This is a genomic window from Streptomyces sp. NBC_01451 (assembly GCF_036227485.1).
Taxonomy (GTDB): Bacteria; Actinomycetota; Actinomycetes; order Streptomycetales; family Streptomycetaceae; genus Streptomyces.
The window spans coordinates 4,299,097-4,407,881 of the sequence record NZ_CP109479.1 but is presented as its reverse complement, the minus strand read 5'-3'; the positions used below and the strand labels follow the sequence as shown (position 1 = coordinate 4,407,881).

Here is a 108,785-nt window from a genome sequence, read left to right as displayed (position 1 = left end):
ACCCTCCGTACTCGTCGATGGCCTTGCTGATCTCGTCGGAGGCGGCGGCCCGGTCGTCGCCGGGGACCGGGTTGGGGCCGTCCTTCTCCGAGTAGGAGACGATCTTCCAGTCGTCGCCCGACCAGCGCATGTCGTAGGTCCAGGTGTTCCAGGACGAGGTGACCGGGCTGGTGGACTTCTCACCGGCGATGCCGGTCAGGAGGACGTACCAGACGTCGACCGTGGCGGTGGCGCCGCCGTACGCCACGGTCTTCGTACCGACCGGTGTCACGCGCGAGACGAAAGTGCTGCCCTCGGGGGCGTTGCCGTTGGCGTCGAGGCCGAGTCTGGTGAGGAGGCTCGCCGAGTAGGCCTTGTCGAGGGGGGCCTTGAGTCTGGTGGCGGCCTCGGCGGTGAAGAGGGCGTCGACGAGCTTGTCCCGGCTGTCCTTCCGGAACATGCCGGTCGAGCCCAGCGACACCGCGTAGTTGGCCGCCGCGGACTGGACGCCCTGCCGGTTGTGCGCGAACCCGGACGGGATGCCGGCCGCCTTCTTGGTGACCGGTTGATCGCCGGAGGCCTCGGTCGCCGCCGCGTCGGGCCGGCTGTCGCTGCCGGAGCCGGTGCCCGCCGAGGAGGAGGACGAGGACGTAGAGGAATCGTCTCCTCCGCGGTTCGCGAAGGCGATCGCCGCGATCAGCAGGACGACCACGCCGACCGCTGTCACCGTGCCCCGTGACGACTTGGGGCGCCGTGCGCCGCCGTAGACGCCGCCGTTGCCCTGGTCGTGGTAGCGGGTCCGGGTCTGGCCGGTGCCGCCGTACCCGTCGTCGTCGGGGCGGGTGGAGTCGCCGTTGCTCTGGCTGTCACCGAGACTCATCGCGCGCCCGTCCCCTCGACTCGTATCGAATCGAACTCGTATGGAACTCGTGTCGAATCGACGCGTACGGGTACGCGTGACAGTACGACGGTAGCCGTGCTGGTTCCCGCGCGGGCGCGGTGTGGTGACTCGACATCAGGGAGACGCAACCTCAGTCGGTGGGCACGACGGGTGGATGGGTGTTGGGAGGCAGAACCGGGCTCGCCCGGCTGTCCGACTGACGATGCGCCACGCACGGGTGGCGCCGGCTACACGGCCATGCCGTACACGATGGTGAAGAGGGTGCCGAGCGAGCCGATGATGAACACGCCCGTCAGGCCCGCGATGATGAGGCCCTTGCCCTGTTCCGCGCTGAAGGTGTCACGCAGCGCCGTGGCGCCGATGCGCTGTTTGGCCGCACCCCAGATCGCGATGCCCAGGCACATCAGGATGGCCACGGCCATCACGACCTGGACCATCGTCTTCGCTTCGGTGCCCAGGCTGCCGAAGGGGCCCCAGTCCGGAGCGATCCCGCCGATGATGGTGTTGATGTCGCCCTTTTCGGCCGCAAGCCACATGTAAGTCACCGCCCCTGTCGGGTAGTTCCGCGCGCCCCCTGCAGCAGTGCAGAGGTCAGGTCCATTCTCGCCGACAATGACGCAGTCTGATGTCGACTTGACGTCATTCATTGGCGGGATTCGTACGAATACCTTGCCACCGCCTCTCGCGGCACCCTATGGGGGGAGCGCGGGACGGTGTGCGAGGGGTTGAACGGATCGTATGGTCACTCTGTGTATCACGGCTGGTTACGCCGGGCAATGAGGTGTGGGCGGAACCTGTGGTGTGGTCCCGTCGTTAGCCACCCATGGTCACCTGTGGGCACTGATGCCCAGGCCGTGACCACCGGTAAGGTCACGGACCGCTTCTGACGGTCCGTATCCAAGTCCAGGCTATCGCGGACCTCGGACATGGCGACGGGCCGCGGCTGGTAGCCGCGGCCCGTTCCCCAGTGCCCGCCGGTGGTCCCCACGACCTCCGGTGGCGTTTGTGTGTTGAGTTGCGTAGATGAGCTACGCATTGGCTTGATCTGGTGGTTCCAGGTCAGCTGGTCGGACTGGTCGGAATGGGACTGGTCAGCCGGTGAAGGCGGTCAGGCCCTGCGGGGTGCCCCAGCCGGTCGGGCCGTCGTAGCCGGTTCCGGCCGTGCAGTAGTAGCTCGTGGTGCAGGTGCCGTTGTTGCCCGAGGTCACATCGTTGAGGGCCGAGGTGCCGGCCTTCGTGTAGGGGAACGAGGCAGGGTAGGAGCTGCTCGACGGGGTGCCGGCGAGGGCGTAGACGCCCGCGATGATCGGGGAGGAGGCGCTGGTGCCGCCGTAGGTGACCCAGCCGGACTCGCCGTAGGTGTCGTAGACCGAGACGCCGGTCGCGGGGTCGGCCACGGCGGAGACGTCGGAGATCATCCGCTTGGTGCAGCCGGTGTCGGTCTGCCAGGTCGGCTTCGCGTCGTACGCGGAGCAGCCGGAGCCGGTGCCCTCGGTGCTGCTGGTCTTCCACACGGTCTCGGTCCAGCCGCGGGTGTTGGAGGCGGTGGACAGCTTGGTGCCGCCGACGGAGGTGACGTACTTGGAGGCCGCCGGGTACTCGGCGCCGTAGTCCGCGTCGCCCGCGCTGACCGTGATGGCGACGCCGGGGTGGTTGAAGTACGAGGTGTCGTAGCTGGTGTCGGAGGACGACTCCGAGCCGCCGTAGCTGTTGGAGACGTACTTGGCGCCCAGGGTGACCGCGCGGTTCACGGCGGTGCCGAGGTTGGCCATCGTGGCCGAGGTGGCCTCGACCAGCAGGATGTTGCAGTTCGGGCAGGTCGCGCTGGCCATGTCGAGGTCGAGCGAGATCTCACCGGCCCAGCCGCTGTCGGCGGCGGGGAGGGAGGTCGTCGAGCCGGTCTGGCTGACCTTCTTGAAGCAGCCGTTGGCGACGGTGCAGGCGGAGAGGCCGTAGTACGAGCGGTAGGCCGCGAGGTCGGCCGCCGCGTTCGGGTCGTCGTACGCGTCGACGATCGCGATGGTCTCGCCGGCGCCGTTGGAAGCGGCGGCGGAGGTCAGTCCGTAGGCGGACTGGATGTTGCTGGGGCCGTAACCGGTGGGGGTGGCCGAGGCGGCGTTCGGCTTGATGGTCCCGGGCGCGGTGCCCTTCCTCGCCGCCTGCTCCTCCTGGAATGCGGTGGTGCCGCCGGTGACGCGCAGGGCGTTGCAGGAGGCGAAGCCCTTCGCCGGGGTCGCGTCACACTGGTTGGTGTAGCTCACATGGGCCTTGGCGACCTGCGCGGCGATGGTCTTCGCGCTGACCTTGGCGGTGACCTTCGAGGTCACGGGGGTGGCGGCGCCGGCCTGGGCCGCGGTGCCGAGTCCGGCGAGAGCGAGCGCGGCCGTGGCTACGGCGGCGGTGCCTATGCGGCGCCATCTGCCGTGCGTGGACTGGCTGCTGGGGGGTGACGTACGCAACGTACAGCCTCCTGTTAGGGGGTTGGCAGGGGCAGTGCGGGTGGGGGTCTGCCGCCGGTGCGGTGTCCCCGGCGGCGGGTTGGCGGCCCGCGACGACCATCGCTTGTTGAGTACGTGACAACAAGACGGGTTGCGGAATCCTGACTTCCGCGTGACTGAAGGGGGTTGCTGGGTTACCGATCACTGACGGGGTGATGGGTGGGGGGAGGGGGTGGCTTGACTGTCGACACAGGTGATCCACAGCCTGTGCACAGAGATGTGCGGGGCGTGGATGGGGGTGCGCCTGGGCTTAATGGGGGTGTGTGGGGTGGTTTGGGGGCTGGCGGAGGTTCAGGTAAGGCTTGTAGAGCGCCTGTTGCCGGGGGTGGTGAGGCGGGTGCTGAGGGGTGGCGCACCGCAGTCGTGGTGGATGCCGGGGCGTGTGCTTACGGTGGTGTCGGCCGATGTCGACACCGGTGCCGGGGTCGGGGCGGTGTGGATGGTGTGGCGTCCAGAGGCCGTTGGGGCGCGGGAATACGTCGAGTACCTGGAGTGGTACGACAGGCGGTGACGGTCCCTGGGGGGAGGGGGGCCGGTTCTTCGGTGGACGGTCCAGCCGGCGCCGATGTCGACGTGATCGAGGTTCGCGGCGGCTCGGGGTCGCTCAGCCTCGGCCGGCGGCTCGATCCGCCGCGCTCCATCGAAACGGCTCTGTGGATCGCCTGCGTTCAGGCGTATTTGGGGACGGATGTCGGCCACATCCTCGTCGGCGAACGCCGGTTCGACGGCCCTGTCCTCGTGAAGCTGCCGTTACCCGTTCTGTAGCGGAGCGTGACTGACTTCCGAAGTCCGTAGCAGGGGCATGCAGGTTGACGCGGTTCTCGAACTCGTGGCGGGCCTTGCGCTGGGCCGGGACCGCCTCTGTGCCGTCGAGGGCTTGGCAGAGGCCGAGGAGCCGGCGGTGGATCGCGGGCACGGCGGTGCTGCGCAGGGTGTAGCCCTGGCCGCGCCGTACGGTCACGCCCTGGTCGAGGACGGCGTGCTCGGCGGGCTCCAGTTCGGCGGCGCGGAGGAAGTCGGCCACCTTGCCTGGCGTGTCGAGGATGACCGGAAGCTCAGGGGCCGGGGCGGCCGGCGCGGGGTCGTGAGGGTCCGCCATGACCCCGGACGTTCTCACAACTCAGTTCTCAGAACGTGGTGTCGGCCGCTCTTGCGTGAGAACGGGTTGTGAGAACAGATCTGGCGCCGGTGCGGTCTCTCCGGAACCCTGTTGATCTTGCTCTGGGAAAGGGCCGTTTATGAGAACGATGGACGGGGACCGCAACCCGGAATGTGTCGACTCGCTCGACCCACTGCAGTCTGCGTCGGCCGGCTGAGGAATTTGGTTGCGGAAGATTGTGCGGATGCGGTGATACTCCGTCATGAGTAGAGATGCCGAGGTCATCGTGCTTGCCCGTTGGTCGGACGAGGTCATGGAACCGCTGACCCAGGACGACCCGGAACGCACGTGGCGAGGCCGCTTCGTCCCGATCGCGGGGCACTGGGGCTATGAGTTCGGGTGGGCCCTGGAGTTCGAGAAGGTGCGCGCCCGCAAGGGTCTGCTCAAGCACCTGGAGTCGCTGCCGTGGCCGCATCCGCACACGGTGCAAGTGCTGCTTCGTGACCAGGACGACGACTGTTTCGGGCTGTGGATGTTCCAGGAGGACCGGCTGGTGGAAGTCACGATCTCGCGCACCGAACGTTTCCACCAGCCGGCACCGCCCAACGAAGACTTCGAACCCGACCCGGGCATGCTGCTGCGCACCGACCAAGACAGAGCCCTGCCCGACCAGACCCCGGCAGCACTCCGCGACACCCGCCCACCCTGGTAGACCCCGAGCCCGACCTACGACGATGCGCTGAGGGGACGCAATGACGTGCGCATTTACTCGCAGGGCAGCGAACACAGAGATGTACCAATGCCCGGCGCACTGAGGGCATCCGCAAAGCTCCCTGCCGGGCCATTGCGCACGGAGAGCCCAGGACGTACGTGGGCTCGGGTGCGGGGGGAGCTGGGCGAGCCCGAGGAGTCCTAGGGGGGCGGCTCAGGCGAAGTGGTCGAACTCGCCTGCTTGTACGCCCAGGACGAAGGTGTGCCATTTGCGGCGGTCGGTGGTGACGACCGTGTCGGGGGCGGTGGTCGAGCGGACACGGACAGGGGCGTCGAGGGCTTCGCCGAGGGTGACTTCGATCGCGGGGACGGTTGCCCCAGGTGGGGGCGTGTCCGCCTTCAGGGTGGTGAGGAGGGTGTGGAAGGCGGCGGGGGTTGTGGTGAGTATCGCTCCGGTGGGGTCGCCGGATTCGGTGAGGTGGATTTTGCGGGGGGTGGTGGGGGTGGCGGCGATGTGTATGCAGGAATTGCCCTGAGCGCAGTAGGACGACTTCTGCCAGGTGAGCTCTGGTGCCATTGATTCCTCACAGGTCCATGGTGATCTTGTGGATGAAGTCCCGCGACTCTGCGGGCGAGAGTGCGCTGGCCTCCATGCGGTCGAGGAGTACGCGGTACTTGTCGAGTTGGGCTTCGGAGTCGAGGAACGCCGGGCCGTGGGACTGGTCGAGGTTGACGGTGGCGAGCTGTGGCACCGGGCCCATGGAGTAGTAGACGGACTGGCCCGAACCGGGGAACGTGCCCGCGTCGAACGGGATCACATGGATGGTGATGTGTGCCCGATCGCTCATGTCCAACAGGTGCTGAAGCTGTTTGCGGGTCACGGAGGTGCCGCCGAACTTCATGCGTAGGGCGGCTTCGTGGATGATCGCCTGCTGCGGTGTCGGGGGCTCCCGGTAGAGCACTGCCTGGCGTTTCACGCGGAACGACACACGGTGCTCGATGTCCGGGGGTGACATCTCTGGTACGTCCTGGCGGAAGATCTCGCGTGCGTAGTCCGTGGTCTGGAATAGGCCAGGGATGTGTACGGTCACGGCGGTGCGCAGGTGTGTTGCATGGTGCTCGACCTCGGCGAGGTCGAGCAGTACGGCGGGGAGAATCTCCCGGTACTCCTCCCACCAGCCCCGCCCTCGTTCGGTTGCCATGTCGCTGAGTGCCTCTACGAGGGCCTTGTCGCCGCAGTCGTAGTGGCAGGCCAGAGTGCGGACGCGGTCCGGACTTACCCCGGCTCGTCCGGCTTCGACGTTGCTGATCTGGTTCTGCTGCACACCCAGCAGTCGGCTCGCCTGAGTCGAGGACAGGCCGGCGCGCTCTCGGAGTTTGCGCAGCTCGGTGCCCAAGCGAAGTTGACGACCCGTCGGGTTGCTTCTCACGGGTGTCCCGCCCTCCTCGTCACCCGCACGGGTGATTGATCAGTGCTTTCACGAGATTCGTATAAGACCTTTTATGGATCGCGCTACTTTGCATCTCAGGCGCCCCCACCCAGAAGCACACCGCTCGACGGAGCGACGAAGTCACTGGGCAACCGTCCAACTCCCCTCAGTGATCGGAGATTTCCGATGGCCACCGTATCGCCGCCCTGCAACTACACCCTTCAACTCCCGCGCGATCCACGCTCACCGGGTATCGGCCGCGCGACCGTGCGGACCGTACCGGCCGTCCTCGGGCTCGGCGAAGCCATCCCTGCCGCCGAACTTGTCGCGTCCGAACTGCTCACCAACGCCCATCAGCACACCAAGGGGCCGTACGCCCTGCGCATCGTCCAGCTCGGCGAGCCGGGCCGGTTCCGGGTGGCCGTCTGGGACACCGATCCGAGGATCCCGCCCGGGTTCGGGGCCGACGGCGCCCCCGTCGTCGTACCTCCGGCGGACGGTGAATGCGGCCGGGGGCTTCATCTCGTGCGGGCCTGCGCTGACTCGTTGGGTGTGTCCGTGCTGCGGGAACTGGGGGCCTCGAAGGGCGGGAAGCTGCTTTGGGCGGAGTGTCAGTGGGGTGACCTAGAGTGATGAATTCCGATCGGAGTGTGATTGAGGGGGCGGTGTGAAGCAGGCCGAACAGCGGCGCAAGGGGGCCCCGTGCGCACGTACGGGCCCTGAGGTCGAGGCGGGGGAAGGAGCCGCACAGTACGGTGGATTCGACGCTGAGCGGGATGTCGGACCTCCCACCGACCCCGTTCGCGCAGCCGCAGAGGTGGAGGAACGGAGGCAGCGAGCCATGTCCGTGTCGCCTGGTGCCTCCATGTATCCGCGCCCCCGGCCGGGGAATCTGCGCGAGATCGCCGAGAAGATCGAGGACGCGACGGGTCTGCGGGTGCAGATCCTGGGAGGAAAGCTCGTGATGTCCCCTACTCCGCGTGGAAAACACGCGGGTGTGGTCAAGCAGGTGCGTCGGCAGCTTGAGGCGGTGGCTCTGCCTGACGGTCTGGACGTGTACGAGGTGTCCTCGATCGCGCTGCCCGAGGATCCGGACGACTACGCGACGCCGGACCTGATCGTGCTGCCCGTCGAATGGGAGGAGGACGACGACTGGCTGGCCGACGCCGCGGACGCCGCACTCGCCGTCGAGGTCATCTCCCAGTCCGAGAAGTCCCGGGACATCAGGGACAAGGCCGACTGGTACGCCGTCGTTCGCGTGCCTGTTCTCTTCGTCATCGATCCCAGAAAGGGCACCTGGGCCCTCCACACCCACCCGGACAACGGCGCCTACCGTGATGTGCTGCCGGGCAAGTTCGGGGAGTCCGTTCCGCTGCCCGAGCCGTTCGGCGTCGAGATCGTGACCGACGGCTTTCCCGTGTACGGCGCGGCTCCGCGGGCGGTCCACAGATCCGGGGGATGACCCTTATACGGGTTCACGGCGAATTCTCAGCGAGGAGCCGTGCCCCTCTTGCGTTCGCGCGTCACAGTTGCCCCTGATGAAGCGCCTCACTCGTCCCCGTGGCAACCGGTGGCACGCTCTGCTTCCCGTCGTCGCGCTGCTCGCCGTCACCTCCGTCTCAGGTGCGGCCCACGGCAGTGCCGTCACCGAGCCCCTCGGTGTTGCCGGTTCGGCCCGTGCCGCCCATACAGTGCCGCGCAGTGCCCGGGTGGGGGCCCTGTTCAGCGGGGATCTGGAGGGCGGGCACTTCTGTACGGCTTCCGTCGTGCGCAGTGGTGGGCGGGATCTGATTCTTACCGCCGCTCACTGTCTCAGCGGAGACGGGGACACCGATGTCGTCTTCGCGCCCGGGTATCGGAACGGGCGGGCGCCCTACGGACTGTGGCGGGTGACCAGGACCTACGTGCCGAGGGCCTGGAGCGATCGGTCCGACGAGGACAGCGACTTCGCCTTTGCCGTCGTCGCGTCGAAGGGCGGGCGCGATCTTGAGGACGCCGTGGGGGCGAACGTCCTTGTCACCGGGCGGGCGACCGGGGTCAGCGATGTCGTCGTCACTGGGTATCCCAACGTGCTGGAGGCGCCCCTCAGCTGTACCAACCGGCCCACCGGGCAGAGCCGTACGCAGCAGCGCATCGACTGTCCTGGCTTCACCGACGGTACGAGTGGAAGTCCCTGGGTGGACAGGGAGGGTGAGGTCGTGGGCGTGCTCGGGGGGTTCGAGCAGGGCGGCTCGACCGATGACGTGTCCTACAGCGCGGTTCTGGGGCATGCGGCTGCCTTGTTGTACGGGGAGGCCACCGGCTACTCCGACTCCTCCGGCTCTTCCGACCCTTCCGGCTCCTCCTGACGTGCGGCGTGTTTCGTCGTGATCATCCCCGGGTGTGGGTAGCCCCTCTACACTGACGTGGGCGTACTCCCGGGCGGTGAGGGGCGGTTGACGGTGCGTAAGGCATGGATCGTGGCGAGCGTTGCCGTCGGTGGCACCCTCAGCTTCGTGATGCTGCTCGTCGTGGGTGTCTACCTCGTCGCCGGGAACGTCGCCGGCGGGGTCGGGAGCGGAAGCGTCGCGCTGGCCAAGGGGGCCGTGCCGGCCGCCTATTCGGCGCTCGTGCAGAAGTGGGGCAATCTGTGCCCCGCCATCAATCCCGCCCTCCTCGCCGCACAGCTGTACCAGGAGAGCGGATTCAATCCGAATGCGAAGAGTCCGGCAAAGGCGGAAGGGATAGCGCAATTCATCCCCGGAACCTGGGCCTCGCACGGAATCGACGGCGACGGTGACGGCGACCGCGATGTATGGGACCCGAATGACGCGATTCCATCGGCCGCGTCCTACGACTGCGAGCTCGCCTCCTATGTGAAGGACGCGCCCGGAGACCCCACGCACAACATGCTCGCCGCCTACAACGCGGGGGCGTACGCCGTCATCAAATACGGGGGCGTACCGCCGTATGCGGAGACCCAGAACTATGTGAAGACCATCACCACGCTACAGACGAGTTTTGCGGCCCCTGTGGGCCGCGTCGACCCCTCAGAGCAGGCGGCCGGGGCGATCAACTACGCCCAGGAGAAGCTCGGCACGCCCTACCTCTGGGGTGGCACCGGTACCGCTGAGCAGGGCGGACGCTTCGACTGCTCCGGGCTCACACAGGCCGCTTACGACAGCGTCGGCATCCAGCTGCCGCGCGTCGCCAACGATCAGTACAACGCCGGGGCGCATCCCTCGCGGGACGAGCTGCTGCCGGGTGACCTTGTCTTCTTCTCCGACGATCTCACCAACTCCCGGGCCATCCGCCATGTCGGGATTTATGTGGGCGGCGGCTACATGATCGACGCGCCGCGGACCGGGGCGGTCATTCGGTTCGATCCGATCGACACCCCCGATTACTTCGGAGCGACGCGGGTCACCGAAGATGGCGCGAAAGCGTTGCCCACGGCGGTGTGAGCGCAGCGTGAAACCAAGCCCTGAGCTGCGGCGATGTGTCTCTCTTCGATAACGTCTGCGTGATCATTCGGTGGAGAGTGGAACGTATTAACGGAGTCCGTGCGTTCCTGTTGGAGTAGTGGATTCGCCGGTGCCCTGATCGGGCGTCGCGTTTGTCGTTCTTGTTCGTGTGGTCCTTGTGGTCCCCGTGGTCCTTGTGGCACGTGTCAAGAGTTGGCGGCGGTGGGTCCCTGCATCACGGGGTGAGCGAGCAGGAGTGGCGCACGGAATCAGTGCGCTCCGGAACATCACGACGAAGGGGCCGTAGCACCATGGCTGGACTCGCCGAAACCGGGTCGAACCCCGACGTCGACCTGCTCTACGACATCAACGGCCTGGCCAAGGACGCGCCCCGGTGGTTCGACCGCGTGGTCGAGATCGTGGGCGAGTACGGGCTGTTGGTCGCCATGGTGCTCGTCGTGGTCTGGTGCTGGTGGAGTGTGCGGCGGCGGGGTGCGGACGATGCGGCCGTGTCCGTGGCCGCGTTGATCTGGGCGCCGCTCGGTGCGGCGGTCGCCGTGCTCGTGAACATTCCGATACGGGGGTTCGTGGAGCGGCCCCGCCCCTTTCTGGATCATCAGGGGCTTGAGGTTCTTGTCTCCGGGAAGACCGACTACTCGTTCGTGAGCGATCACGCGACGATCACCATGGCGATGGGCGTCGGACTGTTCGTCGCCAACCGGAAGTTCGGGCTGGTGGGGATAGGGCTCGCGGTGGTCGAGGGGTTCTGCCGGGTGTACATGGGGGTGCACTACCCGACGGACGTGGTGGGTGGGTTCGCGCTCGGGACGGCTGTGGTGTTGCTGTTGTCGCCGCTGGCTATGGGTCTTCTTACTCCGGTCACCCGGGCTGTTGAGGGGTCGAGTTGGGGTGGGGTGCTGATTCGGGCTCGGGGGGCGGGGTCGGGATCGGGTGTGGGTGCGGGTGATGGGGCTGCTGTGGTTCCTGGAGCTCGGGGGGCTGGGGCGGAGGCTGGGGCTGAGGAACGGGGCTTGGCGGCGTAACGGGGTGTTTCTCGCCCCCGCCGCCCCTACCCGTCCCGTCCTGTTCCTGGGCGCTGCACCCCCGGGCCCCCGCTGTCGGCCCTGAAGGGGCCTTGTCCTCAAGCGCCGGACGGGCTGGAATGCCCCAGCCTGGGCTGGGATGCCTGGGCCTGGGCTGGAGCGGCCGCCGGGGGGGCCGGTCCTCTTACAGGGCCTGGGGGTAGGTGAACACCCGGTTCGGGTCGTACTGGTGCTTCAGTTGCTGGAGGCGGGGTGCCGCGTCGCCGTAGTACGCCTTGCGCCAGTTTCGGAGGGTGGGGTCCGTGTAGTTCTGGTAGGCGGCGCCCGAGGCGTGCGGGGCCATGGCGGTGTGGGCCGATGTCAGCCAGGACTGGGCCGCCCTGCCCTCCGTACCCGCGCGCCAGGACACGATGTACTGGGCCAGCATGCGGCTGCGCCGGTGGACGAATGCCGTCGCCGTGGGCGAGACCCTGTTCACCGCGCCCCCGAGTGCCGTGAACGCGATGCTGCCCGAGCCGCCCTGGACCGAGGTGATGCGGGAGAGGAGCGTCTGGATGCCCGCCGGGGAGAGGGAGCGGTCGAAGAAGTCCGAGCGGGCCGCGTAGGTCTCCCTGCCGAGTGCGCCCTGCGGGGAGCGGCCGGGGGTTCGGCCCGGCAGGTGGCACTGGGCGTCCGTCGCGAAGGACGAGCAGCCCGCGTACACCTCCATCGCCTCCTCGTACGAGCGGCGCTTCAGGGAGACGCTCGTGGCCGAGGAACCGATTCTGTCCGCCAGGCGGTCCACCGCGTTCTGCAGCTCCGTGTACGTGCCGAGGGAGAACGCCGAGACGGAGATGGTCGGGGTGCCGCCGGCCGCGTTCGCCACGTGCAGGGACGACCAGATCTCGTCCGGCTGCGTCGGACCCCACTCCTGCCAGGCCTTCATCACCGCCGCCGCCTTCCGCCACGGCCAGGACATGTACGCCGCCACCGCCTGGGGGGCGGGGTGGGTGCGGAAGTGGAGTTCCGTGACGATGCCGAAGTTGCCGTTGCCCGCGCCTCGCAGGGCCCAGAACAGGTCCTTGTTGGTTGTGGCGTTCGCCGTCAGCTCGCGGCCGTCCGCCGTGATCAGCGTTGCCTGGGTGAGGCTGTCGCAGGTCAGACCGTATGCACGGGACACCACTCCGTGGCCGCCGCCCAGCGTCAGGCCCGAGACTCCGACCGTCGGGCACGAGCCCGCCGGGATCGTGACGCCCTTCGCTGTCAGGGCGCGGTAGACGTCGATCAGTTTCGAGCCCGCTCCTACTACCGCTGTGCCGCCGGCCGCGCGGACGCGGTTCAGTTTCGACACGTCGACGATCAGGCGGCCGTTGCCCGAGGACCAGCCCGCGTACGAGTGGCCGCCGTTGCGGATCGCCACGGGGACCGAGTGGGCACGGGCGTACGACAGGACCGTACGGATGTCGTCGGCGTGGGCGACGTACGCCACCGCGGCCGGCCGGAGTCCGTCGAAGCGGGTGTTGTAGAGCTGCCGGGCCGATGGCCAGGAGGCGTCCCCGGGGCGGACGAGCGGGCCGTCGAGGTCGCGGCCGAGGGCCGTCCAGCCGGCGGGGGCCGAGGCGCTCGTGGCGGTGAGGGGGGTCGTCCTGCGGGGTGAGGTGGCGGCCGTGTCGTCGGCGTTTCCCTTCGCGGCCGTGCACGCCGTCGCCGTCGTCATCGCCGCCAGGGCGGCCACGCCGCCTCCCATGAACATACGCCGGTGCATGGTGCTCCCCTCGGTTCCTCCGTTTGGGCCCGTGTCGGCTCCCGTCGAACGAGACGGGTTCCATGCATGGTGGGTTCCCTCGGCCGTCGCGTTTGCGGAAGGAAGGGGAAGGCGGTATTCCGGGCTTGTACAACAGAATCCGGTTGGCCGGGGCCGATCCCCTGGTCGGGACCCACACGTGTTCTCCCCGTGAGCATTCCGTGACCTCACCGCACCGACCGCAGGGGTTCACCCTCCGTTCACCCGCGCCCGTAGGTGGCTTCACCTGATCTGCCTACTTTCGGCCTTACCGGTGCTGCGTGTGTCCTCCTGGGCGCCCCTGCGCCACTCATTCTTCGCGACCTCGCACGCCGCCGGATTTCAGGACGGCGGCTCCTGGAAGGAAACACTCGACAGTGAAGCTTCAGCGCATGAACCGGCGGGCCCTCACCCTCGGTGCTCTCGCCGTCTCCGGCGCCCTGGCCCTCACGGCGTGCGGCTCCGACGACACCGGTACCGACACGAGCGCCAGCGGCGGCGCCTCCACGGCGGCCAACAGCTCCATCAAGTGTGACGACGCCAAGGGTCAGCTGCTGGCAGACGGCTCCTCCGCGCAGAAGAACGCGATCGACGCCTGGGTCAAGGCCTTCACGGCCGCCTGCCCCGGTGTGCAGATCAACTACAAGGGCGGCGGCTCGGGCGCCGGCGTCACCGCGTTCACGCAGGGCACGGTCGCCTTCGCCGGTTCCGACTCGCCGCTGAAGCCCGACGAGGTCACCGCCTCCAAGCAGGTCTGCACCGGCGGCACCGGTATCGACCTCCCGGCGGTCGGCGGAGCCATCGCGCTCGCCTACAACCTCCCGGGTGTCGACAACCTGGTCCTGGACGCGCCCACCCTCGCGAAGATCTTCGACAGCAAGATCAAGACGTGGGACGACGCCGCGATCAAGGCGCTCAACCCGACCGCGACGCTGCCGAGCACCAAGATCCAGGCGTTCCACCGCTCCGAGGACTCCGGCACCACGGACAACCTCACCAAGTACCTGATCGCCACCACCCCCGAGAACTGGAAGTACGAGGGCGGCAAGGCCTGGCAGGCGAAGGGCGGCCAGGCGGCCTCCGGTTCCAGCGGCATCGCGGCGCAGGTCAAGCAGACCGAGGGCGCGATCGGCTACATGGAGCTGTCGTACGCCAAGGACCTGTCGACCGTGGGCATCGCGACCGGCGCCAGCGCCCCGGTCAAGCCCTCCTCGGACTCCGCCACCAAGGCCATCGCGGCCGCCCAGGTGGTCGGCACCGGCAGCGACCTGTCGCTGAAGCTGGACTACAAGACCAAGGCCGAGGGCGCGTACCCGATCACCCTGGTGACGTACGAGATCGCCTGCGACAAGGGCAACAAGGCGGACACCCTGCCCGCCACGAAGGCCTTCCTCCGCTACATCACCAGCGAAGAGGGCCAGGGAATCCTGAGCGGGATCGACTACGCGCCGATCCCCGCCGACATCATCGCCAAGGTTCGCACCACCGTCGAGAGCCTGGCCTGATCTGAGAGTGCGGTCGGGTTCCGCCGCCGGCTTCCGCTGCCGGCGGGACCTGACCGCACCGTCCGGTGCACCGCCGCCAGGAGCCGCATCCCCGGGTGCGGCCCCGCAGACCGGAGAACCCGATGGACATAACCACCAAGAACCCAGAGACCACCCCACCCGCAGCCCCGCAGCCGCCCACGGCCGAGGAGAAGCGCGCCGCCCGCGGCGCCACCCGCCTCGGTGACCGGATCTTCCTCGGTCTCTCCCGCGGCTCGGGCATCCTGCTGCTGGCGATCATGGCCGCGATCGCGATCTTCCTCACCTATCGCGCGTTCATCGCCATCAACAAGGACGACGGCAACTTCCTCACCACCTTCGAGTGGAACGCGAACCTCAACCCGCCGGTGTTCGGCATCGCGGTCCTGGCCTTCGGCACGGTGGTCTCCTCGATCATCGCCATGGCCATCGCGGTCCCGGTCGCCGTCGCCATCGCGCTGTTCCTCACGCACTACGCCCCGCGCAGGCTGAGCGGTCCCATCGCATACGTGATCGACCTGCTCGCCGCCGTACCGTCCATCGTGTACGGCCTGTGGGGCGCCCTGGTCCTCGTACCGAACATGAACGGCCTCTTCGGCTGGCTGAACGACTACCTCGGCTGGACCGGCATCTTCTCCTGGGAAGAGGGCGCGCCCCGCTCGATGCTGACCGTGGGCATCCTGCTCTCGATCATGATCCTCCCGGTCATCACGAACGTCAGCCGTGAGGTGTTCCGGCAGACCCCGCGGATGAACGAGGAGGCCGCGCTGGCCCTCGGCGCCACGCGCTGGGAGGTCATCCGCATGGCGGTACTGCCCTTCGGCCGCTCCGGTGTGATCTCCGCGTCGATGCTCGGCCTCGGCCGCGCGCTGGGCGAGACGATGGCCGTCGCCACCGTCCTGTCCCCGAGCTTCCTCATCCAGACCAGCCTGCTCGACCCGGGCGGCGGCACCTTCGCGCAGAACATCGCCGCCAAGTTCGGTGAGGCGTCGGAGTACGGCCGTGACGCGCTCATCGCCTCCGGTCTGGTCCTGTTCGTCATCACTCTGGTGGTCAACGGCGCGGCCCGCGCGATCATCGCCCGCCGCGCCGAGTACTCGGGGGCCAACGCATGAGCACCGTCGTAGCCGAGAAGCGCCCCAGCACTCTCCAGGGCGCCAGGCTCCCCAAGTGGTTCCCCTGGGCCCTGGCCGGCGCGTCCGTCGCGCTCGGGGTCGGCATCAGTTTCGCCGCCGGCCTGGACAGCAGCATCCAGTGGGGCCTGATCGCCGCGATCCTCTTCGTCGTCGGTACGTACGTCATCGCCTCGCGCGTCGAGGGCAGCCGGCAGGCCAAGGACCGCATCGCGACCTCGCTGGTCTGGGTCGCCTTCCTGCTCGCCCTCGTGCCGCTGGTCTCCCTGCTGTGGACGACCGTCTCGCGCGGTGTGAAGGTACTCGACGTCTTCTTCCTGACCCACTCGATGGGCGTCGTCTCCGACAACGAGCCGGGCGGCGGCATCTACCACGCCATCATCGGCAGCCTGGAGCAGGTCGGACTGGCCACCGCGATGGGCGCGCCGATCGGCGTACTCACCGCGATCTACCTGGTGGAGTACGGGCGCGGCTCGCTGGCCAAGGCGGTCACGTTCTTCGTGGACGTCATGACGGGCATCCCGTCGATCGTCGCGGGCCTCTTCATCCTGAGCCTCATGCTGCAGTTCGACATGCAGCCGTTCGGCTTCGCCGGTTCGCTGGCCCTGGCGATCCTGATGATGCCGGTGGTCGTCCGTTCGACGGAGGAGATGCTGAAGCTCGTACCGAACGAGCTGCGCGAGGCGTCCCTCGCGCTCGGCATCCCGAAGTGGCGCACCATCCTGAAGGTGGTCCTGCCGACCGCCATCGGCGGTATCACCACCGGCATCATGCTGGCGGTGGCGCGTATCGCCGGCGAGACGGCCCCCGTGCTGCTCCTGGTCTTCGGCAACCCCTTCATCAACAACAACCCGTTCGAGGGTGCGCAGGCCTCGCTGCCGCTGTACATCTACCAGCAGTACGCGAACAGCGGTGGTGCGGAGGCGGCGTACGACCGCGCCTGGGCGGCGTCGCTCACGCTGATCGCCTTCGTGATGATCCTCAACCTCGGAGCTCGCGGTATCGCCCGCTGGAAGGCTCCGAAGACAGGTCGCTGACGCGGCCGTTTCGACAGCGACCTCGCGTCGGCCAGGTGGCCGGCCGCCCCTCGAAAGAAGCAGTGATACCCATGGCCAAGCGAATCGACGTAAGCGGCCTCAGCGCCTACTACGGCTCCTTCCGCGCGATCGAGGACATCTCGATGACGGTCGAACCGCGCTCGGTGACGGCCTTCATCGGCCCCTCCGGCTGCGGCAAGTCCACCTTCCTGCGCACTCTGAACCGCATGCACGAGGTCACTCCCGGCGGGCGCGTCGACGGCAAGGTCATGCTCGACGACGAGAACCTGTACGGCACCGGGGTCGACCCGGTGTCGGTACGGCGTGAGGTCGGCATGGTCTTCCAGCGCCCGAACCCCTTCCCGACGATGTCGGTCTACGACAACGTGGCGGCGGGGCTGCGGCTGAACGGCTCGTACAAGAAGTCCGAGCTGAGCGACATCGTGGAGAAGTCGCTGAAGGGCGCGAACCTCTGGAACGAGGTCAAGGACCGCCTGAACAAGCCCGGTTCGGGCCTGTCGGGTGGCCAGCAGCAGCGTCTGTGCATCGCGCGGGCGATCGCCGTCGAGCCCAAGGTGCTGCTGATGGACGAGCCCTGCTCGGCCCTCGACCCGATCTCCACGCTCGCGATCGAGGACCTGATCGGTGAGCTGAAGGAACGGTTCACGATCGTCATCGTGACGCACAACATGCAGCAGGCGGCGCGTGTCTCGGACCGTACGGCGTTCTTCAACCTCGCGGCGGTCGGCCAGCCCGGCAAGCTGATCGAGATCGACGACACGGAGCGCATCTTCTCCAACCCGTCGGTGCAGGCGACGGAGGACTACATCTCGGGCCGCTTCGGCTGAGCCGACGCCGCCCGGACGTTCTTCGTACGTCCTCCCGTATACCCCTCGCGGTGCTGCATGGCGGTGCCACCGTGAGGTCGAATAGGGCCCGCCCCCGGAGCTTCCTCCGGGGGCGGGCCCGTTCGTGTGTGCGTGGCGGTGGCCGGTGGTGTGCCGGGGGTTCCTCGCCCCCGCCGCCCGTGCCCGTCCCATCCTTCCGGGGCTCCGCCCCAGACCCCGCTCCTCGAACGCCGGAGGGGCCGAAACACCCGCTACAGGAACGCCAGGTGCACGACCCCGTAGCCGACGGCGGCCACCGCCGCCGCCGCGGGCATCGTGATGAACCAGCCCATGACGATGTTCTTGGCGATTCCCCACCGGACCGCCTTCACCCGCTTCGTCGCGCCCACGCCCATGATCGCCGAGGTGATGACGTGGGTCGTGGAGACGGGGGCCTTGAAGAGGTAGGCCGTGGCGAACATGATCGACGCGCCCGTGGTCTCCGCCGCGAAGCCCTGGGGCGGGTCCAGTTCGATGATCTTGCGGCCCAGGGTGCGCATGATGCGCCAGCCGCCCGCGTACGTGCCCAGGGACAGCATCACCGCGCAGGAGATCTTGACCCAGATCGGGATCGGGTCGCCGTAGTCCTCGACGTCGGCGATGACCAGGGCCATCACCACGATGCCCATCGTCTTCTGGGCGTCCTGGAGGCCGTGGCCCAGGGCCATGCCCGCCGCGGACACCGTCTGGGCGATACGGAAGCCGCGCTTGGCCTTGTGCGGGTTGGCGCGGCGGAAGATCCACATGATCGCGGTCATCACCAGGTAGCCGGCCAGGAGGCCCACCACCGGGGAGACGAACATCGGGACGACGACCTTCTCCAGGACGCCGTCCCAGTAGACCTTGGTGCCGCCCGCCAGTGCCGCCCCCACCATGCCGCCGAACAGCGCGTGCGAGGAGGACGAGGGGAGGCCGAAGTACCAGGTGACCAGGTTCCAGGTGATCGCGCCCACCAGCGCGGCGAACAGGATCGCCATGCCGGAGGAGCCCTTGGGCGTCTCGATCAGGCCCTCGCTGACCGTTTTCGCGACGCCGTTGCCCAGGAAGGCGCCGATCATGTTCATCACCGCGGCCATCGCCAGGGCCGCGCGGGGGGTGAGGGCGCGGGTCGACACGGAGGTCGCGATCGCGTTCGCCGAGTCGTGGAAGCCGTTCGTGTAGGTGAATCCGAGCGCGACCGCGATGGTCACGATCAGTGCGAAGGTGTCCATGAAGAGGTCAGGACTCCTTGACGGCGATCGTCTCCACCGTGTTCGCCACGTGCTCGAAGGCGTCCGCCGCCTCCTCCAGCACGTCCACGATCTGCTTGAGCTTCAGCACCTCGATCGCGTCGTACTTGCCGTTGAACAGGTGGGCCAGAAGCTTCCGGTGGATCTGGTCCGCCTGGTTCTCCAGGCGGTTCACCTCGATCCAGTACTCCGTCAGGTTCTCCATCGTGCGGAGGTTCGGCATCGCCTCCGCCGTCAGTTCCGCCGCCCGCGCCAGGACCTCGATCTGCTGCTCGACGCCCTTGGGCAGTTCCTCCACGTTGTAGAGGACGACCAGGTCGACGGCCTCCTCCATGAAGTCCATGATGTCGTCGAGCAGCGAGGCGAGTTTGTAGATGTCCTCACGGTCGAACGGCGTGATGAACGAGGAGTTCAGCTGGTGGAAGATCGCGTGTGTGGCGTCGTCACCGGCGTGTTCCGCGGCCCGCATACGCTCTGCGATCTCGGCCCGGCCGGAGGCGTCCGCCCCGAGCAGTTCCATGAGGAGTCGCGAGCCCGTGACGATGTTGTCCGCGGACGCGGCGAACATGTCGTAGAAGCTCGTCTCCCTGGGGGTCAGACGAAAGCGCACGTGAGGTCCTCGGAGTCCTTCGGTTTCGGTCAGGCTGATGCTAGGCGCAACATCCGGCCACGGCTAACGGGTCGTCCCCCAGTGTCGCCCATCGGTCGGCGTGGACTGCACGGTGGTCTACACCGGCCCTATACCCAGCAAAGTTGGTTACGATATACCCGGCAGGGGTATATTGACGCTTTTGTGTCTGATGTTTGTTCAACGGGAGGACGCGATGACGACCACCGAGGCCGGCGCGGAGACGCCCGACGTGGTGACCGGTGTGGGGACGGGCGTGGGCACTGATGCCGGGACCGCGGTGGTGACCGACCACGACCGGGGTGTGCACGGGTACCACCATCAGAAGGACGAGCATCTGAAGCGGCTGCGCCGGATCGAGGGGCAGATTCGCGGGCTCCAGCGGATGGTCGACGAGGACGTCTACTGCATCGACATACTCACCCAGGTCTCGGCCTCCACCAAGGCCCTGCAGTCCTTCGCGCTCCAGCTCCTGGAGGAGCACCTGCGGCACTGTGTCGCGGACGCGGCCCTCAAGGGCGGTACGGAGATCGACGCGAAGGTGGAGGAGGCGACCAAGGCGATCGGCCGTCTGCTGCGTACCTGAGCCAGCCCGGCCGACCCCTTGGCGTCCGTCTCTTTTCAGCCACCCGGCGTGAGCTTGCGCCCCTCGCGCTCCTCCGTCACCCGCAGCACCTCGTCGATGCTCTCCAGGCTGAGCCCTTCCTCGCCGGCCGCCGAGGCCGCGATGATCAGGTCTCCGCACAGCTCGATCTCGGCGAGGGCCACGTGGTCCTGAACCGCCGTACCGCCGACCGGTGCCACGTGCATCACCTCTTCTCTGCCGTCACCGCTCCCTAGAGTAGGTAGCGGGCCACACACCGCGCATGGCACGGACGGGCTAGTCCTTGCGCTACGGCGGACGCAGCCGGGCCGTGCCGGGTTGCCCGCCCGGCCCACTCTCCTCGGCCGTCCCGTTTTCCGTACGCCGGTCTCACTGTTCGGCGATACGGCCCGCGTAGATGTCCGCAGGCCGCGGCAGCCGTACGTGCACGGGGGCCCCGAAGTCGTACAGCAGTGTCGTCGAGGCGACCGCGACCGTGTCCTTCTGCTGCCCGTTGACGAAGCTGAACCGGTGCAGGACCTTGCGGATGCGGCCCGCGTCGTCCAGGTAGGCGTCGAAGGGGACCCGGGCCGTGGCGAACCCTTTCGCCGCCGCTTCCAGCGGGCCCCTGTTGCCCGGCGAGGCGCTCTTCGCGGCCTCGGCGAGGTCGGCGGTGCCCCGGTAGTGCCGTACCTCGGTGCCGGAGACCCGGGTCCGGCCGACGTACGTCGCCTCGCGCGCCCCGCGCAGCACCTCGGCGGCGGCGAACGGGTCGGTGGCGCCGCCGGTCACCAGGTTGCCGTCGGACAGGGTCGCCGTGTCCACCCGTACCCACTTGTCGGCGGGGACGCCCGCGCCCCGGTTCTTCATGAACAGGGCGCCCGGGGCGAGGAGTTCGGTGATCGGCCGGTGCGGGCTGGCGCCGGCCGGGTCCTGGGGGAGCAGCACCTGCAGGTGGCCGAGCTGTTTCGTGTAGTCGTAGACGCCCTTGCCCCGGATGGTGACGCGGGTGCCGCCGGTGGCCATCTCCATGGAGGTGGTGGTGCGGGAGGTACCGGCGTCGACCAGGGTCGCGGCGGCGCGGTGCAGGACGCGGACCGCGTCGCCGGGCGGGCGGTCGTCCGTGGTGGCGGCCCCGTCGTCGCGTGTGCAGCCGGTGGCGCAGATCAGGAGACCGGTCGTCGCGGCGGCCATGACGACTGCCCCGCCGCCCCGCCAGTGTCGCCGCCGGTCCATCGCCGTCCACCCCCAAGCAGGGCCGTCGGTCCACGGCCTCCGTCGTTCCGCTTAACGAGGGGTGGGGAAGGTCGTCACGCGGATGCCGGTGCTTTACCCGGGGATGGGTACGGTTGAGGGTGTGGCGCAGCACGACCGAAGCGAACAGGCGCAGTTCCCCGACGAGCACTCCGTTTCCATGGTGGAGCACGGGCCGTTCTGCTTCGCCAGATGTGTCTGCGGGTGGCGCGGGCCGGCCCGCCGGGCCCGGAGCCTGGCCCGGACGGACGGCAAGGGGCATGTGGGCGACCCGTCCCGGCCGGTCCTGTGACTACTTCCGCGGCAGGGCCAGCAGTTCGTCGACCAGGTCCTTGTCGCGGGGCTGGGTGAGGCGTTCGCGGGCCGCCGCCGGGGGCAGCCACAGGACGAGGTCGACCTCGTCGTTCGGGGTGAAGGCACCGGCCGTCGCCTCCGCCGCCCAGTAACTGACCTGCTTGGGGCGGCCGTTGACCTCGTAGTGGGTCGTGCTGAGGGGAGACCCGGGGGTGGCCCGGTAGCCCGTTTCCTCCTCGACCTCGCGCAGTGCCGCGGCGAGTTGCTCCTCGTCGCGCTTCAGGTGGCCCTTCGGGTGCGACCAGTCGTCGTACTTCGGCCGGTGGACGAGGCAGATCTCCAGGCCGCCGTCCAGGGGCGAGTGACGCCACAGGACGCAGCCCGCCGCGAGCGCGGGGTGTTCACCGAGGGACGTCACCTTGTGCTCATCGCCTTCTTCTCCCAGGACTGCTGGAACGCGAACCGGGCCGCCTCGACCTCGTGACGCTGGTCGGCGTGGAGCACGCCGAGCGCGTACGCCGTCGCCGGGGCGATGCGGGGGGTGCGGGCCGCCGCTGCCGCCGCCGCGGCGGCCTCGGCCGCGTCCCGGTGCCGGTTGAGCGCTGTCCCGGCAGCCAGCATCCGTCCGTCGACGCAGTCCCGGGCCTCGGCGCCCTCCAGGAGCTCGTGCGCGTAACGGCGCAGGCGCAGAAGGAGGCGTACGTGGTGCCAGGGGGCGTCCTGGGGGTGCGGGGCCGGGTCGGGGGACAGGCCGTGGACGAGGGCCTCGGCGTTGTAGGGATGACCGGCGGTGAGGAGGGGGAGGGCGGTGACGGCGTCGCAGAGGCGTTCGTGGGCGGCGGCGGCGAGGGGGCGCAGGTCGATGGGGGTGGTGGCCGCGGTGGGGGTGAGGGGGACTTCGCTCGCGAGGACCGCGACGTTGTCGGCCACCGCGTGGAAGCGGCTCGATCCCAGTGCCTGGAGGGCCGCCGAGTGGGACCGGGTCCGGGCCAGGGTCAGTTGCCGTTCGAGCAGGGCGCCCGCTTTCGCGGCGCCCACGGTGAGGTTGCCGCGGTCCGTGGTGGCCGCCGGGTGGGACCGGGGGCCGGCGTTGGCGGACCCCACGGTCAGCTGTGCCGGGAAGGGTGCTGCCCCCGACAGCCGCTGCAGGGCCAGCAGCAGGCGTTCCAGGCGGGCCGCGTACGCGTGCTCCCTCGCCAGCGTGCCTGACAGCCAGGCCAGTTCGGGGTGCATCGTCTCCGACCAGGTGGGGTCGAGGAGCGGGCGGAAGGTGTGCAGGGTGCCCGTGATGCGGCGGGCCGCGTGGCGCAGGGCGCGGGCCGCGTCCACGGGCTCCTCGCCGGGTGGGGCGGCGGCGGAGCCCGTGCCTGTCTCCCTGTGCAGGCGCAGGGCGCGGAGGAACTCCGTCGCCTGCGCCCGCAGGTAGTCCGCCAGGGCGTCGGGGGTCACCGGCCCGGCGGGTCCGGCCGTCGTGGGGTCGGTCGGGTCAAGGTGTCGCTGTGCCACGCCTACGCCTCCGGGCGTCTATGAGCATCTCCTGGACGTTCCGCAGTGGGTGGCCCTCGGAGTCCGTCGCGTGCCGGGTCCATTCGCCGTCCGGGCCCAGGTGCCAGGACTGCGTGGTGTCGGACATGCCGGTTTCCAGCATCCGGTTGATCGAGGACCGGTGTGCCGGGTCCGTGACCCTGACGAGTGCCTCGATGCGGCGGTCGAGGTTGCGGTGCATCATGTCGGCGCTGCCGAACCACACCTCGGGCTCGCCGCCGTTGCCGAAGACGAAGACCCGGGAGTGTTCGAGGAAGCGGCCGAGGACGGAACGGACCCGGATGTTCTCGGACAGCCCCGGGACTCCCGGCCGTACGGCGCAGATGCCGCGCACCCAGATGTCGCACGGCACGCCTGCCTGGGAGGCGCGGTAGAGGGAGTCGATGAGGGCCTCGTCCACCATCGAGTTGACCTTGATACGGACATACGCGGGGCGTCCGGCGCGGTGGTGCTGGACCTCCTTGTTGATCCGCGAGATCAGGCCGTCCCGCAGGGACTTGGGGGCGACGAGGAGCCGGCGGTACGTCTCCCGGCGGGAGTAGCCGGAGAGGCGGTTGAACAGGTCCGACAGGTCGGCGCCCACCTGCTGGTCCGCCGTCAGGAGACCCAGGTCCTCGTACAGGCGGGCCGTCTTGGGGTGGTAGTTGCCGGTGCCGACGTGGGAGTAGCGGCGCAGCGTGTCGCCCTCCTGGCGGACCACCAGGGACAGCTTGCAGTGGGTCTTGAGGCCGACGAGGCCGTAGACGACGTGGCAGCCGGACGCCTCCAGCTTCCGCGCCCACTTGATGTTGGCCTGCTCGTCGAAGCGGGCCTTGATCTCGACGAGGACGAGGACCTGCTTGCCGGCCTCGGCGGCCTCGATGAGGGCGTCGACGATCGGGGAGTCGCCCGAGGTCCGGTACAGGGTCTGCTTGATGGCGAGGACGTCGTCGTCGAGCGCGGCCTGCTCCAGGAAGGCCTGGACGGAGGTGGAGAAGCTGTCGTACGGGTGGTGCAGGAGCACGTCCCGTTCGCGCAGGGCCGCGAAGATGTCCGGCGCGGACGACGACTCGACCTCGGCCAGGTCGCGGTGGGTGCCGGCGATGAACTTGGGGAACTTCAGCTCGGGCCGGTCGAGGGAGGAGATGCCGAAGAGGCCGGTGAGGTCGAGGGGACCCGGCAGCGGGTACACCTCGGCCTCGCTGATGTTCAACTCCCGTACCAGCAGGTCGAGTACGTACCGGTCGATGGACTCCTCGACCTCCAGACGCACCGGCGGCCCGAAGCGGCGCCGCATCAGTTCCTTCTCCAGGGCCTGGAGGAGGTTCTCGGCGTCGTCCTCCTCGACCTCCAGGTCCTCGTTGCGGGTGAGGCGGAACGCGTGGTGCTCCAGGACCTCCATGCCGGGGAACAGCTCTTCGAGGTGCGCGGCGATGACGTCCTCGATGGGCACGTACCGGCTCGGGGAGGCCTCCAGGAAGCGGGACAGCAGCGGCGGCACCTTCACGCGCGCGAAGTGGCGGTGTCCGCTCACCGGGTTGCGGACGATCACCGCGAGGTTCAGGGAGAGGCCCGAGATGTACGGGAAGGGGTGCGCCGGGTCGACGGCCAGCGGGGTGAGGACCGGGAAGATCTGGTGGCGGAAGAGGGTGAACAGACGGGCCTGCTCCTTCTCCGTCAGCTCGCTCCAGCGGACCAGGTGCACGCCCTCCTCGGCGAGCGCCGGGGCCACGTCCTCCTGGTAGCAGGCGGCGTGCCGGGCCATCAGCTCGCGGGAACGGGCCCAGATCATCTCCAGCACCTCGCGGGGCTGGAGTCCGGACGCGGAACGGGTGGCCACGCCGGTGGCTATCCGGCGCTTCAGGCCGGCCACCCGGACCATGAAGAACTCGTCCAGGTTGCTGGCGAAGATCGCGAGGAAGTTGGCCCGTTCGAGGAGGGGCGTGTTGGGATCCTCGGCCAGTTCCAGCACCCGCTCGTTGAACGCGAGCCAGCTGCGCTCCCGGTCGAGGAAGCGGCCCTGCGGCAGCAGCTCGCCGTCGTAGGGTGCCTCCTCGTACTCGTCGAGGTCGGCGTCGATGTCGGGTTCCAGGTCGGAGACCACGGCCGACACCGTGTGCGGGCGGTGGGACGTCAGGGAACCGACGGACGGCTGCGCGTGCTGTACCTGCGACTGGGCGTTTGGCTGGCTCATGACCCCATTGTTCCGTGCCTCGCCCGGTACGGGCGCGTCGGAGCGCGCGGGCGGGAGCGCGGCGGGGCCGGGCCGGGCCGGGCCGGTCCCGTTGATGCCCTCTGGGGGCGGCGAAGGCTCAGGCACGGCGGGCGTCATTGGGTGAGCCTCGCAAGCCCGGCTGAATCACTGGTTACGGGGACATGACGTGCGGGATATCGGGGGGCGGCTCGCGGGTGCGGGCGGGTGAGCGGGGAGGGTGGGCGGGGAGGGTGCGTACGCCCCTTCTCCCCTGTGGAAGGGGCGTACGCGTGTCGGTGCGCCGGTGGTCAGACCGTGCGGCGGCGCAGCAGCCAGAAGGCGGCGGCCGTAGCGGCGGCGGCAAGGGCGAGGACGATGCCGGTCTCCACGAGCTGGAGGGGCCAGAAGTGGGAGGCGGGGTGGTAGTCGCGGTAGACGCCGACGACGTCGTTGCGGGTGACGCAGGCGGTGCTGTCGCCGCAGAACAGGTCGGGGAGGCGGGCGCCGGTGGAGGTGTAGGAGCCCTGGGCGGCCGTCATACCGTCGTCGGGGAACTCGTCGGTGAACCCGGCGGGGCTCCGCAGGGTCTCGGCCAGCCACAGGTGCGGACGCAGTGACTGGAAGTACTGAAGGCCGAATCCGCTGCCGAACAGGGAGACGCCGAAAGCGGGCGCCGAGCGGCGCGCGACCATGCCCACGAGGACGCCGAAGGCCAGCCCGAACAGGGCGCAGACGGTGGCGAGGATGCCGTTGGCGTTGAAGATCTGGCTGTCGAACCAGCTCCAGCTGTCGCGCCGCAGTTCGGGGTTGGCCGTCCACATCATGCGGTGCAGCAGGGTGAGCGGGAGCATGCCCGCGATGATCAGCACGGCGGGCAGGGCGAGCTTGGCGGCCAGCCAGCGCGCCGGGGACACGGACTGGGTCCAGGTCAGCTGGGCCGTGCCGTCCTCCAGCTCGCGGCCGATGAGCGAACCGCCCGCCCAGGTGGCGATCAGGACCGGGGCGAGCGCGATCATGGAGCTGCCGAGGGCGACCCCCGAGTCCCAGCGGGATCCCCGCGGGCCCAGGGTGTCGCAGCCGGGGTTGGGTATGCCGCCGTCGCGGCAGCCCGAGCGCGCCAGTTCGTCCATGGCCGCGTGCGCGCCCGGCCCGTACGCCCAGAGGAGCACGGCGGCGATCACGACGACGTACAGCAGCCAGAACCAGAGGGCGCCCCGGTGTACGCGCAGCAGGGTCCAGGTGAGGCCGTGGAGACGGCCGGTGCGCTGTGCCGCGGGTCGATCGGGGGCCGCGAGTGCGGCGGTGGCGGTCATACGGCGGCCTCCGCCGACTCGTCCGCGTCGAGGTGCAGGGACGGTGCCCCGGGGGAGCGGAGGTGGGCGAGGACCAGTTCCTCCAGGGTGGGGGTGGCGCTCCGCCAGGTGTCGGCGAGGCGGCCCCCGGGGCGGATGAGGGCGGTGGTCTGGCGGCCCGTCGTACGGGACTCGATCACCGTGTGGCCGTCCAGGTCGGCGGCCGGGCCGGTGACCAGGGTGTGGGCGGCGAGCAGTTCCTCCAGCGGGCCGGCGAGGCGGACCTGGCCGGCGCCGACGAGGAGGACGTGGTCGCAGGAGCCCTCCAGCTCGGCCACGACGTGCGAGGACATGACAACCGTGGTGCCGTTCTCGGCGGCGTCGGCCATCAGGGTGCCCATCAGCTCGTGCCGGGCGAGCGGGTCGAGGTCGGCCATCGGCTCGTCCAGGAGCAGCAGTTCGGGCCGCTTGCCGAGGGCGAGGGCTATCGCGACCCGGGTGCGCTGACCGCCGGAGAGGGAGCGGATCCTGGCCTCGGGATCGAGGGCGCCGGCGGCGACGACATCCTCGGCGACGGCCTGGTCCCAGCGCCGGGGGTTGAGTTCCCGGCCCAGCCGGAGGGTGTCCTCGACGGTGAGCTGGGGGTGCAGGGGCTTGTCCTGGGCCACGTACGCCATGCGCTCACGTGCCGCCGCCGCGCTGGTGCCGAGGACGGTGAGCGTGCCCTCGGTGGGCCTGAGGAGACCGGCGGCGAGGGCCAGCAGCGTCGACTTGCCGGCGCCGTTCGGTCCGACGACCGCGCAGACGCGCCCGGCCGGCAGCCGGAACGCGCACTCGCGCAGCGCCCAGCCCCGGTCCTTCCGCCAGCCGAACCGCTTGCCCAGTCCGGCCGCCTCCATGGCGGTGTCGCTCATCCCTGGTCCCCCTTGAACTGCGTGTCGGCGAAATGTGTGTCGAGTACGGAAGTGAACAGCGCGGCCACGTCGTCCCGTTCGAGTCCGGCGTCGCGGGCCCGGTCGGCCCAGTCGGCCAGTTCGGCGCCGAAGGGGGAGTCCGCCGGGGCGGCCCCCAGCGACTTGCGGACGAACGTGCCGAGGCCCCGCCGCGCCTCGACCAGGCCTTCGCGTTCCAGCTCGCGGTAGGCCTTCAGGACGGTGTTCGGGTTGATGGCGGTGGCCTCCACGACCTCACGGGCCGTGGGCAGCTTGTCGCCGGGTTCCAGCAGGCCCAGGCGCAGGGCCTGTTTGGTCTGCTGGACGATCTGCAGATAGGTGGCGACGCCGGTGCGCCTGTCGATGCGGTACTCGACCACTCGTACAACCACCCTTTCACTAATTGAGTAGTGAAAGGGTGAACCAAGAGTGGGGGCGGTGTCAAGATCACCGCCCCCATCAGGTGTTCCGGGGAGCTACCTCAGGACTCGGTCCGGTACATGAGGTCCGTCTCGTGGGTCTCGAAGCCCAGCCGCTCGTACAGGCTCACCGCCGCCGTGTTGTCCGCGTCGACGTACAGCATCGCCGTGGGCAGCCCGCGCTCCGCCAGGTGGCGCAGGCCGATCGTCGTCAGCGCCCGGCCGAGGCCGCCGCCCTGGGCGCCCGGCCGCAGGCCGATGACGTACACCTCGCCGAGGCCCTCCGCCGCGTGCGTCTTCGTCCAGTGGAAGCCGATGAGTTCGCCGTCGCGGAAGGCGAGGAAGAAGCCCTCCGGGTCGAACCAGGCCTCGGCCCTGCGGTCTTCGAGGTCGCGCTGGGTGAGGGAGCCCTGCTCGGGGTGGTGGGCGAAGGCGGCGGCGTTCACGGCGAGCCAGGCCGCGTCGTCCTCCCCGGGCACGAAGGTCCGTACCGTCACGTCCTCCGGGAGCTTCGGCTCGGGCAGCTCCAGGTCGGTCAACGGCCGCCGCAGCTGGCGCAGTTCGCGGAAGAGGGCGAGGCCGAGGACCTGGGCGAGGTGCCGGGCGGCGGAGTGGCCGCCGTGCGCCCAGACGCGCAGCCGCTTGCCGGAGGCGGCCAGCAGGGCCGAGCCGAGGGCACGCCCGTGACCGTGGCCGCGGTGGGCCGGGTGGACGACCAGTTCGGCGGCCGGCGCCTCGACGGGATCGGTGTCCTCCAGTTGCGCGTAGCCGACGAGTTCGCCGCCGACGATCAGGAGGAAGTGCGACACGCCCTCGCGGGCGCCCCCGCGCAGTTGGAGCCGCCCCTGCTCGGACACCGCCTGCTGGCCGTCGGTCCGGGCGGCGTCCGCGAGCAGTGCGAGGACGGCGTCCGCCTGCTCGGGAGTGAGGGCGGCCAGGGTCTCGATGGAGCGGGACAGTTCGGGAGAGCCGGGGGAGCCGGGGCGCGCGGTGTCGTCGCTGGTCATGGCTACGAGGGTAAGGCCTGCCCGATTCGTGGTGAATCTCCCGGGGAGGCAACCGTTCCGTAACCCTGAACCCCTGTCGCGCTACGCGCGTTGACCCTAGGCTGCGCCGGGACGGGCTGAATTCTCACGTTCTTCTTACGTCGTCCTTGCCTTGGGCGTCCTCAGATCTTCCGAAAGTCTTCCCAACCTCGCTCACTTCAGGGGGGCACATGCCAGCCACACCCCAGCCGTACCACCGCCGCAGACGCCGTACGCGCGTGCTGCTCGCCGGCGTAGCCGGTATCGCCACGGTCGGCGCTCTCGCCGCCGCCGCTCTTCCGGCCAGTGCCGGGGACAGCTCGTACAAGCCCGCCGGTCAGGGGCACAGCAAGCCGAGTCGCTACCAGGACGTGCAGCTGCTGTCCTTCAACGACCTGCACGGCAACCTGGAGCCGCCGTCCGGCTCCTCCGGCCGGGTCACCGAACTCCAGGCCGACGGCACGACGAAGACGATCGACGCGGGCGGTGTCGAGTACCTCGCCACGCACCTGCGCGAGGCGCGCGGGGACAACCCGTACTCGATCACGGCGGCCGGCGGCGACATGGTCGGCGCCTCCCCGCTGATCTCGGGTCTCTTCCACGACGAGCCCACCATCGAGGCGCTCAACGGCCTCGACCTCGACGTCACCTCCGTCGGCAACCACGAGTTCGACGAGGGCGCCAAGGAACTGGCCCGCCTCCAGAACGGCGGCTGCCACCCGACGGACGGCTGCTACGTCAAGGGTAAGAAGTTCAAGGGCGCGGACTTCCCCTACCTCGCGGCGAACGTGCTCGACGAGAAGACCAGGAAGCCGATCCTCAAGCCCTACTGGGTGTGGAAGAAGAACGGCGTCAAGATCGGCTTCATCGGCGTGACCCTTGAGGACACCCCGGGTGTCGTCTCCGCCGACGGTGTGAAGGGCCTCAAGTTCAAGGACGAGGTCGAGACGATCAACAAGTACGCCAAGGAGCTGGAGAAGCAGGGCGTCAAGTCGGTCGTCGCGCTGATCCACGAGGGCGGTCTCCCGGCCTCGGGCTCGTACAACTACGACTGCGACGCGGCGGGCGCCGGCTCCGGCATCTCCGGTCCGATCGTCGACATCGCGAAGAACGTCACCCCGAAGGTCGACGCGCTGGTCACCGGCCACACCCACGCCGCGTACGCCTGCACGATCCCCGACCCGTCGGGCAAGCCGCGCACGGTCACCTCGGCCGCGTCCTTCGGCCGCCTGTACACGGACACCACGCTGACGTACGACCGCTGGACGGGTGACATCGCCCGTACCGCCGTCTCCTCCGCGAACCACGTGGTCACCCGGACCGTCGCCAAGGCCACGGACATGACCGACCTGATCGCCCGGTGGAACACCCTCGCGGCGCCCATCGGCAACCGCGCGATCGGCTACATCTCCGGCGACATCAACAACACCGGCACCGAGTCCCCGATGGGCGACCTCATCGCCGACGCGCAACTGGCGTACGGCAAGAAGCTCGACCCGGAGACCGACCTCGCGCTGATGAACCCGGGCGGTATCCGCGCGGGGCTCACCTACGCGGCGAAGGGCGCCGAGGGCGACGGTGTCGTCACCTACGCCGAGGGCTTCACGGTCCAGCCGTTCTCCAACACGGTGAACCTGCAGGACTTCACCGGCGCGCAGCTGATCTCCGTACTCCAGGAGCAGGTGAGCGGCACGAACGCGGCCTCCCCGAAGGTGCTCCAGGTGTCGTCGGGGCTCACCTACACCCTTGACCTGACGAAGGCGGGCGCGGAACGCCTCGTCGCCGCCTCGGTCAGGCTGAACGGTGCGGCGATCGACCCGGCCGCCACCTACCGCGTCGCGACGAACAGCTTCCTCGCGGGCGGCGGCGACGGCTTCACGACGCTGGGCCAGGGCACGAACGACCTGGTCGGCACGGACGACCTCGCGGCACTGGCGGACTACCTGACCGCCAACTCCACGGCCACGACGCCGATCGCGCCTCCGGCGGCGAACCGGATCACGATCGTGAAGTAGCACCAGCACAGCACCAGCACCACTAGTAGTAGCGGTTCCGTCGCAGAGGGCCCAAGGCATTTCGCCTTGGGCCCTTTGTAATGCCCGTAATAAGTCCTGTGTGAAATGCGGATCGGTTCCCTGGGTGTCCTGAAAATCGGTCTCAGCTGCAATTAATCGAGGTCTAAGCGGAATTGGCTTTTTCCACTTCCCGCGTCCCGTAGTGTTTTCCATGTCGAAAGCGAACGGCGGACGACACGGAAAACAAAGGAGAACAGCATGAGCTTCAAGAAGATCGCCCCGGTCAAGAAGGCCCGCAAGGCCGTCCCGGCGCCCCACAAGCCCGCGCCGAAGAAGGTCACTCCCAAGCGTCGCCCGGTCGCCCATAAGGACTGACGCAGAACACTTCTCCAGTCGCAGTCGCAGTCGCACCCGCAGCTGCGGTCACAGCTGAAAGAAATCCACGAACAGCCGATTCACAACCCGGGAGGAAATTCCTATGAGCTTCCACAAGATTGTCCCCGTCAAGAAGGCCGCCAAGCCCGCCGCTCCGGCCCCGAAGAAGAAGGCTCCGAAGAAGCCGGCGCCCCAGAAGGCGCAGCGTCGTCCGGTCGGGCACCAGCGCTGAGACCTGACATGAGGCGGGGCCACCGGAGGACGCGCACACGGTCCCGGTGGCCCCGCCTCAGGCATGCCGGGCAGGAAAAGGGAGTTGACCATGAGAGAAGTGCGGGAGGCGTTCCGCCGGTTCTGGCCGCTGACGCGCGGCGACCGTAAATGGCTGGTGGCGATCGTCGCGTGCGTGGTGGTGTCCGCGCTGGCCGAGACCGCCGCGATCCTGCTGTTCGCGGAGCTGACGGACAACGCCCTTGAGGCGGGTTCCCTCGCCGCCTTCTGGGGCCCGGCCGGCGCCTGGCTGGCCGTCGCCGTGCTCGGCGCGCTCGTCGGCTACGCCGGAAACTCGCTCGCCACCTGGACCGCCGAGAGATTCGTGCTGCGGCTGCGGGCGGGCGTCTTCCGGCACGTCCAGGATCTGCCGCCCGACTTCTTCCAGAAGCACCGCCAGGGCGACCTGGTGGAGCGTCTGACGGGAGACGTCGAAGCCATCGAACAGATGGTCGTGTCCGGTGTCGTCGGTACGGTCTCCGCCGCCTTCTCGGCCCTCTTCTACTCCGCCGCCGCCCTCTGGCTGCGCTGGGACCTGGCCCTCGTCACCTTCTTCCTGGCCCCCCTCTTCCTCCTCGCCGCCCGCCGCTTCGCCGGCCGCATCAGGACGGCGAGCCAGGACGAGCGCGTCGCCGACGGCGCGATCACCTCGGTGGTGGAGGAGTCCCTCGGCAACATCGTCCTCACCCAGGCCTACAACCGCCGCCGAGACGAGGAGAAGCGCCTCGACCGGGAGGCCCGCGCCTGGATGCGGGCGAGTGTGCGCGGGGCGCGGCTGAGCGAGATGTACGAACAGTTCGTCGAGGTCGTCGAGACGCTGTGCGTCCTCACGGTGATCGGACTCGGCGTCTGGGAGATCTCCGCCGGCCGGATGTCACTGGGCGCCCTTCTCGCCTTCGCGGCCTTCGTCGGCTACCTCTACCCGCCGATCCGCAGCCTCGGCCAGCTCGGGCTGACCCTGACGGCGGCGACCGCGGGCGCGGAACGCCTCGGCGAACTGCTGGACGCCGAGCCCGCCGTCGCCGACCCGGCCGAGCCGGTGGCCCAGTGGCCCGTGCGCGGCTGGGTCAGCGTCCACGGCGCCTCCTTCACCTACCCGGGCGAGGACACCGGCCGGCGGCCGTCGCTGCGCGAGGTGACCTTCACCGCCGCCCCCGGCGAACTGGTCCTCATCACCGGAGCCAGCGGCGCCGGAAAGTCCACCCTGTCGAAACTCCTCACCCGCTTCTACGACCCCTCAGCCGGCGTGATCTGCCTGGACGGCGTCCCGCTGACCGACGTACCGCTCACCTTCCTGCGCGAGAACGTGGCGCTGCTCCCGCAGGAGACGCTGATCCTGCACGGTTCGATCCGCGAGAACATCGAGTGCGGGCGCCCCGGCGCGAGCGACGCGGACATCGAGGCCGCGGCCCGGGCTGCCGACGCGCACGACTTCGTCACCGCGCTCCCGGAGGGGTACGGCACGCGGATCGCCCCCGGCACGGCCACGCTCTCCGGCGGCCAGTTGCAGCGGATCGCCATCGCCCGGGCCATGCTGCGCCGGGCCCCGGTACTGGTCCTCGACGAGCCGACGGCCGGCCTGGACTCGATCGCCGCCCGCCGGATCGTCCCGGCGCTGCGCCGCCTGATGGCAGGCCGTACGACCATCATGATCACCCACGATCTGAGTCTCGCCCCGGACGCGGACCGCATCCTGGTCGTCGACGAGGGCCGCCTCGCCGAGACGGGCACGCACGACGAACTGATCGCGCGGGGCGGGGTGTACGCGAGGCTCGCGGCCCCCCTGCCACTGTCGCCCTCAGCCTCAGCGCCACTGGTGCCGGACCACGGCTATCGGCGGGAGGAGACGCTGACGCTGGCCCTGAGGGTGTAACCCATCCCGCGCACGGTGTGGATGAGCCGGGGTTCGCCCCGGCTCTCCATTTTCCGGCGCAGGTACATGACGTACACATCAAGGGTGTTGGAGGTGGGCTCGAAGTCGAAGCCCCAGACGTCCTTGAGGATCTGGACCCGGCCCAGGACCCTGTCGGGCCGGCGCAGCAGGTATTCGAGAAGGTTGAACTCGGTCTTGGTGAGGTCGAGTCGGCGGTCGGCACGGGTGACGGTACGGGTCCGCGGGTCCAGGAGGACGTCCTGGAAGCTGATGCCCGCGAGCCGCGAGGGCGGCCGGGGTTCGCGACGCGGGCTGCGGCGCAGTAACGCCCTTACGCGCGCGAGGAGTTCCTCGGTGGCGAAGGGCTTCATCAGGTAGTCGTCGGCGCCGTTGTCGAGCGCGACGATCCGGTCCCCGACAGCGGCCCGCCCGGTGATCATCAGGATCGGGACGGTGCACCCCGAGGCCCGCAGCCGCCGGGTCGCGGCGAGCCCGTCGAGGCCGGGCATGGTGACGTCCATGAGCACGAGGTCGGGTGCGGTGTCCGGTTCGGCGACCAGTGCGAGAGCCGCGCGGCCGTCCCCGGCGAGCACGGTCTCGTACCCCTCGAACCTGAGCACCCGGTCGAGCCCTTCACGTATGGCCGCGTCGTCGTCGGCCAGCAGGATCTTCCGCGTCATCTGAATACGGTCTGACGAAGCGCTGTGCTGGGGCTGGCAGTCGGTTATGCGTTGGCTACCGTTCGTGCGCAGCGCCAGTGGAGGAAGGCCGAGAGGAGGGCGAAGGCGGCCAAGGGGATCCACAGCAGCAGAAGGAGGGCCGGTGCGTCGTCCGTCGTGATCACCAGCACCAACGAGAGCAGGAAGGTGCACAGGAGCACGACGAGCGCGCCGGTGACCGCCCGTTCCCAGGCCTTGCGGTGCGCGGCCCGTCTCCGGATGCGCGCCTCGGTCGCCGGGCGCGGCTCCCAGGTCATGCCCCGGTGCCGGGCGGCGACGGTTCGCAGCTCGTCGACCTCGGCCGGTGGGTCGTCCAACTGCCAGTCGTCGACGTGCGGGAGGAGAAACCGCCGGCCGTCGGTGTCGTACAGGTGGACCAGCCACTTGCGCCTGTGGGAGGGTCCCTTGGGGACCGGCTGGGTCCGGATGTCGTAGATGTCGTGCCAGGCCCACCGGCGTTCGATCACGGCCCCGCGTACCGAGATCCCGTGCGCTTCGACCAGCGTGTGCCCGCGGCGCAGGTACACCGTCCACCGCGCGAGGGCCGTCACGATGACCGCCAGGAGTACGGCCTTCGCCCAACCGGGCACGGAGGACGACCGGTTGAATTGGAGCAGGCAGTACGACATCGTGCAGGCGGGGTAGACGAACACTCCCCGGGGCAACTTTCGCCGCTTCCGGTACTCCCGCTCGATCCCGTCACTGTCACCGTCACGGCCACCGATGTCCCCGCCCATCGACCCTCCCCAGAGCCTGTGATGGGGTGATCGTAGAGCGGGGACCTGTGCGCGTCAGGAGGCGGACGGTGTCCAGTCGCCCAGCCAGTCGGCGACCTCCTGGGCGGTGGCCTGGGCGTCGGTCAGCTGGGGGCGGTCGCTGCTCGCGGCGCCCGAGCCCGCGCCGGTGTTCTTGTACTCGGCGAAGCGGTCCTCCTTCCAGGAGAAGCCGCCCATGTCGGACCAGGGGGTGGTCCTGATCGCCGCGCTCAGGGCCGTGTTGCGGATCGTGGTCTGCGGGTCGAGGGTCGCGTCGCCGCCCGCGTGCCAGTTGCGGCCGAGGTAGAAGCTGCGGTCGGAGACGTCGCCGCTGACCGTGGAGTTGGCGATCAGGATGCCCTTGCGGTTCGCGGCGGTGCTGGGGGCCGTGACGTAACCGGCCGAGGTGCCGTTCCAGCGCTTCTTCAGCGTGATGACCGACTTGTCGATCACGGCGGTGGCCCGGCCGAAGATGAAGTCGGTGTTGCCGACGACGTAGGAGTTGGTGATGTAGACGCGGCCCAGCTTGTCCTTGGACGCGGTGTCCACCAGCAGGGTGTCCTGGTCGCCGCTGATGATGACGCTGTCGAGGAACACCTTGTCGGCGGAGGTGCGCAGAGCGACCGCCTGGTTGGCGATGTCCTGGTGCGTGGCCTCGTCGAAGTCGTTGGAGATGGTGAGGTTGCGGGCCTGGAAGTCGTCCGCGTCGACGGCGACGGTGGCGCTGCCGCCGGTGCCGTACGTGCCGGAGCCGTCGGGCTTCGGCGTACCGGAAGCGTTGTTGTAGACGATCGTGGTGTCCTTGCGGCTGCCGCCGCTGCCCTGGATGGTGACGTGCGGCTTGTTCGACGGGACCTTGACCAGCTCGCGGTACGTGCCCGGCTTGACGGAGATGATCACCCGGGAGGCGTTGTTCGCGGGTACGGCGTTCACGGCGGCCTGCACTGTCCGGTACTGGCCGGAGCCGTCGGCGGCGACGGTGAGAGTGGTCGCGGCGGCGGCCGTGGTGGTGCCGGTGGCCGTGGTGGTCGCGGTGCCGGTCGCCCTGGCCACGGAACTGCGCGGCCCCGCACCGGACTTGAGCAGCGCGGGCACGTCGGCCGTCTTGTCCAGGGTGTAGCCGTAGTACGTCTTCGGGTCCCAGGCCGCGCCCGACCCCCCGCTCTCGTTCTTGCCCGTCGTCCCCGAGAAGACGTTGCCGCGCTGGACGAGGGTGGCGGTGGCGTCGCGGACGACGGGGTTGGTCATGCCCTGGAAGTAGGAGTTCTCCAGCACCATGTTGGTCTTGCCGCGGGAGTAATTGCCGTACGAGGACTTGATGGTGGTCCCCGCCTCGTCCTCCAGGTAGTTGTTGTAGAGGTGCGCGTGGGCCACGTTGTCGGTGGACGGGTTGCGCTGCTCGGTCTCGCGTATCCAGTTGTGGTGGATCGTGATGTCGGCGGTGGTGTTCTCGGTCCAGCCGATGCCGAAGGCCTTGTTGTCCTGGCTCAGTTTGTTCCAGGAGACGGTCAGGTAGGTCGTGTCCTTGCGGCTGTCGATCAGACCGTCGGCCATCTGCCGCAGGTCGTTGTGATCGATCCACACGTGATGGGCGCCGTCCATCTGGACGGCGTCGAAGTCGTGTTCCTTGTCGTTCCAGATGCCCTGGTAGGCGTCCCGGATGGTGAGATTCCGGATGATGACGTTGTGGACCCCGGTACCGAGGAAGAACCCGCCGCCGACGATCTGCCCGGAGGTTCCCGACCCGATGATGGTCTTGTCGGAGGCGACCTTGATCTCCTTGCCGACCGGGTTCATGTTGATGGTGGCCGCGACGACGATGATGTACGGCTCGGCGGCGGTCGCGTACTTCTCCAGGTCGGCGAGCGTCTTCACGGTGACGGTCTGGCCGTCCCGGCCGCCGTAAGTCCCGTTCTGACCGAGGGCGTTGACGGAGGCGAAGCCGTTGGCGACGTCGGTGACACCGGCGAGGGCGGAGGCGGTGGAGGAGGCGGCGGACGCCTTCGGCTGCGCGTCCGCACCGAACACGCCGAAGACACCGCCGTAGGCCATGGCTCCGGCGGAGGTGAGGGCAAGCGGGACCCCGGCCAGCAGTGCGGTCTTGCGGCGGCGGTGACGGCTGCGGCTACGGGACTTGCTGCGGGTTTCGCTCACGGCTGCTTCCGATCAAGTGATAGGTCAGGAGGAAGGGCGGGAGGGGATTAACTGGAAGGGGAACCACGTCACTTGGGTGTTGCAGCTGCGGAGGCAAAGGTTGCCGCGCGCGGAGACGAAGACCGGGGACCCGGGACCGGAAGGGAAACGGAATGATCGGGACGGTGTTCCGTACGGACGACGTACCTGCGGGCGACAGGTTCGACTACTGGCAGGAACTGGTCGGCCGGACGCGCTCCAGCGCACTCGTCAGCGAGCACGCCGCCGACTTCTGGGCGGAGCAGCGGCTGATGGAGCTGGGGCCGGTGGTCGTGAGCCGGATGTCGTTCATGCCGACGCGTTACCACCGGACCCCGAAAATGGTGCGCCAGGCCGACCCCGAGCTGTATCACCTGACACTGCTGATCGACGGCGGGCTGGCGCTGGACCACGCCGGGCGGGCCAGCACGTTCACCTCACGTGACCTGCACCTGGCCGACAGTTCGCAGCCGTACGACGTCAGATCGGCGGACGACCGGCAGGGCGGTCTCGTCATGGGCATGGCCGTGGACTTCCCCAAGGCACTGCTTCCCCTGCCGCCGCACCGGGTACGGGAGTTGCTGGGCCGGCGGCTGCCGGGGGAGGAGGGGGTCGGCGCGCTTCTGGCGGACTTCGTCGTCGGACTGGACCGGCAGGCTCACACCCTCCAGCCGTCCGACGCGCCGCGCCTGGGCACGGTCGTCCTCGACCTCATGTCGGCCTGGTTCGCCCAACTGCTGGAAACGGAAGCCGCGTTGTCGCCGGAAACCCGGGGCCGGGCCATGGCGCAACGCGTCCAGGACTACATCAGGCAGAACCTGCACGACCCCGAACTGACCCCGCCGGTGATCGCCGCCGCCCACAACATCTCGCTCAGCTACCTGCACCGCATCTTCCAGGAGCAGACGCGGGGCGAACCCGTCGCGGCCTGGATCCGCCGCCGACGCCTGGAGAACGCCCACCGGGACCTGGCGAACCCCGCGCTGCGCGGCACCCCGATCCACGTCATCGCCGCCCGCTGGGGCTACCGGCGCCCCTCCGACTTCACCAGGGCGTTCCGGGGCGCGTACGGGATGTCGCCCAGGGACTACCGCCAACAGACGGTGTCGCAGGCCCAGTAGGACGCGAGTAGACGCAGCGCCAAGAAACTGTGGACCGGTTGCGAACGACAACGGGCCGAAAACCGGGCATTGTCGTTTCTGCAACGGGGGAAGCCTCGGTCGCGGGACTGTTCCTCTCGGCTCCGCGACCGAGGAAATCCGACATCACCACTCCGTCGGGATCCGCTCGCCCCGGCTGACCGTGACCCGCAGGACGCCCGCCAACGACTCGGCGGCCCGCGTGAGCGCGAACCGCACGGCCCGCTCCCCCGCCCCGGGGTCACCGAGCAGGCCCCGCGCCCCCTTCAACACCTTTTCCCCGGACTCCAGTTGGGCCGCCTCGGACTCGCCGGTGTTGCTCAGGAACGTACTTGAGGAGCACTGACCTGAACCACACCTCCGATCTCGGCGCTGCCGCCCGGCGCGAGTCGAGCCACAGCGAGGGAGGGGCGGACAACTGCGTCGAGGTCGCCGACGGCTGCGCGGGCCTGGTCCCGGCCCGGGACAGCGAGGCGCCTCAGGGGCCCGCCCTGGTCCTCGGTGCCGGGGGGCGTGGGCGGCGTAGGTGACCGGGATCCGTGACCGGGATCCGTGACCGGCGTCAGGGCCGGGTCGTAGCGGGGGCCGGCCCTCTCAAACCGTCTCCGGCGGCGGCACCGGCGCGCCCGGCAGCCGTACCGTGGCCACCGTGCCGCCGCCCTGTGCGCGGGCCAGCGTGACCTCGCCGCCCGCCTGCTGGACCGTACGGGCGACGATCGACAGGCCCAGGCCGGAACCGGGGAGGGCGCGTGCCGAAGGTGAGCGCCAGAAGCGGTCGAAGACGTGGGGGATCTCCTCGGCGGGGATGCCGGGCCCGTGGTCGCGGACCGTCAGGACACCGCCGCTCAGCTGGACCTCGATCGTGCCGCTCTCGGGGCTGAACTTCACCGCGTTGTCCAGGATGTTGACCACCGCCCGCTCCAGCGCCGACGGTTCCCCCCGGACGAACCAGGGCTGGATGTCCGCCGTGATCGTCAGCTCGGGGCCACGCAGGCGGGCCCGGCGCAGGGCCGACTCGACCGTGTCCTCCAGGGCGACCACCTGAACGCGTTCGCCACGCTGGCCCTCCGAGCGGGACAGCTCCTGCAAGTCGCCGATCAGGGCGGCCAGTTCGGTCATCTGGGCCTTCACCGAGGCGAGCAGCGCCTTGCGGTCCGCCTCGGGGATCGGGCGGCCGGTCTCCTCACTGCGGGTGAGGAGTTCGATGTTCGTGCGGAGGGAAGTCAGGGGCGTGCGGAGTTCGTGACCTGCGTCCGCGATCAACTGCTGTTGCAGCTCGCGGGAGTTGGCCAGCGAAGACGTCATCGAGTTGAAGGAGCGAGAGAGGCGGGCGATCTCGTCGTCGCTCTCCTGTTCCACGGGAATGCGGATACTCAAGTCCTCGGTGCGGGCGACGTGTTCGACAGCCTCCGTGAGCTTGTCTACCGGACGCAGACCCGCGCGGGCCACGGCCAGACCGGCCGCGCCGGCGCCGACGACTCCGATGCCGGAGACGAGCAGGAGGACGAGCGCGAGTTCGTTCAGCGTCTTCTGAGTCTCTTTGAGAGAGACGCCGACCATCAGCGCGACATCTGGGTAGATCTCAACATTGGGGCCAAACCCCAGCACGACGGGGGTGGTCCGTACTCGTACGTCCTTCCCAACGTTGTCGGTGCTGTTGTGGAAGATCCGCAGGCTCAGATCAGGGTCCGTCGCCATGCTCTTATCTCGGGCTGTGGCCTTCATGACGCCTACGGAGTCGGTGAAGACGCAGACAGTGCCGTCCGCCTTCACCACCTGCACAAAGTAGTCCCTGGGCCGCATAGCGTCGGTCTGTTCAGTCACGTTTTTCGGGCATGCTGCCAGCAAAGCCGTGACCTGACCCTCATTGAGTCTGAAGACAGCGCTGTCGAGCTGGTTGTCCACCTGGTCGTACAACTTCCCCTGCACGATGAACCAGCAAGTCACCGAAACCGCCGCCACCGCGAACGCCACAGCGGCAGCGACCAGCATCGACAGTCGCGCCCGGATCGGCAGGGTACGGAACCGGCGTCCCACTCTGCTCATTCCGCGCCGCCCTGTCGGAGGACGTACCCCACGCCCCGGACCGTGTGGACGAGGCGGGGCTCGCCGCCCGCCTCCGTCTTGCGGCGGAGGTACATGACGTACACGTCGAGGGAGTTGGAGGAGGGCTCGAAGTCGAAGCCCCAGACCGCCTTCAGGATCTGCTCACGGGTGAGGACCTGGCGCGGGTGTGCCAGGAACATCTCCAGGAGGGTGAACTCCGTTCGGGTCAGTTCCACCGCCCGGCCGCCGCGCGTGACCTCACGTGTCGCGAGGTCCATGCGCAGGTCGGCGAAGGTGAGGGCCTCGTCCTCGGGGAGGCTGCCCGCGACGGCCGCCGCCGCGTAGGAGCTGCGGCGCAGCAGGGCCCGTACCCGGGCGAAGAGTTCGTCCAGTTCGAAGGGCTTGACCAGGTAGTCGTCCGCTCCCGCGTCCAGGCCTGTGACCCGGTCGCCGACCGTGTCCCTGGCCGTCAGCATCAGGATCGGGGTCGTGGTGCCCGCGCCGCGCATACGGCGGGCCGCTGTCAGGCCGTCCATCCTGGGCATCTGGATGTCGAGGACGACCAGGTCGGGCTGGTACGCGGTCGCCTTCTCCAGGGCGTCCGCGCCGTCGACCGCGACCTCCGTGTCGTACCCCTCGAAGGCGAGGCTGCGCTGGAGTGCTTCGCGCACAGCCGGCTCGTCGTCGACGATCAGGATGCGCTGGGTTTCACGGTCGCCTTCGGCGGGGCTCATGGTCGTGGATTCCTCGGGTGCGGTGGGACGTGTCGGGCGCCTTCAGCCTCGCACGTTTCCGGTCTGCTGCGGAGAGAAAGGATCAGCCGTGCGGGGGATCAGCTGAGCGCGGGACGGCGACTGCGGGTCGTTGCCCTGCGGGCGGCGGCCGTACGCGTGACCGTCGCGATCTCCGCGGCCCGGGTCGTCGCCGTCGGCGGGTGCAGGGTGAAGGCCACGCCGAGGGCGAGGTCCAGGGCGGCCGGGCCGGTGGCCGACGTGCCGGCGGTCAGCTTGTGCGAAACCTGCTTGATCATGACGTACCCCTCATCTCGCTGTGGTTCTCGTGCGTGCCTGCGTGCCGGTGTCGGTCTCAGGTGGTGGAGCCCGAGCGCAGTGTCGCCAGGTCGGACTTGACGGTGTTGATCGGGATGGCGAAGCCCAGTCCCGCGCTGCCCGCGTCCGACGAGGACGAACTCGCCGAGTACATCGCGGAGTTGATGCCGATGATGTTGCCGTTCATGTCGATGAGCGCACCGCCGGAGTTGCCCGGGTTGAGGGACGCGTCCGTCTGGATGGCCTTGTACGTCGTCGTGGACGTGCCGGTGTCGCCGTTGAACTCCTGGCCGCCGAACTCGAACGGCCAGCCGCCGCCGCTGCCGCCGCCCTGCTGTTGCTGCTGACCCTGGCTCTCCTCCGTGGCGACGGTGACGTCACGGTTGAGGGCGGACACGATGCCGCTGGTGACCGTGCCGGTCAGGCCCTCGGGGGAGCCGATCGCCACGACCTCGTCGCCGACCTGGACGCCGGCGGAGTCGCCGAGGGTCGCCGTCTTCAGGCCGGAGGCGTTCTCCAGCTTGATGAGGGCCAGGTCCTTCTTGCTGTCGGTGCCGACGACCTTCGCGGTGTACGTCTTGCCGTCGCTCGTCGACACCTTGATCGACGAGGCGCCGGAGATGACGTGGTTGTTGGTGATGATCTCGCCGTCGGACGTGATGATCACGCCGGAACCGGTCGACGAACCCGCGTTCGAGGTCGCGTTGATCTCGACGATGCTCGGGCTGACCGCCGCGGCGACCCCGGAGACCGTCCCCTTGGCGCTCGACGGCACCACGTTGGTGCTGGTGCTGCTGGAGGTGACGGCGGAGTCCGAGTTGGTCAGCTCCTGGATGCCGTACGCCGTGCCGCCGCCTATCGCCGCGGCGACGATCGCCACGGCCGCGAGGAGGGCGAAGGGGCCCTTCGCACGCTTCTTGCGCGGGGCGGGGGCGGCGGGATCGGCGGGGGGCTCCGCGAGGAGGGTGGCCGTGGCCGTGGCCGAACCCGCGGTTGCGGGCTGCTCGTCCGCGGCCTGCCGGCCGTACGGAGCCTGCTGGGCCTGCGAGGCCTGGATCTGGGCCGGCTCCTGGTAAGCGGGCTGCTGGACCGTCGGCGGTTCGTACGCCGGCGGGGGCGGCCACTCGGGGTTCACCGGAGAGGAGGTCTGAGGGGCGGAAGCGTACTGCTGCTGGGGGTACGCCGACTGCGGCTCGTGGCCCTGGGGGGTCTCGTACTCGCCGCTGCGGCGGAAGCTCTCGGTCATGGAAGAGAGCTTGTCCCGCCAGCATGAGAGCTGGCTGAGTGCTCCCTGAGAAGCCCGACAGAAGCTCGTATGCCCGAAATAAAGAGGTCAGGGGCCCGCGTACTGCCGCGTACCGGCTACTCGCAGCCGCAGGAACGCCGGGTCACCAACCGCGACGGGAACAGCTTCAGCCGCTCCCGGCGCGAGCCCGCCACCCGTACCCCGTCGTCGAGGACCAGGTCCACGGCCGCGCGGGCCATGCCCGAGCGGTCGGAGGCGACGGTGGTGAGGGGCGGGTCCGCCAGGGCGGCTTCCTTGATGTCGTCGAAGCCGGCCACGGCCAGCTCGCCGGGGACGTCGATGCGCAGTTCGCGGGCCGCCCGCAGCAGGCCGATCGCCTGGTCGTCGGTGGAGCAGAAGATGGCCGGGGGACGGCGGGCCGGGTCGGCGAGGATCTCCAGGGCGGCCTTGTAGGCGTCGTACCGGTTGTAGAGGGCCTCGAAGAGGCGTCCCTCCGTGGGGACACCGGCCTCGTCCATCGCGCGCCGCCAGCCCTGGACGTGGTCCGAGACGGGGTCGCCGACCGCCGGGGTCTCGGCGATGCCGCCCATGCAGGCGACGTACTCGTAGCCGTGCTCCAGCAGGTGGCGGACGGCGAGGTGGGCGCCGCCGAGGTCGTCCGTGACGACGGCGACGTCGTCTATCGCCTCGGGGCGTTCGTGCAGGAGGACGACCCGGGCGTCCCAGGCCTCGATCTCCGCCGCCGCGTTGTCGTTCAGGGCGTGGCTGACGAGGATCAGTCCGGAGACCCGCATGCCGAGGAAGGCCCGCAGGTAGTGGACCTCCCGCTCGGCGATGTAGTCGGAGTTGCCGACCAGCACCATCTTTCCGCGCTCGGACGCCGCCTGTTCGACCGCGTGCGCCATCTCCCCGAAGAAGGGCTGGCGCGCGTCCGGCACGATCAGGCCTATGAGGTCCGTGCGCCGCGACGCCATCGCCTGGGCGACCCGGTCGGGCCGGTAGCTCAGTTCCTTGATAGCGGCGAGGACACGCTCGCGCGTGGCCGGGGCAACCGGCCGGGGTCCGTTGTTGATGACATAGCTGACGACGGCGGTGGAGGTACCCGCCAGCCGAGCCACATCATCCCTAGTCACCTTGGCCACGCGCGGAGTCTACGCGGATGGACCCGCTCTGGGCAGGGCGTAAGGAATTCGTTCCACCCGCCCGGAGCGCGGACCATGCCGTGCGCCGTCACCCGGCCGCCGCGTTCACGCCTCGGCGGTGACCTCGGAGGACTCCGTGACGGCGTCCAGGGCCGCCGTATCGCCCGTACCGCCCGCATCGTCCGACTTTGCGAGGGCCGCCTTGGCCTTCGCCTCGTCGCTCGTGCGGTCGCCCTTCTCGGGCGTAACGAATCGATAACCGACGTTCCGGACGGTCCCGATCAGCGACTCGTGCTCGGGGCCGAGCTTCGCGCGCAGTCGTCGTACGTGCACGTCGACCGTCCGGGTGCCACCGAAGTAGTCGTAGCCCCAGACCTCCTGGAGGAGCTGAGCGCGCGTGAAGACGCGGCCCGGGTGCTGGGCGAGGTACTTCAGGAGCTCGAACTCCTTGAAGGTGAGGTCGAGGACCCGGCCCTTCAGCTTCGCGCTGTACGTCGCCTCGTCGACCGAGAGGTCGCCGTTGCGGATCTCCATGGGGGAGTCGTCGTTGACGATCTGCTGGCGCCCCATGGCGAGCCGCAGTCGCGCCTCGACCTCGGCCGGACCGGCCGTGTCGAGGAGCACGTCATCGATGCCCCAGTCGGCGGTGACGGCCGCGAGGCCGCCCTCGGTGACGACGAGGATGAGCGGACAGCCGGGCCCGGTGGAGCGCAGGAGCTGGCACAGGCTGCGCACCTGCGGCAGATCGCGGCGGCCGTCGATCAGGATGACGTCGGCACCTGGGGTGTCGACGAGAGCGGGTCCCTCGGCCGGAGCCACGCGCACGTTGTGCAGCAGCAGGCCGAGGGCGGGAAGTACCTCCGTCGACGGCTGGAGGGCATTGGTCAGGAGGAGAAGAGAACTCATCGCGTCCCACCCACCCGGATAGTCGTCGCCATACGGTCGTGCACGTTTCGCTCGCCCATAACGTCTGGTTCCTCCTCGGTCCCTGCGAGGACGTTTGCGGCACTGCTGTCCTGCTGTGGTGCTGTGCGGTCTGCGTGACGTGCGTACATCTGCGGTTTCCTGGAGCGTTTCGCTTCGTAACCCGCTTCGTATACAGCGCCACCGGAAGCACAAAAGGACTCGGGGGCTGCGCTGCCCGAGTCCTCTGCCAAGCAGAATAGCCCACATGAGCACTGGTCCGGCAGGTCATGTGACGCGATCTTTCGCCGTCCCGAACTCTGAGACGGCCGATCGCACCCCTCTGCGGAGGTTTCTGACCACCGACGACGGGGTGACGATCGATGCCGTATACGAGCCGGGAGGCGTTGTATACGACGCCTCCCGGCCACTTTCCGATCATCTCGCGTTCGTCGTCGCACACGGTTTCACGGGGGACGCGGACCGGCCGCACGTTCGACGGGTGGCGGAGGCGTTCGCGCAGTACGGGGCCGTCGTGACGTTCTCCTTCCGGGGGCACGGGGCGTCCGGCGGACGCTCGACGGTCGGCGACCGCGAGGTCCTCGATCTGGCCGCCGCGGTCCGCTGGGCACGTGAGCTCGGGCACACCCGGGTGGCCACGGTCGGCTTCTCGATGGGCGGCTCGGTGGTACTGCGGCACGCGGCCCTGTACGGGGGGTCCGGGCGGCCGGAGCACGGGGGGCGCACGGGGGCGGCGTCGGACGCGGTGGTTTCGGTGAGTGCGCCGGCCCGTTGGTACTACCGGGGCACGGCCCCCATGCGGCGCGTGCACTGGCTGATCACCCGCCCCGAGGGCCGCCTGGTGGGCCGCTACGGACTCCGCACGCGGATCCACCACCAGGACTGGGACCCCGTACCCCTCTCCCCGGTGGAGGCGGTGGCGCGGATGACGCCGACCCCCTTGCTGATCGTGCACGGCGACCGGGACGGCTACTTCCCGTTGGACCATCCGCGGATGCTCGCGGAAGCGGCGGGCGACACCGGCGAACTGTGGCTGGAGCCGGGCATGGGCCACGCGGAACACGCGGCGGACGACGAACTGTTGCGGCGCATCGGGGACTGGGCTGTCGCACGGGCGGGCTAGCCTGAGTGCTGTCACAGCCGATCGACCGAGGAAGCAGAGAACAGGCAGATGCCAAAGGTCACGGTGCGCTACTGGGCCGCCGCGAAGGCCGCGGCCGGGGTCGCCGAGGAGCCGTACGACGCGGCCACCCTCGCCGGGGCGCTGGACCAGGTCCGCGAGCGACACCCCGGTGAACTCGTCCGGGTCCTGCGCCGATGCTCGTTCCTCATCGACGGTGACCCCGTGGGCACCCGCGAACATGAGACGGTACGGCTGGCCGAGGGCGGCACGGTCGAGGTGCTCCCGCCGTTCGCAGGAGGGTGAGCGCAGCGCTATGAGCGACCAGCAGCGATATGGGCAGCAGCAGTACGGCGAGCCGTACGAGGGGTACGACCCCTACCGGCAGCCGCAACAGCAGCAGTACCCGCAACAGCAGCAGTACGGGGGACAGCCGCCCCAGCCCCAGCCCCAGCCTCAACCCCAGTCCCAGCCTCCGGCCTGGCCCGGGCAGCAGCAGCCGGCGTACGACGACGGGCAGGCGCAGCAGTACACCCAGCAGTGGCAGGGGCAGACCTGGGAGACCCAGATGCAGGCCCCGGTGACGGCTGCCCCGGCCGCCCCGGCAGCGGTGGCGGAGGTGCCGGAGGCCCCGTACCTGCCGTCGCAGGGGGACGGCGGAGCCTCGGCCGGTGCCGGGTACGGCCCCGCCACGGTCGCGGGCAACGCCCGTGTCACCGACGCGCAGCGGGCCCGGCTGGAGGGACGTTCGCCGATCATCGAGCCGGGAATGCAGCCGGCCGCCCTCACGGCACTCCTCGGACTGCTGTTGTCCGGTACGGCGGCCATCGGCTCGTACGCGCTGGTGGTACCCCTCGTCGTCCTCCAGGCGGTCACGGCGGCGGGCTGGTTCCGGCTGAACGGCATGTGGCCCGCCCGGCAGGGCATCGTCCTCGCCTTCGCGGGCGCGCTGACGGCCGACGTGGCGCTGCTGGCGGCGGGGCGCGAGAACGCGCCGGCGGCGATCGTCGGCACGCTCGGGGTCTGGGTCGTGCTGACCCTGTTCCTGCAGCTCCGGTCCCACGCGGACCCGGACACCCGGATGTCCGGCCTGATGGCCACGATCGCCTCGGCGGCGCTGGCGATCATCGCGGCCGGTCACCTCGCGGCGGATCCGGACGCGGTGACCGTCGGGACGGCCGCGGTCGCCGTCGCGGTGCTCGCGCGGGCGTTGCCGTTGCCGACGGCGGCCTCGGTGGTGGTCGCCCTGCTGGCGGCGGCGGGGGCGGGTGTCGCGGTCGGCGGGATGACCGACCTGGGAAGTGAGGGTGCGCTGCTGGGGGTGGCTGCCGGGGTCTGCGCGCTCGTCGGACACCGGGTGGCCAGCTACGACTACCCGTCGAGGTTCGTGCACTTCACGGCGGGCGTGGCCCTGCCGTTGGCGGCGGCGGCACCGGCCGTGTACCTGGTGGGACGGGCGTTGGTCTGAGGGCCTGCCTGCGGGGAGGGACGGGGGCGGGAAACCGCCCCGCCTGTCACAGGCGATCTACAACCGCCCCTGCCCCGGCCCCCGTCGGAGTCCCGCCGGGTACCGTCGCGAACATGCGTGCACTCCGAATGCTCCTCATCGTCGCCGTAGTCCTCGGCGGCCTCTTCGTGATCGCCGACCGCGTCGCCGTCGGCTTCGCGGAGGACGAGGTGGCGGACCGCCTCAGGAGCAGCGAGGGCCTGGCCACCACCCCCGATGTGTCGATCGACGGCTTCCCCTTCCTCACCCAGGTCGCCGGCGGCGAACTCGACGACGTCAAGGTCGGCATCAAGGACTACGAGGCCGCCACCGGAACCTCCGGCCAGAACATCCGCATCGACGACCTCAGCGCCCGGATGCGCGACGTGAAGTTCACCGGCGACTACAGCTCCGCCACCGCGGCCACCGCCACCGGCAGCGCGACCATCACGTACGCCGAACTGCTGAAGGCGGCCAAGTCGGCCGAGTCGGGGCCCACGGAGGTCGTCCCCGGTGTGACCGCCACGGTCGTGGGCCTGTCGGACGGCGGCAACGGCAAGATCAAGGTCGAGGTCGAGGCGACGGTGCTCGGCAAGGAGCTGCCGAAGCCGGTGGCGGTCCTCAGCACGGTCACGGTCGACGGCGACACGGTCAAGGTGAGGGCGGACTCGCTGCCCAACCTGGGCATCGACCTCGCCGACGGCAGGATGCGCGCGGTGACGGACTTCGAGCAGAAGATCGACGGCCTGCCCGGCGGTATCGAGCTGGACTCGGTCCAGGCGGCGAAGACCGGTGTGGACATCACGGTGCAGGGTTCGAACGTCAGCCTGGCTGGGTAGGACGCGTCAGGCCGAGACCGACCGCACACCCCGGCGGGCGTCCAACTGGCGAGACGACTCCGTCCGTACCGCAGATGTGCTGACGGCCACACCCCCCGCCTCCTCGCCCGCGCCCCCGCGGTCACCGCGCCCTCCCCTCGTGTATCTCACATTGCGGACGATCGCGTCTCATCATGCGACACGCCGGTGACATCCCCGGCAATCCGTCCCTACGATCGACGCTATGCAGCGACAGGCGGATCTCACGAAGCGGCGGGCAGTAGACCTGTGCCGCGTCGCCGCCATGCTCTGTCGCCCTTTCTGAGCGGGAGCGCGCGGCATCAGCGGCGCACCACCTCCCGCATCCCCGGCGCCCTTCACCCAAGGGCACTCGTGCGCGAATCGCGACAGGCCTGACCGCACACGAGCGGGTACGACCGGGTACAACCGCATTCGTACCCCCTCTGCTTGAGCACCACCCCGCCGCAACTGCCCCGGAGGAGAAAAAGCATGAGCCGCAGCGACGTACTGGTGGATGCCGACTGGGTCGAGGCCAACCTCGACAACGCCGACATCGCCATCGTCGAGGTGGACGAGGACACGTCCGCCTACGAGAAGAACCACATCCGCAACGCCATCCGGATCGACTGGACCAAGGACCTCCAGGACCCGGTCCGCCGTGACTTCATCGACCAGGAGGGCTTCGAGAAGCTCCTCTCGGCCAAGGGCATCGGCAACGACACCCTCGTCGTCCTCTACGGCGGCAACAACAACTGGTTCGCCTCGTACGCCTACTGGTACTTCAAGCTGTACGGCCACGACAGCGTCAAGCTGCTCGACGGTGGCCGCAAGAAGTGGGAGCTGGACGCCCGCGAGCTGGTGGAAGAGGTTCCCTCGCGCCCCGCCACCGACTACAAGGCGAAGCCGCAGAACAAGGCCATCCGCGCCTTCCGCGACGACGTCGTGGCGGCGATCGGCTCGCAGAACCTGGTCGACGTGCGCTCGCCCGACGAGTTCAGCGGCAAGCTGCTCGCCCCCGCGCACCTTCCGCAGGAGCAGTCGCAGCGTCCGGGCCACGTCCCGTCCGCGCGCAACATCCCGTGGTCGAAGAACGCCAACGACGACGGCACCTTCAAGTCGGACGACGAGCTCAAGGAGCTCTACGCCGACGAGCAGGTCGACCTGGCGAAGGACACGATCGCGTACTGCCGTATCGGCGAGCGCTCGGCCCTGACCTGGTTCGTGCTGCACGAGCTGCTGGGCGTGGAGAACGTCAAGAACTACGACGGCTCCTGGACCGAGTACGGCTCCCTGGTCGGCGTTCCGATCGAGCTCGGCGCCAACAAGTAACCCTCGAAGTCAGTCAAGGCCAGAAGGACGGAAACGAACATGTGTGGAGCGAAGGCCGGCGGCCCGGACGCCTCGACGATCAAGCCCGGTGAGACCACGATCCAGGGTCAGGTGACCCGCGACGGCGAACCGGTGGTCGGATACGTCCGCCTCCTCGACTCGACCGGCGAGTTCACCGCCGAGGTCCCGACCTCGGCGACCGGGCAGTTCCGCTTCTACGCGGCCGAGGGCACCTGGACCGTCCGTGCCCTCGTCCCCGGCGGCACGGCCGACCGCACGGTCGTCGCCCAGACGGGCGGCCTCTCCGAGGTCGCCATCGCCGTCTGACGGCACCAGCACCAGCAACCGAAGGGCCGTACTCCCCGACGCGGGGGTACGGTCCTTCGCCGTGCGCGGAACTACCCTTGACGCATGTACGCGCGACGGCGCCACGCCTACTTCGCCATGATGGGGATGTGCATCGGCCTCTTCGTCCTGGCCTGGTCGGTCGTACGCCTCTGGTCGGTGCCGGTGGCCGTCGGCATGTGCGTGGTGGCGATGGTGATCCCGCCCCTGGCGGCGATGGTCGCCAACCGCCGGGGCCCCGACGACCGCTGGTGGGACGACCCGTCCGGCGACACCAGGTCCGACGAGTGGTGGGACGAGCTGGACGGCAAGAAGCGCCGGCAGTAGCCGGGAAGCCGGGATGGGGGAGGCGGACCTGTGGGGCGTACCAGGGTGTCCACCGTCGTGCTGGACGCGCATGACGCGCACGAACTGGCCGGCTTCTACCGCCGCCTCCTCGGCTACGAGATCCGCGGCGAGGAATCCGACTGGGTCCTCATCGGCCCCCCGCCCGGCACCGAGGGCGTCTCCCTGGCCTTCGAGACGGAACCCGCGTACGTCCCGCCCGTCTGGCCCACCCGGAACCCCGGCGACCAGCAGATGATGCTCCACCTGGACATCGAGGTCGACGACCTGGAGGCGGAGACGGCGAGGGCGGTGTCGGAGGGCGCCCGCCTCCACGAACACCAGCCGCAGGACGACGTACGAGTGCTGCTGGACCCGGCGGGTCATCCCTTCTGCCTGTGGACGCAAGCCGCGCCCTGAACACCCGTGCCCCGTGCCCGTTGCCCTGTGCCTCGGGTCATGGCGTGCGGAGCGGCGGTGTCACGCGTGCCGGTTCCAGGCCCGGGGGCGGACTGTCGGGCCCCTCGGTCGGCTCCACCGGCTCCATGACCGCGTAGTCCGCGAAGACCCGGCGACAGCGCGTGTGCCCGGTCTCCTGAGTGTGCCTGCGCTGCCACTCCTCGACCTCCCCCGGCCCCGGCCACGTACCGGACTCGGCCCCGCAGTCCGCGTCCTCGCCCGAGACGCAGCGCGCGGAGTACTCCGGGTACGCGGTGAGGTCCTGCGCGAGCACGTACGCCACGTACCGGAAGACCCGCCGGGTCACGAGCCGTGCTCCGCCCGCTGGTGCCTGCGCATCAGGACGTCGGCGTCGGTCACCGCGCTGGCGTCCGACTCCGCGCCCGCGGTCCGCCGCAGCCCGTCCACTTCGGCGCACGTCTCGCAGCCGGGCACCGGCGCGGGCGGTCGGCTCGGCTCCGGGTAGCCCCAAGTGGCCCGCTCTGCACGCTCGTTCGCCGCGCGCACGCCCGCGCTCAGCCGCTGCTCGGGCGTGGCCGCGCGGAGCGACCCGGGGTCGGCCTGCCACTCACGGCCGCCGCCGACGGGGCGCAGCATCGCGTACGGGCCGGAGGCGGCCCGGTACTCGCCGATCCTGTCGGTGACCGGGTCGTGGACCAGGGTTCCGGGCTCGAAGGATGTCGTCGGCTCGGTTGTCATGGATGCCGTTCCTTTCATCCAACTTCTATATGCAATGCGGTGTTTGTACTACTCTGCGTATTCGGGTTCAGGGTGAGCATGACCCATCCGCGCGGCCAAAACGCCGCTGACCGGCGGTTGTTCGGTGCGGGGAGTCGCAAGTTCCATAAATTCCACGGGTTTCCACAGGAGGAGCGCGATGCCGTCGCGAAGGGTGATCACCGGGCGCAGCCAGGAGCCCAGGCGACGGTTCGCGGAGGAGCTGCGCTTACTCCGGGCCGCGCGAGGGGAGAGCCTGCGGCAGCTCGCGGAGACGCTGGGGTGGGACGCGTCCCTGTTCGGCAAACTGGAGAGCGGGGCGACGTTGGGGAGCCCGGAGGTGGCTCAGGCGCTGGACCAGCATTACGGGACCCCTGGACTCCTGCTCGCCTTGTGGGAGCTGGCAGTTGGAGATCCGACGCAGTTCAAGGAGCGCTATCGGCGGTACATGGTGCTGGAGGCCGAGGCGGTCAGTCTCTGGCACTACGCCGCCGCCAACCTGCCTGGTGTTCTCCAAACCGCTGAATACGCACGTGAGTTGCTCGCGGCGGGCGGGCTCGACGGGGACGAGTTGGAGGTACAGGTCGACGCGCGCGTGGGCCGTCGCGCGGTGCTGTTGGCGGACGGTGCCCCACGGTTCCGGACGATCCTCTCCGAGTCCGTGCTGCGCACACCGTTGCGGGATGCCGCCAAGTGGCGAGATCAACTGGAGCACCTGCTCCTCATGGAGCAGCGCAACAACGTCACTATCCACGTAGTGCCGCTGAGCGCTGGACCCCATGGACTAACGAACACCGACGTGATGTTCCTGCGGGGCGCCGACGGCCGTACCGTGGCGTGGGTCGAGAGCGGATACTCGGGCGAACTGGTCCAGGAGATTGCAGACGTCGAACGGCTTCAGCTCCGATACGATCTGGTACGCGATTTGGCCCTATCGCCGGACGAATCGCGGAAGTTGATCAGGCGGATGTTGGAGGAAGCCTCATGCGAGCCATCGACCTGAACAGCTTGACGTGGCGCAAGAGCAGCTACAGCAACCAGGACGGCGGTCAGTGCGTCGAGGTCTCCGACGACCTCCTCCGCTCCGCCGCCTGGCGCAAGAGCAGCTACAGCAACTCGGACGGCGGCAACTGCGTCGAAGTCGCCCCCAACCTCCCCTCCGTCGTCCCCGTCCGGGACAGTAAGGACCCCGGTCGAGGCGCTCTCATTCTCGCGGCCGGGGCCTGGGACGCCTTTGTCGGGGCGGTCAGTGGGGGCTCGCTCTAGTAGACGAGCGCCTGCGTACCGTCCGCCATCGCCTCCTGGACGAAGAGCTGCGCGCCCGCGATCCGTACGCCCTCGATGACGTCCTTCTCGGTGATGTCCCGCCGGGCCGCGCACTGGGTGCAGAGGGTGAGGCGGCCTGCCGCCAGGATCGAGTCGATCAGGTCTGGCAGCGGCGCGGCGTGCGGCAGCTCGAACTCGGCGGCCCTCCCCGGCAGCGCGAACCACGCCGACTCCCCGGTCAGCCACAGGGACACCTCGACCCCGCTGGCCACGGCCACCGCCGCCACCGTGAACGCCTGCGAGCAGCGCTCGGGGGCGTCGGCCCCCGCCGTCACCTTGATCACGAGCTTCTTCGCCATGGCCGCATCGTAGGCCGGGCGGGAGTCCGAATCGTAATCAACTCCTTTACAACTCTGGGCGTTCGCCATGGGTCTCCTGTGCGCGCGGATAGGGAATCCGTGCGCCACGTTGCATGGGGGACGTCTTGGAAGTCTCGGAAGTACCCGAAGCGCCGAAGATCCTGGAGGCCGCAGAGGCCGCCGAGGAACCGGCCGCGCCGGAGGCCGCTGCGGCCCCGCCGGAGCCACCCGCTCCACCGCGGGTGCGTCGGCGGGGGCGTACGACGCTGCTGATCGCCGGTGCCGCGGTGCTCGGGCTCGTCGCCGGAACCTGCGCCGGTTATCTCGTCCAGGCCGATCGCGAGCCCACCGGACTGCCCTCACTCTCCCAGCCGGTGCTCGCGCAGGCCGAGGGCGAGGGGCCCGAGCCGCTGCCGGCCTCGCAGGACCGCCGGGTGAGGACCGACGGGGACCTGCGGAAGTTGTTGCTCAAGCGGCCCAAGGGAGCGAAGGACTGGGAGTTCCCACCGGGCGAGGACGGCTGGCTGGACGTCGCCGACTACGCGGATCAGGTCGAGGACTCGAAGGGCTTCTTCGGTGACCTCGTCGCGGACGAGTTCCGGCGCGCGGCCGACACCACCTGGCTGGTGGGCAGCACGTACAGCGTCGAGATCCGGCTCGTCCAGTACCGCCAGGAGGAGTACCTCGCCGCCGCGGAATCCGCCGACGGCTGGAACGTGGAGGGCACCCGCAGCTGGCCCATCCCCGGCACGGGCGACGGCATGGTGTACATCACCACCAAGCCCGAGACCGAGGCCGGCTACGAGCCGATCTACAGCGCCGAGGCCCACGCCTGGCGCGGTGACATCGCCATGGAGATCTGGCTCTACGACACCAAGCCGATCTCCAAGGCGAAGATCATGGACCTGGCCGAGCGGCAGATGGAGCGACTGTGAGCGAGAACGCGGAAACTCCTGAGGCCCGGAAGAGCACCGAAGTCCCGGAGAGCACCGACGCCCCGGCGAGTCCTGCCGTTTCGGGGAGCCCTGAAGCAGCGGAGAGTCCTGCGGTTCCGGAGGTCTCGGAGACCCCCGAGCCCCAGGACGTGACTCCCGCCCCCGATCTCACTGCCCCGCGCAAGCCGGTGCGGCGCGGCCGTATCGCCGCCGTCGCCACCTCCGTCCTCCTCGTCGGCGCCGTCGTCGCGGGCACCGGCTACACCGTCGTGACCGTCGACAACGCGGACCGGGACGCGGGCGCCCCCGTCTGGAAGTTCCCGAAGGCCGCGGCCGACGAGAAGCGGAAGACGGCCCCGTCCGGGCTCGCCGGCCTGCTCGTGCCGTACGAGGCCGACACCTGGGAGCGCGGCCCGGACATCGGGGAGTTCGGCTCCGACTCCCTGCTCAGCGGGGACCAGGCCACCGCCCTGCGCAAGGAGTCGCTGCGCGACCTGCCCCGCACCCAGCGCAGGCGGCTGGAGAAGGAGATCGACCGACAGCCCGTGAAGGGCATGGCGATGCGCAGTTACGTGGGCTGGGGCACTGAACCCTCCACCTACTCGGAGGAGGCCTTCACGGTGAGCATCGTGCTGGCCCAGATGGCGAACAAGGCGACTGTCCGGGACATGTCCCGGTTCCAGAGCGAGTTCATGGACGCCCTGGACATCTTCCGCAAGGGCCCGAGGATCGAGGGCCACAAGAACGCCAAGTGCTTCCTGCCGCCCAAGAGCGACGAGATGGAGCTCGACGCGATGTACTGCTCCGCCTACGTCGGCGACGTGCTCGTCAGCGCCACGGCGTACGCGGCCGAGCCACTCAACACCAAGCAGGTCGCGGTGCTGCTGCGCGAGCAGCTCGACCGCATCACGGAGCCGGGGGAGGCGGTATGAGCGAGCACCGGACCGAGACGGAGCTGACCGAGCCGCAGCGGGAGGACGCGCCGGCGCCTTCCCTGCCCGAAGCCCCGCAAGCGCCACCGCTCGTACCACCACAGGCGGACCAGGAGTCCCCGGTGCCTCCGGTGGAGCCGGTGCCGGCGGTCAGGAAGGACCGCCGTGTCCTGCGCGCGGCCCTCCGCTGGACCGCAGCCATGGCCGTCTTCGCGGCGGTGGGCGCGTCCGCGGCGTACGGCATCACCCGGATGGAGCGGACCGACGTACCAGGGCTGGCGACCGAGCCCGACGGACGGTGGGAGTACCCGGTGCTGGTCAGGCCGCCGTTGCCGGCCGGCAGCCCCGCGCCCTTCGCCGACGTGAACACGTCCGGCACCCACTACGCCGACCTGCGCGCCCTGGTGCTGCCCGCGCCCAAGGGCGCCGAGACCGACGAGGGGCTCGTCGGCGAGGACGGCTGGCTGGCCAAGGGGGACCTCCTGTCGGAGTACGCGGACGTGGAGGACCGCGACGAGTTCAGCCAGGTGCTCACCGACAACGGCCTGCGGCACATCGCCGGGCGCGGCTGGCGCACACCGGACGGCACGCACACCCGTATCTACCTGGCGCGGTTCGACACCGCGGCCGTCGCCGACGGGCTGTTCGCGGACCTCGCCCACTACGACGGCCCCGAATACACGATCCGCGGCGGTGAGGAGTCCGAGCCGGACGAGGGCTTCTCGTCCGCGTCCCTGCTCGGGGACATCCCACGCTCGCTGTACGTGGAGCCGAAGCCGTACGGCGTCGAGCAGGTCCGGCACGCGTATCTGTCCGCCGGGGACACCATCGCGCTGATCGTGCAGTCCCGGAAGGGCGAGGCCCTGGACGTACCGTTCCAGCAGACGGTGACCCTGCAGAGCCAGCTGCTCGACTGAGGACCTCCGCGCATCTCCGCGCATCTCTGCGGACCTCTGCGGACCTCGCCGTGAGCACCGGGCCCCACCCGACTAGAGTGGGGCCCGGCCCTTGCGTAGCGTGTGTACCGCCTTGTACCGCGTGTACTGCCCAACCGATCGTCCGAGGAGCACCCCGTGCTTGAGGCATTCTTCGAAGCCCTGCTTGTTCTGGTCGCCGTCGGCGTTCTCGCCTTCGCCGGTCTGACGGTCAAGAAGCTGTACCAGGGCCAGCGCTGACCCCCTTCTCCAGGAATCACAGGAACCGTCGCTCATGATCGAGATCCCGTCCGACCTGCACAAGGACCTTGTGCCTCTCGTCTTCCTGCTCGGCGAGTGGGCCGGGGCGGGGGTCTATGACTTCCCCGGTGACGAGAAGTGCAACTTCGGGCAGGAGGTCACCTTCACGCACGACGGACGTGACTTCCTGGAGTACCACTCCCACTCGTGGGTGCTGGACGCCGACGGCAACAAGGTCCGGCCACTGGAGTCCGAGTCCGGCTACTGGCGGGTCGACGCCGACCGCAAGGTCGAGGTCGTCATGGTCCGCCAGGACGGTGTCGTCGAGGTCTGGTACGGCGAGCTGGCCGCCAAGAAGCCCCAGATCGACATCGTGACCGACGCCGTGGCGCGGACGGCGGCCTCCGGGCCGTACACCGGCGGCAAGCGGCTCTACGGGTACGTGCACAGCGACCTCATGTGGGTCGGCGAGAAGCAGACCCCGGACGTCGAGCTGCGCCCGTACATGTCGGCGCACCTGAAGAAGGTCGTCACCCCCGAGGACGTCGAACGCTGGGCGAAGGCCCTGCCGGACGATATGCCGGACGACGGAATCGCCTTCTTCAAGTAAAGCGGGCGAGTGGACCTAGACTCTCTGGTGTGGTGAGCACCGACTGGAAAAGTGATCTGCGGCAGCGCGGTTACCGGCTGACCCCGCAACGCCAGCTTGTCCTCGAAGCCGTGGACACCCTTGAGCACGCGACCCCCGACGACATCCTCGTGGAAGTGAGGAAGACGGCGTCGGGGGTCAACATTTCCACGGTCTACCGGACCCTGGAGCTGCTGGAGGAGCTGGATCTGGTCAGCCACGCCCACCTCGGGCACGGCGCGCCGACCTACCACCTCGCGGACCGGCACCACCACATCCATCTGGTCTGCCGCGACTGCGAGAACGTGATCGAGACGGATGTCGCCGCCGCCGCGGACTTCACCGCCAGGCTCCGCGAGGACTTCGGGTTCGAGACCGACATGAAGCACTTCGCGATCTTCGGCCGCTGCAAGGACTGCGCGCTCAAGGCCGCCGCCGGCAAGGGCGCGACCCCCCGCGCGGCAACCCCGCACGCCCCGACGGCCAAGGTTTCAAGTACCGAGTCGTAGGCTTGTCCCCATGAAGAGCCCTCTGCTGTTCCTGCCCGGCGCCGTCCCCGCCGAGGGGGTGGACGAAGGCGTCGCCGCCCATTACGGCGAACTGTTCCGCGAACAGCGTGCCCTCGCCGAGGGCATCGGATTCGTCGACCTCTCCCACCGGGGCGTGGTCACCGTCACCGGCGACGACCGGCTGAGCTGGCTGCACCTGCTGCTCACCCAGCACGTCAGCGACCTGCCCGCGGGGCAGGCCACCGAGGCGCTGGTGCTGACCGCGAACGGCCACATCGAGCACGCGCTGTACCTGGTCGACGACGGCACGACCACCTGGGCCCATGTGGAGCCGGGGACCCAGGCGGCGCTGATCGCCTACCTGGAGTCGATGAAGTTCTTCTACCGGGTCGAAGTCGCCGACCGGACAGACGAGTTCGCGGTCGTCCACCTCCCCGCCGGAGCCATCGCGGAAGTCCCCGAGGGCGTCGTCGTACGCGAGACCGCGTACGGACGTGACCTCTTCCTCCCCCGTGCCGAGCTGGAGTCGTACGCCGAGAAGGCCGGACCGGCGGCGGGACTGCTGGCGTACGAGGCGCTTCGGGTCGAGCAGCACCGGCCGCGCGTCGGGTTCGAGACCGACCACCGGACCATCCCGCACGAGCTGGGCTGGATCGGCACCGCGGTGCATCTGCAGAAGGGCTGCTACCGGGGGCAGGAGACGGTCGCCCGGGTCCAGAACCTGGGCAAGCCGCCGCGGCGGCTCGTGTTCCTGCACCTGGACGGCAGCGAGGTCCACCTGCCGCCGCCCGGCACGGAACTGCGGCTCGCGGACGACGGGCCCGACGGGCGGAAGATCGGCGTCATCACGACGTCCGTACGGCACCACGAGCTGGGTCCGGTCGCGCTCGCGCTGGTGAAGCGGAACGTGGCGGTGGACGCGCGGCTGATGGCCGACACGACGGCTGCCGCACAGGAGGTCGTGGTCGAGCCGTAGGCCCCGACCACGACCCACCACCCCCTGTACGTGCGCTCCTCGGCCGCTACATCTCCACGAGGACCGTGAACGGGCCGTCGTTCGTCAGGGTGACCCGCATCTGGGCGCCGAAGCGGCCCGTGGCCACCGTCGCGCCCAGGGAACGGAGTTGGGCGACCACCTCGTCGACGAGCGGCTCGGCGACGTCGCCGGGGGCTGCCGCGTTCCAGGTGGGGCGGCGGCCCTTGCGGGCGTCGCCGTACAGGGTGAACTGGCTGATGACGAGCAGCGGGGCGTCGATGTCGGAGCACGATCTCTCGTCCGCGAGCATGCGGATCGACCAGAGTTTGCGGGCCAGTTGGGCCGCCTTCTCCTTCGTGTCCTCGTGTGTGACACCGACGAGGACGCACAGGCCCTCGCCCGCGATCTCACCCGTCACTTCGCCGTCCACGACGACGCTCGCGCCGTCCACCCTCTGCACCACTGCACGCATGGGCCCATCATGCCGTGCCGTCCGGAGCGGTCGCGCAGGGCCTGTGGAGGGATTCTTTTTGATCCTTAAGCCCCCATCTGGGGCCGTTCGGGGGCACTCGGTCACATAGCGGCCACCGGGGGTGGCACGATGCTACCCATTCGCCTGTCGAGGGGACGGTAGAGGGCACATGAGCACACCGAGTACCGGGCGGCCTCATACGGCCGCCCGACCGCCCGAGCAGCGCGACGTCGGCCCGGCGGCTCCGGTCGCTCCACCTGCTCCGGTCACTTCGATCAGTTCGCTGCTGGCCCCCGCTCCGCCCGAGCACGACCTCACCGTGCTGCGCCTGGCCGAGCTGCGCGTCCTGCGCCGGGAGGCCCAGCGCGACGAGGCCGACCTCAGCTACGTACGGCGGCTGCTTCAGGGGCGCATCGACATCCTGCGGGCGGAGCTCGCGCGGCGCGGGCCCACCTCCGTGGTCGCGGTGGGGGAGGGATCGGTCGTAGAGCGGCTGTCGGAGATCCTGACGGACGCGCCGGCGCGCCACCGGTCGTCGGCGCGGCACGTGACGCTGGGGACGCCGCACAGCGAGGAGTACGGGCGGCTCGCGGCGGAGATGCTCGCCGAGGTCGAGCTGTCGGACCTGGACGCGCGTACGGATCCGGAGCTGACGGCGGCGATGGGGAGGCTGGTGCGGTACGAGCAGCAGGTTTCGCAGCGGCGGCAGGGCCTGCAGCGGACGGCGGACGACTGCAGCGGGGAGATCGCCCGCCGCTACCGGGAGGGCGAGGCACAGGTGGAGGACCTGCTGGTCTGAGGGAAACCTCCAGCAACGGGATGGGGCGGGACGGGGACGGGTAGGGGCGGCGAGGGCGGGGGAAATCCGCGCGACAGGCCACCCACCCTCCCCCTAGCCTGACCCCATGACCCCCCGTGCCGACATCGACGTACGCACCGTCACCGAGGACGGACTCCGGGAGTGGACCAGGGCCCTGAGCACCGGGTTCCTCCGGTCGCCCGAGGTCACGGACACGGAGCTGGAGGCACGCCGAGGCGGCTTCCTGCCGGGGCGGACCCTCGGCGCGTACGACGGCGAACGATGCGTGGCGACGTTCCGCTCGTTCCCGCAGGACCTGAGCGTGGGCGCCGGCGCGACCGTCCCCGCGGACGCGATCTCGAACGTCACCGTCTCCCCTACCCACCGCCGCCGGGGCATCCTCACCCGGATGATGACCCAGGACCTCACCGCCGCGAAGGAACGCGGGGACGTCGTCGCCACCCTGATCGCCGCCGAGTACCCGATCTACGGACGGTACGGCTTCGGGCCCGCCACCTGGGCCTCGGAGTGGACCATCGACGTACCGCGGGCGGGCCTCGACCCCCGCTGGGCGGGCCCGGCGGACGGCGGCCGTATCGACCTCGTGGACGCGGCGGACGTACGGAAGCTGGGGCCGGAGCTGCACACGCGGCTCGCGCGGCAGCAGCCGGGTGCCGTGAGCCGTGACGAGCGCTGGTGGCAGGTCAACACCGGTGTGGTGCGGTTCGGGGAGTCCTGGGACGAGCCCTTCTACGCCGTCCACCGTTCGGCGGACGGCGAGATCGACGGGCTTGTCTCGTACGAGGCCGAGGACAAGTGGGACGCCAAGCAGCCGCAGAACACCGCCGACGTGAACTGGCTGATCGCCGCGACGCCCGCCGCCGAGCGCGCCCTGTGGCAGTACCTCTGCTCGATCGACTGGATCACCAGGGTCAAGACCGGCTGGCGCGCCCCGGACGACCTGCTCCCCTTCTTCCTGCCGAATCCGCGGGCGGCCAGGCTCACCACGCACGCGGACTGGCTGTGGGTGCGGATCCTGGATGTCGTACGGGCCCTGGAGGCACGTCCGTACGACGGGACGGCCGAGGGGGTGACTGGCGGGGCGGCCGGTGGGGCGGTCGGCGGCAGCCGCAGCCTTGTCCTGGAGGTCGTCGACCCGGCCGGGTTCGCCGGGGGACGCTACCGGCTCGACGTGTCCGAGGCGGGCGTCGGCTCCTGCACGTCAGGTGTTCGTGACGCCGCCGAAATCACCCTGGATGTAAGCGAGTTGGCGGCGCTGTGGCTCGGTGACGAGTCGGCGGTGCGGCTGGCGGCGCTGGGGCGGGTGCGGGAAGAACGAGCGGGCGCCGCCCGTGTGGCCGACGCCCTGCTGCGTACGTCCAGGCGACCGTGGTGCCCGGACATCTTCTGATCCGATTCCGGTCCGGCCCCCTTTCCCGTCGTGGTGGCTGCCGAGCTCCAGGCTCCCCTCCGGAAGAGAGTTCGTCGGCCAACCTGTCGAATGCCTGACCATGTTGTGGAAGTTGGTAGCCAACTTCACTGTGCTTATCTCCACTTGGAAGCGTCTTATAACCACCTTTCCTTGAACTGCCCAAGGATGGCGGGAAGTTGTAGGGTTTGGTTGTGGAGACCCATAGGTCACACCGAGACGTGGCCGACGCCCTGCGCAGCCGGATCAGGACCGGTGAGCTGCGGCCGGGCCAGCGCATGCCCACCCAGGCCAGGCTGGCCGAGGAGTTCGGCGTCGAGCGGGGAGCCGTGCGGGAGGCGCTGCGCATCCTGCACACCGAGCGTCTGCTGACCAACGTCAGCAAGGGCAGTCCGGCGACGGTCGCCCTCGATCCCGGACCGGCGCCGACCGGCCCTGCCGCCCCGCCGCTGCCCACCATCGGGGGCCTCGCGCCCCGTATCGCGGTTGCCTTCGCGGCGCCGCGTGTAACGATCGACGCCCTGTGCCTGACGTCCGTCTCGCTCACCCTCGCCATCGGGGAGCCGCTGCGCCAGGTCCATGCCGGACGGCTGAATCCGGCCAGGATCGACGTCCGGGTGCTGCTGCCGAGCCGCGACATCGACCTCGCGTTCCCGGCGCCGGTGGCACTCGCGGACGGTTCCCCGGCCGGGGCGTCGGCCACCGGCCGGCTCCAGCGCCGCTGGCTGACCCACCGCAACGCCCAGGGGCAGGTCCTGCGGCACAATCTGCTGGCCCTGCGCGGCACGCACGGTATCGACGTGCACGTCTCCTTCCGGGCCCTCCCGTTCACGCCACCGGTGCAGTTGTACCTGCTCAACGGGACGGAAGCGCTCTTCGCGTACTACACGCTGAAGAGGAGCGAGGCGGAGATCGACCACGAGCAGGTGGAGATGTACGACGCCGAGGGTGTCCGGTCGACGCTGTTCGCGTTCGAGCGGGGCGCCGGGCTGCGCGACTCGACGTTCGTGGAGCAGTCGCACCTCTGGTTCGACGCGCTGTGGGAGACGATCAGTTCGGAGCTGGTGCTCACGGACTGAGGTCTCCCGAGGCCGGCTGCCACCGTCACAGGGTGGGCCCGGTGACCAGCAGGGCGAGCACGACGGCTCCGATGGAGCTGATGGTCGCGTTCCTGGCTTTGATGCCTATGGTGAGCAACAGCAGGCCGACGACGCCGGAGGTGCCGTACTGCCAGCTGATGAACTGCTGGAAACCGCTGATGAAGACGGCGGCGAGGAGAGCGATGGCGGGCATGGTGGTTCCTCCTTCAAGCGTCAGGGGCGGTGGCAGGTGGTGGAGAGGAGGGGAGGCTTCCACCAACTTCATCAAGTTGGTTACCAACTCTGACTAGGTTGTCCCCACTTGGTCACTACTTATAAACAACTTTTAAGCAACTCCCCAAAGATGGATCGGAGTTGTAGCGTTTGGCTGTGACTCAGGAGAACGTGGCAGTGAACGGCAGCAGACGACAGACGCCCCAGGAGATCGCCACCGCCCTGCGTGACCGCATCCGCACCGGCGATCTGCAACCTGGCGACCGCCTGCCCACTCAGGCCGACCTGGCCGAGGAGTTCGGCGTCGAGCGGGGTGCAGTACGCGAGGCGCTGCGCATCCTGCACGCCGAGCAACTACTCACCAACGTCAGCAAGGGCAGCCCGCCGCGCGTCGCCGCGGTGCCCCCCTCCCGGGTGGGGCCCCAGCCGACGATGGTGGGGCTGGCGCCGCGTCTGACGGAGGCGTTCTCGGCCCCGCACGTGAGTATCGACGCGGCCTGCCTCACCGCGGAGACCCTGATGCTGGCCGTCGGCGAACCCGTCCGGCTGATCCACGAGGGCCGTATCCGCCCCGAGTCGATCGACGTACGCATCCTGCTGCCGTCCCGGGACATCACGCTGGCCTTCCCGGTCCCCGTCGACGACAGCGGCGACGCCGCTGAGGCCCCGGTCCACCAGCGCTGGCTGGCCCAGCGCAACGCCCAGGGGCACGTACTCCGCCACAACCTGCTGGCCCTGCGCTCGTCGCACGGCATCGACGTACGGGTGACGTTCAGGGCGCTGCCGTTCACGCCGCCGGTGAAGCTGTACCTGCTCAACGGGACGGAGGCGCTGATCGCGTACTACATGATCGCCCGCCGCGAGGAGCCGATGGAGAGCGGGACGCTCGACATGTACGACACCCTGGGGACCGAGTCGCTCCTCTTCTCGTTCGAGAAGGGCGCCGGGGAACGGGACACCGCGTTCGTCGAGCAATCCCAGAAGTGGTTCGACGCCCTCTGGGAAACCATCACGACGGACCTGACACTCTCCTAGTGACCCCTGATACGACACGGACCGAGCATGTGGCATCGGACACCGAGAACGAGACCGGAAAACTGCGGGACCTGATCGCCCGGGCGCGCGTCGTGCTCTGGGACTTCGACGGGCCGATCTGCAGCCTGTTCTCCGGGCACTCGGCGGAGAAAGTGGCCACGGAGCTGGTGGAGTGGCTGGAGGGGCGCGGCCTGCACGGTCTCGTCACCGAGGGGGAGCGGGAGAGCCTGGACCCGCATCTCGTGCTGCGCGCCGTCGACGCCCGGCACCCGGGCAGCGACCTGGTCGCGGAACTGGAGGAGCGTCTCACGCAGGAGGAACTGCGCGCCGCGTCCTCGGCGATGCCGACCGCTTACGCCGACCCCCTGATACGCACCTGGACGGCCGTGGGTTCCCGGCTTGCCATCGCGACGAACAACTCCCCACTCGTGGTCCGCGAGTACCTGGCGAGCCGTGGTCTGAACTCGTGCTTCGCCCCGCACGTCTACGGCCGCACGCGGGAACTCAGCCTCCTCAAGCCCGACCCCCACTGTCTCAACCGCGCGTTGAACGCGATGGGGGCGGCGCCGGCGTCAGCGCTCATGATCGGCGACACCCCCTCGGACTTCCTCGCCGCCCAGGAGGCCGGTGTTCCGTTCCTCGGCTACGCGCGTCACGAGGACAAGGAGAAGCTGCTCCGTGACGCGGGCGCCGAGACGGTCGTGGGTTCGCTGGAACCCGTACTGAGAGTGCTGCGCACGGTCAGAGATCCTGGTTCAGGGCCTCAGGCCTGAGTCATCAGCACCGCGAACACCACGGCCGCCCCGACGGCCAGCCCGCTGTGGCGTGACCTGATTCCCACGAAGATCGCGCTCAGCAGGATCAGGCCGAAGAGCCCGAGCCTCAGCTGTGCCAGCATGCTCAGCCCTAACTGGCACAACGCCCACAGCACTTGAAGAAGAAGCATGTCCCCCACCCGCACCTTCCACAGCGGTCAATCACTCAACTTGCTGTCCAATTGGACTGGTTGCCTTCGGGATTGGTCTTCCCGGGAGTGGAGATCCCTTAACTGCCCTGCTCAAGTGGTTGGTTGGTTGACGCAAATTGGTGTGTCGGCGGTCCGGAAGAGGTACGGTCGATTTGTGGGTGAGCAACAGGACAACCAGCGTGGCACCGAGGGCGGCGGCAGGGAGTTCGAGCGGATCCTCGCCGAACTGATCCTCCGGATGTCCGGTGACGAGGCGACGGCCGCGGTCTATCCGCTGGGGACGCTGCTGCCGCCCCAGCGTGAACTCGCCCACGAGTTCGGGGTGTCCAGGGACACCGTCCAGCGGGTGCTGCGCGTGCTCACCGACCGGCATCTGATCGAGTCCCGGCAGGGCAGCGGCTCCCGGGTGATCGCCGTACCGGAGCCCGCGCCCGCGCCGCGTACGGCCGGCGCCCAGCAGGGAAGTGGCGGCCGGCCGGGCGGCGCGGTGCGGCTCGCCCGTCCCGGGCGCACGTCCCTGGCGCCGCACATCCGCGAGGCGTTCACGAAGCCCGAAGTCACCCTGGACGTCTTCACGTTGACGTCCGAGTCGCTCCAGGGGCACATCTGGCTCCAGGCGGAACGGATCAGGACCGGGGAGATCGCCGCCCCGCGCAGCATCACCCTGCGCATGCTGCTGCCCACCGACGATCTGCCGCTGCCCTATCCGCGGGCCATCGCCGACCCGGCCGACACCCGCCCCGTGGACCGGCTCCGGGCCATCACCAGCCGGCACGCGACCTCGCTGCGGCATGTGCTGGGCATGCTGCGGGCGGAAGGGCTGGTGGAAAACGTCGAGGTGGCGATCAGGCGGGTGCCGATCGTTCCGGCGTTCAAGCTCTATCTGCTCAACGGCACGGACGCGCTGCTCGGAATGTACGAGGTGGTCGAGCGTCCCATCGTGCTGGAGGACGAGACGAAACCGCTTGCCGCGATCGACGTCATCGGGATCGGCGCCAGTCTTATGCACGGTGTGCGGGGTGCGGAGGGTCAGGATTCCGGTGGTGCGGAATCCGAGGGGTCGGTGTTCGTGGACAGCATGCAGTCGTGGTTCGACTCGGTCTGGGAATTCATCTCGGAGGACTGACCGCCCCCGGTCGCGGAAACGGGCGATTCCTCGACCGCCTCGACCACCGGTGCGTGCGAGGCGACCACGAAATCCGCTCCCCGGCGCAGCATTTCGCGCGCCCGGTCGTCGTACGGGGTGAATCCCAGGAAACGTACGCCCGCTTCGGCCGCCGCCGTCAGATCCGTCAACTGGTCACCGATGAGCAGGACATGACCGGGTATCGGATCGCCGAGAAGGCGTAACGCGCGGCGGAGCGAATCCGGATGGGGTTTCATCAGCCGGGGATCGTGCGGATCGCGTCCGCAGATCGCCTCGAACCGACTGAGCAGACCGACATGTCGCAGGTATTCCCGTACGGGACCCTCCGCGTTGTTGCTCACGATCGCCAGGGGCCTGCCGCGGGCGTGCAGCGCTTCGACGAGGTCGCTCGCGCCGGGGGTCTCCCGGGCCGAACTCAGAGCCGAACGCACCGCGGAGTACTCGTACTTCTCCACGATCCCGTCCGCCCAGTCGAGGGGCCCGTCGAGGGCGGGCGCGTGCCGGTCGGCCATGGCGGCGAGCTCGTGGAGGATGCCGTGCGAGTCGGCGCAGTCGCGGACGGCCGGGTCCAACTCGGTGCCTGGCCAAGCCTGTTCCGCATGTGCCTTGACCTCGTCGGCGATGTGCGCCGTGGAGGTGGGGCCGAACAGGTCACAGACGGGGCCGTCGAAGTCGATCAACACCGCTTGTATGTCGCGCAACAGGGCGCGCAGACGGTGCGGGTCCTGGGCGCGGGGGTCACCGGGGGCGCCACTCATGAGTCTCCTCGTTCGTCGGGATGTACGTAGGGCGCGCACCTCGCGCTCATCGGCTTTCTGGCAACATGCTCATTCACGGAGGAGCGGAGGAGTACCGTGCATCTCTCCTCCACCATGGATGTGGGCCCCGTGGGGCCGTTGGTGCGGGACCGTCGTCGCGGGTCACGAGGGGCGCTGTGAAAGGGCCCCGCGGGCTCTGGTGGGGCGAGGCGGGTCCTCAGGGATCCTCACGTGTCCTCAGGCAAGAGAGCGGGCGATGTCAGCCGAACGAGTGTCTCCGGCTCCGGAGCGAGCCGTCGATGTGACCCCCGCGAGTGCCGCCGAGGAGACGTTCCAGGGCTACCACCATGTCACGCACGTGATCTCGCTTCCCGGGCCTGCCCCGGACGGCAGCCGGGTGCGCGGCAAGGTCCGCGAGCCGCGCGGCAACCTGCTCTGGTTCGACCGGCGTTGCTTCTTCTCGGAGGAGCAGCTCCTGGCGGACCTCCAGGGGCGCGTCGACGGCATTCCCGAGCTCATCCCGGCCGGGGACATGCGGTTGCAGCGGTTCATCGAGGGGCGGACGCTGGCCGCGCGCCACCGATCGGGCCAGAAGGTCCCCGGCGAGGTGGTCGACCAGGTCCTCAGGCTCTTCGGGCAGATGCTCGCCATCTCGGCGGACACCCTCGACACGGAACGCCGGTGCGAGATCGCGGACCGGGCCACCGACCCCAACAGCTCGGAATTCCTGGAACGGCTCATCGCCTTCGCCGAGGAGCGCGTCTACCGGCGGAACCTGGCGGACTTCCAGTCGCTCTTCGAGGCCCTCGGTGTCGACGCGGACTCTTTCAAGACGCTCAGAAAGAACGTTTCTGACCTGACCGAACGTCCCTTTTGTCTGCTCCATGCCGACCTGCACCGGGAGAACTTCGTCCTGGACCGTGCGGGCCGGCTCTGGACCATCGACTGGGAGCTGGCGATGTTCGGGGACCCGCTCTACGACCTGGCCACGCATCTCTACCTCATGCGCTATCCGGAAAAGCAGCGCGATTCCCTTGCCGAGCGCTGGAGTTCGCTCGCGGAGGACGTCAGGCCGGGCAGTGCGAAGAACTGGGAGAGCGATCTCCCGAAAATCCTGGATTTCAAGCGCGCGCAATCGGTTTTCACCGACGTGATCCGCGCCACTCAGATTCTCGGTTCCGGTGCCAGGTTCAACTGGCCGCAGCTTTATCGCGAGGCCTCGAAGGTGCACGGGGCTCTGCTGGGCGGAGCGGAGCCTCTGGGGCTTATGGGTGTACCAACTCTTCGGTATGTCATGACATCCCTGGTGCGGTGGCATCGCGAGCGACGGGACCGGGATCGGAGCAGTGGACAGGGAAATGATCACCGGGATGCGGAAATCGCTTTCCCCTAAACTCATTTGAGTGACTCTCGCCTCGTTGGTCACACGAATGTTCTACAGTCGGTATCCAGCACCAAGCGCACGAGGCACAGGAACTCCATTGAGCACACCCCTTGCCCCGCACCCCACCGTGTACGGCCAGTTCGTCGACCTGGCGTGCGAAGAGGGGGAGTTGCTCGAAGGGCACCACAACTCGAACTACGTACTCGCACTCACTCCTGAATTGGCGCAGGTCCTCCGCTGCCAGGCGGGCAGGCCGGTCATGGTCCGGATACCCCGCCACGATCTGCCGGTCGTGGCGGTGAAGACCTGGCCGGACGAGGAGGCGAGGATCCTGGACGCGATCAGGAGCACCGTGCCGGGCGTGCCGCGCTGCCTGGCGGAGGTCTTCGGGAAGTCCGGGCTGTTCGACTTCGTGCCCGGCCGGCCGCTGTCCGGCACCTCCCCCCGAGGGACCCCCGTCGACCGTGAGGTGATCGCGGCGATGGTCGGCATCCAGGCAAGCCTGACGTCGGTGCCCCTCGAAAAGCTGCCCCCGCTGCCGGCGGGCTGGCCGTCGGGCGACGACAGCCGGGCCTTCCTGCGGCACCTGATCCATCGTGCGGACCGGGTCGTCCGGCTGGCCAACAACAAGGCCTACGGCCCGCTGTTCCGGGCCCTGGGAATCCCCGACGACGGCCTGCGCAGAATGGTCGGCCGGGTACCGCGGATGACCGGTCGGCCGTACCGCTTCCTGCACGGTGACCTGCACCGGGCCAACGTGATCGTCACCCCCGACGAGCCGCCGCGGCTGATCCCCGTCGACTGGGAACTCGCCACCTACGGCGACCCGTTGCACGACCTCGCCATCCATCTCGTACGCATGGGCTACTCCGAGGCGCAGGTCGAGGAGGCGACCGAGGCCTGGGCGGAGGCGATGCGCGGGGTGAGCCCGACCTCGGTGCGCGGGCTGTACGAGGACCTGCCCCAGTACATCGCCTTCGAGCGGGCCCAGTCCGTCTACCCCGACGTGATCCGCGCGGCGTACGCCCTGGAACAGTCGCCCGACGCCGGGCAGTTGGTGAAGTCCGTGCGGAGCGTGCACCGGGCGCTGACGGTCGCCGCGGCGCCGCTCGCCCTGCGGGACGTCCCGGACGAGGGGGAGATCGAGGAGGTGCTGGTCCGCTGGACGTTCTTCCGGCTCGGCGCACCGGTCGCCAGTGGGCGGGAGACGGAACCCGTCCACTGGAAGCCGGGCCGCGACCACCCTCACCTGCCCGATTTCACCGACGCCCAGGTCGCCGACGCGCTTCTCGCGGAGCGCTCGGCGGCTGCCCGCAACGCGCGCACGGGCATGTCGGACGTGAACCCGGTGGTGCGGGTGCGGGGCCGGCGCGACCCGGTCCTCGTACGCCGCCCCGCCAGGACGCCTTCTCCCCGGCGCGAAACGGGTCAGCACGCCGAGCACGTCGTACTCCAGCTCATCGAGACCACGCGCGTGGCGGTGGCGGCGCCGCGTGTGCTGGCCATGGGCGACGACGCCGACCCGGCGGGCCCCTTCCTCATCCACACGTACGTCGGTCAGGGCGACGGCGGCACACCGCCCCGGCGCCCGCTGTCCGGCCTTCGGCTGTACGAGGCCGACGAACTGGTCGACCAGCTCTGCGCCCTCACCGCGGTCGACTACTTCGCCCTCGACCCGACGGCCACCGCCGGAGTCTTCTACGAGCGGATGACGGAACGGCTCGTCCGGCTGGCCGACGCACTGCCCGACGAGTCGCGCCGCCTCGCCGAGCGGTGCGGCCTGCCCGGCCCCGACCGCCTCCACCGGATCCTGTCCCGCTACCGGGTCAGCCCGCGCACCCCCACGCTCCTCCACGGTGACCTGCGCCTCTGGAACCTCGTACGCCTGAACGAGGAAAGGTTCTCGCTGGCTCTCGTCGACTGGGAGCGCGCGATGGTGGGCGACCCCCTGTACGACCTGGTCCGCCACTTCCATCTCGCCCGCCCCCGCCCCGTCGTGCGGCACCGCATGCTGCGCCGCTGGGAGCTGACCCTGCCGGCGCACTACACCCGCGACTGGCGGCGCGACCGGCGCACGTACCAACGACTGGAGATGGTCCGCTCCGCGTACGTCGACCTCGACCGGCTGGCCGGCCGCACCGACCTGGAGGCATCCGACACGGCCCGGGCGGTGGCGTCGGTCCAGGCGACCGTGGCCGCCGCGCTGAACGCGTTGAACCTGGAGCCGGGACCGATCCTGTAACCGCTTCTCCGGCGTCGGTGTGGTGGTGCGTAGTCTCCCTCCCATGGCTGAGATCGGGCTGCGTGAGCGCAAGAAGCGGCAGACGTACCAGAACGTGTCCGACATCGCGATCGGGCTCTTCCTGGAGAAGGGCTTCGACGCGGTCTCCGTCGCGGAGATCGCCGCCATGGCCGGGATCTCCAAGCCGACCCTGTTCCGGTACTTCCCGGCCAAGGAGGACCTCGTCCTGCACCGCTTCGCGGACCACGAGGACGAGGCGGCGCGGGTGGTGCGGGCGGCCCGTGCGGATACGGGTGCTGGTGCGGGGGCCGGGGTGTCGCCGGTCGATGCGCTGCGGCGCCATTTCCTCGACGGGCTGAGCCGCGAGGACCCGGTCACCGGCCTCAACGACGCCCCTGGGGTGCTCGCCTTCCACGGTCTGCTCTACGGCACCCCGTCGCTGGTCGCGCGGGCGTACGAGTACCAGCAGCGCTCGGAGGCCGCACTCGCAGCGGCCCTGGGCGGCACCCTGACGGCCCGGCTCGCGGCCGGTCAGATCATCGCCGTACAGCGGATCCTGGCTCAGGAGAACTGGCGGCGGATCGCGGCGGGGGAGAGCGTGGAGGCGGTACGGGGGGACGCGATCGCGGCTGCGGAGGGGGCGTTCGGGCAGCTGGAGGCGGGGCTGGTGCCGTGGCTCCGGTCGGAGGGGCCGGGGGCTGGAGTGGGAGCGGGAGTGGGACGGGCGGGTGCAAGGAACACGACCGGGTAAAATCTTTAACTCGGTTACATTATTTGGGTAGGGTTGCCGGATGACGCCACCCGACTCCCCGCTCCATGACTCCCTGCGTCGCGAACGCGCCCACCACGACGCCTGCCGCGCCGCCCTCGCCGCGATGATCGACGGCGCCCGGGAGCAGGTCGTCACCGGCGTGGACGTCTCCGCCTCCGGCGCGGACGCGGAGGTGCTCGGGTACCAGTTGCGCAGCAAGGCGAAGGAACTGGGCGAGCTGCCCGAAGGGCCTCTGTTCTTCGGCCGGTTGGACTTCGGCAGCGGTGAACGGGGTGGCGAGCACCGCGGGGCCGGCTATCACATCGGGCGTCTGCGGATCAGCGAGCACCCGACCCGCCCGCCGCTCGTCGTGGACTGGCGGGCCCCCGTCTCCCGGGCCTTCTACCAGGCGAGCGCCCGCGATCCACAGGGTGTGGCCGTACGCCGCCGGTTCGGCTGGGCGCCCGGCAGCAGGGGCGACTCCGCCGACCTGACCGGCCTGGAGGACGAGCACCTGGACGGGGGCCCGGACGAGTACCTGACGGAAGTCGGTCCGGGGGAGGGGGAGTTGGCGGGCGGTGCGGGTGGCGTGGGCGGGCTGGTCGCCCGGGAGATCGCGCGGCCCCGGGTCGGGCCCATGCGGGACATCGCCGCGACGATCCAGCCCGAGCAGGACGACCTCGTACGGGCGGGCCTCGGCGTGTCCGTGTGCGTGCAGGGCGCCCCCGGCACCGGCAAGACGGCAGTCGGCCTGCACCGGGCCGCCTACCTCCTCTACACGCACCCCCAACGCGTCCAGCGCGGCGGCCTGTTGATCCTCGGCCCCAACCGCACGTTCCTCTCGTACATCTCGGAGGTACTGCCCGCCCTCGGCGAGACGGGCGTACGGCAGTCGACGGTCACGGACGAGATCGCGGGCCCGGGCCGTCCGGTGCGGGCGGAGGACGACGAGCGGGCCGCCGTCGTGAAGCACGACGCGCGGATGGCGGAGGTGCTGCGCCGGGCGCTGTACGCCCGCGTGGCGAGGGACGGACACGCCAACTCCCTTGACCCCGTTGGCCCCTTCGACTTCCTTGAGGTGCCGGACGATTCGTACCGCTGGCGGGTCCCGGCGGCGGAGCTGGCGCGGATCGTGGCGGGCGTACGGGCCGAGGAACCGCCGTACGCCGTGGGGCGCGAGCGCGTACGGACCCGGGTCGTCGGCCGTATCCAGCGGGAGGCGGAACGGCGGGCGGGGCCGCAGTCGAACGGCTGGGTACGTCGGATCGAGCGGGCGCGAGCGGTCGGGGCGTACGTGGAGGCGGTGTGGCCGAGGGTGCGTCCGGAGGAAGTGGTCGCCGAACTCCTGGGAGATGCGGGGGTGTTGGCGCGGGCGGCCGAGGGAGTGCTGGGGGAGGACGAGCAGCGGGCGGTGCGGTGGGCGCGTCCGCCGAGGTCGTGGAAGTCGGCGCGCTGGTCGGCCGCCGACCTGGTCCTCCTCGACGAGGTCGCCGGCCTGATCGAACACCCCGAGGGCTACGGCCATGTCGTGATCGACGAGGCCCAGGACCTCTCCCCGATGGAGTGCCGGGCGATCGCCCGCCGGGTGCCCTACGGCTCGCTGACAGTCCTGGGCGACCTGGCCCAGGGCACCACGCCGTGGGCGGCACGGGCATGGGGTCCCTTGCTGGGCCACCTGGGCAAACCGGACGCCACGGTGATCCCGCTGACCACCGGGTTCCGGGTACCGCGGACGGTGGTCGCCTTCGCCAACCGGCTGCTGGCCCGCCTGGACGTACCGGTGCCACCGGCCCGATCCCTGCGCGGCGACGGGGAGTTGAGGGTCGTGGAGACGACCGACATCCCGGGCGAGGTGGTGGCCGCGGTGCGCCGGGCGCTCGCTGGGGAGGGGTCGGTGGGGGTCGTGACGGCGGACGGCGAGGTGACCGGGGTGCGGGAGACGCTGGGCGCGGCGGGAGTGGCGGTGAACGGGGGCAGGGTCGCGGTGATGTCGGCGAAGGAGGTGAAGGGGCTGGAGTGGGACCACGTGGTCGTGGTGGAACCGGCGGCGATCGTGGAGGGGGAGCGGGAGGACGGGGTGACCGGGCGGGGACTGAACCGGCTGTACGTGGTGCTGACACGGGCGGTGTCACGGCTGGAGGTCGTGCACGGGCGGGCGTTGCCGTTCTGAGCTCGGGATCCGGATCCGGTTGAGCATGCGAATGCGAATGCGGCGGCGGTGAGGGCGAGGCCGCGGTATCAAGAGGGGCGATGACGAACCCTTCTCCGTTCCCTTCCCCTCCTCCCGCCCCGCGCCCTCTCCTCTTCCTGGACGTCGACGGGCCGCTGATCCCGTTCGGCGGCACACCGGAGCAGTATCCGGACGGTTACCCGACGTACCGGCCCGCCCGGCGACCGCGCGTTCCGGCATCCGGGGCTAACCCCTTGCTGCCCCGGATCGACCCCGCCCTCGGGCCTCGACTGGCCGCGCTGGCCTGCGAGTTGATGTGGGCCACGACGTGGATGGACGAGGCGAACGAGTGTGTCGCCCCGTGGCTGGGTCTGCCCGCCCTACCGGTGGTGAACTGGCCGGAGCCGGGCCCGCAAGACGTGCCCGGGGTGCACTGGAAGACCCGCCCGCTCGTCGAGTCGGCAGGCGGGCGGGCCTTCGTCTGGCTCGATGACGAGGTGACCGACGCCGACCGTCGGTGGGTGGCCGAACACCACCCGGGCCGGGCCCTGTTGCACCGGGTCGACCCTCATCACGGGCTGCGGGACGCGGACTTCGCGGTCGTCGAGGATTGGCTCCAGCCGTAGCCCGTAGCCCGTAGCTCGTAGCTCGTAGCCCGTAGCCCGTAGCCCGTAGGACGTAGCCCGTAGGACGTAGGACGTAGGACGTAGGACGTAGGACGTAGGCGATCAGAGGCCGGACGCGGGAGGCAGGGGCAGCAGGGGGCGTGGCCACGGTGCAGTGGTCCCGGCCCCGCCGCTCAGGCGCCCACGTACTCCGCCAGGTGTTCCCCCGTGAGGGTGCTGCGGGCCGCCACCAGGTCGGCCGGGGTGCCCTCGAAGACGATTCGGCCGCCGTCGTGGCCCGCGCCGGGGCCGAGGTCGATGATCCAGTCGGCGTGGGCCATGACCGCCTGGTGGTGCTCGACGACGATGACCGACTTGCCCGCGTCGACGAGCCGGTCGAGCAGGCCGAGGAGGTGTTCGACGTCGGCGAGGTGGAGGCCGGTCGTCGGCTCGTCGAGGACGTACACGCCGCCCTTGTCGCCCATGTGCGTGGCCAGCTTGAGGCGTTGGCGTTCGCCGCCGGACAGGGTGGTGAGGGGCTGGCCGAGGCTGAGGTAGCCGAGGCCGACGTCCGCTAGCCGGTCGAGGACGCGGTGCGCGGCCGGCGTACGCGCCTCGCCCGCGCCGAAGAACGCCTCCGCCTCCGTCACCGACATCGCGAGCACCTCGCTGATGTCCCGCCCGCCGAGGTGGTACTCCAGGACCGCTGCCTGGAACCGCTTGCCCTCACAGTCCTCGCAGGTCGTGGCGACGCCGGCCATCATCGCCAGGTCGGTGTAGATGACACCGGCGCCGTTGCAGGTGGGGCAGGCGCCCTCGGAGTTGGCGCTGAACAGGGCCGGTTTGACCCCGTTGGCCTTGGCGAACGCCGTACGGATCGGGTCCAGGAGTCCCGTGTACGTCGCCGGGTTGCTGCGCCGGGAGCCGCGGATCGGGGTCTGGTCGACCGACACCACACCCCCGTCGACGGCACCCCGCGTCTCGACCAGCGACCCGTGGATGAGCGAGCTCTTGCCGGACCCGGCGACACCGGTCACCACGCACAGCACCCCGAGCGGGATGTCGACGTCGACGCCCTTGAGGTTGTGCTTCGTCGCGCCGCGGATCGGCAGTGTGCCCGTGGGCTCGCGTACCGACTCCGTCGCCTTGAGGGCGGCCCGGTCGTCGAAGTGGCGGCCGGTGACCGTGCCGCCGGTCCGCAGCCCCTCGACGGTCCCCTCGAAGCAGACGGTGCCGCCCGCCGTACCGGCGCCGGGGCCGAGGTCGACGACGTGGTCGGCGATCGCGATCACCTCGGGCTTGTGCTCCACGACGAGCACGGTGTTGCCCTTGTCGCGCAGCCGCAGCAGCAGGTCGTTCATGCGCTGGATGTCGTGCGGGTGCAGGCCGATCGTCGGCTCGTCGAACACGTACGTGATGTCGGTGAGCGCGGAACCGAGGTGGCGGATCATCTTGACGCGCTGCGCCTCACCGCCCGACAGGGTGCCCGAGGCGCGGTCGAGCGCGAGGTAGCCGAGGCCGATCTCCACGAACGAGTCCAGCGTGTGCTGGAGCGCGGTGAGCAGGGGTGTCACCGAGGGTTCCGTCAGTCCGCGGACCCACTCGGCCAGGTCGCGGATCTCCATCGCGCAGGCGTCGCCGATGCTGATCTTCTTGATCTTCGACGACCGGGCACCCTCGCTGAGCCGGGTGCCCTCGCAGTCGGGGCAGGTGGCGAAGGTGACCGCCCGCTCCACGAACGCCCTGATGTGCGGTTGCAGCGCCTCCTTGTCCTTGGAGAGGAACGACTTCTGGATCTTGGGGATCAGTCCCTCGTAGGTGAGGTTGACGCCGTTGACCTTGATCTTCGTCGGCTCGCCGTAGAGGAAGTCCTGCATCTCCTTCTTGGTGAACCGGCGGATCGGCTTGTTCGGGTCGAGGAAGCCCGACTGGGCGTAGAGCCCCACCGTCCACTGACTGTCCGACTTCCAGCCGGGGATGGTGAACGCGCCCTCGGCGATCGACTTGGAGTCGTCGTAGAGCTGGGTGAGGTCGATGTCGGAGACCGCGCCCCGGCCCTCACAGCGCGTGCACATACCGCCGGTGCGGTTGAAGGTCGCCTTGACGGTCTTCGTCTTCTCGGCACCGCGTTCGACCGTGATCCCGCCGCTCGCCCGGACCGAGGCCGTGTTGAAGGAGTACGCGCTCGGCGGCCCGATGTGCGGCTGCCCCAGCCGGCTGAACAGGATGCGCAGCATCGCGTTGGCGTCGGTGGCGGTGCCGACCGTGGAGCGCGGGTCGGCGCCGAGCCGCTGCTGGTCGACGATGATCGCGGTCGTCAGACCTTCGAGTACGTCGACCTCGGGCCGCGCCAGCGTCGGCATGAACCCCTGGACGAACGCGCTGTAGGTCTCGTTGATCAGCCGCTGCGACTCCGCGGCGATCGTGTCGAACACCAGGGAGCTCTTGCCCGAACCGGAGACACCGGTGAACACCGTCAGCCGACGCTTCGGCAGTTCGATGCTGACGTCCTTGAGGTTGTTCTCGCGCGCACCGTACACACGGATCAGATCGTGACTGTCGGCACCGTGCGGCGCGTCGGCCGCCCGCGAGTCCGTCCTCGGGGTCCTGCTCATCGGGTCTCCGTCTCGTCTGGGTTTCCTACAGGCCGCCGCGGGCTGCTCCCGCCGTACAGCCGGCCCGGTTCACGACCCGGCCGTTGGTCCGGTCCCTGGCCCGGTCCTCAGCCCTTCGGCTTCTGCGAGATCCGTACCAGGTTGCCCGAGGGGTCGCGGAACGCGCAGTCGCGCGGGCCCCATCCCTGGTCCATGGGCTCCTGGAGCACCTCGGCGCCGGATGCCCGTACCTTCTCGAACATGGCGTCGAGATCGTCGGTGCGGAAGACGAACATCGGCATGACACCCTTGGTGAGCAGTTCCTGCAGGGCGTCGCCGTCGGCCGCGGAGCGGCCCGCGTGCGGTTCGGAGAGGACGATTTCGAGGTCCGGCTGCGCGGGGCTGCCGAGGGTGACCCAGCGGTGTTCGCCGGATGCGACGTCGTTGCGGACCTCGAAGCCGAGTGCGTCGCGGTAGAAGGCGAGCGCCTCGTCGGGGTCGTTGACGGTGATGTGGCAGTACTGCAGTGCGATGTCCATGCCGTCAAAGCTAGGCGGCGGCCGTACGGCCCGCTTCTCGAATCCTGCTCGGTACGTTCCCGATGTGCCCGTCCGGTGTGCCGGTGGGTGATGCGTCGGTGGGGGATGTGCCGCTGGGGGGCGTCCCGGTGGGAGATGTGCCGGTGGGAGATGTGCCGGTGGGCGGAGCGTCCGTGCCCGTGACGTCCGGGCTCGACAGCTCGGCGTCCGACAGCTCAGCGTCCGACACGTCGGCGTTCGGCGCGTCGGTGCTCTGCACGCCGGAGCCCGTCGTCGGCGCGTTTCTGCTCGGCCGGGTGGTCACCTTCGCCACGCAGGCGGGCATCGCCGTCACCGCCTCGTGCTCCCGGCCGCGGTACGCGCTCGGTGTCTCCCCGACGATCTCGGTGAACCGTGAGCTGAAGGAGCCCAGCGACGTACAGCCGACGGTCATGCACGCGTCGGTGACGCTCATGCCGGCGCGGAGCAGCGTCATCGCCCGCTCGATACGGCGGGTCATGAGATAGCTGTAGGGCGTCTCGCCGTAGGCCGCCCGGAACCGTCGTGAGAAGTGCGCCGGCGACATCAGCGCGTGCCTGGCCATCGTCGGCACGTCGAGCGGACGCGCGTACTCCCGGTCGATCAGATCCCGGGCCCTGCGCAGATGCGCGAGGTTGGCGAGCTCCTGCGGGTCCATTCCGCGACCGTACCACCGGGTCGCGTGGCCGGTCCGGGGCTGCGTGAGCACTCGGACGGTGCGGACGGTGCGGAGGGTTCGGCCGGAGGAGCCGGAGGAGAGAGCGCGGCCACTCCCCTCCACTCTCAAGCTATAGCCCACTGGGGGGCTTGCGGCAAGACCCCGGTCATGCCGCAGAATCGTCGGCCGAGGCAGCCCGGACCTGCGGAAATCGCGGAGATCACGGTAGTCGAGGCTGCCGAAATGGGGGTTTTCATGATGGACGTGATCGTGGTCGGCGGAGGACCCACCGGCCTGATGCTGGCCGCCGAGCTGCGGCTGCACGGCGTGCACGTGGTCGTGCTGGAGCGGGACGCGGAGCCGACCCCGGTCGTCCGCGCGCTCGGTCTGCATGTGCGCAGCATCGAGGTGATGGACCAGCGCGGTCTGCTGGAGCGGTTCCTCGCGCACGGACAGCAGTACCCGGTCGCAGGCGGCTTCTTCGCCGCCATGGACAAGCCCGCGCCCGCCCGGCTGGACACCGCGCATCCGTACGTACTCGGCATCCCGCAGACCGTCACCGACCGCCTGCTGTTCGAGCACGCCACCGAACTCGGTGCCGACATCCGGCGCTCCTGCGAGCTGGTCGGGCTGAGCCAGGACGAGGAGGGCGTGACCGCCGAGCTCGCCGACGGCACACGGCTGCGCTCGCGCTACCTCGTGGGCTGTGACGGAGGCCGCAGCACCGTACGCAAGCTGCTCGGCGTCGGCTTCCCCGGCGAGCCGACCCGGCTCCAGGCGCTGCTCGGCGAGATGGAGGTGGGCGTACCGCAGGAGACGGTGGCGTCCGTGGTGGCCGAGGTCCGCAAGACCCAGAAGTGGTTCGGCCTCGGGCCCATGGGAGGCGAGGGGGTGTATCGCGTCGTCGTGCCCGCCGACGGGGTGACCGAGGACCGCGCGGTCCCGCCGACCCTGGACGAGGTCAAGCAGCAGTTGCGGGCGTACGCCGGTACCGACTTCGGTGTGCACTCCCCGCGCTGGATCTCCCGCTTCGGCGACGCCACCCGGCAGGCCGAGCGCTACCGCACCGGCCGGGTACTGCTGGCCGGCGACGCGGCGCACATCCATCCGCCGGTCGGCGGACAGGGGCTCAACCTCGGCATCCAGGACGCGTTCAACCTGGGCTGGAAACTGGCCGCGGAGATCGCCGGGCGGGCACCGGAGGGGCTGCTGGACAGCTACCACACCGAACGGCACCAGGTGGCCGCCGAGGTGCTGGACAGCACCCGCGCGCAGACGCACCTGATGTCCACCGATCCGGGCGCCCAGTCCGTACGCCGACTGCTGTCGGAGCTGATGGACTTCGAGAACGTGAAGCGGCACCTGATCGAGAAGCTCGTCGGCATCGGCATCCGCTACGACCTCGGCGAGGGCCACGACCTGCTCGGCCGGCGCATGCGGGACCTGACACTGAAGCAGGGTCGCCTCTACGAGCTCATGCACGACGGCCGAGGCCTCCTCCTCGACCGGACCGGCCGACTCTCGGCGACCGGCTGGGAGGACCGCGTCGACCACGTCGTCGACGACACCCAGGAACCGGACGAACTCGACGTACCCGCGGCACTGCTGCGGCCGGACGGCTACGTGGCGTGGGTCGGCGGGGATCAAGGGGATGCGGACCAGAGGGATCTGGCCGTCGCGTTGGCCAAGTGGTTCGGCCCTGCGGCCGGTTGAGGTCCTGCCTCACCTGCCGCGGGCAGGCGCCTCCAGAATCCTGCATCGGCAGAGTCAAAGTAATGTCGGCGGAGTCAAAGCAATGGCGGAACTCCACTGATCGGCCCGGAGGCGTCGTGCCGCTACAGATGAGGCTGAGCGCGATCACACTCGACTGCCCTGATCCGCCGGCTCTGGCGGCGTTCTATCAGCAGGCCACCGGCCTCGAACTGCACCCGAAGTCGGACGCCGACTTCGCGGGTCTCAACGGTGAGGACGGACTCTTCATCGGCTTCCAGCGGGTCGACGGCTACCGGGCTCCGCGCTGGCCCGACCAGACCGTTCCGCAGCAGCTTCACATCTGCTTCAAGGTCGGGGAGAACCTGGAGGAGGCCGAGGCCCGCCTCCTGGAGCTGGGCGCGGCCAAACCGGACCACCAGCCCCACGGAACCAAGGCACGGGTCCTCACCGATCCGGCCGGCCATCCGTTCTGCATCGTCAGGGGCTGACCGGATCCTGCCGCGGGCCGGGATCAGGAGCAGGTGCAGGTGCAGGAACCGGTACAGATAGTGGACGGAGACTGGTGAGCCGTCCCTCCGCCGAGGACCGGACGGCCCCTTCCTCCCCACCAGGCCGGCCGGGCGGAAACCGGGTGCGGACTGTCGGAAGGTCGGCGAGGTGGTGTGTGACCGGGCCTGGCGATTGTGTTGGGCGAGCCGGGAGCCGTCGAGCTGCGCGAGGCCGGGGGCGCGCTGCTCGGCTTGGCCCGTCCACCTGTCCACCTGTCCACCCGTCTGCCTGTCCCTTTCCACCGGTTTACGCCAAGGCGTGCTGCGGCCATGCTGGCTGAATGCGCAAGTCGGCCGCAGCCGTGGGCAGTTCGGTGTTCATGGCACTTGCTCCGGGGACGGTGGCCGGGCTGGTGCCCTGGTGGCTGACGCGCTGGCAGGCCGGCCATTGGTGGTTGCCGTTACGGGTGCCGGGCGGTGTCGCACTGACCATGGGCGCGGTGGTGCTGGTCCACGCGTTCGCGCGGTTCGTGGCCGAAGGGCTGGGCACCCCGGCACCGGTGGCGAGGACCGAGCACTTGGTGGTCGGCGGACTGTACCGGTACGTACGCAACCCGATGTACGTGGCGGTGGTGACCGTGATCGCCGGGCAGGGACTGCTGCTGGCCCGACCGGTCCTGCTGGCGTACGCCCTGCTCGCCGGGACGGCCATGTGGGCTTTCGCGAGGTGGTACGAGGAGCCCGCCCTGCTGCGTACCTTCGGCGCGGAATACGAACGCTACCGCCAGGCTGTCCCGGGCTGGCGCCCGAGATCGCGCCCCTGGCGGAACTGACGGCCCGGCAGGCCCTGGTTGGTGCAGGCACTGGCCGGTCGATCCGGCCGAAGCGACCGACTGCCGTGCGGCACGCGCCGACCGCCCTGCGGTACGCACCCCTTGCCTGCGGACGCACTCACTCACTGCCTGCCTGCTTGCCTGCCCGCCAGGCCTGCCGGGGCCGTCACGCCTGTCCGGCCCGGTGACCTTGAGAGGCGATCAGCACCTCACCGAACAGCCGCCCCACCGCGCGCCCTTGACCGGGAGGCCCCTGGAACCGGAGCGGTTCGCCGCCCGACTGCCCCGGGACCCCGGGACTTTCGCCCGACTGCCGCGCGACTTCCGCCCGGCTTCGGTCGAGGACCGGCTCGGCGACGGCAGGGCCTGCCTGTGACCAAAGTGCTGGGCCGTGTGCGCTAGACTTGATCTTGAACTGGTCGCCGCAACTCGGGGTGGCTGGCTGTGCGTTGGTCGTCCAAGGAAAGACGCCCCGCTTCCTGCGGGGAAATGCAGGTGCAAGGCCTGCCCAGCGCTCCATATACGGGCCCGTCCGCACACAGCGGACGGGCCCTGTCCGTTGTCCGGGGTCAGATCCCGGGTGGCTGCGATCTCACCGTCACGGCGTGCGCGTAACCGACGGGTGTGGCACCGTGACGGTCAGTACGGCCCGCCGTTTTCCCCCGAAACGGCGGGCCGTTCGCGTTCCGCGGACGCGGAGTGTCACGCCGGCGGCCGGGTGAGTTTGGCGGCCACGGTGTCGAGGACCCAGTTCAGGCCGGTGGCGAGGGATGTCTCGGCGTCCGCGTCGGTGCCGTCGTACACGGCCTTGGCCAGCGCCGGAGCGGGCTCTCGCACGAGAGCAGCCACCGGCCCTCGTGCAACGGGCTGCCCGGCGAGTCGATGAGGTACTGCGCAAAGCGGTGGGCCCACCGTTCCGGGCTGCCCGCCAGCGCACGGCCCGTATCGGCACGCAAGGGCGGGACGAAGGAGCGGTACGCATCGGTGCGCCAGAAGTCCACGCCCTCGTGCTGCTCATCGACGACGGCGAGCAGCACGGGCTGCGACATCTGGGAGACCAGCAGCTGCGCACCGGCAGTGAACACGCACAGCCCCGGCTGGTGGCGGTCCTGCACGTCCAGGGACAGGCCCGCCCACGTGCCGTCGTCCCGCGTGACATCCCTGCGGTGCATGCCGAGAGCGTAGACGGCTGCTGCGGGGACCCCGAAGGCATTCTGTCCGTCCGGCATGACCCACACCCTCGACAAGCCGGCGAACCCGGCCGAAGGCACGCACGGTGCTCGTCGAAGTTCCTCACTCCGTTGAGCGCCGGATACGGCTGAGGCGACGAGCGGCACTGGCCGATTCCCGAGAGCCCCGTCACGCTAGAACGCTGGAGCGCCAGCACGCTGGAGGGCTCGTGATCGCGGGCGACTCCCGGCCGTCAGGCTGTCCGTACGGCCATCAGCAGTCCACTTGCCCATGCCAGGCGGACGCATCGGAAGTCCTCGCGTTCGTCCAGTTCGGCCAGAAGGCGTTTGACGGAGGCTTCGTGGCCCTCCGGCCAGCCGGGCTGGGGGGAGAGGTCGTCGATCAGGTAGGTCCCGCCGGGAGCCACGAGGTCCAGGGCTCGGTCGAGGTGTGTGAACTTGCCTGGCCAGGTGTCCGCGAAGACGAGGTCGAAGGGGATGCCGGCGAACTCCTCCAGCCAGGTGCCGCCGTCCCCGGAAACGAAGGTCACCCGCGGGTCGGCGCCCAACTGCTCTTGGGCGATGGCTTGGATGGTGGGGTCGAGTTCGACGGTGGTCAGGCGGGAGGCGGGGTCCATGCCGCTGAGGAGCCAGGCGGTGCCCTCACCGGCTCCGGTGCCGAGTTCGAGGATCCGGCCCGCGGGCCGGGCGGCGGCGAGTGCTGCCAGGAGACTTCCAGTGCGGTCCTCGCTTGACATGGTGAAGCCCGCGTCGCGCGCCCTGGAGCGCAACACGGGCAGAGCGGTCGGGAGGCGGCTCGGCGTGTCGTCCATCCGCAGATGATGCGAGGACCAGGTCCTTGCGGGCAAGGCCGTTCCTCGTCACCGTGTCGGTGAACGGGACCAAGCCGTACGTGCTCAGAGAGGAGCGGGACTGGGGTGCACGCGGGCCTCGTTGCGGATCTCCCACCTCGGCCGGCAGCCCGGCGAACACCTCCTGCCCTGTCCTGATCACGGCGTCCTCCGCCTCCCAGGAGAGGTCGGTGCCGTCGAAGTGGTCGATCAAGCATCCGTAGCCCCCTGTCACGAACAGCCGTTCCCACAAGGCGCGTTGGCCTCAAGCAGGCCTCCCGGCCCGCGAGGCGGGCAAGGGTCAGGACCGCGTGGCCCGGAACGCGAGATACCGGCTGAAGGCTTCGTGGCTGTCGGGAGTGAAGCGCCACTCCAGCAGGGCCGACCGCAGCTCCGGCTCCGTCAGCCGGCCGTGCCAGGCGACCTCGTCAGGATCGGCGGCCACCGTGTCCGGCACCACGGCTTCGTGCACGCCGAGCCAGTGAGGGCTCAAACCGCTGCGGTTGAGGAACGTGAACAGCAGGCGCGGCAGCACACGAATGCCCAGCTCTTCGGCCAGCTCCCGCGCGGCGGCCTGTTCATAGGACTCGCCGACATCCACGGCGCCACCGACCACGACCTCGTAGAGCCCGGGGAAGCGCGAGAGCTGCTCCGACCGCCGGTGGACGAGGATCCGCCCCCGCTCATCACGACACACCGTCACTGCGACCCGGTGCAGCCAGCCCTCCCGGATGGCCTCCCGGCGGCTGACCACCACCCCCAGCTCGCGATCTTGATCGTCGACACGCTCCACCAGTTCGTCCACGGCGGACACCCTGGCAGAGCCCACCGACAACGCCGCTTCCCGGCGACCCGTGGAGGGCGTCCCAAGAGCACCTGCGCAAGGTGGCCGGACCCGGATGGCGACAGTTGTCGTGCAAATGCGACACCTGTCGTGCTCGGGCTCAGACGACGGCCGACGTGGCGTAGCGCACTTTTGCAAGCAGGCGCTTGCAATAGTTAGCAGGGGTGTTGCAAGCTGGATGCATGGCAACGCTCAACGTCGGCAATCTTGGTGAGTACCTGCGCGACCAGCGGCGCACCGCGCAGCTGTCCCTCAGGCAGCTCGCCGATGCCGCCGGGGTGTCGAATCCGTATCTGAGTCAGATCGAGCGCGGGCTGCGCAAGCCGAGCGCGGAGGTGTTGCAGCAGGTCGCCAAGGCGCTGCGGATCTCCGCCGAGACGTTGTATGTGCGGGCCGGGATCCTCGACGCCGAGCGGGACCGGGACGAGGTGGAGACGCGTGCCGCCATCCTTGCCGATCCCACGCTCAGTGAACGGCAGAAGCAGGTGCTGCTGCAGATCTACGAGTCCTTTCGCAAGGAGAACGGGTTCGAGATCGCCGAGGTGTCCGAGGTGTCCGACGTCTCAGAGGTTGCCGGTCCGGGCAGTGCTCCCGTTTCGACGGACGTCCCCGTGCCGGGCGTTCCGGGGGGCGCTCACGGAGACCCGGACAGGCAATCAGGCAGCGATACAGGCAGAGATACAGACATAGGCACCGGCAGCGACGCCGACCCGCAGCAGACGGCCGGGTGACGCACCAGACGCGTCAGACGCACTGGTCGGGACCGGCCCGACGTTCACGGAAACCCCAAACCCTCAGTTCGAAGCAACCCGGGAGGACCATCACCATGGCCATCACCGACGACCTCCGCAAGACCTTCAGCGACCCCACGCCGCTCTACTTCGCCGCCGGCACCGCCGACCTCGCCCTTCAGCAGGCCAAGAAGGTGCCCGCTCTGGTCGAGCAGCTGCGTGCCGAGGCGCCGGCCCGGATCGAGGCCGTGCGCGGTACCGACCCGAAGGCGGTTCAGGAGAAGGCCGCCGCTCGCGCCAAGGAGGCGCAGGAGAAGGCTGCCGGCCGTGCCAAGGAGGCGCAGGAGACCATCCAGACCAAGGTCGGCGAGTTCATCAGCACGCTGGACGGTGACTTCAAGAAGCTCGGTTCCACCATCGACGCCGACCTGAAGAAGCTCGGTGAGAGCGCCCAGGACCTCGCCCTGCGCGGTGTCGGTGTCGCCGCCGAGTACGCCGTGAAGGCGCGCGAGACGTACGAGAAGGTCGCCGAGCACGGCGAGCAGGCCGTGAAGACCTGGCGCGGCGAGGCCGCCGAGGAGATCGAGGAACTGGCCATCGCCGTCGAGCCGAAGGCCGAGCCGGTCGAGGTCAAGGTCGCGACCGAGGAGAAGGTGCCGGCCCCCGCCGCCCCGGCTCCCGTCGAGGCCAAGGTCGAGCCCGCGCCTGCCAGGAAGCCCGCCGCGAAGAAGGCTCCGGCCCGCAAGCCCGCCGCCAAGAAGACGACCCCGCCCGCCAAGTAGGCATACGGGCAGGCCAGGCGCGTAGCCGCTCGGCAGAGCCGAACGGGTGAAACAGCGTGTACGAGGACGGGCCGGGCACTCCATGAGTGCCCGGCCCGTTTGACGGGTAGCGGGTTTGCGGTTGCGGGTACGGTGACCGGACGTACGAACTGACCGAGCTTGGTGGTGGACGTAGTGCTGATGCAAGGGTTCAACGGGTTCATGTGGCTGCTGAGCACGGCCTTTACCCTTTTCAGCGGCTTCGCGCTCTTCGACGCCGCCGTGCGCCGCGAGGATGCCTATCGTGCGGCGGACAAGAAGACCAAGCCGTTCTGGCTGGTCATCCTCGGGCTCGCCTTCGTGGTGAGCCTGATCTTCGAGATCCTGTCGTTCCTGCCGATCATCGGCCTGGTCGCGACGATCGTGTACATGGTCGACGTACGACCGGCCCTGCGCGGGCTCCCGGGCGGCGGGCGCAGCCGCAGGGGTGGCGGCTCCAGCAGTGACGGGCCGTACGGGCCGTACAACGGCGGTCGTTGACCCGCGGGTAAGGGGCATTGACCCGCAGCCCGCAGCCCGCAGCCCGGCGCTTGGAGCCCGTAAGTCGTATGCCGTAAGCCGTAGTCGGCGGGCTATGCCTGGCGGTCCAGCAGCAGGACCGCCAGGTCGTCCGTCAGTTCTCCGCCGTTCAGTTCGCGGACCTCGCTCACGGCCGCCCGCAGCAGGTCCTCCCCGCGCAGGCCCTGTGCCAGCTGGCGGCGGATCATCGCCACCATGCCGTCCTGGCCGAGCCGTTCCCTGCCCACGCCGACATGGCCCTCGATCAGACCGTCCGTGTAGAGCATCAGCGTCCACTCGGCCCCCAGTCGCACCTGCGTACGAGGCCAGCGTGCCCCCGGCAGCAGACCCAGTGCCGGGCCGTTGTTGTCGTAGGGCAGCAGTTCGGCGACGGCGGGAGAGCCGGAGAGCCCGGGTGCCGGGCGGACCAGCAGCGGAGCCGGGTGACCGGCCAGGCACAGGCCCGCGGTGCGGCCGTCGGGCGAGATGTCGACCGTGCAGAGCGTCGCGAAGATCTCGTCGCTCTCACGTTCGTGTTCGAGGACCTGTTGCAGTGTGCCCAGCAGCGCGTCGCCGCACAGGCCCGCCAGGGTGAGCGCGCGCCACGCGATGCGCAGCTCCACGCCGAGCGCCGCCTCGTCGGGACCGTGCCCGCACACGTCGCCGATCATCGCGTGGACCGTGCCGTCGGGCGTGCGGACCGTGTCGTAGAAGTCGCCGCCGAGCAGGGCGCGGGAGCGGCCGGGGCGGTAGCGGGCGGCGAAGCGCAGTGAGGAGCCGTCGAGGAGCGGGGTGGGGAGCAGGCCGCGTTCCAGGCGGGCGTTCTCCTGGGCCCGCAGCCGGGACTCGGTGAGCCGGCGTTCGGCTCTGTCGGAGCGTTTCCGCTCCACGGCGTAGCGGATCGCGCGGCTCAGCAGCCGGCCGTCCAGCTCGTCGCGGAAGAGGTAGTCCTGGGCGCCGACGCGGACCGCCTCCGTACCGCGCTCGGCGTCGCCTGAGGCGGTGAGCGCTAGGACGGCGTGCCGGGGCGCGAGCCGCAGTACGTGCTTCAGCACCGCCAGTTCGTCGTCGTTGCCGTCCTCGGCGTGGTGGGGCGCGGGCAGGGCGAGGTCCAGCAGGATGCAGTGGACGTCGTCGGTGAGCAGCCGCGCGGCCTCGGTGAGGTTGCGTGCCGTACGGACGCGTATCGGCTTGCCCGACGCGTCGAGCAGCTCGGGCACGACGGGCGAGCCGCCCGGGTCGTCCTGGATCAGCAGCAGGGTCAGATGCGTGCCGGGGGCGGTGAGGGAGGAAGCGGCGTTGGCGGCGACGTCAGCGGGGTCCGTGCCGGTGGGCTTCTGTGCGTGCGGAGCCGCTCCGGCGGAGGGGGTGCCGGGGCCGGGGCCGGTGATGCCCGTGGAGGTCGCTCCGGGCATGGGCGGGGCCGGCGCCTGACCGTTCTCCAGGGCCGGGATCGCTCTCTGCCGCGGTACGGGTACGGGCATCGTCGTGGGTTCCTTCCCTCCCCCCGAGGGCACGATGGGCGAGGGGTCTCGATCCACCGACCGGGACCATAGCGGTTGACAGGCCCGCAGCGGAATGGTCGTCGGCGTGTCCGCGCGGGGGCACCGGTGTCATATGCCGTGCTCCGTAACGCACTTGGGTACGGGGTTGCCCACCCGGGGATGACGAATATCACGTCCGCCGGAGGGTTGGGCGGGGCCGGCGGGTGCGGTGGGTCACGTGGGGCGGGTCACGCGCGGCACGGGATGCTCTGCGCGAGATGGAAAGTGCCCTGTGTGACGAATTGTCCTAGGTGGTCTCCGGGTTCACGTGCCCGGCCGGACCACCCCGAGTATCTTCATCGATCCCGCCCCGGCGATCGTCACCGTCCGCCCGGGCCGCGGGGCGTGCACCATCTTGCCGTCGCCCACGTACATCGCGATGTGGCTCGCGTCGTCGAAGTAGACGATCAGGTCGCCGGGACGCATGTCCTTGATGTCGACGTGCGGAAGCTGGGCCCACTGCTGCTGCGAGGTGCGCGGGATGGTGACCCCGGCCGCCGCCCAGGCCGCCGAGGTCAGGCCCGAGCAGTCGAACGTGCCGGGGCCCTCGGCGCCCCACTCGTACGGCTTGCCCAGCTGCGCCGTCGCGAATTTCACGGCTTTCTCGCCCTGCGCCGTCGTGCTGCCGTCGGTGCCGTCGAGGGCGCCGGAGCTGAGCCAGGACGTCTGCGCCCTGGCGGCGGCCTCGCGCTCCAGTGCCGCGAGGCGTTCCTTCTCCTCCTTCTGGAGCTGGGACTCCAGGTCCTCGGCCGCCGCGATCTGCTGCTTGATCTGTTTCTGGGCGGCGGCCCTGGCCTTCCGGCTCGTCTCCAGCTTCTGCCACTGGGCCGAGGCGTCCCGCGCGTACAGCTCCAGGTCCTGCTGGGTGCGCGTCATTTCGGCGAGCAGGCCCGTGGTCGCCTTCTCGCCCTGCCGGATCCGGCTGACCCCCTCCAGCCACGCCTGCGGATCGTCGCTGAGCCACAGCCGCGCCTCCGGCGGCAGGCCTCCCGAGCGGTACTGGGCGCGTGCCGCGGCACCCGCGCGGTCCTTCAACTCGGCCAGCCGCTCCTGCCCCTTGACGATCTCCCGGGCCAGCTCGACGATCTCGGCGGACTGCCGCTCGGTCTGCTCCTCCGCCGCGTTGTAGGCGTCCGTGGCGACCGCCGCGTCGTGGTAGAGCTTCTCCAGCTTCTTGTGTACGGCTTCCAGGTCCCTGTTCGGTGGCAGCGTCACGCTCGGCGTGGGCGTGGGCGTGGGCGTGGGCGTGGGCGTGGACGAGGGTGTGGGTGTCGGGGTGGGTGCCGGGCTCGCGAACGCGGTTCCCGCGCCGCCCAGGACGGTGACCGCGCAGACCAGTCCCACGGCTGTCGCGAGCAGATTCCGCTTGCCGGCTCCCATTCCCCGTACCCCCGTACCTTTTCGCCCACTTGATTAACCGTCAGTAACTTATGGCGCCCGGGGGATCGTGCCATGTCACCGCAAAAAGCAACAGGCTTCCCGCAGGCTGCCCGTCCTTCCCCTGTCCCCCGCATGTGTGACGAACGGCGAACGGAGATCGTTGCCCCTGAATCGTGAGCAATCCGAAGGGTCGGCGCCTCAGTGCCGAGGAGCCAGAGCCCCCCACGCCACGGTCACTTCCCCCTGTCGCCACCGCGCCGGTCCGTCCGTCACCGGCCAGTCGGCCGTCAGGTCCCGTACCGCCCGGATCCAGCGCTGGCGGGCCCCGTACGAGGCGTAGGGCGCCGCGGCGGCCCAGGCGCGGTCGAAGTCGCGCAGGAAGGCGTGCACCGGTTCGCCCGGGACGTTGCGGTGGATCAGGGCCTTCGGGAGGCGTTCGGCGAGGTCGGAGGGGCGGTCCAGGGAGCCGAGCCGGGTCGCGAAGGTGACCGTTCGCGGACCCTCGGGTCCGAGGGCGACCCACACGTGTCGGCGCCCGATCTCGTCGCACGTCCCCTCGACGAGCAGCCCGCCCCCGAAGCCGCCCCCGGGGTCGCTTCCGGAGCCGTCCGCGGCCGGTGCGAGCCGGGCGCACAGCCGCGCCCAGACCCCGGCGACCTCGGCCTCGTCGTACTGCCGCAGCACGTTCGCCGCGCGGATGAGCGCCGGCCGCTCCGGCACCGGGATCTCGAAGCCGCCGTGCCGGAAGGCGAGCCCCTCGCGCTCGTACGGTTTCGCCGCCGCGACCCGGGCGGGCTCGATCTCGACACCGACCACGCGCGCGCGTGGAGCCACGGTACGCAGCCGTGCGAGCAGCTCGACGGCCGTCCAGGGCGCGGCGCCGTACCCGAGGTCGACCGCGACGGGGGAGGGGGCCCGGCGCAGCGCGGCGCCGTGCGTGGCCGCGATCCAGCGGTCCATGCGGCGCAGCCTGTTGGGGTTGGTCGTCCCGCGCGTCACCGTTCCCAGAGGGCGGGCCGATGTGCGGGGAGCAGTCATGCGTACGAGGGTAAGGGGCGGCATCCGCTCGAACGGTTGAGCGGGAAAAGGTAATGATTAGGCAAAGAGGAAATGGGTTGCCTTCTCCCGGCGTTGACCCTGCGGAGCTGTGCGAAAAGCCGGGTACGGAACGGGAAATGTCGGGGCCGAGAAGGAGGAACGCCACGTGAGCCAGTACATCGGCCTGCTGGGCCGCCGCCGCAGGCCCCGCCGGGTGGCCATGCTCTCCGTGCACACCTCCCCGCTCCACCAGCCCGGCACGGGCGACGCCGGCGGAATGAACGTCTACATCGTCGAGCTCGCGCAGCGCCTCGCCGCGATCAACATCGAGGTCGAGATCTTCACCCGGGCCACCACGGCGGCCCTTCCCCCGTCCGTCGAGCTGGCCCCCGGCGTCCTCGTGCGCCACATCGACGCGGGCCCCTACGAAGGCCTCCCCAAGGAGGACCTGCCGGCCCAGCTGTGCGCCTTCACGCACGGCGTCATGCAGGCCTGGGCCGGTCACCGCCCCGGCCACTACGACCTCGTGCACTCCCACTACTGGCTCTCCGGCCACGTCGGCTGGCTCGCCGCCCAGCGCTGGGGCACCCCCCTGGTGCACGCCATGCACACCATGGCCAAGGTCAAGAACGCCGCCCTGGCCAACGGCGACAGCCCCGAGCCCGTCGCCCGCGTCATCGGCGAGATGCAGGTCGTGGCCGCCGCCGACCGTCTCATCGCCAACACCGCCGAAGAGGCCGACGAACTCGTCCGGCACTACGACGCCGACCCCGGCAGGGTCGCCGTCGTCCACCCGGGCGTCAACCTCGACCGCTTCTCCCCGGCCGACGGCCGCGCCGCCGCCCGCGCCCGCCTCGGCCTCCCGCAGGACGCCCTGATCCCCCTCTTCGCGGGCCGCATCCAGCCCCTGAAGGCCCCCGACGTGCTGCTCCGCGCGGTCGCCGTCCTCCTGGACGAGCGCCCCGAGCTGCGCGCCAACATCGTCGTCCCGATAGTCGGCGGCCCCAGCGGCAGCGGCCTGGCCAAGCCGGAGGGCCTGCAGAAACTCGCCGCCCGCCTGGGCATCGCGGACGTCGTACGCTTCCGCCCGCCCGTCAGCCAGGAGCAGCTGGCGGACTGGTTCCGGGCGGCCTCCGTCCTCGTCATGCCGTCGTACAGCGAATCGTTCGGCCTGGTCGCCATAGAGGCGCAGGCGGCGGGCACACCGGTGCTGGCGGCAGCGGTGGGCGGCCTCCCGGTGGCCGTCGACGAAGGACGTACGGGATTCCTCATACAGGGCCACGATCCCGCCGCCTACGCGCGCGTGCTGCGCGATTTCGCCGACAACGACACCCTGTCCGCCCGGATGGGCGCGTCGGCGGCCCGGCACGCCCAGCGCTTCGGCTGGGACGCCTCGGCCGCCGCCACGGGGGACGTGTACACGGCCGCGATGCAGGCCCACAGGCGTCGCGTACGCTCGCTGCATGGCTGATTCGGCGTCGATCATCGAGCAGGTCCTCACCGAGGCCGACCTGGACTGGGAGAGCCCGAAGCCCGGCAACTACGTGGTGAAACTCCCGGGCACCCGCAAACTCTCGACGACGGTCTCGCTCCTCGTCGGCAAGCACTCCCTCTCGCTCAACGCGTTCGTGATCCGCCACCCCGACGAGAACGAGGCGGGCGTCCACCGCTGGCTCCTGGAACGCAACCTCAAGCTGTACGGCGTGAGTTACGCGGTGGACCGCCTGGGCGACGTGTACGTGACGTCCAAGCTGCCCCTGTCCGCGATCACCCCGGAGGAGATCGACCGCCTCCTCGGCTCGGTCCTGGAAGCGGCCGACGGCGGCTTCAACACCCTTCTGGAGCTGGGGTTCGCGTCGGCGATCCGCAAGGAGTACGCCTGGCGGGTGTCCCGGGGCGAGTCGACCCGCAACCTGGACGCCTTCGCCCACCTGACCCGGCTCCCTACGGACTGAATCCACGGCCGAGCCGATAGCGCCCGGGCGGCACGCCCACCAACTTCCTGAAGTGGCGCGTGAGATGGGCCTGGTCGTAGAACCCGGTGGCCGTCGCGACCTCGCCGACAGGCAGCCCGTCGAGGAGCAGCCGCCGGGCCAGGTCGACGCGCCGCGCGGTCAGATACCGGTGCGGCGGCATCCCGAAGGCCGCGCTGAACGCCCGTACGAGATGCGCGGGATGGGCGTGCGTGAGCCGCGCCGCCTCGTCGAGCGCGATCCCGTCGACGAGCCGCTCGTCGAGAAGCTCGCGCAACCGCCGGGCGAGCGGCGGATCGACCCGCGCGGGACGGTTCACGTCCGTCGCCCGCAACCGCGTACGCAGCCGTTCCGCGACGAGCGCCAGCCGGCTCGCCGCCTCGAACTCCTCCCCGGCCCGCACGAGGGCACCGTGCAACTGCCCGACGCGCAGGCGCAGCAGGGGGTCGCGCAGATCGGGCCGGTCGACGGCGGCTCCGATCAACTCGTCGCCGAGATGGGTGGAGTCGAGATAGAGGACCCGCTTGCGGAACCCGTCCGGAGTCGCGGGCGACCCGTTGTGCGGCACATGCGGCGGCAAGAGGGTCACGGTGTCGTGCGGGGTGCCCCGCTCGTGCCGGTCGAGGTCGTACCGTACGGCGCCGTCGTCGACGATGAGCAGCGTCCAGGTGTCGTGTACGTGCATCGGGTAGGCGTACTCGACGAAGTGGGCGTGGAACACCTCAAGGACGCCCGGGACGCGCGGACGCCAGGCGGAGACGTTTCGCCGCTGCGGCGAGGGTACGGCGGCCACGCAAAGAACGTACAAGACGCCGGGGAACACCGGTCGGCAGTCTCGAACCATGAACGCACCGCACACCACCCCCGCCCTCGATCCCACGTCCGCCCCCACGCCCGCCCTCGCCTCCGGCCCCGTCCGCTTCGACACGAAGATCGCCGTGGTCCTGCGCGAGGATCTGGAACCCTGGCAGCGCCTGAACGTGACCGCGTTCCTGGTCAGCGGCCTGGGGATGACGGTCCCCGAGGTGATCGGCGAGCCGTACGAGGACGCGGACGGCACCCCGTACCTCCCGATGTTCCGGCAGCCCGTCCTCGTCTTCGAGGCCGCCAAGGAGACGCTGAGGGCGGCGCACGGACGGGCGGTGTCCCGGTCCCTGCCCTGTGCCGTCTTCACGTCCGACCTGTTCGGCACGGGCAACGACCGCGACAACCGGGCGGCCGTACGGGCCGTGGGGGCAGGGGAGTTGGACGTGGTGGGGATGGCGGTGTACGGGCCGAGGAACGCGGTGGACAAGGTGGTCAAGGGGTCGCGGATGCACCCCTGACGGCTTCGGCGGCGAGGACGGCGCCGACGGGGGAGGCCGCCTCCTTGACCGGTTCCCCTTCCGGTTCCCCTTCCGGTTCCCCTTCCGGAACCCGTTCCATCAGCACCCAGTACCCCGCCCCCGCCACCGTCCCGATGACCGCGCACAGCCCCCACAGCCACTCCGCGCCGAAGCGGTCGATGACGAAGCCGGACATCAGCGGGGCGATCAGGCCGGCCACCGACCAGGACATCGTGTACATGCCCTGGTAGCGACCGCGCCCGTGCAGCGGGGACAGCCGGACCACCAGCCCGGTCTGGGTGGGCGCGTTGACGATCTCGGCCAGGGTCCAGACGCACACCGTGAGGACGAAGACGCCGACCGACCCGGCGAACGCGGTGAGCCCGAAGCCGTACCCGGCGAGGAGGGACGAGGCCACCAGGAGCCGACGGGCGTCCCGGTGCTCGATGAAACGGGTCACCGGGATCTGGAGCACGACCACGAGCAGGCCGTTGACGGCGATGACCATCCCGAAGTCCGCCGGGGTGAACCCGGCCTCGCCCATCGCGATCGGCAGCCCGACCGCGCCCTGCTGGAAGACGAGCGCGACGAGGAAGCTCAGTCCGACGACGCTCATGAAGCGCCCGTCGCGCAGCACGGTCCCGAGCCCGACGGAGGCCTCGGCCCGCGCCTCCTTCGTGGTCGCCACCGGCCGTGACTCGGGCAGCTTGAGGAAGACGACGACCGCGCAGGCCAGCGTCATGCCGGCCTCCACGAGGAACCCGGCGACGTAACTGACCTCGGCGATGAAGCCGGCACCGGCGGAGGAGACCGCGAACCCGAGGTTGATGGCCCAGTAGTTCAGGGAGAACGCGCGCACGCGGTCCTCGGGCCGCACGATGTCCGCCATCATCGCCTGCACCGCCGGCCGCGAGGCGTTGCTCGCCATCCCCACCAGGAAGGCGACACCGGCGATCGCCGCCGGGTGGTGCACGAAGCCGAGCAGCGCGACGGAGAACGCCGTGGACGACTGCGCGACGAGAAGCGTGGGGCGCCGTCCGAGCCGGTCGGTCATGACCCCGCCGCCGATCGACGAGACGACCGCGCCGAGCCCGTGCAGCGAGACGACCAGACCGGCGTACGAGGCGGAGTAGCCGCGGTCGAGGGTCAGGTAGATCGCCATGAACGTGGCGACGAAGGCCCCGAGCCGGTTCACGAGGGTGCTGGTCCACAGCCACCAGAACTCGCGGGGCAGCCCCGAGACGGATTCTCGGGCGGCGCGTTTCAGGGCGGCGAGCGGCACAGTTGTCCCCCATGGATGTAAGTGGCTCAATCGGTGAGGACAACTTACGAGTGGGCTGTGTGGGGGAGCCACTCAATTAACAGATCCCGTCAACCGTCCGGTTGGCGGGCGGCCGAGCAGGGGATCAGAACGTTCTATTACGCTCGTGGCATGGCCGACGCACCGTACAAGCTGATCCTCCTCCGCCACGGCGAGAGCGAATGGAACGCGAAGAACCTGTTCACCGGCTGGGTGGACGTCAACCTCACCGACAAGGGCGAGAAGGAGGCGGTCCGCGGCGGTGAGCTGCTGAAGGACGCCGGCCTGCTCCCCGACGTCCTCCACACCTCCCTCCAGCGGCGCGCGATCCGCACGGCCCAGCTGGCCCTCGAAGCCGCGGACCGCCACTGGATCCCCGTCCACCGCAGCTGGCGCCTGAACGAGCGCCACTACGGCGCCCTCCAGGGCAAGGACAAGGCCCAGACGCTCGCCGAGTTCGGCGAGGAGCAGTTCATGCTCTGGCGCCGCTCCTACGACACCCCGCCCCCGCCCCTTGAGGACGGCACGGAGTTCTCCCAGTCGGACGACCCCCGCTACGCGACGATCCCCCCGGAGCTGCGCCCCCGCACGGAGTGCCTGAAGGACGTCGTCGACCGCATGCTCCCGTACTGGTACGACGGCATCGTCCCCGACCTCCTCACCGGCCGTACGGTCCTGGTCGCGGCCCACGGCAACAGCCTCCGCGGCCTGGTCAAGCACCTGGACGGCATCTCCGACGAGGCGATCTCCGGCCTGAACATCCCCACGGGCATCCCCCTCGCCTACGAACTCGACGCCGACTTCAAGCCGGTGAAGCCGGGCGGCACCTACCTCGACCCGGACGCGGCAGCGGCGGCCATCGAGGCGGTCAAGAACCAGGGCAAGAAGAAGTAGAGAAAGCGATCACGCCCCCGAACTGCGCCGATGGCGCGGAGCGGGGGCATTTTCGCGTCCGGGGATCGCTGATGGGCCCTCAGCGCACAACCCCTCGGGCGTCCCGTTGGTCTGACGCAGGTGAAGGCACCACCCGCCTCATCAATCCCAGGGGGAAACCACACCATGCGCATACGCGCCACTGTCGCCACCGCTACCGCCGCCGCCCTCAGCGCGGCTCTGGCCGTCGCCGCTCTCGCCGCTCCGGCAGCCGGGGCCGACCAGGACGACTCGGCCACGACGTTCTCGAACATCGATGTCAACCACGACTGGCAGGACTACACCGTTGGCGTCGACGCCGCGACGAAGAGACTGATCCCGATCTCCGCGACGGTCAGCGACCCGGCCGGCGTCAAGAGCGTGTCGATCGAGCTGACGCACGGAGAGGACCCGGAGACAGCCGACGGGTTCATGAACGCGCCCGCCCGCTGCCACAAGATCAACGAGATCACCTCCTACTGCGAGGCACTACTGACCGCCAACCCGAAGGTCAACCTCCGCAGCAACGCCCTCGCCGGTCTCTGGTACCTGAATTTCGTGGCCACCGACGGCGACGGCAACGTCACCCGCGCGGACGGCATCGACAACGTATTTTTCGCCAGCGTCAAGCGCACGACCTACATGACCCAGACCGACGCCACCCCGGAGCCGGTGAAGAAGGGCAAGAACCTCACGGTCAAGGCCCAGATGACCGTCGCCAGCTGGGAGACGAACAAGAACGTCCCCCTCGTCGGGCACCAGCTGCTGCTCCAGTACCGCAAGGGCACGAGCGGTCCCTTCAAGACGCTGAAGAAGGTCAAGACCGACCGGAACGGCTGGGCCACGGCCACCGTGCAGGCGACCGCGGACGGCGCGTACCGCTACACCTTCGAGGGCACGAAGCTCACCATGCCCGCGGCCGGCTGGACCGACTACGTCGACGTGAAGTGAGCCCTGACCCGGGGAAGTGACCGTCCCCTGCCCGCGACACCGCGGGCAGGGGACCTCCGCCCACCCGCCTCACCTGCCCACCGCGTTCTCAGACCGTCAGCGGAACCGGGTGGATCTCGTCGGCCCTGTGGCCGGCGCGTTCGTGGACGCGCTGGACCGCGTCCGCCGAGGGGGCCTCCGAGAGGCAGTAGACCGTGCCGGAGGCGGGATCCGCCCAGGCCCTCTCGAAGTGGACTCCCTCGTCCTTCTCGATGTCCAGGTCGGCCTGGTGGGCCTGGTTCAGCTGGTCGGCGGTGATGCCTTCCATGCCGTGGTGGACGTCCATGAACCGGGGCATGGCGTCACACCTCCTATCCCTGATCTGGTCGCTCTTCCCGCTTCGTACCGCTTTCCTGTACTTCATCTTCTGCCCGTACGGCCGCCCCGGCGACTTCGCCCGCGGCCCGCGCCGAGGTCGCCGTCGGGGCGTGCGGCAGTCCTCCTCCGGCGGCTGCGTGCCGTGAGGAGCAACTGGCCGCTCAGGTCCGCTACTTGAGGCCGATCTCCGCGCAGTCCGCCGCGTACTCCGGGGTGCAGATGTCCTGGATGGTGTAGATGCCGTCCTGGATCACGGTGTCCTTGATGTTCTCCCTGGTGAGGGCCACCACCGGCACCAGCTGCGCGGGGATCTTCTTCGTCGTCGGGCTGTCGACGCTGTCGCGGGTCAGCGCGTCGAACTCGATCCCGCGGCCCTGGACCTTGGCCACCGCGATGGACGCGGCGTTGTTGGCCTCCAGGATGAACGACTTGTAGACGCTCATGTACTGCTCGCCCGAGACGATCCGCTGCACCGCGGCCAGATCCGCGTCCTGCCCGGTCACCGGCGGGATCTTCGAGACGCCGGCCTCCTTCAGCGCGTCGATGACCGCGCCGGCCATGCCGTCGTTCGCAGAGTAGACGGCGTCGATGTTGTTCAGCCCGACGGAGTTGATCGCCTTCTCCATGTTGGCCTTGGCGACCTCGGGCAGCCAGTCCTTGGTGTTGTACGACGCCGCGATCTGGACCTTGCCCCCCAGTTCGACCATCGCGCCGTCCTTGAACAACGCCGCGTTCGGGTCCGTGAGCGAGCCGTTGATCATGACGATCTTGCTGGCGGCGGCCTTCTCGCCGAGCGCCTCGACGAGCGAGCGGCCCTGCACCTCGCCGACCAGTTCGTTGTCGTGCGAGACGAACGCGTCGATCGGGCCCTCCGCGAGGCGGTCGTACGCGATGACCGGTATGTCGGCGTCCTTGGCCTTCTCGATGGACGGCGCGATGGTCTTGGCGTCGATCGCGTCCACCACGAGGACGTCCACCTTCTCGGCGATCATCTCCTCTAGCTGCTGGTTCTGCTTGGCCTTGTCCGCCTTGGCGTTGGCGTAGAGGACCTTGCCCTTGCCGTTGGTGAGGGCCGTGAACTGCTTCTTGAAGAGCGGGTAGTCGAACTTCTCGAAGCGCGTCGTCTTCGTGTCGGGCAGCAGGAGCCCCACGGTGATGTCGTCGCCCTTCTTCGGCGCCGCGGAGCCGCTGCTGCCACTGGCGCTGTCGATGACACCGCACGCGGCGAGCGAGAGGGCCGAGGCAGCGGCCGTCACCGCGATGGCGGTACGGCGCACGGCGGTCCGACGGGGGGTACGAGCGTTCACGGCAGGTGCCTTCCAGGCGGGGAACAGCAGGACGAACCCAGATACAGATACGGAAGCCAACGCGGCGGCAGCACGTGACGTCAAGAAGTGCTGGTTAACGAGATGGCAACAGGGTGCCTGTTGTGCATGGACAGCGCCTGAGCGTCAACTGCTGTGAAGTGTATGCCCGTTCGACGGCCGTCAAGGTCGCCTTCCGCCGCTCCGAACAGGGGTGAAGGGCCCCACCTCACACAAACCTCACACAAAAGGACCCCATCTCCACAACGGGAGACAGGGTCCTCACGGCCTCAGTGACGCGCCGTCAACCGCACTGACAGGGGTTGCCCGACTGGCAGCCGCACCCGCAGCCGGAGCCGCAGCCGCAAGCGCCGAACAGTGGCAGGTTCTTGATCTCCGCGGGTTGCTGCGTCTCGCGTGCCTGTGTCGGGTCGGGCGTGCTGGGGGTCTCGGCCATGGGGCCCTCCTGGAGCCTGGATCCTGGAGACAGGTGCCTTCTCCCCATTGCATGCCCGCCCCGCCGGGCGCATCAACGGCGCACGGAGGCTCGCGGACACCTCGTCGGCGCGAAGGCCGGCCCCGCACGCCCCCGCCGGGGAGCCGTCCACGCCGCGGAGCCGCCCGGCGGCTTACGCCCCCTCGGCCCCGGTGGGCGGCTGCACGTCCTGCTGCAACTCGTCCGCGTGCTCGCCCGTCACGAGGAACACCACCCGCTTGGCGACCGACACCGCGTGGTCCGCGAAACGCTCGTAGTAGCGGCCCAGCAGCGTGACGTCGACCGCCGTCTCGATCCCGTGCTTCCAGCGGTCCTCCATCAGGTGCCGGAAGAGCGTGCGGTGCAGCAGGTCCATCTCGTCGTCGTCCGTCTCCAGCTGCATCGCCAGGTCGACGTCCTTGGTGATGATGACCTCGGCCGCCTTCGCCATCAGACGCTGCGCGAGCTGGCCCATCTCCAGGATCGTGGCGTGCAGGTCGCTCGGGACCGCGCGCTCCGGGAAACGCAGCCGGGCCAGCTTGGCGACGTGCTGGGCGAGGTCGCCCGAGCGCTCCAGGTCGGCGCTCATCCGCAGCGACGTGACGACGATCCGCAGATCGGTCGCCACCGGCTGCTGACGGGCCAGCAGCGCTATGGCGCGGCCCTCCAGGTCGTGCTGGAGCTCGTCGACCCTGGCGTCCGCCTCGATGACGCTTTCGGCCAGTTTCAGGTCGGCGTCCAGTATCGCCGTCGTGGCACGCCCGATCGCCGACCCGACAAGTCGGGCCATCTCGACCAGACTATCGCCGATCGAGTCAAGTTCCTCGTGGTACGCGTCACGCATCAGGTGTCCCTCTCTTGACGTCCGTTCGGGGGCGAACAGCGGGCCCCGTGACCCCCACGCTCCCACGATCGGCCCCGCACGCGTCGTTTTCCGCCCCGACAAATGAACCAATACTGGCTCCAAGGTGAACTCTGGGCGACGAGTGTTCGAGGTCGCACTCTCTTGGCTGTGGCCAGGACGTATCCCATGCCTAACCTGGCTGCATGGACGTGAACGCGGCAGTCGCCGCAGCGGCAGCGATCGCCGGGGTGCTCACCGGCGTCATCGCCATGCTGGCGTTCCGCTGGAGCGAGCGCGACCAGAAGCGCCCCACCCGAACCTCCCTGCACACCGACCCCGTACTGCCCCCGGGCGTCGACACGGTGCTGTCCGTGCTGCGCTCCTCGGCCGTCGTACTCGACGAGGCGGACGCCGTCGTCAAGGCCAGCTCGGCGGCGTACGCCCTCGGCCTGGTCCGTGGCGGAAAGCTTTCGGTGGAGCCGATGCTCCAGATGGCCCGCGACACCCGGCGCGACGGCGAGATACGCCAGGTCGAGCTGGACCTCCCCCGACGCGGCACCGGACGCGGGGAGGCCCTCGCGGTCTCCGCACGCGTCGCCCCGCTCGGCTCACGGCTCATCCTGCTCCTAGTCGAGGACCTGACCGAGGCCCGGCGCATCGAGGCGGTACGCCGCGACTTCGTCGCCAACGTCAGCCACGAGCTCAAGACCCCCACCGGCGCGCTCTCGCTTCTCTCCGAGGCCGTCATGGGCGCCTCGGACGACCCGGAGGCCGTCGAACGCTTCGCCGGCCGTATGCAGATCGAGGCCACCCGTCTCACCAGCCTCGTCCAGGAACTCATCGACCTCTCCCGGGTGCAGAACGACGACCCGCTGGAGGACGCCGAACCGGTCCGCGTCGACGAACTCGTCGCCGAGGCAGTCGACCGCTGCCGCCACCAGGCCGGCGCCAAACAGATCACCATGGCCGCCGGAGGCACCGCCGACCTGCGCGTCTGGGGCAACCGCGGCCAGCTCGCCGCCGCCCTCGGCAACCTCGTCGAGAACGCCGTCAACTACTCGCCGTCCACCACGCGCGTCGGCATAGCGGCCCGCCGGGTGAACGCGCCGGGCGGAGACCTGATCGAGGTCGCGGTGACCGACCAGGGCATAGGCATCTCCGACAAGGACAAGGAGCGCATCTTCGAGCGCTTCTACCGCGTCGACCCGGCCCGCTCCCGCGCCACCGGCGGTACCGGCCTCGGACTGGCGATCGTCAAACACGTGGCCGCCTCGCACGGCGGGGAGGTCACGGTGTGGAGCTCCGAGGGCCAGGGCTCCACGTTCACCCTGCGGCTGCCGGAGGCGGCCACCGGACGCCGAGCCCGCGCGAACCGGCCGCACCTGTACGACCATGACTCACACCCCGAGTCGCTCCCAGACTCCGACCCCGACGCCGGGGACGGACCGTCCGACCCCGGCGAAGTGGCCGACCGGACCACCGGTACATCCCCTTACGATCCGCTTCACGCCCCGGAGGTCCATCCGTGACCCGAGTGCTCGTCGTCGAGGATGAGGAATCCTTCTCCGACGCCCTTTCGTACATGCTCCGCAAGGAGGGCTTCGAGGTCGCCATCGCGGCCACCGGCCCCGACGGACTCGACGAGTTCGAGCGCAACGGCGCCGACCTCGTCCTGCTCGACCTGATGCTGCCGGGCCTGCCCGGCACGGAGGTCTGCCGTCAGCTGCGCGTCAAGTCCAACGTCCCCGTGATCATGGTCACCGCCAAGGACAGCGAGATCGACAAGGTCGTCGGCCTGGAGATAGGGGCCGACGACTACGTCACCAAGCCCTTCTCCTCCCGCGAACTGGTCGCCCGCATCCGCGCCGTCCTGCGCCGCCGGGGCGAGCCCGAGGAGGTCAGCCCGGCCGCGCTGGAGGCCGGCCCGGTCCGGATGGACGTCGACCGCCACGTCGTCACCGTCGCCGGTGCCAAGGTCGACCTCCCGCTCAAGGAGTTCGACCTCCTGGAGATGCTGCTGCGCAACGCCGGCCGTGTGCTGACCCGTATGCAGCTCATCGACCGGGTCTGGGGCGCCGACTACGTGGGCGACACCAAGACCCTCGACGTCCACGTCAAGCGCCTGCGCGCCAAGATCGAGCCGGACCCGGGCGCGCCCAGGTACCTGGTCACGGTCCGCGGCCTCGGATACAAGTTCGAGCCGTAAGCCGGCCCGTACACCCGGCCGGTACGCGTGTACGGCGAAGGGCGGGACCTCTCCAGGAGGTCCCGCCCTTCGCCGTACGTGCTCCTACTGGGCGGCCGTCGCCGAGGTGCTCGCGGAGGCCCCGGCGGCAGGCGACTCGGCCTCCCCGGACGGGCTCGGTGAAGCGGACGTCGCCGGCTCGTCCGAGGCGGTGGCGGAGGGCGAGGCCGTGTCGGCCGGTGTCTCCGGTACCTCGGTCGGGCCCCACGGGGCGTAGTAGCCCTCGGCCGGGACCACGAACGCGCGCAGGCTCACGTCACCGGTCTTGCTGAAGGTGAACGTGATCTTCTGCGCGTTGCCGTCCTGGACCGACTCGCGACTGCTCGCCAGCACGGCGGACGCGTTCTTCGCACCGCCGATGACGAGCGAGCCATGGGCCGGGATGCTCAGGCTGCCGCCCTCGGCGGCCTTCAGCTCGGCGGTCTTGCCGGTGCCGGGGACGGTGATCGACTCCAGCGTCTGGGCGGTGGTGCCGGTGTTGAACACCGTCGCGGAGACGGCGGCCGGGCCGGTCGACTCCAGCTCCGACGGGGTGATGACGACGACGTTCTGCAGCTTGATGTCGCCGACGGTCGTGGCCGCGTTGTCCGGCTTGACCTCCAGCGTCTGGGCGTTGTTTCCGGCTGCGCACCCGGCGAGCGTGGCGACCGAGAACGCGAGGGCGGATGCGGCTAGGGCGCCGCGTCGAAGGCTGCTGCTCACGGCGGCGGCAACTCCTTGGAACGCACGGGCAGCTCCTTATAAAGCCGCCCTAAGTGACTGTCAGCGGCCTTAGGTTACCGAGCCGTTCCCACGCCGCTGCACCCGACCCGCCCCTTAGGGGTGGGAGGAGGCGCCGCCCCGGGAGAGTACGGGTGCCTCATGAGCCACTTCGACATTCGGATAAGTGCCGTCGCGGGGCTTGCGGATTTCCGGTGAAGGAATGAGCGCATCCGGAAATTGATCTACTGCGGATCACTCACGGATCACCCGTAGATCGCTCGTAGATCACTCGTGGATCACCTGGAGATCGTCTGCTTGGTCATCTGCCGGACATCGACCGCCGTGATCAATTCCGGATTCGGCCCGTGTCCGACTCCGCTCACCGAACGGAGTAGTGGAAGTCGCACACTTGGAAGCGGACATAAGTGGATGTTTGGTCGCTCGGCGGGGCCTCCGGGCGCATGTAACGCCCGGGTTTCACTTCGTTCGGAGAGCCGCTCCGACCTGCGAATACCCTCGGCGCCGTCGCCTCCGGGGCCCTGTCGAAGCACGTTCCTGTTGCAGTTGTCAAGCCCCGAGATATGCCCTGACCTGCGAAAACGCCATTCAGAAGCCGTCGTTTCCGTGTTACCCTGGATAGCCACGGAAGGGGTACCTGTCACATGACGTTCAAGGTTGGCGACACCGTGGTCTATCCCCATCACGGGGCCGCGCTGATCGAGGCTATCGAAGTTCGCCAGATCAAAGGCGTGGACAAGACCTACTTGGTGCTGAAGGTCGCCCAGGGTGATCTGACGGTACGTGTGCCAGCGGACAATGCGGAGTTCGTGGGCGTACGTGATGTGGTTGGTCAGGAAGGGCTGGACCGGGTCTTCGAGGTCCTGCGCGCTCCGTATGCCGAGGAGCCCACGAACTGGTCGCGTCGTTACAAGGCAAATCTCGAGAAGCTCGCCTCCGGCGATGTCATCAAGGTCGCGGAAGTCGTGCGTGACCTGTGGCGTCGTGAGCGTGAGCGCGGACTGTCCGCCGGTGAGAAGCGCATGCTCGCCAAGGCTCGCCAGATCCTGGTGAGTGAGCTCGCGCTGGCGGAGAACACGAACGAGGACAAGGCCGAGGCACTGCTCGACGAGGTGCTCGCGTCCTGACACTGACTGAACGCAGGCCCTGAAAGCCGGCTCACTCAGCTCAGCAGCGCAATGAAATGCCGCGGTGCCCGATGACGTATCCAATGTCGCCGGGCGCTGCGGCATGTTCGTGCCCGGATGTTATGCCGATTGTCCGGAACACCACTGACGACTGAAGCGCCGGCCCCATCAGCGGATTTCCTACGGGCAGTGGATTCCCCGCGGCCGAAGTCGCCCCGCGGTCTGCCAGTAGCACTGAAGTACTGATACCTGACGTACTGATACTTGGCGTGCCGGGCCCGGAGCGGGCTCGACCGGATGTCACGGAAGGGTCCGATCAAGGCTCGCGCCCGGCACTCCTCCAGGCCATACCCACGAGGGCTCGGCACACAAACCTGACAGGAACCGATGTCTGACGAATCGCGCCCCACACCGCCCGGGGCACGTACGGCCGCGGTGATTCCGGCCGCCGGCCGGGGCGTACGCCTCGGCCCGGGCGCCCCCAAAGCGCTTCGAGCGCTGAACGGCACGCCCATGCTCGTCCACGCCGTACGCGCGATGGCCGCGTCCCGTGCCGTCTCGCTGGTCGTCGTCGTGGCCCCGCCGGACGGCGCAGCCGAGGTGAAGACCCTCCTCGACGCCCACGCGCTGCCCGAGCGCACGGACTTCCTCGTCGTACCCGGCGGCGAGTCCAGGCAGGAGTCGGTCAAGCTCGGCCTGGACGCGCTGCCGCCCGGCATCGACATCGTCCTCGTGCACGACGCGGCCCGCCCGCTGGTACCGGTGGACACCGTCGACGCGGTGATCGAGGCGGTACGGGAGGGTGCGCAGGCCGTGGTCCCCGCGCTGCCGCTCGCGGACACCGTCAAGGAGGTCGAACCGGCCACGACGCCCGGGGAACCGGAACCGGTGGTCGCCACGCCCGAGCGGGCACGGCTGCGGGCGGTCCAGACACCGCAGGGCTTCGCGCTCGAAACCCTCGTACGGGCCCACGAGACGGTGACCGACAACGTCACCGACGACGCGAGCATGGTCGAACAGCTGGGCCTGCGGGTCGTGGTCGTGCCCGGCCACGAGGAGGCCTTCAAGGTGACGAGGCCGCTCGACCTGGTGCTGGCGGAAGCGGTACTCGCCCGCAGGAGGCTGAACGATGGCTTCTGAACCTTCCGCCGCGGGGGGGCCGGTGCTGCCCCGGGTCGGCATCGGCACCGACATTCACGCTTTCGAGGAAGGCCGGGAGCTGTGGTGCGCCGGCCTGAAGTGGGAGGGCGAGGGCACGGGACTCGCGGGTCACTCCGACGCGGACGTCGTCGCCCACGCCGCGTGCAACGCGCTGTTCTCGGCGGCCGGCCTCGGCGACCTGGGACAGCACTTCGGCACCGGCCGCCCGGAGTGGTCCGGGGCGTCCGGGGTGACGCTGCTGACGGAGGCGGCACGGATCGTACGTGCGGCGGGGTTCACCATCGGCAACGTCGCCGTGCAGGTGGTGGGGCCGCGGCCGAAGATCGGGAAGCGGCGCGAGGAAGCGCAGAAGGTGTTGTCGGAGGCGGTGGGGGCGCCGGTGTCGGTGTCCGGCGCGACGACCGACGGGCTCGGGTTTCCGGGGCGGGGAGAAGGACTGATGGCGGTGGCCACGGCACTGGTGGCCCGCCTGGGCTGAGCCCCGAGGGTTTCGCCCCCGCCGCCCCTACCCGTCCCATCCTTCCCCTGGGGGCTGTGCCCCCAGACCCCCCTTCGGCCCTGAAGGGGCCTCGTCCTCAAACGCCGGACGGGCTGAAACGGGTGGGCGAATGTCACGAATACGTGGCCCTTGTGCACAAGGGTCGCCAGGCACTCGGTGGGGGCCACTACCCTTGTCCCGTGACCATTCGCCTGTACGACACCAGCGCCCGGCAGATCCGTGACTTCGCCCCGCTCACACCGGGTTGTGTCTCGATCTACCTCTGTGGCGCCACCGTGCAGGCCGCCCCGCACATCGGGCACATCCGGTCCGGCCTCAACTTCGACATCCTGCGCCGCTGGTTCACGTACCGCGGGTACGACGTCACGTTCATCCGCAACGTCACCGACATCGACGACAAGATCATCAGGAAGGCCGCCGAGCAGGGGCGCCCCTGGTGGTCCATCGGTTTCGAGAACGAGCGGGCCTTCACCGACGGTTACAGCGCGCTCGGCTGCCTGCCCCCGACCTACGAGCCGCGTGCCACCGGGCACGTGACCGAGATGGTCGAGATGATGCGCGGGCTCATCGAGCGCGGACACGCCTACGAGGCCGACGGCAACGTCTACTTCGACGTGCGCTCCTTCCCCGGCTATCTGCAGCTGTCCAACCAGGAACTCGACAACCTGCTCCAGCCCTCCGGCGACGGCGAGACCGGCAAGCGCGACTCCCGTGACTTCGCCATGTGGAAGACCGCCAAGCCCGGCGAGCCGACGTGGGAGACGCCCTGGGGGCGGGGACGGCCCGGCTGGCACCTGGAGTGCTCCGCCATGGCCCACAAGTACCTGGGGACCGCCTTCGACATCCACGGCGGCGGCCTCGACCTGATCTTCCCGCACCACGAGAACGAGATCGCCCAGGCCAAGGCCTTCGGCGACGACTTCGCCAGGTACTGGGTCCACAACGCGTGGGTCACCATGAGCGGCGAGAAGATGTCGAAGTCCCTCGGCAACTCCGTCCTCGTCAGCGAGATGGTCAAGGCCTGGCGGCCCATCGTCCTGCGCTACTACCTCGGCACCCCGCACTACCGCTCGATGATCGAGTACAGCGACGACGCCCTGCGCGAGGCCGAGTCCGCGTTCGCCCGGATCGAGGGCTTCGTCCAGCGCGTCGTCGAGAAGGCCGGGGGCCCTGTCGAGCCCGCCGCCGAGGTGCCGCCCGCCTTCGCCGAGGCCATGGACGACGACCTGGGCGTGCCGCAGGCCCTCGCCGTCGTGCACACCACCGTCCGGCAGGGCAACTCCGCCCTCGCCGCCGACGACAAGGAAGCCGCCGTCGCCCGGCTCGCCGAGGTGCGCGCCATGCTCGGCGTCCTCGGCCTCGACCCCCTCGACCCGCACTGGGCCGGGGACGGCGCAGACCGGGGCGAGGACCTGCACGGCGTCGTCGACAGCCTCGTACGACTCGTCCTCGACCAGCGCGAGGCCGCCCGCGGGCGCAAGGACTGGGGGACCGCGGACGCCATCCGCGATCAGCTCAACCAGTCCGGCCTCGTCATCGAGGACGGTCCGCAGGGGCCGCGCTGGACCCTCGGCCCCCGCTGAGCATTTCCCCACAATTGCGTACATCTACTTGATCGATTGTGCCGCTCGGGTCTCCGGGCGGCACACTCATAGACGTACACACGCACGCCTTCACACAGACAGGTAGGTCATGGCCGCTAACAACCGCCGCATGTCCGGCAAGAAGGGCGCGCAGGTCGGCAGTGGCGGCCAGCGGCGCCGGGGGCTTGAGGGCAAGGGCCCGACGCCGCCCGCCGAGGCGCGCAAGGGACACAAGAAGAACCGTATTGCCGGTGCCAAGGCCAAGCAGCTCCAGCGGCGGCCCGCACCCAAGGGACGCGGCGGTAAGGCCTCCTCCGAACTCGTCGTCGGGCGCAACTCGGTCGTCGAGGCGCTCCGCGAGGGCGTCCCGGCCAGCACGCTCTACGTCCAGCAGTTCATCGACAACGACGAGCGTGTGCGCGAGGCGCTCCAGCTCGTCGCCGAGCGCGGCGGCATCCACCTGATGGAAGCCCCCCGCCCCGAGCTCGACCGCATGACCAACGGCCTCAACCACCAGGGGCTCGTCCTCCAGGTCCCGCCGTACGTGTACGCCCACCCGGAGGACCTCGCCAACGCCGCCTACGACAACGGTGTGGACCCCCTCATCGTCGTCCTCGACGGTGTCACCGACCCGCGCAACCTCGGCGCGGTCGTCCGCTCCGTCTCCGCCTTCGGCGGCCACGGGGTCGTCGTGCCCGAGCGGCGCGCCGCCGGCATGACCGCCGGCGCCTGGAAGACCTCCGCCGGCGCCGCCGCCCGTACGCCCGTCGCCCGCGCCACCAATCTGACGCGGACCCTGGAGGCGTACCAGAAGGCCGGGATCGTCGTCGTCGGGCTCGCGGCCGACGGGGACGCGGAGGTCGGCGACCTGGCCGCCCTCGGCGGGCCCGTCGTCATCGTCGTCGGCAGCGAGGGCAAGGGCCTGTCCCGGCTGGTCGGGGAGACCTGCGACCACCTCGTACGGATCCCGATGCCCGGTGGCACCGAGTCCCTCAACGCCGGTGTCGCCGCCGGGATCGTGCTCTACGAAGCGGCCCGCCGACGCGCCTGAACACGCGTGCGCGACGTCACCCGTGCGGGGGAATCCGGGCGGGTGACGTGACCTTGACGCGGTCCGGACACATCCGCCAAGTCAAAGCAGTGTCCTAACCTCGCGTCACTCGGTTAGATGAGTGTGGACACCAGAACACCCCGCACACCCACGGGGGACCGCTCGTCGGGATACGACGACGCTCCCGCGCTGAGCATGGTGAAGGTGCCGAGCGATCCGGCGCAGGTCATCGTCAACCATGCGAGTTTCCGCGTGCAGTTGGGGGCCTCGACGCGGCGGGCGGCACCGTCGTCCCGCGTCGGCCGGTACCCCGGCGCCTCCGAGGACACGGCGCGCATCCCCGTCGCAGGCGCCGGCGGCGCCACGGCCGTCCGACGCAGGGCGCCCGTCGTCTGGAGCGGCAAGTCGGCGCCCGACGACACCGGCGCCCACCGGCTGCTCCAGGCCGTACGGGGCTCCAGCGTGCGCCACGGCGAACAGCCGCCGGCCGCCGACGCCGGAGCGACGCAGGTCATCCCCCGTATCGACGAAGAACTCGACTACGCCGGCAGCACCCTCGACCAGACCGTCGAGACGCCCATCGTCGGCAGCCAGCGCACCCACGGCTCCGACCGCCTGCTCCCCAACATGCGCACCACCGGCAGCGCGTACGAGGAGGCCGGCTACGGCGACTCCGGGTACGGCCGATCCGGCTACGGCGACGGCGAGTTCGGCTACGACGGCGACGAAGCCTACGAACGGGACGCCGACGGACGACGCACCGGAGCCAGGCGCCACCCCAACGACCCCGTACGGCACGCCTATTACCCGGGCCGCCGGATGAACCTCGGCGTCGTCCTGCTCCCGCTCCGTATCTTCCTCGGCTTCATCTCCATCTACGCCGGCATGGGCAAGCTCTGCGACCCCGTCTACTTCGACGGCGGCAAGCGCGGCTCCATGATGAAGTGGCTCAACACCCTGCACCCCTGGGAAGTCGCCGAGCCACTACGGCAGTTCGCCCTCCAGCACCCCGTCGGTTCCGGACTCGTCATCGCCTTCCTCCAGGTCATCGTCGGGGTCCTCACGGTCCTCGGCCTCTGGCAGCGGGTCGCCGCGATCGGCGGCGCGATGCTCTCCGCCGCGCTGCTCGTCACCGTCAGCTGGAAGAGCGTCCCCGTCTACGACGCCCCCGACATCATCTACCTGGCCGCCTGGTCGCCGCTGATCATCGCCGGTGCCCCCGTCTACTCCATCGACGGCCGCCTCGCGGGCAGCGCCTGGCGCCGACTCGGCCCCCGTACGGACATCTGGGAGCTGCGGAGCTACGTCCTGCGCCGCGGCGCCCTCGTCACGGCCGTCGTCATCGGGCTCACGCTCCTCATCGGCTCGCTTCTCGGCGGCGCCGTCCGCGACGCCGACCGCGTGGTCGTCCCCGGCCCCGGCGAGGCCCCGCGCAACGAACTCCCCGGCTCCCCGCTCCCCGAACAGTCCGGCGAACGCCGCGCCTCGAAGAGCCCGGCGGCCACCAAGTCCCCGACCCAGAGCGCCACTTCGGCCAGCCCCACGACCGGCGACGCCGCGACCACCCCCGAGGAGGCCCGCGAGAGCGGCAGCGTCACCGGAAGCCGGCCCAGCCAGACCCAGGGCAGCGCCGGCCAGGCCCCGCCGCAGCAGACGACCCCGGCCCAGCAGGCGCCCAGCACCACCGCCGGACCGTCCTCGTCGGGCGGCACGGGCACCCCGGGCGGCACCAACGGGGGTTCCACGGGCGGCAGTACGGGCGGCAGCGACGGCAGCACCGGAGGCTCCTCCACGGGCCAGCCGGGGCTGGTGGGCGGCCTTCTCGGCTAGCGACCGGCAGTTACGTCAATGGGGTCCCGCACCGACACGGCGCGGGACCCCATTCACGTACGTACAAGAGCATCCGGCCGACCGCCGACTCGGCGACTCAGTGACTCAGTGAGTCAGTGAGTCACGGCTCAACGGTCCAGCGGCTCAACGGCCCAGCGCAGCCAGTTCCTTCGCGGCCTCCGTGAGGTCCTTCGCCGTGTCGATGGCACGCCAGTAGGCGCCGTGCGGGATCGGGAAGCCGGCCAGGCGGAGTTCACGGGCCAGGTGGGGGAACGTGGTGCGTTCGTGGTCGCCGCGCTCCGGGAGCAGGGCAGCGAACTCGGCGGAGAAGACGTACACACCCGCGTTGATCTCGAAGGTCGACGGAGGGGACTCGATGAAGTCCGTGATGCG

General features: G+C 69.8%; 116 protein-coding genes and 3 pseudogenes (2 of these 119 only partly in view). 68 read left to right on the top strand and 51 right to left on the bottom strand.

What is annotated here, in order from left to right:
* The 3 genes from OG595_RS19225 to OG595_RS19215 all read right to left on the bottom strand — a co-directional run.
* A protein-coding gene (locus OG595_RS19225) for a hypothetical protein (protein WP_329273644.1) crosses the window boundary here: on the bottom strand, positions 1-859 show its 5' portion. Its footprint begins 17 nt before the window's first position; only the first 859 of its 876 coding nucleotides appear in the window; it begins with the start codon at positions 857-859; its stop codon lies off the left edge, out of view.
* A gap of 248 nt (positions 860-1,107) precedes the next feature.
* On the bottom strand, positions 1,108-1,416 hold the full coding sequence (locus tag OG595_RS19220; RefSeq protein ID WP_053742551.1) for a hypothetical protein: 309 nt from the start codon (positions 1,414-1,416) through the stop codon (positions 1,108-1,110).
* Positions 1,417-1,971: 555 nt separating this feature from the next.
* On the bottom strand, positions 1,972-3,339 hold the full coding sequence (locus OG595_RS19215) for a S53 family peptidase (RefSeq protein ID WP_329273642.1): 1,368 nt from the start codon (positions 3,337-3,339) through the stop codon (positions 1,972-1,974).
* Between the two features lie 582 nt (positions 3,340-3,921).
* On the opposite strand from OG595_RS19215, the gene OG595_RS19210 reads away from it, so the two are divergent.
* The 3 genes from OG595_RS19210 (at position 3,922) to OG595_RS19200 (ending at position 5,189) form a co-directional block, all read left to right on the top strand.
* Positions 3,922-4,143 (top strand): hypothetical protein, encoded by a 222-nt coding sequence (locus tag OG595_RS19210; protein ID WP_329273641.1) that lies wholly within the window; start codon positions 3,922-3,924, stop codon positions 4,141-4,143.
* Between the two features lie 37 nt (positions 4,144-4,180).
* Complete coding sequence (locus OG595_RS19205) at positions 4,181-4,549, top strand: hypothetical protein (protein WP_329273640.1); 369 nt, start codon at positions 4,181-4,183, stop codon at positions 4,547-4,549.
* A gap of 190 nt (positions 4,550-4,739) precedes the next feature.
* Positions 4,740-5,189: a hypothetical protein gene (locus OG595_RS19200; RefSeq protein WP_329273639.1), complete on the top strand. Its 450-nt coding sequence runs from the start codon at positions 4,740-4,742 to the stop codon at positions 5,187-5,189.
* A gap of 213 nt (positions 5,190-5,402) precedes the next feature.
* On the opposite strand, the gene OG595_RS19195 is transcribed toward OG595_RS19200, so the two are convergent.
* Both OG595_RS19195 and OG595_RS19190 read right to left on the bottom strand, forming a co-directional pair.
* Positions 5,403-5,765: a DUF397 domain-containing protein gene (locus OG595_RS19195; protein ID WP_329273638.1), complete on the bottom strand. Its 363-nt coding sequence runs from the start codon at positions 5,763-5,765 to the stop codon at positions 5,403-5,405.
* A 7-nt stretch (positions 5,766-5,772) separates the two neighbouring features.
* Positions 5,773-6,618, bottom strand: a complete 846-nt coding sequence (locus OG595_RS19190) for a helix-turn-helix domain-containing protein (RefSeq protein ID WP_329273637.1) — start codon at positions 6,616-6,618, stop codon at positions 5,773-5,775.
* Between the two features lie 186 nt (positions 6,619-6,804).
* On the opposite strand from OG595_RS19190, the gene OG595_RS19185 reads away from it, so the two are divergent.
* The 5 genes from OG595_RS19185 (at position 6,805) to OG595_RS19165 (ending at position 11,104) form a co-directional block, all read left to right on the top strand.
* Positions 6,805-7,251: an ATP-binding protein gene (locus tag OG595_RS19185; RefSeq protein ID WP_329273636.1), complete on the top strand. Its 447-nt coding sequence runs from the start codon at positions 6,805-6,807 to the stop codon at positions 7,249-7,251.
* Between the two features lie 208 nt (positions 7,252-7,459).
* Entirely contained in the window at positions 7,460-8,080 is a 621-nt protein-coding gene (locus OG595_RS19180) for a Uma2 family endonuclease (RefSeq protein WP_329273635.1), read from the top strand.
* A gap of 76 nt (positions 8,081-8,156) precedes the next feature.
* Complete coding sequence (locus OG595_RS19175; protein WP_329273634.1) at positions 8,157-8,966, top strand: trypsin-like serine peptidase; 810 nt, start codon at positions 8,157-8,159, stop codon at positions 8,964-8,966.
* 87 nt (positions 8,967-9,053) lie between these two features.
* Positions 9,054-10,061 (top strand): C40 family peptidase, encoded by a 1,008-nt coding sequence (locus OG595_RS19170; RefSeq protein ID WP_327700240.1) that lies wholly within the window; start codon positions 9,054-9,056, stop codon positions 10,059-10,061.
* Between the two features lie 311 nt (positions 10,062-10,372).
* Positions 10,373-11,104 carry a phosphatase PAP2 family protein gene (locus OG595_RS19165; RefSeq protein WP_329273632.1) on the top strand — a complete coding sequence of 244 codons (732 nt, stop codon included), beginning with the start codon at positions 10,373-10,375 and terminating at the stop codon, positions 11,102-11,104.
* Positions 11,105-11,288: 184 nt separating this feature from the next.
* Here the strand turns inward: OG595_RS19165 and OG595_RS19160 are convergent, their stop codons facing one another.
* Positions 11,289-12,848, bottom strand: a complete 1,560-nt coding sequence (locus tag OG595_RS19160; RefSeq protein WP_329273631.1) for an FAD-binding oxidoreductase — start codon at positions 12,846-12,848, stop codon at positions 11,289-11,291.
* A gap of 395 nt (positions 12,849-13,243) precedes the next feature.
* On the opposite strand from OG595_RS19160, the gene pstS reads away from it, so the two are divergent.
* From pstS to pstB, 4 genes are all read left to right on the top strand, one after another.
* On the top strand, positions 13,244-14,371 hold the full coding sequence (pstS, locus tag OG595_RS19155) for a phosphate ABC transporter substrate-binding protein PstS (RefSeq protein WP_329273630.1): 1,128 nt from the start codon (positions 13,244-13,246) through the stop codon (positions 14,369-14,371).
* 122 nt (positions 14,372-14,493) lie between these two features.
* A complete protein-coding gene (gene pstC / locus OG595_RS19150) occupies positions 14,494-15,504 on the top strand; it encodes a phosphate ABC transporter permease subunit PstC (RefSeq protein WP_329273629.1) in 1,011 nt (336 codons plus the stop codon).
* A complete protein-coding gene (gene pstA / locus OG595_RS19145) occupies positions 15,501-16,559 on the top strand; it encodes a phosphate ABC transporter permease PstA (protein ID WP_329273627.1) in 1,059 nt (352 codons plus the stop codon). The genes pstC and pstA overlap by 4 nt, the downstream gene beginning before the upstream one ends.
* A 71-nt stretch (positions 16,560-16,630) precedes the next feature.
* Positions 16,631-17,407: a phosphate ABC transporter ATP-binding protein PstB gene (gene pstB / locus OG595_RS19140; RefSeq protein ID WP_329273626.1), complete on the top strand. Its 777-nt coding sequence runs from the start codon at positions 16,631-16,633 to the stop codon at positions 17,405-17,407.
* Positions 17,408-17,658: 251 nt separating this feature from the next.
* Here pstB and OG595_RS19135 read toward each other — a convergent pair whose 3' ends face one another.
* Together OG595_RS19135 and OG595_RS19130 are read right to left on the bottom strand one after the other, a co-directional pair.
* The gene (locus OG595_RS19135) at positions 17,659-18,657 is read right to left on the bottom strand and encodes an inorganic phosphate transporter (protein WP_329273625.1); all 999 of its coding nucleotides are present in this window, start codon (positions 18,655-18,657) and stop codon (positions 17,659-17,661) included.
* A gap of 7 nt (positions 18,658-18,664) precedes the next feature.
* Positions 18,665-19,285: a DUF47 domain-containing protein gene (locus OG595_RS19130; protein WP_164321238.1), complete on the bottom strand. Its 621-nt coding sequence runs from the start codon at positions 19,283-19,285 to the stop codon at positions 18,665-18,667.
* Positions 19,286-19,499: 214 nt separating this feature from the next.
* Between OG595_RS19130 and OG595_RS19125 the strand changes: the two genes are divergently transcribed.
* The gene (locus OG595_RS19125; RefSeq protein ID WP_329273623.1) at positions 19,500-19,889 is read left to right on the top strand and encodes a metal-sensitive transcriptional regulator; all 390 of its coding nucleotides are present in this window, start codon (positions 19,500-19,502) and stop codon (positions 19,887-19,889) included.
* A 35-nt stretch (positions 19,890-19,924) separates the two neighbouring features.
* Here the strand turns inward: OG595_RS19125 and OG595_RS19120 are convergent, their stop codons facing one another.
* Positions 19,925-20,113: a hypothetical protein gene (locus OG595_RS19120; protein ID WP_329273621.1), complete on the bottom strand. Its 189-nt coding sequence runs from the start codon at positions 20,111-20,113 to the stop codon at positions 19,925-19,927.
* Positions 20,114-20,276: 163 nt separating this feature from the next.
* Positions 20,277-21,122: a hypothetical protein gene (locus OG595_RS19115; RefSeq protein ID WP_329273620.1), complete on the bottom strand. Its 846-nt coding sequence runs from the start codon at positions 21,120-21,122 to the stop codon at positions 20,277-20,279.
* Between the two features lie 121 nt (positions 21,123-21,243).
* Here OG595_RS19115 and OG595_RS19110 point away from each other — a divergent pair, with 121 nt between their 5' ends.
* The gene (locus OG595_RS19110; protein WP_329283648.1) at positions 21,244-21,432 is read left to right on the top strand and encodes a hypothetical protein; all 189 of its coding nucleotides are present in this window, start codon (positions 21,244-21,246) and stop codon (positions 21,430-21,432) included.
* Here OG595_RS19110 and OG595_RS19105 read toward each other — a convergent pair whose 3' ends face one another.
* The 7 genes from OG595_RS19105 to mshD form a co-directional block, all read right to left on the bottom strand.
* A complete protein-coding gene (locus OG595_RS19105; RefSeq protein WP_329273619.1) occupies positions 21,433-21,852 on the bottom strand; it encodes an NUDIX hydrolase in 420 nt (139 codons plus the stop codon).
* On the bottom strand, positions 21,849-22,940 hold the full coding sequence (locus OG595_RS19100; protein WP_329273618.1) for a CHAD domain-containing protein: 1,092 nt from the start codon (positions 22,938-22,940) through the stop codon (positions 21,849-21,851). The genes OG595_RS19105 and OG595_RS19100 overlap by 4 nt, the downstream gene beginning before the upstream one ends.
* Positions 22,921-25,152: an RNA degradosome polyphosphate kinase gene (locus OG595_RS19095; RefSeq protein WP_329273617.1), complete on the bottom strand. Its 2,232-nt coding sequence runs from the start codon at positions 25,150-25,152 to the stop codon at positions 22,921-22,923. Before OG595_RS19095 ends, OG595_RS19100 begins: the two co-directional genes overlap by 20 nt.
* A gap of 308 nt (positions 25,153-25,460) precedes the next feature.
* The gene (locus OG595_RS19090) at positions 25,461-26,465 is read right to left on the bottom strand and encodes a cbb3-type cytochrome c oxidase subunit 3 (RefSeq protein ID WP_329273615.1); all 1,005 of its coding nucleotides are present in this window, start codon (positions 26,463-26,465) and stop codon (positions 25,461-25,463) included.
* The gene (locus OG595_RS19085; RefSeq protein ID WP_329273613.1) at positions 26,462-27,358 is read right to left on the bottom strand and encodes an ABC transporter ATP-binding protein; all 897 of its coding nucleotides are present in this window, start codon (positions 27,356-27,358) and stop codon (positions 26,462-26,464) included. Before OG595_RS19085 ends, OG595_RS19090 begins: the two co-directional genes overlap by 4 nt.
* Positions 27,355-27,756 carry a GntR family transcriptional regulator gene (locus OG595_RS19080; RefSeq protein WP_329273612.1) on the bottom strand — a complete coding sequence of 134 codons (402 nt, stop codon included), beginning with the start codon at positions 27,754-27,756 and terminating at the stop codon, positions 27,355-27,357. The genes OG595_RS19085 and OG595_RS19080 overlap by 4 nt, the downstream gene beginning before the upstream one ends.
* A gap of 101 nt (positions 27,757-27,857) precedes the next feature.
* Positions 27,858-28,802, bottom strand: coding sequence for a mycothiol synthase (mshD, locus tag OG595_RS19075; RefSeq protein WP_329273611.1), 945 nt, complete (start codon positions 28,800-28,802; stop codon positions 27,858-27,860).
* 209 nt (positions 28,803-29,011) lie between these two features.
* Between mshD and OG595_RS19070 the strand changes: the two genes are divergently transcribed.
* From OG595_RS19070 to OG595_RS19060, 3 genes are all read left to right on the top strand, one after another.
* Positions 29,012-30,835 (top strand): bifunctional metallophosphatase/5'-nucleotidase, encoded by a 1,824-nt coding sequence (locus OG595_RS19070; protein WP_329273610.1) that lies wholly within the window; start codon positions 29,012-29,014, stop codon positions 30,833-30,835.
* Between the two features lie 478 nt (positions 30,836-31,313).
* On the top strand, positions 31,314-31,442 hold the full coding sequence (locus OG595_RS19065; RefSeq protein ID WP_329273609.1) for a hypothetical protein: 129 nt from the start codon (positions 31,314-31,316) through the stop codon (positions 31,440-31,442).
* Positions 31,443-31,532: 90 nt separating this feature from the next.
* Entirely contained in the window at positions 31,533-33,353 is a 1,821-nt protein-coding gene (locus tag OG595_RS19060) for an ABC transporter ATP-binding protein (protein WP_329273607.1), read from the top strand.
* Here OG595_RS19060 and OG595_RS19055 read toward each other — a convergent pair.
* From OG595_RS19055 to OG595_RS19045, 3 genes are read right to left on the bottom strand one after another with little or no spacing between them, the layout of a single operon-like run.
* On the bottom strand, positions 33,311-34,033 hold the full coding sequence (locus OG595_RS19055) for a response regulator transcription factor (protein ID WP_329273606.1): 723 nt from the start codon (positions 34,031-34,033) through the stop codon (positions 33,311-33,313). The two genes, OG595_RS19060 and OG595_RS19055, sit on opposite strands and share 43 nt — an antisense overlap.
* A 44-nt stretch (positions 34,034-34,077) precedes the next feature.
* Positions 34,078-34,809 (bottom strand): PH domain-containing protein, encoded by a 732-nt coding sequence (locus OG595_RS19050; protein WP_329273604.1) that lies wholly within the window; start codon positions 34,807-34,809, stop codon positions 34,078-34,080.
* 54 nt (positions 34,810-34,863) lie between these two features.
* Positions 34,864-36,981, bottom strand: a complete 2,118-nt coding sequence (locus OG595_RS19045) for a pectinesterase family protein (protein ID WP_329273603.1) — start codon at positions 36,979-36,981, stop codon at positions 34,864-34,866.
* A 152-nt stretch (positions 36,982-37,133) separates the two neighbouring features.
* Here OG595_RS19045 and OG595_RS19040 point away from each other — a divergent pair, with 152 nt between their 5' ends.
* A complete protein-coding gene (locus OG595_RS19040) occupies positions 37,134-38,120 on the top strand; it encodes an AraC family transcriptional regulator (protein ID WP_329273602.1) in 987 nt (328 codons plus the stop codon).
* A 144-nt stretch (positions 38,121-38,264) separates the two neighbouring features.
* Here the strand turns inward: OG595_RS19040 and OG595_RS19035 are convergent, their stop codons facing one another.
* The gene (locus OG595_RS19035; RefSeq protein ID WP_329273601.1) at positions 38,265-38,411 is read right to left on the bottom strand and encodes a hypothetical protein; all 147 of its coding nucleotides are present in this window, start codon (positions 38,409-38,411) and stop codon (positions 38,265-38,267) included.
* A gap of 59 nt (positions 38,412-38,470) precedes the next feature.
* Between OG595_RS19035 and OG595_RS19030 the strand changes: the two genes are divergently transcribed.
* Positions 38,471-38,668 carry a DUF397 domain-containing protein gene (locus OG595_RS19030; protein WP_329273599.1) on the top strand — a complete coding sequence of 66 codons (198 nt, stop codon included), beginning with the start codon at positions 38,471-38,473 and terminating at the stop codon, positions 38,666-38,668.
* Positions 38,669-38,732: 64 nt separating this feature from the next.
* Here OG595_RS19030 and OG595_RS19025 read toward each other — a convergent pair whose 3' ends face one another.
* The 6 genes from OG595_RS19025 to OG595_RS19000 form a co-directional block, all read right to left on the bottom strand.
* Positions 38,733-40,184 carry a HAMP domain-containing sensor histidine kinase gene (locus tag OG595_RS19025; protein ID WP_329273598.1) on the bottom strand — a complete coding sequence of 484 codons (1,452 nt, stop codon included), beginning with the start codon at positions 40,182-40,184 and terminating at the stop codon, positions 38,733-38,735.
* A complete protein-coding gene (locus OG595_RS19020) occupies positions 40,181-40,918 on the bottom strand; it encodes a response regulator transcription factor (protein ID WP_329273597.1) in 738 nt (245 codons plus the stop codon). Before OG595_RS19020 ends, OG595_RS19025 begins: the two co-directional genes overlap by 4 nt.
* Positions 40,919-41,016: 98 nt before the next feature.
* Positions 41,017-41,214, bottom strand: a complete 198-nt coding sequence (locus OG595_RS19015; RefSeq protein WP_329273595.1) for a hypothetical protein — start codon at positions 41,212-41,214, stop codon at positions 41,017-41,019.
* A gap of 56 nt (positions 41,215-41,270) precedes the next feature.
* Positions 41,271-42,479 (bottom strand): S1C family serine protease, encoded by a 1,209-nt coding sequence (locus tag OG595_RS19010; RefSeq protein ID WP_329273594.1) that lies wholly within the window; start codon positions 42,477-42,479, stop codon positions 41,271-41,273.
* Between the two features lie 116 nt (positions 42,480-42,595).
* Positions 42,596-43,621 carry a LacI family DNA-binding transcriptional regulator gene (locus OG595_RS19005; protein WP_329273593.1) on the bottom strand — a complete coding sequence of 342 codons (1,026 nt, stop codon included), beginning with the start codon at positions 43,619-43,621 and terminating at the stop codon, positions 42,596-42,598.
* 105 nt (positions 43,622-43,726) lie between these two features.
* Entirely contained in the window at positions 43,727-44,527 is an 801-nt protein-coding gene (locus tag OG595_RS19000; protein WP_327696506.1) for a response regulator transcription factor, read from the bottom strand.
* Positions 44,528-44,792: 265 nt separating this feature from the next.
* Between OG595_RS19000 and OG595_RS18995 the strand changes: the two genes are divergently transcribed.
* The 9 genes from OG595_RS18995 to OG595_RS18960 all read left to right on the top strand — a co-directional run bounded on the left by OG595_RS18995 (position 44,793) and on the right by OG595_RS18960 (position 50,408).
* Positions 44,793-45,668 (top strand): alpha/beta hydrolase, encoded by an 876-nt coding sequence (locus OG595_RS18995; RefSeq protein WP_329273592.1) that lies wholly within the window; start codon positions 44,793-44,795, stop codon positions 45,666-45,668.
* 48 nt (positions 45,669-45,716) lie between these two features.
* Entirely contained in the window at positions 45,717-45,971 is a 255-nt protein-coding gene (locus OG595_RS18990; RefSeq protein ID WP_329273591.1) for a MoaD/ThiS family protein, read from the top strand.
* A 10-nt stretch (positions 45,972-45,981) separates the two neighbouring features.
* Positions 45,982-47,133, top strand: a complete 1,152-nt coding sequence (locus tag OG595_RS18985) for a hypothetical protein (RefSeq protein WP_329273590.1) — start codon at positions 45,982-45,984, stop codon at positions 47,131-47,133.
* Positions 47,134-47,246: 113 nt separating this feature from the next.
* The gene (locus tag OG595_RS18980) at positions 47,247-47,990 is read left to right on the top strand and encodes an LmeA family phospholipid-binding protein (RefSeq protein ID WP_329273589.1); all 744 of its coding nucleotides are present in this window, start codon (positions 47,247-47,249) and stop codon (positions 47,988-47,990) included.
* Positions 47,991-48,213: 223 nt separating this feature from the next.
* Positions 48,214-48,294, top strand: a complete 81-nt coding sequence (locus tag OG595_RS45370) for an Ms5788A family Cys-rich leader peptide (RefSeq protein ID WP_351335063.1) — start codon at positions 48,214-48,216, stop codon at positions 48,292-48,294.
* Positions 48,295-48,479: 185 nt separating this feature from the next.
* Positions 48,480-49,319: a sulfurtransferase gene (locus OG595_RS18975; protein WP_329273588.1), complete on the top strand. Its 840-nt coding sequence runs from the start codon at positions 48,480-48,482 to the stop codon at positions 49,317-49,319.
* A gap of 39 nt (positions 49,320-49,358) precedes the next feature.
* Positions 49,359-49,646, top strand: a complete 288-nt coding sequence (locus OG595_RS18970; protein WP_055524959.1) for a DUF1416 domain-containing protein — start codon at positions 49,359-49,361, stop codon at positions 49,644-49,646.
* An 84-nt stretch (positions 49,647-49,730) separates the two neighbouring features.
* Positions 49,731-49,991 carry a DUF3099 domain-containing protein gene (locus tag OG595_RS18965; RefSeq protein ID WP_329273587.1) on the top strand — a complete coding sequence of 87 codons (261 nt, stop codon included), beginning with the start codon at positions 49,731-49,733 and terminating at the stop codon, positions 49,989-49,991.
* 30 nt (positions 49,992-50,021) lie between these two features.
* Positions 50,022-50,408 (top strand): VOC family protein, encoded by a 387-nt coding sequence (locus OG595_RS18960; protein ID WP_329273586.1) that lies wholly within the window; start codon positions 50,022-50,024, stop codon positions 50,406-50,408.
* A gap of 37 nt (positions 50,409-50,445) precedes the next feature.
* Here OG595_RS18960 and OG595_RS18955 read toward each other — a convergent pair whose 3' ends face one another.
* The gene (locus OG595_RS18955) at positions 50,446-50,754 is read right to left on the bottom strand and encodes a DUF7848 domain-containing protein (RefSeq protein WP_329273585.1); all 309 of its coding nucleotides are present in this window, start codon (positions 50,752-50,754) and stop codon (positions 50,446-50,448) included.
* On the bottom strand, positions 50,751-51,146 hold the full coding sequence (locus OG595_RS18950) for a hypothetical protein (protein WP_329273584.1): 396 nt from the start codon (positions 51,144-51,146) through the stop codon (positions 50,751-50,753). Before OG595_RS18950 ends, OG595_RS18955 begins: the two co-directional genes overlap by 4 nt.
* A 178-nt stretch (positions 51,147-51,324) precedes the next feature.
* Between OG595_RS18950 and OG595_RS18945 the strand changes: the two genes are divergently transcribed.
* On the top strand, positions 51,325-52,167 hold the full coding sequence (locus OG595_RS18945; RefSeq protein WP_329273583.1) for a helix-turn-helix domain-containing protein: 843 nt from the start codon (positions 51,325-51,327) through the stop codon (positions 52,165-52,167).
* The gene (locus OG595_RS18940) at positions 52,149-52,430 is read left to right on the top strand and encodes a DUF397 domain-containing protein (RefSeq protein ID WP_329273582.1); all 282 of its coding nucleotides are present in this window, start codon (positions 52,149-52,151) and stop codon (positions 52,428-52,430) included. The genes OG595_RS18945 and OG595_RS18940 overlap by 19 nt, the downstream gene beginning before the upstream one ends.
* Here the strand turns inward: OG595_RS18940 and OG595_RS18935 are convergent.
* On the bottom strand, positions 52,427-52,789 hold the full coding sequence (locus OG595_RS18935; RefSeq protein WP_164321305.1) for a DsrE family protein: 363 nt from the start codon (positions 52,787-52,789) through the stop codon (positions 52,427-52,429). The genes OG595_RS18940 and OG595_RS18935 overlap by 4 nt on opposite strands.
* 113 nt (positions 52,790-52,902) lie before the next feature.
* Between OG595_RS18935 and OG595_RS18930 the strand changes: the two genes are divergently transcribed.
* The 6 genes from OG595_RS18930 to ygfZ all read left to right on the top strand — a co-directional run bounded on the left by OG595_RS18930 (position 52,903) and on the right by ygfZ (position 57,944).
* The gene (locus tag OG595_RS18930) at positions 52,903-53,724 is read left to right on the top strand and encodes a hypothetical protein (protein ID WP_443073076.1); all 822 of its coding nucleotides are present in this window, start codon (positions 52,903-52,905) and stop codon (positions 53,722-53,724) included.
* Positions 53,725-53,873: 149 nt separating this feature from the next.
* Positions 53,874-54,656 carry a hypothetical protein gene (locus OG595_RS18925; RefSeq protein WP_329273580.1) on the top strand — a complete coding sequence of 261 codons (783 nt, stop codon included), beginning with the start codon at positions 53,874-53,876 and terminating at the stop codon, positions 54,654-54,656.
* On the top strand, positions 54,653-55,573 hold the full coding sequence (locus OG595_RS18920; protein ID WP_329273578.1) for a hypothetical protein: 921 nt from the start codon (positions 54,653-54,655) through the stop codon (positions 55,571-55,573). The genes OG595_RS18925 and OG595_RS18920 overlap by 4 nt, the downstream gene beginning before the upstream one ends.
* A gap of 292 nt (positions 55,574-55,865) precedes the next feature.
* On the top strand, positions 55,866-56,441 hold the full coding sequence (locus OG595_RS18915; RefSeq protein WP_189145159.1) for an FABP family protein: 576 nt from the start codon (positions 55,866-55,868) through the stop codon (positions 56,439-56,441).
* Positions 56,442-56,470: 29 nt separating this feature from the next.
* Positions 56,471-56,968, top strand: a complete 498-nt coding sequence (locus OG595_RS18910; RefSeq protein WP_329273576.1) for a Fur family transcriptional regulator — start codon at positions 56,471-56,473, stop codon at positions 56,966-56,968.
* A 10-nt stretch (positions 56,969-56,978) separates the two neighbouring features.
* Positions 56,979-57,944: a CAF17-like 4Fe-4S cluster assembly/insertion protein YgfZ gene (ygfZ, locus tag OG595_RS18905; RefSeq protein ID WP_329273575.1), complete on the top strand. Its 966-nt coding sequence runs from the start codon at positions 56,979-56,981 to the stop codon at positions 57,942-57,944.
* Between the two features lie 46 nt (positions 57,945-57,990).
* Here the strand turns inward: ygfZ and dtd are convergent, their stop codons facing one another.
* A complete protein-coding gene (gene dtd, locus OG595_RS18900; protein ID WP_329273574.1) occupies positions 57,991-58,416 on the bottom strand; it encodes a D-aminoacyl-tRNA deacylase in 426 nt (141 codons plus the stop codon).
* Between the two features lie 169 nt (positions 58,417-58,585).
* On the opposite strand from dtd, the gene OG595_RS18895 reads away from it, so the two are divergent.
* From OG595_RS18895 to OG595_RS18885, 3 genes are all read left to right on the top strand, one after another.
* Positions 58,586-59,215 (top strand): RsiG family protein, encoded by a 630-nt coding sequence (locus tag OG595_RS18895; RefSeq protein ID WP_329273573.1) that lies wholly within the window; start codon positions 58,586-58,588, stop codon positions 59,213-59,215.
* Positions 59,216-59,321: 106 nt separating this feature from the next.
* Positions 59,322-60,626 (top strand): GNAT family N-acetyltransferase, encoded by a 1,305-nt coding sequence (locus OG595_RS18890; protein WP_329273571.1) that lies wholly within the window; start codon positions 59,322-59,324, stop codon positions 60,624-60,626.
* Between the two features lie 239 nt (positions 60,627-60,865).
* Positions 60,866-61,723, top strand: a complete 858-nt coding sequence (locus tag OG595_RS18885) for a winged helix-turn-helix domain-containing protein (RefSeq protein ID WP_329273569.1) — start codon at positions 60,866-60,868, stop codon at positions 61,721-61,723.
* A 25-nt stretch (positions 61,724-61,748) separates the two neighbouring features.
* On the opposite strand, the gene OG595_RS18880 is transcribed toward OG595_RS18885, so the two are convergent.
* Positions 61,749-61,937, bottom strand: a complete 189-nt coding sequence (locus tag OG595_RS18880; protein ID WP_319208588.1) for a hypothetical protein — start codon at positions 61,935-61,937, stop codon at positions 61,749-61,751.
* 170 nt (positions 61,938-62,107) lie between these two features.
* Here OG595_RS18880 and OG595_RS18875 point away from each other — a divergent pair, with 170 nt between their 5' ends.
* Positions 62,108-62,992: a FadR/GntR family transcriptional regulator gene (locus tag OG595_RS18875; RefSeq protein ID WP_329273567.1), complete on the top strand. Its 885-nt coding sequence runs from the start codon at positions 62,108-62,110 to the stop codon at positions 62,990-62,992.
* A 29-nt stretch (positions 62,993-63,021) separates the two neighbouring features.
* A complete protein-coding gene (locus OG595_RS18870; protein WP_329273566.1) occupies positions 63,022-63,765 on the top strand; it encodes an HAD family hydrolase in 744 nt (247 codons plus the stop codon).
* Here OG595_RS18870 and OG595_RS18865 read toward each other — a convergent pair.
* Positions 63,756-63,938 carry a hypothetical protein gene (locus tag OG595_RS18865; RefSeq protein ID WP_329273565.1) on the bottom strand — a complete coding sequence of 61 codons (183 nt, stop codon included), beginning with the start codon at positions 63,936-63,938 and terminating at the stop codon, positions 63,756-63,758. The genes OG595_RS18870 and OG595_RS18865 overlap by 10 nt on opposite strands.
* Positions 63,939-64,113: 175 nt before the next feature.
* On the opposite strand from OG595_RS18865, the gene OG595_RS18860 reads away from it, so the two are divergent.
* Positions 64,114-65,085, top strand: coding sequence for a winged helix-turn-helix domain-containing protein (locus OG595_RS18860; protein ID WP_329273564.1), 972 nt, complete (start codon positions 64,114-64,116; stop codon positions 65,083-65,085).
* On the opposite strand, the gene OG595_RS18855 is transcribed toward OG595_RS18860, so the two are convergent.
* Positions 64,989-65,864 (bottom strand): HAD family hydrolase, encoded by an 876-nt coding sequence (locus tag OG595_RS18855; protein ID WP_329273563.1) that lies wholly within the window; start codon positions 65,862-65,864, stop codon positions 64,989-64,991. The genes OG595_RS18860 and OG595_RS18855 overlap by 97 nt on opposite strands.
* A 397-nt stretch (positions 65,865-66,261) precedes the next feature.
* On the opposite strand from OG595_RS18855, the gene OG595_RS18850 reads away from it, so the two are divergent.
* The 5 genes from OG595_RS18850 (at position 66,262) to OG595_RS18830 (ending at position 73,037) form a co-directional block, all read left to right on the top strand.
* Positions 66,262-67,257, top strand: coding sequence for a phosphotransferase family protein (locus OG595_RS18850; protein WP_329273561.1), 996 nt, complete (start codon positions 66,262-66,264; stop codon positions 67,255-67,257).
* Positions 67,258-67,345: 88 nt separating this feature from the next.
* Positions 67,346-69,490, top strand: a complete 2,145-nt coding sequence (locus tag OG595_RS18845) for a phosphotransferase family protein (RefSeq protein WP_329273560.1) — start codon at positions 67,346-67,348, stop codon at positions 69,488-69,490.
* Between the two features lie 43 nt (positions 69,491-69,533).
* Positions 69,534-70,241: a TetR family transcriptional regulator gene (locus tag OG595_RS18840; RefSeq protein WP_329273558.1), complete on the top strand. Its 708-nt coding sequence runs from the start codon at positions 69,534-69,536 to the stop codon at positions 70,239-70,241.
* A 40-nt stretch (positions 70,242-70,281) separates the two neighbouring features.
* Positions 70,282-72,411, top strand: coding sequence for a HelD family protein (locus tag OG595_RS18835; RefSeq protein ID WP_329273557.1), 2,130 nt, complete (start codon positions 70,282-70,284; stop codon positions 72,409-72,411).
* A gap of 80 nt (positions 72,412-72,491) precedes the next feature.
* Positions 72,492-73,037: an HAD domain-containing protein gene (locus OG595_RS18830; RefSeq protein WP_329273555.1), complete on the top strand. Its 546-nt coding sequence runs from the start codon at positions 72,492-72,494 to the stop codon at positions 73,035-73,037.
* A 173-nt stretch (positions 73,038-73,210) separates the two neighbouring features.
* Here the strand turns inward: OG595_RS18830 and OG595_RS18825 are convergent, their stop codons facing one another.
* The 3 genes and pseudogenes from OG595_RS18825 to OG595_RS18815 form a co-directional block, all read right to left on the bottom strand.
* Positions 73,211-75,631 (bottom strand): excinuclease ABC subunit UvrA, encoded by a 2,421-nt coding sequence (locus OG595_RS18825; protein ID WP_329273553.1) that lies wholly within the window; start codon positions 75,629-75,631, stop codon positions 73,211-73,213.
* A 107-nt stretch (positions 75,632-75,738) separates the two neighbouring features.
* Positions 75,739-76,149: a VOC family protein gene (locus tag OG595_RS18820; RefSeq protein WP_327696535.1), complete on the bottom strand. Its 411-nt coding sequence runs from the start codon at positions 76,147-76,149 to the stop codon at positions 75,739-75,741.
* 262 nt (positions 76,150-76,411) lie between these two features.
* Positions 76,412-76,825, bottom strand: a pseudogene (locus OG595_RS18815) (helix-turn-helix transcriptional regulator); the annotation flags it as partial.
* Positions 76,826-77,080: 255 nt separating this feature from the next.
* On the opposite strand from OG595_RS18815, the gene rox reads away from it, so the two are divergent.
* From rox to OG595_RS18795, 4 genes are all read left to right on the top strand, one after another.
* Positions 77,081-78,538: a rifampin monooxygenase gene (rox, locus tag OG595_RS18810; RefSeq protein ID WP_329283016.1), complete on the top strand. Its 1,458-nt coding sequence runs from the start codon at positions 77,081-77,083 to the stop codon at positions 78,536-78,538.
* 116 nt (positions 78,539-78,654) lie between these two features.
* Positions 78,655-79,026, top strand: coding sequence for a VOC family protein (locus OG595_RS18805; protein WP_329273552.1), 372 nt, complete (start codon positions 78,655-78,657; stop codon positions 79,024-79,026).
* Positions 79,027-79,367: 341 nt separating this feature from the next.
* A complete protein-coding gene (locus OG595_RS18800; RefSeq protein WP_329273551.1) occupies positions 79,368-79,859 on the top strand; it encodes a methyltransferase family protein in 492 nt (163 codons plus the stop codon).
* A 238-nt stretch (positions 79,860-80,097) separates the two neighbouring features.
* Positions 80,098-80,235, top strand: coding sequence for a hypothetical protein (locus OG595_RS18795; protein ID WP_329273550.1), 138 nt, complete (start codon positions 80,098-80,100; stop codon positions 80,233-80,235).
* 326 nt (positions 80,236-80,561) lie between these two features.
* On the opposite strand, the pseudogene OG595_RS18790 reads toward OG595_RS18795, so the two are convergent.
* A pseudogene (locus OG595_RS18790) lies at positions 80,562-80,681 on the bottom strand (TetR/AcrR family transcriptional regulator); the annotation flags it as partial.
* A gap of 80 nt (positions 80,682-80,761) precedes the next feature.
* Here OG595_RS18790 and OG595_RS18785 point away from each other — a divergent pair.
* Complete coding sequence (locus OG595_RS18785) at positions 80,762-81,181, top strand: hypothetical protein (RefSeq protein ID WP_329273548.1); 420 nt, start codon at positions 80,762-80,764, stop codon at positions 81,179-81,181.
* 101 nt (positions 81,182-81,282) lie between these two features.
* On the opposite strand, the gene OG595_RS18780 is transcribed toward OG595_RS18785, so the two are convergent.
* From OG595_RS18780 to OG595_RS18775, 3 genes and pseudogenes are all read right to left on the bottom strand, one after another.
* A complete protein-coding gene (locus OG595_RS18780) occupies positions 81,283-81,861 on the bottom strand; it encodes an O-methyltransferase (protein ID WP_329273546.1) in 579 nt (192 codons plus the stop codon).
* Positions 81,862-81,966: 105 nt separating this feature from the next.
* Positions 81,967-82,084 (bottom strand): annotated as a pseudogene (locus OG595_RS45365) (nucleotidyltransferase family protein); the annotation flags it as partial.
* Between the two features lie 96 nt (positions 82,085-82,180).
* The gene (locus tag OG595_RS18775; RefSeq protein ID WP_329273545.1) at positions 82,181-82,693 is read right to left on the bottom strand and encodes an NUDIX domain-containing protein; all 513 of its coding nucleotides are present in this window, start codon (positions 82,691-82,693) and stop codon (positions 82,181-82,183) included.
* A gap of 212 nt (positions 82,694-82,905) precedes the next feature.
* On the opposite strand from OG595_RS18775, the gene OG595_RS18770 reads away from it, so the two are divergent.
* The 3 genes from OG595_RS18770 to OG595_RS18760 all read left to right on the top strand — a co-directional run bounded on the left by OG595_RS18770 (position 82,906) and on the right by OG595_RS18760 (position 84,755).
* The gene (locus OG595_RS18770; protein WP_329273544.1) at positions 82,906-83,454 is read left to right on the top strand and encodes a helix-turn-helix domain-containing protein; all 549 of its coding nucleotides are present in this window, start codon (positions 82,906-82,908) and stop codon (positions 83,452-83,454) included.
* Between the two features lie 95 nt (positions 83,455-83,549).
* On the top strand, positions 83,550-84,236 hold the full coding sequence (locus OG595_RS18765) for a hypothetical protein (RefSeq protein WP_329273543.1): 687 nt from the start codon (positions 83,550-83,552) through the stop codon (positions 84,234-84,236).
* Between the two features lie 180 nt (positions 84,237-84,416).
* On the top strand, positions 84,417-84,755 hold the full coding sequence (locus OG595_RS18760) for a DUF2516 family protein (RefSeq protein ID WP_329283014.1): 339 nt from the start codon (positions 84,417-84,419) through the stop codon (positions 84,753-84,755).
* 92 nt (positions 84,756-84,847) lie between these two features.
* Here the strand turns inward: OG595_RS18760 and OG595_RS18755 are convergent, their stop codons facing one another.
* From OG595_RS18755 to OG595_RS18745, 3 genes are all read right to left on the bottom strand, one after another.
* Positions 84,848-86,257: a PP2C family protein-serine/threonine phosphatase gene (locus OG595_RS18755; protein WP_329273542.1), complete on the bottom strand. Its 1,410-nt coding sequence runs from the start codon at positions 86,255-86,257 to the stop codon at positions 84,848-84,850.
* Positions 86,258-86,581: 324 nt separating this feature from the next.
* The gene (locus OG595_RS18750; protein WP_329273541.1) at positions 86,582-87,697 is read right to left on the bottom strand and encodes a C40 family peptidase; all 1,116 of its coding nucleotides are present in this window, start codon (positions 87,695-87,697) and stop codon (positions 86,582-86,584) included.
* A gap of 198 nt (positions 87,698-87,895) precedes the next feature.
* Positions 87,896-88,735, bottom strand: a complete 840-nt coding sequence (locus tag OG595_RS18745) for a class I SAM-dependent methyltransferase (protein WP_329273540.1) — start codon at positions 88,733-88,735, stop codon at positions 87,896-87,898.
* Positions 88,736-88,901: 166 nt separating this feature from the next.
* On the opposite strand from OG595_RS18745, the gene mshA reads away from it, so the two are divergent.
* Both mshA and OG595_RS18735 read left to right on the top strand, forming a co-directional pair.
* On the top strand, positions 88,902-90,206 hold the full coding sequence (gene mshA / locus OG595_RS18740) for a D-inositol-3-phosphate glycosyltransferase (protein WP_443073073.1): 1,305 nt from the start codon (positions 88,902-88,904) through the stop codon (positions 90,204-90,206).
* Positions 90,199-90,690 carry a YbjN domain-containing protein gene (locus OG595_RS18735; protein WP_329273539.1) on the top strand — a complete coding sequence of 164 codons (492 nt, stop codon included), beginning with the start codon at positions 90,199-90,201 and terminating at the stop codon, positions 90,688-90,690. The genes mshA and OG595_RS18735 overlap by 8 nt, the downstream gene beginning before the upstream one ends.
* On the opposite strand, the gene OG595_RS18730 is transcribed toward OG595_RS18735, so the two are convergent.
* Entirely contained in the window at positions 90,680-91,552 is an 873-nt protein-coding gene (locus tag OG595_RS18730) for a helix-turn-helix transcriptional regulator (protein ID WP_329273537.1), read from the bottom strand. The genes OG595_RS18735 and OG595_RS18730 overlap by 11 nt on opposite strands.
* Here OG595_RS18730 and OG595_RS18725 point away from each other — a divergent pair.
* Positions 91,551-92,033: a DUF2000 domain-containing protein gene (locus tag OG595_RS18725; protein WP_329273535.1), complete on the top strand. Its 483-nt coding sequence runs from the start codon at positions 91,551-91,553 to the stop codon at positions 92,031-92,033. The two genes, OG595_RS18730 and OG595_RS18725, sit on opposite strands and share 2 nt — an antisense overlap.
* Here the strand turns inward: OG595_RS18725 and OG595_RS18720 are convergent.
* Entirely contained in the window at positions 92,008-93,315 is a 1,308-nt protein-coding gene (locus tag OG595_RS18720; RefSeq protein WP_329273533.1) for an MDR family MFS transporter, read from the bottom strand. The two genes, OG595_RS18725 and OG595_RS18720, sit on opposite strands and share 26 nt — an antisense overlap.
* A 150-nt stretch (positions 93,316-93,465) precedes the next feature.
* Between OG595_RS18720 and OG595_RS18715 the strand changes: the two genes are divergently transcribed.
* Positions 93,466-94,227, top strand: coding sequence for a phosphoglyceromutase (locus tag OG595_RS18715; RefSeq protein ID WP_329273531.1), 762 nt, complete (start codon positions 93,466-93,468; stop codon positions 94,225-94,227).
* 165 nt (positions 94,228-94,392) lie between these two features.
* Positions 94,393-95,196, top strand: a complete 804-nt coding sequence (locus tag OG595_RS18710; RefSeq protein WP_329273530.1) for a hypothetical protein — start codon at positions 94,393-94,395, stop codon at positions 95,194-95,196.
* A gap of 88 nt (positions 95,197-95,284) precedes the next feature.
* Here OG595_RS18710 and OG595_RS18705 read toward each other — a convergent pair whose 3' ends face one another.
* The 3 genes from OG595_RS18705 to phoU form a co-directional block, all read right to left on the bottom strand.
* Positions 95,285-95,533: an SCO4226 family nickel-binding protein gene (locus OG595_RS18705; RefSeq protein ID WP_329273529.1), complete on the bottom strand. Its 249-nt coding sequence runs from the start codon at positions 95,531-95,533 to the stop codon at positions 95,285-95,287.
* 190 nt (positions 95,534-95,723) lie between these two features.
* Positions 95,724-96,860 (bottom strand): sugar ABC transporter substrate-binding protein, encoded by a 1,137-nt coding sequence (locus tag OG595_RS18700; RefSeq protein WP_329273528.1) that lies wholly within the window; start codon positions 96,858-96,860, stop codon positions 95,724-95,726.
* A 626-nt stretch (positions 96,861-97,486) separates the two neighbouring features.
* Positions 97,487-98,176, bottom strand: coding sequence for a phosphate signaling complex protein PhoU (phoU, locus tag OG595_RS18695; RefSeq protein ID WP_329273527.1), 690 nt, complete (start codon positions 98,174-98,176; stop codon positions 97,487-97,489).
* Positions 98,177-98,379: 203 nt separating this feature from the next.
* Here phoU and OG595_RS18690 point away from each other — a divergent pair, with 203 nt between their 5' ends.
* Both OG595_RS18690 and OG595_RS18685 read left to right on the top strand, forming a co-directional pair.
* Positions 98,380-99,705 carry a sensor histidine kinase gene (locus OG595_RS18690; protein ID WP_329273525.1) on the top strand — a complete coding sequence of 442 codons (1,326 nt, stop codon included), beginning with the start codon at positions 98,380-98,382 and terminating at the stop codon, positions 99,703-99,705.
* A complete protein-coding gene (locus OG595_RS18685; RefSeq protein ID WP_055529715.1) occupies positions 99,702-100,382 on the top strand; it encodes a response regulator transcription factor in 681 nt (226 codons plus the stop codon). The genes OG595_RS18690 and OG595_RS18685 overlap by 4 nt, the downstream gene beginning before the upstream one ends.
* Positions 100,383-100,466: 84 nt before the next feature.
* Here the strand turns inward: OG595_RS18685 and OG595_RS18680 are convergent, their stop codons facing one another.
* Positions 100,467-101,123 carry a DUF461 domain-containing protein gene (locus OG595_RS18680; RefSeq protein WP_329273523.1) on the bottom strand — a complete coding sequence of 219 codons (657 nt, stop codon included), beginning with the start codon at positions 101,121-101,123 and terminating at the stop codon, positions 100,467-100,469.
* A 662-nt stretch (positions 101,124-101,785) separates the two neighbouring features.
* On the opposite strand from OG595_RS18680, the gene OG595_RS18675 reads away from it, so the two are divergent.
* From OG595_RS18675 to OG595_RS18650, 6 genes are all read left to right on the top strand, one after another.
* Entirely contained in the window at positions 101,786-102,268 is a 483-nt protein-coding gene (locus OG595_RS18675) for a CarD family transcriptional regulator (RefSeq protein ID WP_327696560.1), read from the top strand.
* Between the two features lie 387 nt (positions 102,269-102,655).
* The gene (gene ispD / locus OG595_RS18670; RefSeq protein WP_329273521.1) at positions 102,656-103,408 is read left to right on the top strand and encodes a 2-C-methyl-D-erythritol 4-phosphate cytidylyltransferase; all 753 of its coding nucleotides are present in this window, start codon (positions 102,656-102,658) and stop codon (positions 103,406-103,408) included.
* Positions 103,398-103,907 (top strand): 2-C-methyl-D-erythritol 2,4-cyclodiphosphate synthase, encoded by a 510-nt coding sequence (ispF, locus tag OG595_RS18665; RefSeq protein ID WP_329273519.1) that lies wholly within the window; start codon positions 103,398-103,400, stop codon positions 103,905-103,907. The genes ispD and ispF overlap by 11 nt, the downstream gene beginning before the upstream one ends.
* A gap of 200 nt (positions 103,908-104,107) precedes the next feature.
* The gene (cysS, locus tag OG595_RS18660; RefSeq protein WP_329273517.1) at positions 104,108-105,511 is read left to right on the top strand and encodes a cysteine--tRNA ligase; all 1,404 of its coding nucleotides are present in this window, start codon (positions 104,108-104,110) and stop codon (positions 105,509-105,511) included.
* Positions 105,512-105,620: 109 nt separating this feature from the next.
* On the top strand, positions 105,621-106,562 hold the full coding sequence (gene rlmB / locus OG595_RS18655; protein ID WP_329273515.1) for a 23S rRNA (guanosine(2251)-2'-O)-methyltransferase RlmB: 942 nt from the start codon (positions 105,621-105,623) through the stop codon (positions 106,560-106,562).
* 117 nt (positions 106,563-106,679) lie between these two features.
* On the top strand, positions 106,680-108,392 hold the full coding sequence (locus OG595_RS18650; RefSeq protein ID WP_329273514.1) for a DoxX family membrane protein: 1,713 nt from the start codon (positions 106,680-106,682) through the stop codon (positions 108,390-108,392).
* 144 nt (positions 108,393-108,536) lie between these two features.
* Here OG595_RS18650 and OG595_RS18645 read toward each other — a convergent pair whose 3' ends face one another.
* A protein-coding gene (locus OG595_RS18645; RefSeq protein ID WP_329273513.1) for a nucleotidyltransferase family protein crosses the window boundary here: on the bottom strand, positions 108,537-108,785 show its 3' portion. The gene runs 483 nt beyond the window's last position; the window shows 249 of its 732 coding nt (coding positions 484-732); the start codon falls outside the window, past its right edge — the gene reads right to left on this strand; its stop codon occupies positions 108,537-108,539.

What these genes read in the sequence shown, in the direction of transcription:
- OG595_RS19220 (WP_053742551.1), bottom strand. Translation starts at nt 1,416, where the DNA reads ATGTGGCTTGCGGCCGAAAAGGGCGACATCAACACCATCATCGGCGGG.
- ygfZ (WP_329273575.1), top strand. Translation starts at nt 56,979, where the DNA reads ATGAAGAGCCCTCTGCTGTTCCTGCCCGGCGCCGTCCCCGCCGAGGGG.
- OG595_RS18745 (WP_329273540.1), bottom strand. Translation starts at nt 88,735, where the DNA reads ATGACTGCTCCCCGCACATCGGCCCGCCCTCTGGGAACGGTGACGCGC.
- OG595_RS18965 (WP_329273587.1), top strand. Translation starts at nt 49,731, where the DNA reads ATGTACGCGCGACGGCGCCACGCCTACTTCGCCATGATGGGGATGTGC.
- OG595_RS19010 (WP_329273594.1), bottom strand. Translation starts at nt 42,479, where the DNA reads ATGACCGAGAGCTTCCGCCGCAGCGGCGAGTACGAGACCCCCCAGGGC.
- OG595_RS18880 (WP_319208588.1), bottom strand. Translation starts at nt 61,937, where the DNA reads ATGCCCGCCATCGCTCTCCTCGCCGCCGTCTTCATCAGCGGTTTCCAG.
- OG595_RS18980 (WP_329273589.1), top strand. Translation starts at nt 47,247, where the DNA reads ATGCGTGCACTCCGAATGCTCCTCATCGTCGCCGTAGTCCTCGGCGGC.
- OG595_RS19020 (WP_329273597.1), bottom strand. Translation starts at nt 40,918, where the DNA reads ATGAGCCCCGCCGAAGGCGACCGTGAAACCCAGCGCATCCTGATCGTC.
- OG595_RS18970 (WP_055524959.1), top strand. Translation starts at nt 49,359, where the DNA reads ATGTGTGGAGCGAAGGCCGGCGGCCCGGACGCCTCGACGATCAAGCCC.
- OG595_RS18840 (WP_329273558.1), top strand. Translation starts at nt 69,534, where the DNA reads ATGGCTGAGATCGGGCTGCGTGAGCGCAAGAAGCGGCAGACGTACCAG.
- OG595_RS18975 (WP_329273588.1), top strand. Translation starts at nt 48,480, where the DNA reads ATGAGCCGCAGCGACGTACTGGTGGATGCCGACTGGGTCGAGGCCAAC.
- OG595_RS18865 (WP_329273565.1), bottom strand. Translation starts at nt 63,938, where the DNA reads ATGCTTCTTCTTCAAGTGCTGTGGGCGTTGTGCCAGTTAGGGCTGAGC.
- OG595_RS19015 (WP_329273595.1), bottom strand. Translation starts at nt 41,214, where the DNA reads ATGATCAAGCAGGTTTCGCACAAGCTGACCGCCGGCACGTCGGCCACC.
- OG595_RS19095 (WP_329273617.1), bottom strand. Translation starts at nt 25,152, where the DNA reads ATGAGCCAGCCAAACGCCCAGTCGCAGGTACAGCACGCGCAGCCGTCC.
- OG595_RS18730 (WP_329273537.1), bottom strand. Translation starts at nt 91,552, where the DNA reads ATGGTTCGAGACTGCCGACCGGTGTTCCCCGGCGTCTTGTACGTTCTT.
- OG595_RS18735 (WP_329273539.1), top strand. Translation starts at nt 90,199, where the DNA reads ATGGCTGATTCGGCGTCGATCATCGAGCAGGTCCTCACCGAGGCCGAC.
- OG595_RS45370 (WP_351335063.1), top strand. Translation starts at nt 48,214, where the DNA reads ATGCAGCGACAGGCGGATCTCACGAAGCGGCGGGCAGTAGACCTGTGC.
- OG595_RS19000 (WP_327696506.1), bottom strand. Translation starts at nt 44,527, where the DNA reads ATGAGTTCTCTTCTCCTCCTGACCAATGCCCTCCAGCCGTCGACGGAG.
- OG595_RS18710 (WP_329273530.1), top strand. Translation starts at nt 94,393, where the DNA reads ATGCGCATACGCGCCACTGTCGCCACCGCTACCGCCGCCGCCCTCAGC.
- OG595_RS18915 (WP_189145159.1), top strand. Translation starts at nt 55,866, where the DNA reads ATGATCGAGATCCCGTCCGACCTGCACAAGGACCTTGTGCCTCTCGTC.
- OG595_RS18895 (WP_329273573.1), top strand. Translation starts at nt 58,586, where the DNA reads ATGAGCACACCGAGTACCGGGCGGCCTCATACGGCCGCCCGACCGCCC.
- pstA (WP_329273627.1), top strand. Translation starts at nt 15,501, where the DNA reads ATGAGCACCGTCGTAGCCGAGAAGCGCCCCAGCACTCTCCAGGGCGCC.
- OG595_RS19175 (WP_329273634.1), top strand. Translation starts at nt 8,157, where the DNA reads ATGAAGCGCCTCACTCGTCCCCGTGGCAACCGGTGGCACGCTCTGCTT.
- OG595_RS18920 (WP_329273578.1), top strand. Translation starts at nt 54,653, where the DNA reads ATGAGCGAGCACCGGACCGAGACGGAGCTGACCGAGCCGCAGCGGGAG.
- OG595_RS18760 (WP_329283014.1), top strand. Translation starts at nt 84,417, where the DNA reads ATGCAAGGGTTCAACGGGTTCATGTGGCTGCTGAGCACGGCCTTTACC.
- OG595_RS18800 (WP_329273551.1), top strand. Translation starts at nt 79,368, where the DNA reads ATGCGCAAGTCGGCCGCAGCCGTGGGCAGTTCGGTGTTCATGGCACTT.
- OG595_RS18890 (WP_329273571.1), top strand. Translation starts at nt 59,322, where the DNA reads ATGACCCCCCGTGCCGACATCGACGTACGCACCGTCACCGAGGACGGA.
- dtd (WP_329273574.1), bottom strand. Translation starts at nt 58,416, where the DNA reads ATGCGTGCAGTGGTGCAGAGGGTGGACGGCGCGAGCGTCGTCGTGGAC.
- OG595_RS19055 (WP_329273606.1), bottom strand. Translation starts at nt 34,033, where the DNA reads ATGACGCGGAAGATCCTGCTGGCCGACGACGACGCGGCCATACGTGAA.
- OG595_RS18825 (WP_329273553.1), bottom strand. Translation starts at nt 75,631, where the DNA reads ATGAGCAGGACCCCGAGGACGGACTCGCGGGCGGCCGACGCGCCGCAC.
- rlmB (WP_329273515.1), top strand. Translation starts at nt 105,621, where the DNA reads ATGGCCGCTAACAACCGCCGCATGTCCGGCAAGAAGGGCGCGCAGGTC.
- OG595_RS19070 (WP_329273610.1), top strand. Translation starts at nt 29,012, where the DNA reads ATGCCAGCCACACCCCAGCCGTACCACCGCCGCAGACGCCGTACGCGC.
- OG595_RS18990 (WP_329273591.1), top strand. Translation starts at nt 45,717, where the DNA reads ATGCCAAAGGTCACGGTGCGCTACTGGGCCGCCGCGAAGGCCGCGGCC.
- OG595_RS19050 (WP_329273604.1), bottom strand. Translation starts at nt 34,809, where the DNA reads ATGGGCGGGGACATCGGTGGCCGTGACGGTGACAGTGACGGGATCGAG.
- OG595_RS18985 (WP_329273590.1), top strand. Translation starts at nt 45,982, where the DNA reads ATGAGCGACCAGCAGCGATATGGGCAGCAGCAGTACGGCGAGCCGTAC.
- OG595_RS18940 (WP_329273582.1), top strand. Translation starts at nt 52,149, where the DNA reads ATGCGAGCCATCGACCTGAACAGCTTGACGTGGCGCAAGAGCAGCTAC.
- OG595_RS18725 (WP_329273535.1), top strand. Translation starts at nt 91,551, where the DNA reads ATGAACGCACCGCACACCACCCCCGCCCTCGATCCCACGTCCGCCCCC.
- OG595_RS18995 (WP_329273592.1), top strand. Translation starts at nt 44,793, where the DNA reads ATGAGCACTGGTCCGGCAGGTCATGTGACGCGATCTTTCGCCGTCCCG.
- OG595_RS18820 (WP_327696535.1), bottom strand. Translation starts at nt 76,149, where the DNA reads ATGGACATCGCACTGCAGTACTGCCACATCACCGTCAACGACCCCGAC.
- OG595_RS19120 (WP_329273621.1), bottom strand. Translation starts at nt 20,113, where the DNA reads ATGCACGTGGCACCGGTCGGCGGTACGGCGGTTCAGGACCACGTGGCC.
- OG595_RS19165 (WP_329273632.1), top strand. Translation starts at nt 10,373, where the DNA reads ATGGCTGGACTCGCCGAAACCGGGTCGAACCCCGACGTCGACCTGCTC.
- OG595_RS19195 (WP_329273638.1), bottom strand. Translation starts at nt 5,765, where the DNA reads ATGGCACCAGAGCTCACCTGGCAGAAGTCGTCCTACTGCGCTCAGGGC.
- OG595_RS19185 (WP_329273636.1), top strand. Translation starts at nt 6,805, where the DNA reads ATGGCCACCGTATCGCCGCCCTGCAACTACACCCTTCAACTCCCGCGC.
- OG595_RS18950 (WP_329273584.1), bottom strand. Translation starts at nt 51,146, where the DNA reads ATGACAACCGAGCCGACGACATCCTTCGAGCCCGGAACCCTGGTCCAC.
- OG595_RS18855 (WP_329273563.1), bottom strand. Translation starts at nt 65,864, where the DNA reads ATGAGTGGCGCCCCCGGTGACCCCCGCGCCCAGGACCCGCACCGTCTG.
- phoU (WP_329273527.1), bottom strand. Translation starts at nt 98,176, where the DNA reads ATGCGTGACGCGTACCACGAGGAACTTGACTCGATCGGCGATAGTCTG.
- OG595_RS19025 (WP_329273598.1), bottom strand. Translation starts at nt 40,184, where the DNA reads ATGAGCAGAGTGGGACGCCGGTTCCGTACCCTGCCGATCCGGGCGCGA.
- ispF (WP_329273519.1), top strand. Translation starts at nt 103,398, where the DNA reads ATGGCTTCTGAACCTTCCGCCGCGGGGGGGCCGGTGCTGCCCCGGGTC.
- pstB (WP_329273626.1), top strand. Translation starts at nt 16,631, where the DNA reads ATGGCCAAGCGAATCGACGTAAGCGGCCTCAGCGCCTACTACGGCTCC.
- OG595_RS18650 (WP_329273514.1), top strand. Translation starts at nt 106,680, where the DNA reads ATGAGTGTGGACACCAGAACACCCCGCACACCCACGGGGGACCGCTCG.
- OG595_RS18945 (WP_329273583.1), top strand. Translation starts at nt 51,325, where the DNA reads ATGCCGTCGCGAAGGGTGATCACCGGGCGCAGCCAGGAGCCCAGGCGA.
- OG595_RS19065 (WP_329273609.1), top strand. Translation starts at nt 31,314, where the DNA reads ATGAGCTTCCACAAGATTGTCCCCGTCAAGAAGGCCGCCAAGCCCGCC.
- OG595_RS18930 (WP_443073076.1), top strand. Translation starts at nt 52,903, where the DNA reads ATGGGGGACGTCTTGGAAGTCTCGGAAGTACCCGAAGCGCCGAAGATC.
- OG595_RS19135 (WP_329273625.1), bottom strand. Translation starts at nt 18,657, where the DNA reads ATGGACACCTTCGCACTGATCGTGACCATCGCGGTCGCGCTCGGATTC.
- OG595_RS19060 (WP_329273607.1), top strand. Translation starts at nt 31,533, where the DNA reads ATGAGAGAAGTGCGGGAGGCGTTCCGCCGGTTCTGGCCGCTGACGCGC.
- OG595_RS19090 (WP_329273615.1), bottom strand. Translation starts at nt 26,465, where the DNA reads ATGACCGCCACCGCCGCACTCGCGGCCCCCGATCGACCCGCGGCACAG.
- OG595_RS19085 (WP_329273613.1), bottom strand. Translation starts at nt 27,358, where the DNA reads ATGAGCGACACCGCCATGGAGGCGGCCGGACTGGGCAAGCGGTTCGGC.
- OG595_RS18780 (WP_329273546.1), bottom strand. Translation starts at nt 81,861, where the DNA reads ATGGACGACACGCCGAGCCGCCTCCCGACCGCTCTGCCCGTGTTGCGC.
- OG595_RS19040 (WP_329273602.1), top strand. Translation starts at nt 37,134, where the DNA reads ATGATCGGGACGGTGTTCCGTACGGACGACGTACCTGCGGGCGACAGG.
- OG595_RS19200 (WP_329273639.1), top strand. Translation starts at nt 4,740, where the DNA reads ATGAGTAGAGATGCCGAGGTCATCGTGCTTGCCCGTTGGTCGGACGAG.
- mshD (WP_329273611.1), bottom strand. Translation starts at nt 28,802, where the DNA reads ATGACCAGCGACGACACCGCGCGCCCCGGCTCCCCCGGCTCTCCCGAA.
- OG595_RS18715 (WP_329273531.1), top strand. Translation starts at nt 93,466, where the DNA reads ATGGCCGACGCACCGTACAAGCTGATCCTCCTCCGCCACGGCGAGAGC.
- OG595_RS19205 (WP_329273640.1), top strand. Translation starts at nt 4,181, where the DNA reads ATGCAGGTTGACGCGGTTCTCGAACTCGTGGCGGGCCTTGCGCTGGGC.
- OG595_RS18835 (WP_329273557.1), top strand. Translation starts at nt 70,282, where the DNA reads ATGACGCCACCCGACTCCCCGCTCCATGACTCCCTGCGTCGCGAACGC.
- OG595_RS18705 (WP_329273529.1), bottom strand. Translation starts at nt 95,533, where the DNA reads ATGCCCCGGTTCATGGACGTCCACCACGGCATGGAAGGCATCACCGCC.
- ispD (WP_329273521.1), top strand. Translation starts at nt 102,656, where the DNA reads ATGTCTGACGAATCGCGCCCCACACCGCCCGGGGCACGTACGGCCGCG.
- OG595_RS19125 (WP_329273623.1), top strand. Translation starts at nt 19,500, where the DNA reads ATGACGACCACCGAGGCCGGCGCGGAGACGCCCGACGTGGTGACCGGT.
- OG595_RS18690 (WP_329273525.1), top strand. Translation starts at nt 98,380, where the DNA reads ATGGACGTGAACGCGGCAGTCGCCGCAGCGGCAGCGATCGCCGGGGTG.
- OG595_RS18750 (WP_329273541.1), bottom strand. Translation starts at nt 87,697, where the DNA reads ATGGGAGCCGGCAAGCGGAATCTGCTCGCGACAGCCGTGGGACTGGTC.
- OG595_RS18770 (WP_329273544.1), top strand. Translation starts at nt 82,906, where the DNA reads ATGGCAACGCTCAACGTCGGCAATCTTGGTGAGTACCTGCGCGACCAG.
- rox (WP_329283016.1), top strand. Translation starts at nt 77,081, where the DNA reads ATGATGGACGTGATCGTGGTCGGCGGAGGACCCACCGGCCTGATGCTG.
- OG595_RS18765 (WP_329273543.1), top strand. Translation starts at nt 83,550, where the DNA reads ATGGCCATCACCGACGACCTCCGCAAGACCTTCAGCGACCCCACGCCG.
- OG595_RS18935 (WP_164321305.1), bottom strand. Translation starts at nt 52,789, where the DNA reads ATGGCGAAGAAGCTCGTGATCAAGGTGACGGCGGGGGCCGACGCCCCC.
- OG595_RS18755 (WP_329273542.1), bottom strand. Translation starts at nt 86,257, where the DNA reads ATGCCCGTACCCGTACCGCGGCAGAGAGCGATCCCGGCCCTGGAGAAC.
- OG595_RS19160 (WP_329273631.1), bottom strand. Translation starts at nt 12,848, where the DNA reads ATGCACCGGCGTATGTTCATGGGAGGCGGCGTGGCCGCCCTGGCGGCG.
- pstC (WP_329273629.1), top strand. Translation starts at nt 14,494, where the DNA reads ATGGACATAACCACCAAGAACCCAGAGACCACCCCACCCGCAGCCCCG.
- OG595_RS19180 (WP_329273635.1), top strand. Translation starts at nt 7,460, where the DNA reads ATGTCCGTGTCGCCTGGTGCCTCCATGTATCCGCGCCCCCGGCCGGGG.
- OG595_RS19115 (WP_329273620.1), bottom strand. Translation starts at nt 21,122, where the DNA reads ATGGACCGGCGGCGACACTGGCGGGGCGGCGGGGCAGTCGTCATGGCC.
- OG595_RS18675 (WP_327696560.1), top strand. Translation starts at nt 101,786, where the DNA reads ATGACGTTCAAGGTTGGCGACACCGTGGTCTATCCCCATCACGGGGCC.
- OG595_RS18830 (WP_329273555.1), top strand. Translation starts at nt 72,492, where the DNA reads ATGACGAACCCTTCTCCGTTCCCTTCCCCTCCTCCCGCCCCGCGCCCT.